General features: G+C 62.5%; 107 protein-coding genes, 1 tRNA gene and 4 pseudogenes. 50 read left to right on the top strand and 62 right to left on the bottom strand.

Annotation, left to right across the window (positions count from 1 at the left end; all coding sequences use genetic code 11):
* The first annotated feature begins 200 nt into the window (after positions 1-200).
* Positions 201-995, top strand: a complete 795-nt coding sequence (locus tag ACFHWW_RS10085) for a DUF1194 domain-containing protein (RefSeq protein ID WP_100671784.1) — start codon at positions 201-203, stop codon at positions 993-995.
* Between the two features lie 123 nt (positions 996-1,118).
* On the opposite strand, the gene ACFHWW_RS10080 is transcribed toward ACFHWW_RS10085, so the two are convergent.
* From ACFHWW_RS10080 to ACFHWW_RS10065, 4 genes are all read right to left on the bottom strand, one after another.
* On the bottom strand, positions 1,119-1,352 hold the full coding sequence (locus tag ACFHWW_RS10080) for a hypothetical protein (protein ID WP_275597593.1): 234 nt from the start codon (positions 1,350-1,352) through the stop codon (positions 1,119-1,121).
* A gap of 124 nt (positions 1,353-1,476) precedes the next feature.
* On the bottom strand, positions 1,477-2,658 hold the full coding sequence (locus ACFHWW_RS10075) for a YcaO-like family protein (RefSeq protein ID WP_379938115.1): 1,182 nt from the start codon (positions 2,656-2,658) through the stop codon (positions 1,477-1,479).
* 28 nt (positions 2,659-2,686) lie between these two features.
* Positions 2,687-2,902 carry a hypothetical protein gene (locus ACFHWW_RS10070; protein WP_324762092.1) on the bottom strand — a complete coding sequence of 72 codons (216 nt, stop codon included), beginning with the start codon at positions 2,900-2,902 and terminating at the stop codon, positions 2,687-2,689.
* A gap of 17 nt (positions 2,903-2,919) precedes the next feature.
* A complete protein-coding gene (locus ACFHWW_RS10065; protein WP_379938114.1) occupies positions 2,920-4,746 on the bottom strand; it encodes an adenylate cyclase in 1,827 nt (608 codons plus the stop codon).
* A 549-nt stretch (positions 4,747-5,295) separates the two neighbouring features.
* On the opposite strand from ACFHWW_RS10065, the gene aac(3)-IV reads away from it, so the two are divergent.
* Positions 5,296-6,105, top strand: coding sequence for an AAC(3)-IV family aminoglycoside N-acetyltransferase (aac(3)-IV, locus tag ACFHWW_RS10060; protein WP_379938113.1), 810 nt, complete (start codon positions 5,296-5,298; stop codon positions 6,103-6,105).
* A 47-nt stretch (positions 6,106-6,152) separates the two neighbouring features.
* Here aac(3)-IV and ACFHWW_RS10055 read toward each other — a convergent pair whose 3' ends face one another.
* Positions 6,153-6,389, bottom strand: a complete 237-nt coding sequence (locus ACFHWW_RS10055; protein ID WP_100671788.1) for a hypothetical protein — start codon at positions 6,387-6,389, stop codon at positions 6,153-6,155.
* Between the two features lie 129 nt (positions 6,390-6,518).
* On the opposite strand from ACFHWW_RS10055, the gene ACFHWW_RS10050 reads away from it, so the two are divergent.
* The 4 genes and pseudogenes from ACFHWW_RS10050 (at position 6,519) to ACFHWW_RS10035 (ending at position 8,831) form a co-directional block, all read left to right on the top strand.
* Positions 6,519-7,142, top strand: a complete 624-nt coding sequence (locus tag ACFHWW_RS10050; protein ID WP_379938112.1) for a hypothetical protein — start codon at positions 6,519-6,521, stop codon at positions 7,140-7,142.
* A 95-nt stretch (positions 7,143-7,237) separates the two neighbouring features.
* Positions 7,238-7,822 carry a methyltransferase domain-containing protein gene (locus tag ACFHWW_RS10045; protein WP_379938111.1) on the top strand — a complete coding sequence of 195 codons (585 nt, stop codon included), beginning with the start codon at positions 7,238-7,240 and terminating at the stop codon, positions 7,820-7,822.
* Positions 7,823-8,155: 333 nt separating this feature from the next.
* Positions 8,156-8,239: pseudogene (locus ACFHWW_RS10040) on the top strand (GIY-YIG nuclease family protein); the annotation flags it as partial.
* A 253-nt stretch (positions 8,240-8,492) separates the two neighbouring features.
* Positions 8,493-8,831, top strand: a complete 339-nt coding sequence (locus tag ACFHWW_RS10035; RefSeq protein WP_198516694.1) for a hypothetical protein — start codon at positions 8,493-8,495, stop codon at positions 8,829-8,831.
* 122 nt (positions 8,832-8,953) lie between these two features.
* Here the strand turns inward: ACFHWW_RS10035 and ACFHWW_RS10030 are convergent, their stop codons facing one another.
* A complete protein-coding gene (locus ACFHWW_RS10030) occupies positions 8,954-9,580 on the bottom strand; it encodes a hypothetical protein (RefSeq protein WP_379938110.1) in 627 nt (208 codons plus the stop codon).
* A gap of 200 nt (positions 9,581-9,780) precedes the next feature.
* A complete protein-coding gene (locus ACFHWW_RS10025; protein ID WP_100671792.1) occupies positions 9,781-10,494 on the bottom strand; it encodes a DNA helicase in 714 nt (237 codons plus the stop codon).
* 736 nt (positions 10,495-11,230) lie between these two features.
* Between ACFHWW_RS10025 and ACFHWW_RS10020 the strand changes: the two genes are divergently transcribed.
* The 4 genes from ACFHWW_RS10020 (at position 11,231) to ACFHWW_RS10005 (ending at position 16,317) form a co-directional block, all read left to right on the top strand.
* Positions 11,231-12,217 (top strand): helix-turn-helix domain-containing protein, encoded by a 987-nt coding sequence (locus ACFHWW_RS10020; RefSeq protein WP_379938109.1) that lies wholly within the window; start codon positions 11,231-11,233, stop codon positions 12,215-12,217.
* A 437-nt stretch (positions 12,218-12,654) separates the two neighbouring features.
* Positions 12,655-13,077: a helix-turn-helix domain-containing protein gene (locus ACFHWW_RS10015; RefSeq protein ID WP_379938108.1), complete on the top strand. Its 423-nt coding sequence runs from the start codon at positions 12,655-12,657 to the stop codon at positions 13,075-13,077.
* A 107-nt stretch (positions 13,078-13,184) separates the two neighbouring features.
* Positions 13,185-14,720 (top strand): DUF1254 domain-containing protein, encoded by a 1,536-nt coding sequence (locus tag ACFHWW_RS10010; protein ID WP_379938107.1) that lies wholly within the window; start codon positions 13,185-13,187, stop codon positions 14,718-14,720.
* Positions 14,721-14,832: 112 nt separating this feature from the next.
* Positions 14,833-16,317, top strand: a complete 1,485-nt coding sequence (locus tag ACFHWW_RS10005; RefSeq protein WP_379938106.1) for a DUF1254 domain-containing protein — start codon at positions 14,833-14,835, stop codon at positions 16,315-16,317.
* 374 nt (positions 16,318-16,691) lie between these two features.
* Here the strand turns inward: ACFHWW_RS10005 and ACFHWW_RS10000 are convergent, their stop codons facing one another.
* From ACFHWW_RS10000 to ACFHWW_RS09945, 12 genes and pseudogenes are all read right to left on the bottom strand, one after another.
* Positions 16,692-17,777, bottom strand: coding sequence for a Gfo/Idh/MocA family protein (locus tag ACFHWW_RS10000; protein ID WP_379938105.1), 1,086 nt, complete (start codon positions 17,775-17,777; stop codon positions 16,692-16,694).
* Positions 17,774-18,226 (bottom strand): nuclear transport factor 2 family protein, encoded by a 453-nt coding sequence (locus tag ACFHWW_RS09995; RefSeq protein ID WP_379938104.1) that lies wholly within the window; start codon positions 18,224-18,226, stop codon positions 17,774-17,776. The genes ACFHWW_RS10000 and ACFHWW_RS09995 overlap by 4 nt, the downstream gene beginning before the upstream one ends.
* Positions 18,227-18,424: 198 nt before the next feature.
* Positions 18,425-19,270, bottom strand: coding sequence for an SDR family NAD(P)-dependent oxidoreductase (locus ACFHWW_RS09990; RefSeq protein ID WP_379938262.1), 846 nt, complete (start codon positions 19,268-19,270; stop codon positions 18,425-18,427).
* Between the two features lie 125 nt (positions 19,271-19,395).
* A complete protein-coding gene (locus tag ACFHWW_RS09985; protein ID WP_018095588.1) occupies positions 19,396-19,833 on the bottom strand; it encodes a DsrE family protein in 438 nt (145 codons plus the stop codon).
* Positions 19,834-19,960: 127 nt separating this feature from the next.
* Positions 19,961-20,926, bottom strand: a complete 966-nt coding sequence (locus tag ACFHWW_RS09980) for an MBL fold metallo-hydrolase (RefSeq protein ID WP_379938103.1) — start codon at positions 20,924-20,926, stop codon at positions 19,961-19,963.
* A 93-nt stretch (positions 20,927-21,019) separates the two neighbouring features.
* The gene (locus tag ACFHWW_RS09975; protein WP_100671801.1) at positions 21,020-22,009 is read right to left on the bottom strand and encodes an alpha/beta fold hydrolase; all 990 of its coding nucleotides are present in this window, start codon (positions 22,007-22,009) and stop codon (positions 21,020-21,022) included.
* An 88-nt stretch (positions 22,010-22,097) separates the two neighbouring features.
* The gene (locus ACFHWW_RS09970; protein WP_056584964.1) at positions 22,098-22,397 is read right to left on the bottom strand and encodes a tautomerase family protein; all 300 of its coding nucleotides are present in this window, start codon (positions 22,395-22,397) and stop codon (positions 22,098-22,100) included.
* A 46-nt stretch (positions 22,398-22,443) separates the two neighbouring features.
* Entirely contained in the window at positions 22,444-23,442 is a 999-nt protein-coding gene (locus ACFHWW_RS09965; protein WP_379938102.1) for a zinc-dependent alcohol dehydrogenase family protein, read from the bottom strand.
* Between the two features lie 122 nt (positions 23,443-23,564).
* On the bottom strand, positions 23,565-25,742 hold the full coding sequence (locus ACFHWW_RS09960; protein ID WP_379938273.1) for an ATP-binding protein: 2,178 nt from the start codon (positions 25,740-25,742) through the stop codon (positions 23,565-23,567).
* A gap of 372 nt (positions 25,743-26,114) precedes the next feature.
* Positions 26,115-26,432, bottom strand: a pseudogene (locus ACFHWW_RS09955) (transcriptional regulator); the annotation flags it as partial.
* Positions 26,433-26,628: 196 nt separating this feature from the next.
* Positions 26,629-27,590, bottom strand: a pseudogene (locus tag ACFHWW_RS09950) (SDR family NAD(P)-dependent oxidoreductase).
* Positions 27,591-27,825: 235 nt separating this feature from the next.
* A tRNA-Ile gene (locus ACFHWW_RS09945) sits at positions 27,826-27,901 on the bottom strand.
* Between the two features lie 145 nt (positions 27,902-28,046).
* On the opposite strand from ACFHWW_RS09945, the gene ACFHWW_RS09940 reads away from it, so the two are divergent.
* Positions 28,047-28,835, top strand: a complete 789-nt coding sequence (locus ACFHWW_RS09940; RefSeq protein ID WP_003537551.1) for an SIMPL domain-containing protein — start codon at positions 28,047-28,049, stop codon at positions 28,833-28,835.
* 94 nt (positions 28,836-28,929) lie between these two features.
* Here the strand turns inward: ACFHWW_RS09940 and ACFHWW_RS09935 are convergent, their stop codons facing one another.
* The 12 genes from ACFHWW_RS09935 to ACFHWW_RS09880 all read right to left on the bottom strand — a co-directional run bounded on the left by ACFHWW_RS09935 (position 28,930) and on the right by ACFHWW_RS09880 (position 41,912).
* Positions 28,930-29,286, bottom strand: a complete 357-nt coding sequence (locus tag ACFHWW_RS09935) for a hypothetical protein (RefSeq protein WP_379938101.1) — start codon at positions 29,284-29,286, stop codon at positions 28,930-28,932.
* A gap of 259 nt (positions 29,287-29,545) precedes the next feature.
* Positions 29,546-29,950, bottom strand: coding sequence for a ketosteroid isomerase-related protein (locus ACFHWW_RS09930; RefSeq protein ID WP_018095610.1), 405 nt, complete (start codon positions 29,948-29,950; stop codon positions 29,546-29,548).
* Between the two features lie 102 nt (positions 29,951-30,052).
* On the bottom strand, positions 30,053-30,475 hold the full coding sequence (locus ACFHWW_RS09925) for a secondary thiamine-phosphate synthase enzyme YjbQ (RefSeq protein ID WP_127710059.1): 423 nt from the start codon (positions 30,473-30,475) through the stop codon (positions 30,053-30,055).
* 123 nt (positions 30,476-30,598) lie between these two features.
* Positions 30,599-30,952, bottom strand: coding sequence for a DUF1428 domain-containing protein (locus ACFHWW_RS09920; RefSeq protein WP_379938100.1), 354 nt, complete (start codon positions 30,950-30,952; stop codon positions 30,599-30,601).
* Between the two features lie 95 nt (positions 30,953-31,047).
* Positions 31,048-31,617 (bottom strand): transglycosylase SLT domain-containing protein, encoded by a 570-nt coding sequence (locus ACFHWW_RS09915; protein WP_018095613.1) that lies wholly within the window; start codon positions 31,615-31,617, stop codon positions 31,048-31,050.
* Between the two features lie 201 nt (positions 31,618-31,818).
* Positions 31,819-32,109, bottom strand: coding sequence for a GYD domain-containing protein (locus ACFHWW_RS09910; protein ID WP_003532955.1), 291 nt, complete (start codon positions 32,107-32,109; stop codon positions 31,819-31,821).
* A gap of 273 nt (positions 32,110-32,382) precedes the next feature.
* Entirely contained in the window at positions 32,383-34,437 is a 2,055-nt protein-coding gene (gene rpoD / locus ACFHWW_RS09905; protein ID WP_018095614.1) for an RNA polymerase sigma factor RpoD, read from the bottom strand.
* Between the two features lie 438 nt (positions 34,438-34,875).
* On the bottom strand, positions 34,876-35,910 hold the full coding sequence (tdh, locus tag ACFHWW_RS09900) for an L-threonine 3-dehydrogenase (protein ID WP_379938099.1): 1,035 nt from the start codon (positions 35,908-35,910) through the stop codon (positions 34,876-34,878).
* 23 nt (positions 35,911-35,933) lie between these two features.
* Positions 35,934-37,121, bottom strand: a complete 1,188-nt coding sequence (locus ACFHWW_RS09895; RefSeq protein ID WP_379938098.1) for a glycine C-acetyltransferase — start codon at positions 37,119-37,121, stop codon at positions 35,934-35,936.
* A gap of 146 nt (positions 37,122-37,267) precedes the next feature.
* Positions 37,268-39,178 (bottom strand): DNA helicase RecQ, encoded by a 1,911-nt coding sequence (gene recQ / locus ACFHWW_RS09890; protein WP_379938097.1) that lies wholly within the window; start codon positions 39,176-39,178, stop codon positions 37,268-37,270.
* A gap of 45 nt (positions 39,179-39,223) precedes the next feature.
* Positions 39,224-41,227, bottom strand: coding sequence for a DNA primase (dnaG, locus tag ACFHWW_RS09885; protein WP_379938096.1), 2,004 nt, complete (start codon positions 41,225-41,227; stop codon positions 39,224-39,226).
* A 235-nt stretch (positions 41,228-41,462) separates the two neighbouring features.
* Positions 41,463-41,912, bottom strand: coding sequence for a GatB/YqeY domain-containing protein (locus ACFHWW_RS09880; RefSeq protein WP_018095619.1), 450 nt, complete (start codon positions 41,910-41,912; stop codon positions 41,463-41,465).
* A 326-nt stretch (positions 41,913-42,238) separates the two neighbouring features.
* On the opposite strand from ACFHWW_RS09880, the gene carA reads away from it, so the two are divergent.
* On the top strand, positions 42,239-43,444 hold the full coding sequence (gene carA / locus ACFHWW_RS09875; RefSeq protein WP_379938095.1) for a glutamine-hydrolyzing carbamoyl-phosphate synthase small subunit: 1,206 nt from the start codon (positions 42,239-42,241) through the stop codon (positions 43,442-43,444).
* A 38-nt stretch (positions 43,445-43,482) separates the two neighbouring features.
* Here the strand turns inward: carA and ACFHWW_RS09870 are convergent, their stop codons facing one another.
* Entirely contained in the window at positions 43,483-44,373 is an 891-nt protein-coding gene (locus ACFHWW_RS09870) for a LysR substrate-binding domain-containing protein (RefSeq protein ID WP_379938094.1), read from the bottom strand.
* 112 nt (positions 44,374-44,485) lie between these two features.
* Here ACFHWW_RS09870 and ACFHWW_RS09865 point away from each other — a divergent pair, with 112 nt between their 5' ends.
* Both ACFHWW_RS09865 and ACFHWW_RS09860 read left to right on the top strand, forming a co-directional pair.
* Positions 44,486-45,247, top strand: a complete 762-nt coding sequence (locus ACFHWW_RS09865) for an SDR family oxidoreductase (RefSeq protein WP_018095622.1) — start codon at positions 44,486-44,488, stop codon at positions 45,245-45,247.
* A gap of 24 nt (positions 45,248-45,271) precedes the next feature.
* Positions 45,272-46,138, top strand: coding sequence for an NAD(P)-dependent oxidoreductase (locus ACFHWW_RS09860; protein WP_018095623.1), 867 nt, complete (start codon positions 45,272-45,274; stop codon positions 46,136-46,138).
* Positions 46,139-46,257: 119 nt separating this feature from the next.
* Here the strand turns inward: ACFHWW_RS09860 and ACFHWW_RS09855 are convergent, their stop codons facing one another.
* Entirely contained in the window at positions 46,258-47,460 is a 1,203-nt protein-coding gene (locus ACFHWW_RS09855) for a pyridoxal phosphate-dependent aminotransferase (protein ID WP_275597564.1), read from the bottom strand.
* A 398-nt stretch (positions 47,461-47,858) separates the two neighbouring features.
* Here ACFHWW_RS09855 and ACFHWW_RS09850 point away from each other — a divergent pair, with 398 nt between their 5' ends.
* From ACFHWW_RS09850 to ACFHWW_RS09825, 6 genes are all read left to right on the top strand, one after another.
* Complete coding sequence (locus ACFHWW_RS09850; protein WP_018095625.1) at positions 47,859-48,056, top strand: hypothetical protein; 198 nt, start codon at positions 47,859-47,861, stop codon at positions 48,054-48,056.
* Positions 48,049-48,333, top strand: coding sequence for a hypothetical protein (locus tag ACFHWW_RS09845; RefSeq protein ID WP_379938093.1), 285 nt, complete (start codon positions 48,049-48,051; stop codon positions 48,331-48,333). The genes ACFHWW_RS09850 and ACFHWW_RS09845 overlap by 8 nt, the downstream gene beginning before the upstream one ends.
* Before the next feature lie 125 nt (positions 48,334-48,458).
* Positions 48,459-49,649, top strand: a complete 1,191-nt coding sequence (locus tag ACFHWW_RS09840; protein WP_379938092.1) for a PQQ-dependent sugar dehydrogenase — start codon at positions 48,459-48,461, stop codon at positions 49,647-49,649.
* A gap of 186 nt (positions 49,650-49,835) precedes the next feature.
* Entirely contained in the window at positions 49,836-50,738 is a 903-nt protein-coding gene (locus tag ACFHWW_RS09835; protein WP_275597560.1) for a DMT family transporter, read from the top strand.
* 669 nt (positions 50,739-51,407) lie between these two features.
* A complete protein-coding gene (locus ACFHWW_RS09830) occupies positions 51,408-51,623 on the top strand; it encodes a cold-shock protein (RefSeq protein WP_003532915.1) in 216 nt (71 codons plus the stop codon).
* A 143-nt stretch (positions 51,624-51,766) separates the two neighbouring features.
* Positions 51,767-52,192: a BA14K family protein gene (locus ACFHWW_RS09825; RefSeq protein ID WP_100671817.1), complete on the top strand. Its 426-nt coding sequence runs from the start codon at positions 51,767-51,769 to the stop codon at positions 52,190-52,192.
* Positions 52,193-52,260: 68 nt separating this feature from the next.
* On the opposite strand, the gene ACFHWW_RS09820 is transcribed toward ACFHWW_RS09825, so the two are convergent.
* Both ACFHWW_RS09820 and ACFHWW_RS09815 read right to left on the bottom strand, forming a co-directional pair.
* Positions 52,261-52,902 carry an MBL fold metallo-hydrolase gene (locus ACFHWW_RS09820; protein WP_275597559.1) on the bottom strand — a complete coding sequence of 214 codons (642 nt, stop codon included), beginning with the start codon at positions 52,900-52,902 and terminating at the stop codon, positions 52,261-52,263.
* Positions 52,903-53,011: 109 nt separating this feature from the next.
* Positions 53,012-53,167 (bottom strand): hypothetical protein, encoded by a 156-nt coding sequence (locus tag ACFHWW_RS09815; RefSeq protein WP_080636519.1) that lies wholly within the window; start codon positions 53,165-53,167, stop codon positions 53,012-53,014.
* Positions 53,168-53,385: 218 nt separating this feature from the next.
* On the opposite strand from ACFHWW_RS09815, the gene ACFHWW_RS09810 reads away from it, so the two are divergent.
* From ACFHWW_RS09810 to ACFHWW_RS09790, 5 genes are all read left to right on the top strand, one after another.
* Positions 53,386-54,015, top strand: coding sequence for a DUF1236 domain-containing protein (locus ACFHWW_RS09810; protein ID WP_275597558.1), 630 nt, complete (start codon positions 53,386-53,388; stop codon positions 54,013-54,015).
* 324 nt (positions 54,016-54,339) lie between these two features.
* Positions 54,340-54,606, top strand: coding sequence for a hypothetical protein (locus ACFHWW_RS09805; protein ID WP_100671820.1), 267 nt, complete (start codon positions 54,340-54,342; stop codon positions 54,604-54,606).
* A gap of 184 nt (positions 54,607-54,790) precedes the next feature.
* A complete protein-coding gene (locus ACFHWW_RS09800) occupies positions 54,791-55,267 on the top strand; it encodes a MarR family winged helix-turn-helix transcriptional regulator (RefSeq protein ID WP_100671821.1) in 477 nt (158 codons plus the stop codon).
* Positions 55,268-55,484: 217 nt separating this feature from the next.
* The gene (locus ACFHWW_RS09795; RefSeq protein ID WP_013844742.1) at positions 55,485-56,186 is read left to right on the top strand and encodes a response regulator; all 702 of its coding nucleotides are present in this window, start codon (positions 55,485-55,487) and stop codon (positions 56,184-56,186) included.
* Positions 56,187-56,219: 33 nt separating this feature from the next.
* Complete coding sequence (locus tag ACFHWW_RS09790) at positions 56,220-57,602, top strand: ATP-binding protein (protein ID WP_100671822.1); 1,383 nt, start codon at positions 56,220-56,222, stop codon at positions 57,600-57,602.
* A 12-nt stretch (positions 57,603-57,614) separates the two neighbouring features.
* On the opposite strand, the gene ACFHWW_RS09785 is transcribed toward ACFHWW_RS09790, so the two are convergent.
* From ACFHWW_RS09785 to ACFHWW_RS09770, 4 genes are all read right to left on the bottom strand, one after another.
* Positions 57,615-57,956 carry a tRNA-binding protein gene (locus ACFHWW_RS09785; RefSeq protein ID WP_018095636.1) on the bottom strand — a complete coding sequence of 114 codons (342 nt, stop codon included), beginning with the start codon at positions 57,954-57,956 and terminating at the stop codon, positions 57,615-57,617.
* Positions 57,957-58,080: 124 nt separating this feature from the next.
* A complete protein-coding gene (gene proC / locus ACFHWW_RS09780) occupies positions 58,081-58,899 on the bottom strand; it encodes a pyrroline-5-carboxylate reductase (RefSeq protein ID WP_379938091.1) in 819 nt (272 codons plus the stop codon).
* Position 58,900: 1 nt separating this feature from the next.
* The gene (locus ACFHWW_RS09775; RefSeq protein ID WP_018095638.1) at positions 58,901-59,401 is read right to left on the bottom strand and encodes a YbjN domain-containing protein; all 501 of its coding nucleotides are present in this window, start codon (positions 59,399-59,401) and stop codon (positions 58,901-58,903) included.
* A 475-nt stretch (positions 59,402-59,876) separates the two neighbouring features.
* Entirely contained in the window at positions 59,877-60,164 is a 288-nt protein-coding gene (locus ACFHWW_RS09770) for an accessory factor UbiK family protein (protein WP_275597556.1), read from the bottom strand.
* Between the two features lie 284 nt (positions 60,165-60,448).
* Between ACFHWW_RS09770 and lgt the strand changes: the two genes are divergently transcribed.
* The 6 genes from lgt (at position 60,449) to ACFHWW_RS09740 (ending at position 66,873) form a co-directional block, all read left to right on the top strand.
* Positions 60,449-61,291 carry a prolipoprotein diacylglyceryl transferase gene (gene lgt / locus ACFHWW_RS09765; protein ID WP_379938090.1) on the top strand — a complete coding sequence of 281 codons (843 nt, stop codon included), beginning with the start codon at positions 60,449-60,451 and terminating at the stop codon, positions 61,289-61,291.
* Positions 61,292-61,302: 11 nt separating this feature from the next.
* Positions 61,303-62,406, top strand: coding sequence for a class I SAM-dependent methyltransferase (locus ACFHWW_RS09760; protein WP_379938089.1), 1,104 nt, complete (start codon positions 61,303-61,305; stop codon positions 62,404-62,406).
* A gap of 162 nt (positions 62,407-62,568) precedes the next feature.
* Positions 62,569-63,363 carry a peptidoglycan editing factor PgeF gene (gene pgeF, locus ACFHWW_RS09755; protein ID WP_018095642.1) on the top strand — a complete coding sequence of 265 codons (795 nt, stop codon included), beginning with the start codon at positions 62,569-62,571 and terminating at the stop codon, positions 63,361-63,363.
* 1 nt (position 63,364) lies between these two features.
* Positions 63,365-64,516, top strand: coding sequence for a Xaa-Pro peptidase family protein (locus ACFHWW_RS09750; RefSeq protein ID WP_018095643.1), 1,152 nt, complete (start codon positions 63,365-63,367; stop codon positions 64,514-64,516).
* 258 nt (positions 64,517-64,774) lie between these two features.
* A complete protein-coding gene (locus tag ACFHWW_RS09745) occupies positions 64,775-65,656 on the top strand; it encodes a hypothetical protein (RefSeq protein ID WP_379938088.1) in 882 nt (293 codons plus the stop codon).
* A 284-nt stretch (positions 65,657-65,940) separates the two neighbouring features.
* Positions 65,941-66,873, top strand: coding sequence for a ribose-phosphate pyrophosphokinase (locus tag ACFHWW_RS09740; RefSeq protein WP_018095645.1), 933 nt, complete (start codon positions 65,941-65,943; stop codon positions 66,871-66,873).
* 40 nt (positions 66,874-66,913) lie between these two features.
* Here ACFHWW_RS09740 and ACFHWW_RS09735 read toward each other — a convergent pair.
* The 4 genes and pseudogenes from ACFHWW_RS09735 to ACFHWW_RS09720 all read right to left on the bottom strand — a co-directional run bounded on the left by ACFHWW_RS09735 (position 66,914) and on the right by ACFHWW_RS09720 (position 70,886).
* Positions 66,914-67,743 (bottom strand): annotated as a pseudogene (locus ACFHWW_RS09735) (oxaloacetate decarboxylase).
* A gap of 71 nt (positions 67,744-67,814) precedes the next feature.
* Positions 67,815-68,192, bottom strand: coding sequence for a DUF779 domain-containing protein (locus tag ACFHWW_RS09730; RefSeq protein WP_100671827.1), 378 nt, complete (start codon positions 68,190-68,192; stop codon positions 67,815-67,817).
* 91 nt (positions 68,193-68,283) lie between these two features.
* A complete protein-coding gene (gene adh, locus ACFHWW_RS09725) occupies positions 68,284-69,792 on the bottom strand; it encodes an aldehyde dehydrogenase (protein WP_100671828.1) in 1,509 nt (502 codons plus the stop codon).
* A gap of 137 nt (positions 69,793-69,929) precedes the next feature.
* Positions 69,930-70,886 carry a helix-turn-helix domain-containing protein gene (locus ACFHWW_RS09720; protein WP_379938087.1) on the bottom strand — a complete coding sequence of 319 codons (957 nt, stop codon included), beginning with the start codon at positions 70,884-70,886 and terminating at the stop codon, positions 69,930-69,932.
* Positions 70,887-71,202: 316 nt separating this feature from the next.
* Between ACFHWW_RS09720 and ACFHWW_RS09715 the strand changes: the two genes are divergently transcribed.
* The 3 genes from ACFHWW_RS09715 (at position 71,203) to pth (ending at position 74,122) form a co-directional block, all read left to right on the top strand.
* Positions 71,203-72,384 (top strand): benzoate/H(+) symporter BenE family transporter, encoded by a 1,182-nt coding sequence (locus ACFHWW_RS09715; protein WP_100671829.1) that lies wholly within the window; start codon positions 71,203-71,205, stop codon positions 72,382-72,384.
* Positions 72,385-72,537: 153 nt separating this feature from the next.
* Positions 72,538-73,155 (top strand): 50S ribosomal protein L25/general stress protein Ctc, encoded by a 618-nt coding sequence (locus tag ACFHWW_RS09710; protein WP_018095651.1) that lies wholly within the window; start codon positions 72,538-72,540, stop codon positions 73,153-73,155.
* A 247-nt stretch (positions 73,156-73,402) separates the two neighbouring features.
* Positions 73,403-74,122, top strand: coding sequence for an aminoacyl-tRNA hydrolase (gene pth, locus ACFHWW_RS09705; RefSeq protein WP_379938086.1), 720 nt, complete (start codon positions 73,403-73,405; stop codon positions 74,120-74,122).
* Positions 74,123-74,708: 586 nt separating this feature from the next.
* Here pth and clpS read toward each other — a convergent pair.
* The gene (gene clpS, locus ACFHWW_RS09700) at positions 74,709-75,014 is read right to left on the bottom strand and encodes an ATP-dependent Clp protease adapter ClpS (protein WP_379938085.1); all 306 of its coding nucleotides are present in this window, start codon (positions 75,012-75,014) and stop codon (positions 74,709-74,711) included.
* A gap of 229 nt (positions 75,015-75,243) precedes the next feature.
* On the opposite strand from clpS, the gene ychF reads away from it, so the two are divergent.
* Entirely contained in the window at positions 75,244-76,347 is a 1,104-nt protein-coding gene (ychF, locus tag ACFHWW_RS09695) for a redox-regulated ATPase YchF (protein WP_379938084.1), read from the top strand.
* A gap of 24 nt (positions 76,348-76,371) precedes the next feature.
* Here the strand turns inward: ychF and ACFHWW_RS09690 are convergent, their stop codons facing one another.
* Positions 76,372-77,478, bottom strand: coding sequence for a hypothetical protein (locus ACFHWW_RS09690; protein WP_379938083.1), 1,107 nt, complete (start codon positions 77,476-77,478; stop codon positions 76,372-76,374).
* Positions 77,479-77,642: 164 nt separating this feature from the next.
* On the opposite strand from ACFHWW_RS09690, the gene ACFHWW_RS09685 reads away from it, so the two are divergent.
* On the top strand, positions 77,643-78,098 hold the full coding sequence (locus ACFHWW_RS09685) for a MaoC family dehydratase (RefSeq protein ID WP_100671834.1): 456 nt from the start codon (positions 77,643-77,645) through the stop codon (positions 78,096-78,098).
* Entirely contained in the window at positions 78,095-78,565 is a 471-nt protein-coding gene (locus ACFHWW_RS09680) for a MaoC family dehydratase (protein WP_100671835.1), read from the top strand. The genes ACFHWW_RS09685 and ACFHWW_RS09680 overlap by 4 nt, the downstream gene beginning before the upstream one ends.
* 45 nt (positions 78,566-78,610) lie before the next feature.
* Here ACFHWW_RS09680 and ACFHWW_RS09675 read toward each other — a convergent pair whose 3' ends face one another.
* Positions 78,611-79,153 (bottom strand): adenine phosphoribosyltransferase, encoded by a 543-nt coding sequence (locus tag ACFHWW_RS09675; protein WP_028010466.1) that lies wholly within the window; start codon positions 79,151-79,153, stop codon positions 78,611-78,613.
* 173 nt (positions 79,154-79,326) lie between these two features.
* Between ACFHWW_RS09675 and ACFHWW_RS09670 the strand changes: the two genes are divergently transcribed.
* Positions 79,327-79,512, top strand: a complete 186-nt coding sequence (locus ACFHWW_RS09670) for a DUF1059 domain-containing protein (RefSeq protein WP_003534500.1) — start codon at positions 79,327-79,329, stop codon at positions 79,510-79,512.
* Positions 79,513-79,530: 18 nt separating this feature from the next.
* On the opposite strand, the gene ACFHWW_RS09665 is transcribed toward ACFHWW_RS09670, so the two are convergent.
* From ACFHWW_RS09665 to ACFHWW_RS09655, 3 genes are read right to left on the bottom strand one after another with little or no spacing between them, the layout of a single operon-like run.
* Positions 79,531-80,790 (bottom strand): CCA tRNA nucleotidyltransferase, encoded by a 1,260-nt coding sequence (locus ACFHWW_RS09665; protein ID WP_275597546.1) that lies wholly within the window; start codon positions 80,788-80,790, stop codon positions 79,531-79,533.
* Positions 80,787-81,419: a CoA pyrophosphatase gene (locus ACFHWW_RS09660; protein WP_018095659.1), complete on the bottom strand. Its 633-nt coding sequence runs from the start codon at positions 81,417-81,419 to the stop codon at positions 80,787-80,789. Before ACFHWW_RS09660 ends, ACFHWW_RS09665 begins: the two co-directional genes overlap by 4 nt.
* Positions 81,416-82,039, bottom strand: a complete 624-nt coding sequence (locus ACFHWW_RS09655) for a DUF1285 domain-containing protein (RefSeq protein ID WP_379938082.1) — start codon at positions 82,037-82,039, stop codon at positions 81,416-81,418. Before ACFHWW_RS09655 ends, ACFHWW_RS09660 begins: the two co-directional genes overlap by 4 nt.
* Positions 82,040-82,395: 356 nt before the next feature.
* Here ACFHWW_RS09655 and ACFHWW_RS09650 point away from each other — a divergent pair, with 356 nt between their 5' ends.
* The 4 genes from ACFHWW_RS09650 to ACFHWW_RS09635 are packed head-to-tail and all read left to right on the top strand — an operon-like array spanning position 82,396 to position 89,223.
* On the top strand, positions 82,396-83,409 hold the full coding sequence (locus tag ACFHWW_RS09650) for an AAA family ATPase (protein ID WP_379938081.1): 1,014 nt from the start codon (positions 82,396-82,398) through the stop codon (positions 83,407-83,409).
* Positions 83,410-83,412: 3 nt separating this feature from the next.
* Complete coding sequence (locus ACFHWW_RS09645) at positions 83,413-84,333, top strand: DUF58 domain-containing protein (RefSeq protein WP_379938080.1); 921 nt, start codon at positions 83,413-83,415, stop codon at positions 84,331-84,333.
* Entirely contained in the window at positions 84,330-87,143 is a 2,814-nt protein-coding gene (locus ACFHWW_RS09640) for a DUF4159 domain-containing protein (RefSeq protein WP_379938079.1), read from the top strand. Before ACFHWW_RS09645 ends, ACFHWW_RS09640 begins: the two co-directional genes overlap by 4 nt.
* Before the next feature lie 10 nt (positions 87,144-87,153).
* A complete protein-coding gene (locus ACFHWW_RS09635) occupies positions 87,154-89,223 on the top strand; it encodes a hypothetical protein (RefSeq protein ID WP_100671840.1) in 2,070 nt (689 codons plus the stop codon).
* A 65-nt stretch (positions 89,224-89,288) separates the two neighbouring features.
* Here ACFHWW_RS09635 and ACFHWW_RS09630 read toward each other — a convergent pair whose 3' ends face one another.
* Positions 89,289-89,840: a GNAT family N-acetyltransferase gene (locus ACFHWW_RS09630; RefSeq protein WP_379938078.1), complete on the bottom strand. Its 552-nt coding sequence runs from the start codon at positions 89,838-89,840 to the stop codon at positions 89,289-89,291.
* A 256-nt stretch (positions 89,841-90,096) separates the two neighbouring features.
* On the opposite strand from ACFHWW_RS09630, the gene ACFHWW_RS09625 reads away from it, so the two are divergent.
* Positions 90,097-91,089: a glutathione S-transferase family protein gene (locus tag ACFHWW_RS09625; protein WP_018095666.1), complete on the top strand. Its 993-nt coding sequence runs from the start codon at positions 90,097-90,099 to the stop codon at positions 91,087-91,089.
* Between the two features lie 105 nt (positions 91,090-91,194).
* Here ACFHWW_RS09625 and ACFHWW_RS09620 read toward each other — a convergent pair whose 3' ends face one another.
* Complete coding sequence (locus ACFHWW_RS09620) at positions 91,195-91,686, bottom strand: NUDIX domain-containing protein (protein ID WP_379938077.1); 492 nt, start codon at positions 91,684-91,686, stop codon at positions 91,195-91,197.
* A gap of 82 nt (positions 91,687-91,768) precedes the next feature.
* Between ACFHWW_RS09620 and ACFHWW_RS09615 the strand changes: the two genes are divergently transcribed.
* The 3 genes from ACFHWW_RS09615 to ACFHWW_RS09605 all read left to right on the top strand — a co-directional run bounded on the left by ACFHWW_RS09615 (position 91,769) and on the right by ACFHWW_RS09605 (position 94,212).
* The gene (locus ACFHWW_RS09615) at positions 91,769-92,671 is read left to right on the top strand and encodes a metallophosphoesterase (protein WP_018095668.1); all 903 of its coding nucleotides are present in this window, start codon (positions 91,769-91,771) and stop codon (positions 92,669-92,671) included.
* A gap of 194 nt (positions 92,672-92,865) precedes the next feature.
* Positions 92,866-93,381 (top strand): RNA polymerase sigma factor, encoded by a 516-nt coding sequence (locus tag ACFHWW_RS09610; protein WP_018095669.1) that lies wholly within the window; start codon positions 92,866-92,868, stop codon positions 93,379-93,381.
* A 3-nt stretch (positions 93,382-93,384) separates the two neighbouring features.
* Complete coding sequence (locus tag ACFHWW_RS09605; protein WP_379938075.1) at positions 93,385-94,212, top strand: anti-sigma factor family protein; 828 nt, start codon at positions 93,385-93,387, stop codon at positions 94,210-94,212.
* A 211-nt stretch (positions 94,213-94,423) separates the two neighbouring features.
* Here the strand turns inward: ACFHWW_RS09605 and leuA are convergent, their stop codons facing one another.
* Together leuA and ACFHWW_RS09595 are read right to left on the bottom strand one after the other, a co-directional pair.
* Entirely contained in the window at positions 94,424-96,133 is a 1,710-nt protein-coding gene (gene leuA, locus ACFHWW_RS09600) for a 2-isopropylmalate synthase (RefSeq protein WP_127710129.1), read from the bottom strand.
* Between the two features lie 461 nt (positions 96,134-96,594).
* On the bottom strand, positions 96,595-97,182 hold the full coding sequence (locus tag ACFHWW_RS09595; RefSeq protein ID WP_003534438.1) for an ATP-dependent Clp protease proteolytic subunit: 588 nt from the start codon (positions 97,180-97,182) through the stop codon (positions 96,595-96,597).
* A 197-nt stretch (positions 97,183-97,379) separates the two neighbouring features.
* Here ACFHWW_RS09595 and ACFHWW_RS09590 point away from each other — a divergent pair, with 197 nt between their 5' ends.
* On the top strand, positions 97,380-97,958 hold the full coding sequence (locus tag ACFHWW_RS09590; protein WP_379938074.1) for a HupE/UreJ family protein: 579 nt from the start codon (positions 97,380-97,382) through the stop codon (positions 97,956-97,958).
* On the top strand, positions 97,955-98,443 hold the full coding sequence (locus ACFHWW_RS09585) for a GNAT family N-acetyltransferase (protein ID WP_379938073.1): 489 nt from the start codon (positions 97,955-97,957) through the stop codon (positions 98,441-98,443). Before ACFHWW_RS09590 ends, ACFHWW_RS09585 begins: the two co-directional genes overlap by 4 nt.
* Before the next feature lie 91 nt (positions 98,444-98,534).
* On the opposite strand, the gene queF is transcribed toward ACFHWW_RS09585, so the two are convergent.
* From queF to ACFHWW_RS09560, 5 genes are all read right to left on the bottom strand, one after another.
* Complete coding sequence (gene queF / locus ACFHWW_RS09580; RefSeq protein ID WP_018095676.1) at positions 98,535-98,999, bottom strand: preQ(1) synthase; 465 nt, start codon at positions 98,997-98,999, stop codon at positions 98,535-98,537.
* Positions 98,996-99,916, bottom strand: coding sequence for a cation diffusion facilitator family transporter (locus ACFHWW_RS09575; RefSeq protein ID WP_324762140.1), 921 nt, complete (start codon positions 99,914-99,916; stop codon positions 98,996-98,998). Before ACFHWW_RS09575 ends, queF begins: the two co-directional genes overlap by 4 nt.
* 168 nt (positions 99,917-100,084) lie before the next feature.
* Positions 100,085-102,274: an anthranilate synthase gene (locus ACFHWW_RS09570; protein WP_379938072.1), complete on the bottom strand. Its 2,190-nt coding sequence runs from the start codon at positions 102,272-102,274 to the stop codon at positions 100,085-100,087.
* Positions 102,275-102,388: 114 nt separating this feature from the next.
* Entirely contained in the window at positions 102,389-102,433 is a 45-nt protein-coding gene (trpLE, locus tag ACFHWW_RS09565; RefSeq protein WP_178385068.1) for a trpE operon leader peptide TrpLE, read from the bottom strand.
* A 100-nt stretch (positions 102,434-102,533) separates the two neighbouring features.
* Entirely contained in the window at positions 102,534-104,765 is a 2,232-nt protein-coding gene (locus ACFHWW_RS09560) for a TonB-dependent hemoglobin/transferrin/lactoferrin family receptor (protein WP_379938071.1), read from the bottom strand.
* Between the two features lie 36 nt (positions 104,766-104,801).
* On the opposite strand from ACFHWW_RS09560, the gene ACFHWW_RS09555 reads away from it, so the two are divergent.
* Positions 104,802-104,978: a hypothetical protein gene (locus ACFHWW_RS09555; RefSeq protein ID WP_379938070.1), complete on the top strand. Its 177-nt coding sequence runs from the start codon at positions 104,802-104,804 to the stop codon at positions 104,976-104,978.
* A gap of 79 nt (positions 104,979-105,057) precedes the next feature.
* On the top strand, positions 105,058-105,891 hold the full coding sequence (locus ACFHWW_RS09550) for an extensin family protein (RefSeq protein WP_275597533.1): 834 nt from the start codon (positions 105,058-105,060) through the stop codon (positions 105,889-105,891).
* Positions 105,892-105,985: 94 nt separating this feature from the next.
* On the opposite strand, the gene ACFHWW_RS09545 is transcribed toward ACFHWW_RS09550, so the two are convergent.
* From ACFHWW_RS09545 to ACFHWW_RS09530, 4 genes are all read right to left on the bottom strand, one after another.
* Positions 105,986-107,692: a formate--tetrahydrofolate ligase gene (locus tag ACFHWW_RS09545; protein ID WP_379938069.1), complete on the bottom strand. Its 1,707-nt coding sequence runs from the start codon at positions 107,690-107,692 to the stop codon at positions 105,986-105,988.
* 60 nt (positions 107,693-107,752) lie between these two features.
* Positions 107,753-108,973 carry a DUF2333 family protein gene (locus ACFHWW_RS09540; protein ID WP_275599891.1) on the bottom strand — a complete coding sequence of 407 codons (1,221 nt, stop codon included), beginning with the start codon at positions 108,971-108,973 and terminating at the stop codon, positions 107,753-107,755.
* Positions 108,974-108,976: 3 nt separating this feature from the next.
* A complete protein-coding gene (locus ACFHWW_RS09535) occupies positions 108,977-110,266 on the bottom strand; it encodes a DUF6638 family protein (RefSeq protein ID WP_275597530.1) in 1,290 nt (429 codons plus the stop codon).
* Positions 110,267-110,447: 181 nt separating this feature from the next.
* The gene (locus ACFHWW_RS09530) at positions 110,448-110,849 is read right to left on the bottom strand and encodes an endonuclease domain-containing protein (RefSeq protein WP_018095684.1); all 402 of its coding nucleotides are present in this window, start codon (positions 110,847-110,849) and stop codon (positions 110,448-110,450) included.
* Positions 110,850-110,979: the final 130 nt, after the last annotated feature.

Below are 110,979 nucleotides of genomic sequence, written 5' to 3'. Positions count from 1 at the left end.
CGGCGGGTGGCGCAGCCCTTGCCGCGATCACCGAATATTGTAGGCTCGCGTCGCGCCAGCCGTCGCGGATTTCCAATCCTGTGGTACATTCATCGAATTACATCGGCCCGGAGGCCGAGGCCGGTTTTACGGCAAATCGCGGTGCCCGGGATAGAGGGGCAGAACGCCCGACGCGTGATCCACGATGATTGGCTGATGCGATGTTAGGCACGATAGCATTGATCCTGGCTCTGAGCGGGAGCCCGATACAGTCGGCAGCCATGGCCGCCGACGTGGACGTGGAGCTATTGCTGGCTGTCGACATGTCGGGTTCGATGGACATGGAGGAGGCGCGCGTGCAGCGCTCCGGCTATCTGCAGGCGCTGCGACACCCGGATTTCATCAATGCGGTCCAGGGCGGGCTCCTCGGGCGGATCGCAATCGGCTATTTCGAATGGGCAGGGCTGGTAAACGAGGCCTCCGTCGTAAACTGGCAGGTGATCGAAAATGCTGCCGACGCCGAAGCCTTCGCCGTCAAGCTGGAGGCCCGGCCGATCGGGACGCGGCGCGGCACCTCGATCTCCAACGCGATCCTTTTCGGCACGAGCCTCATCGATTCGAACGCCTTTTCGGGTGCGCGACGGGTCCTCGACATCTCCGGTGACGGACCGAACAATACCGGGCCGCCGGTCACGCCTGCCCGCAACGATGCCGTATCGCGCGGAATCATCATCAACGGGCTTGCGATCCTCATCCGCCCTTCGGTCTCGACCGGGCCGCTCGACCAGTATTACGCCGAATGCGTCATCGGCGGCCCCGGCTCCTTCGTCCTGCCCGTCCATGAGCCCGAGGATTTCGCGATCGCAATCCGCCAGAAGCTTATCCTGGAAGTAAGCGACCTCACTCCCGCGCCGGCGCTCCGCCTTGCAGCCGGCGAAGCCGCGGCAGACTGCATGATAGGCGAGAAGCTGCGGCCCGGTTTTCTCGACAGGGTTTACCCGGAGCTGGATCGTTAGATGTGAGGAGCGCGCCGCGGGTCTTCCCGAAGCGCGCTTTTTCCCCGCCCGACCATGGATCGCCCCACCGTCTCTGAACGGCGAAGCCGCCTTGGCCCTTTGCGACGCGACCCGCGCCCGCTGCTATTGCAGCGAGTGAATTCTGGCGTCGAAGCCCGCCGCCGCGATGACGAGCTCGCTGCGATCCCGCAACTCGTTGGCAACGGCCTGCAGCGCCATCTCGACGCAATATTCGACGGCCTGAGCGTCCAATGCGCGGGCGCTATCGCGAATGTGGCTCAGCATTCTGGCGATGCTCGCAAGTTCCGTTTCAGTATCCGTCAAGGACGAAGGATGATTATCCATTTGAACCCCCATTCCGTGCGCTTCCCTGACGGCGACTATAGACGAGTTCGGATTTTCCGCGCGTTGCACGAGCGTTGCACTCGCACCGGTAGAGTACCGGAGTGGACCTCGCCAAATGCTTTGCGGGTCTGCTCCTTTATGATGCGAGCGCTTTGGAAAGCGCGCGCGGACCGAATCGGCGCGCTCTTTCACCGTCAGGGTTTTCAAGATCGGGAACGAAGATCTTGACGACCGCGAACGGCAGAGCTTCACCCGACAGGCGCACCACAATTACTGATTGCACGCCTGCATCCTCTAGATGACCGATGGTGTGCCGCAGCAGCCCATCCGGATCGCCGCCGGCATGCGGCGCCGCCGGCGCATGCAGGCACGGCGCCGCGAGGAAGGCCCGGCGGGTCGAGTCCGGCAAAGGCCGGCTGAAGGTTTCGGGAAAGACGTCGTCCCGCGCGCCGCTCATGAAGGTGAGCCGCGACTGCGCCGCTTCGGTCACCGCTCTGATCGCCGCGCGAACGGCAAAGACATGCGCCCCGCAGCCGCTTGTCACATCGACGAAACGACCATCGTCCCTGATGGCGATGTCGGAGGGGCCGAGCAGTGCCAGAAAGCAGGGAATACCGATGTCGCTGGTAATGTCGAAAAGCCGGAGATCGAGACCGGCGGCTCTGATGCGCTCGACGAGACTATTCAGCGCTGCATCGCCGAACCCCTCGGGAGCAACGCACTTTCGGTAACGGCTCTGCGGCCCTGACACGCCCCACAGGACATGGGCGTCGCGCTCGATGCGCTCCAGCAGCCCGTGCAATGTCGCTTCCTGAATGGAATTTCCCGATGCGAGCCCATCCGACGACATCCAGAAACGCGAAGGCCGGGTACGGTCCAACTGCGCCGCGTCGAGCGGTACGAGCACCTCGCGGCCGGAGATCAGGTCGGAGCCGGGAGCCCAGAGCAGTTCTTCGTCCGGACCGATTTCCTCCTGCCCGGCCGCAATCAGCCCCGGAAGCGGGTTCACGGTCCGCCCGGACGCCCGCAGGGAGCGCATCGTGGCCACTATGGTTTCGACGGCGGGTTCGCCGGCAACAGCGCGCTCCAGCGCCTCCATGACGGCGGAAACCTTCGCCTCCGCATCCGTCAGCCCTTTGCCCTGTGCAACCACGATGGATCGCGCATTCGGCGTATAGGCGCACCAGACCGGGATTCCGGTCCTGTCCAGTCCCGTGTGCCTGGCGATGCGGGTTATGCCGAAACCGGAAAGCAGAGGCCTTACACGGTCGAAGGTCTCTTCCGGACTCAGCACACGATCGGAATATTCATTGCGCAAGTCGGCCCCACCCCAATGCCGGGACCGGTCACCCGTCGAAATGGCCCGAAAACACCTTGTCGGCGGAGGACACAGCCACTGCGAGGTCGACATTCTTGACGATCGTCCCCCCTTGTGCACGGAGCTTGTCCGCCACGGCCAGGTCGCCCGTCACCTGATCGAGCGGCCTCACGGTTCCGCTCCCCAGGTCCGCCAGCCACAGACCCGGCTCGCCGGGAATGCCTATCACAACAACCTTCGCCATATCGCTATCCCTCATCCTCAAAACCCCGCCTTTTTCAGCCCCTCACGATAGAGGTCCTTCTGCCATTGTTCCTTCATCGGAACGACGGCAAGCCACTTGTCGACGTCGAATGTCGGATTGCTCTTCAACGCCCGCATCCGGTACGCCCGTGCTTTCTTCTGGTCGCCGAGCATCGCCCAGCTTGCCGCAAGCAGCCTGTCGCCGGGCGACTTGTCCTTCATTCTCTGAACGTAGCCGATCGCGTCCTCATAGTTTTCGAGGAAATAGCTGGCACCGGCAGCGCTCCAGAAATACGTGTCGGGCGCCAGCGGATTGAGCGAAAGCGCCTTGGCCAGCTTGTCCAGCGCGTCGCGCGGACGGGAGACATGAACGAGCGTGTCGGCGTGGCTGTAAAGCACGTCGGCATAATGCGGGCTCAGATTTTCGGCGAGATCCAGCGCCGCAAGGCTCTCGTCGAGATCACCCTGATAGAGTTTGACGACACCGAACTCGCGGTGTGCTCCGGGCAGGTCCTCATTGCTTTCGATCGCCCCCTTGGCGTGATGCTCCGCCACCGACAGAAGTTCCCGATCGCCGCGGGCCGTCAGGATCCACTCGATTGCATAGGTGCGCGCCATCCCGCTCAGCGCCGGAGCGAAATCCGGCTTGTGCTTGAGCGCCGCCCTGAAATCGCGGCGTGCCCTGCGGATTTCGGGAAGCCCCACGCTGGAGAGGTTTCGCAGGCCGGCGAGGTAGGCGTAATAGGCCTCCGGATGGGCCAGATAGTCGATACGCGCGGCACGGCCGGTCTCGACCTGCTCCGTCACCGCCCGGGCGACATGAAAGGCGATTTCCTGGCGTTGCTGGAGCAGACCGACCGGAGATATCGCAAACCGCTCCGCCCAGACGATCGCGTCGGACGGCAGAAATATGAGCTGCGTGAAAAGTCCCTGGTCCGACATGCGGCAGTCGAGCGCATAGGTGACGCCATGCTTTTCCAGGAACGCAGCCTTGTCCGCGGCATCCCGTATCCGCTCCGCCGTGTAAGGAGCAACGACCGACATCGATCGTTGCGCACATAGCCCGATCGTGATGTCCTCGACCACGGCCACGCTGACCGCGTGAAGCATCGGATCGCTGCCGAAGGCCGCCGGCGGAAGCAGAGCGACACGGGGTGCCGGCGCAACCGGCGGAGCACTCGCCTCCCTTGCGAACTCCCTGCCAAACGCAGCCTGCGGCAGCCGGGCCCTTTCCGGCTTGCCGCCCCCGATGACCAGCCCCCCGCCGGTCATCCGCTCCAGGATCGCACGCACGGCGGTATCCATCGGATCGAGCTCGAGGAGGTGCATGCACGCGCTGCGCCGCAGGGACCTGTCGGCAAACCGCTCTTCGCCGCCGAGAAGCGCCGCACGCATCACCTGCGTGAACAGCCGCCGCTGTTCTCCGACCCAATCCGCATAGCGGCCCGGCGGCACATCCGCGCTTGCCAGAAACCCGTCGCGCCACAGCGCAAGCCCGGTGCGGAACGCCTCTTCCGAACGTTCCAGCGCCTCGAAACCGTCGACGTCGCAGGTAATCTCCCCCAGCGTAACCTCGGTTTCCGTCGCCGTAATGAGCGGCCCCGACTCCGCGGCAAGGTGGCGCATGCGCCACAATGTCGACCGCAGGTTCTTGAAAGCGACGCTCTTTTCCCGTTCGGGCCAGATCAGCATTGCAAGCTTTTCACGGGAAGCCGTTTTCTCCCCGGACACGCAGAGATAGGCGAGTATCAGCGACCCCCGCTCGGGACACGCCACAACCACGCCGCCGGAATCGACCAGCCGCAACTCCCCGAATGTCTGCAGACGATAATGCGGCCCCGCCACGAAAACCTCAAATGGCTCGAATAGTGGAAGCGCCGCCGGCGACCGGCGAGACCGTCGACATCTCGTTCACCAACCCTCTCCTGCCCCTTCGGCACGAACACCAAAGCGCACGCTGCAACCAACGTCGCCCCACGGCTCATCGCTGGAGAAAGAAGGACGGACGCCGAACAGACCGGCAATCTCTGCAGGCGCAGCCACCGATCGGCACGGTTCATGCCTCCGGATGTGCGGCTGCGACGCCCGGAGCCATACCTGCCCGTCCCTTTGTTCACTCCCAGCCCGATGCGGAAACGCATGCAGCCCAGATGCGAACATGCTCGAAAAGCCGGAACATGGCAACTCATTGCCGCTTATATCTGTTAAGGACGCAACCCAAGACGGCGTCCGCGGAGCTTCCGCATCGTTGTTCGCCGGCCGTTTTCATGCTATGTTCAACGGGATCGATCGAGGGTGCCGTAACCCCGCTGCAGATCGTTCGCCGGAGCGCGCTTGGCCCAAACAAGCGCGCTTTTTGCTGTCGCAATGCCAGCGGTTACCAATAGGTAATCCATGACTCAACAATATGAATGGCGGACTTCGGAAATCGTTGATCAACTCATTGCGCTCGGGGTAAAGCCTGGAGGCGTTCTGCTCGTTCACAGTTCCTTTCGCAGCATCAGGCCTGTCGAAGGCGGGCCGCTCGGCGTGATTGCCGCTCTGCGTGCCGCCATTGGCCCGGAGGGCACACTCGTCATGCCATCATGGTCGGGTCTTGACGACGAGCCGTTCGACCCCGCGACGACACCTGCAACATCCGATCTGGGAATACTCGCCGACATGTTCTGGTGTCTGGAGAATGTGACGCGCAGCGACCATCCGTTCGCGTTTGCGGCAGCCGGCCCGCTTGCAGCACGCATCACATCAGACACTCTGCCCCTGCCCCCGCACGCTCCCGCAAGTCCTATAGGGCGTATCCACGAACTAGACGGGCAAGTGCTCCTCCTCGGCGTCGGGCACGATTCGGACACCACGCTGCATCTCGCCGAGCTGATGGCGAAGGTCCCCTATGGAGTGCCGAAACACTGTACCGTCCTCGATAACGGCAGGCCGATCCGCATCGACTATCGCGAGAACGATCACTGCTGCCAGAACTTCAACCTTGCCGACACCTGGCTGAGGCGAAAGGGCTTGCAGCGGGAGGGCCCGGTTGGCCATGCCCATGCTCGCCTGATCCGCTCGCGAGACATCGCGAGGATCGCCGCGGATCAACTGGCCCGCGGTCCACTCGTCTTCCTGCATCCGGTAGAGGCAGGGTGCGACGAATGCGATGCGGCGCGCCAGTCGGCCGGCTGCGCTCGTGGCGGCAGCCTCGCCGGGTGATCAGCTCGGCCGTCTCCTACGGCAATGTCTGACGACATGGGACGGTTTTACGAAGCCGAGTATTTGACCGTTACGCCGCGCTGCCGAAAGTAGGCCTGCATCAGCTTCCTGCCAGAACGGTTGTTCTGTGCGAGCCTGCCCGGATCAAAGACGGCCTCTTTCAACCCCTCCCGCGTCAACGCTGCCTTGAGAGTCGCGATATGCGCGTCGATGTCGGCATTGTCCGCCTGGAGCGATTCATAAATGCGGTTTATCGCATCTGCGACGGTCGGTTCGCTCACCATTACACTCCTGTTGTTGTCTGGCTGGCGCTTACCATACTTTTTGGCTTGACCCTAGAGGACGCTCTGTCTCCAAGTCTCCAACAGCATGACGTCATTGACGATCCAAAGGAAGCGACCCATCTAAGCGTCATGCCGAAACACGACAACAGTCGCATCGAGCTGCTCAAGACATGGGTGCTGCCGCCAGCGGCGACATTGGGTTCATCCGTCCGCATGAAGGGCATCCTTCTGGAAATTCGCGCGCGGCTTCCGTCTGCCACGAAGAAATCGCTCAATCTCGATGGTCGCGAGCTCACGCTTATGATGTCCGCAAGCGAGAAGGCTGCGTTCCACGCCGCATCGGCCGTCGTCGCCGAGGCGTTGGTAAACATCGAGACCCTTCCGGTGATTCCGCGCGAGATCGAGGACATTCTCACGATCAAGACGAGCGAAAGACATCGCTGGCTGGCCGACGGACGCTTGCCGAGTGCTGGAACGCGAACGGTCAAGTTGCGCGGGCGCGCCAGAAAGATAACGTTTCATGTCTTCGACCCGAGGATTGTCGGAGACATTCTCGATCGAGGCGTCGTCGAAGATTGGCGCGAGGAAGACGCGGCGGCTGCCGCCGAAAACCGCAGACGGGCTGCGTACAAGGCGAAGTTGACGCGATCGTTGAGAAACACCGCCAAGGGCGGGTCGAATTCCGAACACGGAGACGTCGCCTCCAACCTGGCCGGATGGGAGGAGTTCGGGCGCGATGGACTTCTTCGGTAATCGGTAACCGACCGGATTGCGCCCGGACGCGGTCACCCCTTCTTTATAATTGCCGTCGATGATGACCGACACGAATTGGGGCGAGCGATTTTCTGATGACCGACGTAACACTAGGCTTCTACGACACGAATGCCGAGAAATATGCTGCCAACGGGGGTGCTCCCAATCCGAGGTTGTTCACCTTCCTCGACCGTTGCAGGCCAAACGGTAAAGTCCTGGAACTGGGAACCGGTGGCGGTGTCGATGCAGCCGCCATCATCGAAAGAGGCTTTGATCTTGACGCCACTGACGGCTCCCCCGAACTCGCCGCCATTGCTTCGCGCCGCATCGGACGGCCGGTCAAGACAATGCTCTTCAATGAGCTGGATGCCATCGGGATTTATGACGGCGTATACGCTTGCGCTTCACTGACCCATGTACGTCGATCCGACCTTCGCGGTGTGATCGAGAAAGTTTACCGGGCGATGATCGAAAACGGGGTCGTTTGGGCGAGCTTCAAAACAGGAGCCGAGGAAGGTCCGGACGCACTTGGTCGTCATTATAACTATCTATCGCAAGACGAGTTGATACGGCTCTGGCGTGCAGCGGCACCTTGGCGGGCGATTGAAACGGAAGCGTGGTTGGGTGGCGCTTACGACCGGAAGGAAACGGAATGGTTGGCGATTACTGCCATGAAGTAAATCCGCTAAGGCCTGTTGAGATTCATTTTGAGTTTATGACTGGGTTGCTTCGTGCGCCACTGCATGTTTCCTTTGATCGTAGCCGATCAATAGACAAAAACATGCAGCCGCTTAAAGGGCTACAGCGGAGGACTGCAATCTCTCCTCGTTCCTCATTCCTGTGCTTGTCACAGGGATCCAGCAGCGCCGCGTCTGCGGCGCGGGAGAGCCTTTCCAGCCCAAGGACTTGGTCTGGCTGGATTCCTGTGACAAGCACAGGAATGAGGGACCGGGATGTGCGGCTACTGCAACTTCCGTTGCGAATATGCGAGGGAATGGTCAACCTGTCACGCAATGAAAGGGTACGTCTACATTCTCGCATCGAAGCGAAGCGGGACGCTGTACAGGGGCGTGACCCGGGACCCTCCGCGCCGCCTCGCTATCTTCACGGTTTATAGAACGCGCCGAGGGACCGCACCCTCCCCGCTCTCATTCCTGTGCTCGTCACAGGGATGAGAGCAGCGCCGCGTCCGCGGCGCGGAAAGAGCCTTTCCAGCCCAAGGACTTGGTCTGGCTGGATTCCTGTGACAAGCACAGGAATGAGGAAATCAAACAAGTGGCGGCAATGCGGGTGACTTCGGCCGCACACGGTGTAAGTTGGCAGCCATCTACCACCACGAAGAGAGCGCCAATGCCCCGTTTTCTAGCCGTGTACACCATGAAGCCCGAAGACCTCGCCGCCTTCCGCAGTCTGCCCAAGGCAGAGCAGGACGCGATCGACGCAGTCGGACTGGAACAGTGGGCAGCATGGGAGGACAGAAACGCCGCATCCATCCTCGATCGTGGTGGCATGGTGGGCAAGACGACACGCGTAACCAGGGACGGTATCGCCGATGCCGTGAACCCTTTTTGCGGCTACCTTGTCGTCGAAGCGGAAAGCATCGAGGCCGCGGCGCGGCTGTTCCAGGACCACCCGCACATCACAGTCTTCCCAGGAGACGGCGTAGATATCATGCCCTTTCTGACCTGAACGCCTTCGGTCAGCTATTCAAGCGAGATTGTGCCCAAACAGAAACGCGTTGCCCATTCTGGACTGGTGGCGCCGGCTTGCTTTTCGGCACCGGGTGTATGCCGCGAGCGGCCCTGCCACCGTCAATTGCTTGCGAAGCAGTAGAAGAGGCCGTCTCCGCCGGTTCCCTTGAATGCCTCGTTCGAGCAGCCGCCCCTCGTCGAATGCGACGAATTCCAGGATTTCGCCGCATCGGAATCGTCCAGGCCCGTTCGGTCGCTGTGGCCGACGATCGCCGCGCCCTCCGCGCCGCCCATTGTCCAATTGCCGCAGGTTTCCGGTGCGGCAGTTCCATCTAGTTTCGAGCCAGTCAGGATGTCGTGGCGGTTGGGGCTGTCGCCACGGCCGGGAATGACTTCGCCTTTCTCGTTGAGAGCCGTCTGCTTCGTCACGTTGTTGCCGTCGCTGTGAAGGGAGGCGACATCGTCGGCGATCTTCTCGCCCTTGGCGTTGTACCAGGGACCGTTTCCGATCCGATCCCTGGCGTTCTCGGTGTCGGTGGATAGATAGGCTCTCCAGGTCTTGCCCGTCGAACCACTCGCCGTCGCCAAGGAATTGCAGTATGCGTCGGCTCCGGCCAGTCCTCCGAGGTCGCCACCCCTGCCCGGATTTGCGCTGGTGACGAAGAAGCTCATGGAGGTGTCCTGGGCGTGTGCCGACAGTGGAGAGCAGGCCAGGACGGCCACTGTGAATGCAAGCGCGCGGTTCATGGCGATTCTCCAGCATTTCGTCAGTGAAGCGTATTGCTGAAAACGGCTGGCGTAAAATCGAAATCCTGTGATTGGAAAACCGGCAACCGTTAGGTGAGCCACGTTCATGCAAGCGCTGTCCAGAGCTGCATCGCTCCAACAGCTGTCCCTACCGGATCGACTGCCGCGACACTTCCAGGGCATCGCGGGAGTTGAGCGCGTTAGGCAACGTCTTGAAGCTGGGCCTCACCGTTATGTAGGAAACAGGCTTTGTTGAAGAGCCCCAAATCAACGAGATTTGGAAGACGGATGTCCCGAATGTCCGGCAGGCGCTTGCTTTCCGAATCAAACGACCGATCTACCTGCGAAATGAATCCGAGTACAACTCCAGTCTGTTTAGCGAAGTCGCGAAGAGCCAGAACTTGGTTCGACAGTGCTGGCTTAGTTCGCTGCTGATCCAGTATCTGCAGATAGTCGATCACGGCAACCGTCCCGCGCTCCGACCCCGATAAATGGCGGATGATGTAGTCCGCGCTAATATCATCAGACGTCAAGATTTCCAGCTTGTCGCAAAAACCGTGGGGTCCCTCGTCCAAAGAACGAAGGTGTCGCCTCGCCTGCTGTTCGGAAAATTCCAGCGTGAAGAAGACCGCCTTTCTGCCGTCTCGCGCAGCGTCGAGCAACAGTTGAAGGCCGAGCGTGGTCTTGCCATGTCCTGGGCGGCCGGCCATCAAGAGCAAATCACCCTTATCCAGCCGAGCTAGGATTGATCTGGACAGTGATGCCGCTGCGACTTGGGACGAGAGGAGGCTCCACCTCGCGAACCCTTCCTCACGCGCAACTTGGTCCAGTGCTTCGTGCAGGGGGACACTATTATTCCGGGCCATGAGCTTGGCTCGGCGTTTCAACTGGAAAATAGGGGCAGAAAGTTTCATCGAAGAACCTCCACTCCGAGCCAGAAGCGCAATCCCTCCTTATGCGATGCTCGAACAGATGGTTCGATGATGATGTCGTTACCCTGCATGTGCGATACTTCCCCGAAAGGAGGGAGGAGGCGTGGGCCAAGCCTGTGCTGCGGAAATTAGCGGGCCTGCCGATTCGTCACAAGACTTTCTGACAATGAGTGCCGGATACCGGTGCACGTTTCGGGTGCCCCTATTGGATGGTGAAGGATGGGGGGAGATTGCCGCCACGTTCAGGTGAGCACTGTCTAGGGCTGCACCGCGCCAACAGCTGTCACTACCGGATCGACTGCCACGACACTTCTAGGACATCGCGGAGGTGGCGTCGGTAGATGCGCGGCTGTAGGAAAGTTTCGGGGACTGCAACGTCTCCTCGTTCCTCATCCTGTGCTCGTCACAAGGATGAGAGCAGCGCCGCGTCTGCGGCGCGGGAAAAGGTCTTTCAACCCAAGGACTTGGTCTGGCTGGATTCCTGTGACAAGCACAGGAATGAGGAAATGAGATAAGCCGCGGCGGACGGCCTGAACCTCAGCAGGCCTTAAACCGGGGACTATTGCCGTCAAGTTCTCGCATTGCGATGCCGATGAACACTGGCTCCTCTATGTTTCAATCCTGGGTCGTGAAACGATCGACGAAGCTGAAGTCGTGGAATGCTTGCACCCAGGCCGTTTGCGGTATGAAACTTCTCCGAAAAGAGGGCTGTTTCGGAATGGAAGGAATTCTCCAGCAGGTCCCGTCCCCCTGGCACCGTATCGAGATATCGCAAGTCGAAGACCTGTCCGATGCCGTGCATGGTGCCGGAATGGAAGCTACACAGATGGCGCGTGGCAAGCTGTCAGGCAGCCTCATTTTTTCCGAGCAGGATGGCGTGACATACAGCGGCGGCTTCATAGAAGGCCGTGTGGCGCTTCGCGGACCTCTCTCCCCGGACACTCTTTCTTTGGGGCTTGGCCTTTGGCTTCCCGGATCATCCTGGCACTCGTTCACCGAGGTCAAAACTGGAGACGTGGCCATATATCATGGAGGGGACGAACACGATTCTCTCTACGCGCCGGGCTCCATGTACGCCGTAGCGACGATTTCCGCCGATCAGCTCGAGCAGGAAGCCGGAAAAAACGGAATGGTTCTGGACAGGGCTGCGCTGGGCGGAACTGGGATTCACAATCGATCCATGACGCCGGAGGTGGTAACGGCGCTTGCGGCGGAATTTAGCCGCATCCACACGGGCAACCCCGCACGGCCCGGTCTCGGGAAGATGCTGCTGAGAGCGCTCATCAATCATCTTGGTCGCCCCCCTTACAACCACGGACGCCGGGCCAACACACATCTTCATGCGAGGATCGTGGCGCGTGCCAGAGCCTACATAGTCGACCACCTTTCCGAGCCGATAGCCCTTGATGACATCGCCGCTGCCGCCTTCGCCTCGCGTCGTACGCTCTACCGCGCGTTCGCGGACATCCTCGACGACACTCCCCAAACATACGTCCGGCGTCTAAGGCTGCACAGAATAAGACGGGGCCTCGCGACTGATCGGGAACGAGCGTGCACCATCGCGGTCGTGGCAAATGAGTGGGGCATCAGCGAACTCGGCAGATTGGCGGGATGGTATCGCGAATTGTTCGGGGAACTGCCGAGCGAAACATTAGCAGCGTTCAAGCAGTCCGAATCCGCACAGGAAGGCTCGACAGCCCACTAGATTGGCAAAAGGCGCATAGAGGGCGCAAGATCGGCGGCAGTCTCGCCTTCAGCACATACGACGGCGTGATTCTCAGTTCGGGCTTTATCGCGGGGAATGCGATGGCGAGGGGTGTCCTGTCGGACGCTGCCGTCACCGTCGGAATTGTGCTCTCCCAGGTCGGTGGATTTCGAGTCTGTCTGCGACAGGCCCCGGAAGGAACGGTGGGTATTCTCCTTCCGGGTTGCGAGGTCGACGTCCTATGCGCACCAGGATCGATGTATGTAACGGCAACTCTTGATCTGCGCCGGCTGGAGGATGGTCTTGGCCGCAGGTTTCTGCAATCCGCGGTTCATTCCAAGCCATTGGCCCAGGAAAAACTCAAAGAGCTGAGAGAAGCGTTGCTCCGGGTGCACCTGGGAGTAGAAACAGAGGCCGGCGTCCACATAGGAAGCACGATGTTGCGGGCCGTAATTTCTCACTACGCAAACGATCGTGGGACGACCGCCGCAAGCCGGCCTTCGTCCTATGAAACCATCGTTCGACTGGCGCAACAATATATCGACCGGCATCTCGCAAGTCCTATATCGATAACCGATATCACGACGGCGTGCGGATCGTCCCGTCGCACCCTTTACCGCGCCTTTCTCGAGGTGCTGGGCGATACGCCCAACCACTATCTGCGCAGGCTTCGGCTGCATAGAATTCGCCGCGATCTGATGGCTGTCGATCAACTGGCGACCATATCGGCAAGCGCCAAAAAGTGGGGCATTGCCGAACACGGGCGCATGTCCGGCTGGTATCAGGAGCTTTTCGGAGAGAAGCCCAGCGCAACCGTAGCCGCACAATCCCTCCGCGCGATTTCACGGGCCTGGTTCTGAGATTGGCAAAAAACGCATAGCCGCCTGCGGGCGCGGGGGTGCATAGTCGGCCCGAAAATCCGGCATATCGGCATTGGAACACCAACCACAGCAGAAGGCCGAGTATCATGAAACGCACGACCGCATTTCCATCGATAGCCGCTGCATTCCTTGCGTTGGGACTGACCGGTTCGGCAGCGGCCGAAGAGGCACGCTTCGATCGACTGGCCAACCTACCGTTCGAGCAGAACCGTCCCACGGCCGAGACTGCCAAGACACTGAAGGACGAGCTTCTCTTTCAGCAGGCGACCCAAGCCTATATCTGGGCCTTACCGCTGATCAACACGCTGGGCATGAGGAGCGGAGCCGAGGACGTCTTTGGCACCGGCTACAACGTGATGCCCGTCTGGAAAGAGAGGCTTGACACCAAGACAATGGTGACGACGCCGAACTCCGACCTGATCTATGCGATGGCTTTCGTCGATATGGGCGAGACGGGTCCGATCGTATTTGAGGCACCTCCGAAACTTCAGGGCATCCTGCTTGACTTCTGGCAGCGGCCGATCCCGATGGACGGCGGCAAGTTTTTCGGCGACGTCGGCCTGCCCGGCCCCGATGCGGGCAAAGGCGGTACATTCGTCATCACGCCGCCTGGCTATGACGGACAGTTACCCAAAGATGCTTATATCTACCGCTCGGGCACCAATAACCTCTTCGTATTCCTACGCGCATTCTACGACGATCCGGACAATCTCGAGCCCACCAACAAACTGGTGGAACAGGTCAAGCTCTATCCGCTGAACCTCCCCGAGAGCGAGCGCAAGCCGATGCAATTTCCGAATGCCTCCGGCGTGAACGCGAACATGCTGCCGCGTTCGGATATCTCGGCGTTCGAGCAGTTGAAGTGGCTGATCGACCGTGAAGGCCAGAATCTGGCGGGACCGGACGGTCTTGGTCTCCTCGCCAATGTCGGCCTGATCGCGAAGGAACCCCTCTCGCCCTCTCCGCAGACGCGGGCAATCCTCAACACCGCAGCGGATGTCGGCTATAAGATGAGCCGCGCCATCGGCCTTAGCGAGGAGGTCGGCGGTAAGTCGCTCCTCGTCTGGCCAGATCGGCGCTGGACCAATCCGATAAACACCGCCGCCGAACCAGGACCGGAGAAGTCGATCGACCTATCCTGGGTGAACCGGGAACACGGCTTCACGGACATCGAGCACCGGGCATGGATGTTCACGGATTACTATTCAATCAGCCCCGGTATGGTGTCGCTGACGCCGGGCCGCGGTGCCTTCTACGCAATCGCCTTCAATGATGCGGACCGCACGCCGCTGTCGGGGGACAATTCCTACAAGGTGACGCTGCCGCCTGATGTACCGGCCGAGTTGTTCTGGTCGCTGACGCTCTACGAGGCGGAGAACGCATCGGGCCTTGCGACCGAGGAGCGGCGCTACCCGTCGCTCGGCTCTCGCGACAAACCGGTCGTCAATGCAGACGGCACGATCGACCTTTACGTCGGGCCGAAGGCTCCCGAAGGCAAGGAAGCCAACTGGCTGGCGACGGCTCCCGGCCGAGGCTTCTTCGCCATCCTTCGGCTCTACGGTCCAGGCGAGCGCGCCGTCGACTATAGCTGGAAGCCGGGCGATTTCGAGAAGATCAAATGACAAACTCCCGTTCAAGGCGAGACGGCTGACACGGCCGAGAATCCTAGCGAAATGAAATTCGGCGGGCCGATGGGCCGGCCCGGACCGGAAACCAACCTGCAGGAGAACGATCATGACCGTGCTTTCCAAAATTCTGACGTCGGCTCTTTTGGGATCGGCATTGTGCAGCGCATCGGCCGCATGGGCTGAGGAGGCGAACCCCTTCGAGGGCGATGCCGCAGTCAAAACCCGCATCGGCGAGTTGAACTTCCAGAGCGGATATCCATCCGCCGAGACGGTGAAAAAGCTGTATGACGAGATGGACTTCCAGCGCGCATCGCAAGCTTATCTCTGGGGCATCCCGGCGGTCGGTATGAACGAATGGCGTCGCGCCCACTACAGCGTGTTCGGCGGCAAGAGCGGCGAGATGCTCACCTATCTGGACTTCGCCGAAAAATTGGGAATCCTGACGCCGAACTACACGACGCCTTACATCGCCACCTTTATCGACTTGAAGGAAACTGGTCCTTTCGTCGTCGAAGTGCCTCCGGGGTTGATCGCGGGCATGATCCTCGACCCGTGGCAGCGGGTGCTTGCCGATCTCGGCGTCGTCGGCCCCGACATGGGCAAGGGTGGAAAATACCTGATCATGCCGCCCGGATACGGACCGGTGGAGGCACCCGGCTATTTCGTGGTGCAGGCCACGAGCCGCGACGTCTTCGCCGGCTTCCGGCTGCTCGATGCCGACAAGGAAAAGGCGATCGCCGAGATGATCCCGCAGATCAAGACCTACTCCTGGACTGTCGAAGGCACTGGCGAGCCGATGCCGGCACGCGCCGCCGGTGACAAGAAGTGGAGCCAGATGCCGCCACGCGGCATGGCCTACTGGGACAGTCTGAACGAAGTCATCCAGCGCAACCCCATCGACGAACGCGACCGGCTGATCCTGGCTCAATTGAAATTCCTCGGCCTCGAGAGAGGGAGGTCATTCAAGCCCGACGAAAGACAGAGCAAACTGCTCCAGGATGGGGTTCTGGTCGGCGAGGCGATGGCGAAGGCGAACACCACCGACAAAAGGGTAGAGCCTCCTTTCTGGGAGGGGACCAATTGGAAGCATGCTTTGGTCGTGGCGACCGATCAGAAGGCGAACACCTATGATCAGCTCGACGAGCGTGCCGCGTGGTTCTACGAGGCCGTCGTGATTTCGAAGGCGATGCTGACCCAGACTGTGGGCGTCGGACAGCGCTACATCGCGTCCTACAAGGACACGGACGGGGCATGGCTCTCGGGCGAGAACACCTACAAACTTCATGTCCCGGCCAATCCGCCGGCAAAGAATTTCTGGTCGGTCACAGCCTACGACGAGGCGACGCGGCAGATGCCGGTCACCGAGCAGGGACGGCCGGACATCTCATCGCGCAAGGAAGACATCGTCGCGAACGAGGACGGATCGGTGGACGTCTATTTCGGCCCGAAAGCCCCCGAAGGCAAGGAGGCGAACTGGGTGCAGACCAACCCCGACAAGGGGTGGTTCGCCTACTTCCGCTTCTATGGCCCGACAGAGGCGTTCTTCGACAAGTCCTGGGCGCTGCCCGACATTGAGAAGGTCAACCCGTAAGTCGTGAACTGTCGCCCTTCCTGTTTGACCACCATCCAGGAAGGGCGCACGCGGTTGCAGCGCAACGAATTCTTTCGATACTGGAGAGACCAAGCGATCGGTTTGCAAATCCGTCCATAAGTGGTCGAACCCTTGTTTGCATTGGGCCAACGGCCGTGCTCAGCCCGAGCCGAATCCAGCTGCTCGTGGTTGGTGGCGACTTCCTGCGTCTTCTGGTAGCTCTCGATCAGCAACGCGTAGGGCGGAAAGATTTTCGTGTAGATTTCCGCCCACTGCTGGGTATTACCGCGATGCCATGCGCGCTGTTCGCCACGTCCCGGACCTGCAGGACTTCGGGTCCTCCCGGCTCGTACATAACCAATGCCCTCATCGTCTCAGACATCGCGCGCCACTCCTCCGCTGTGCTCAACCGCATGGATAAGGCGGTGCAACTTGACGGCATCCCCGAATGTCGGGCTCTGGCGCGTGCCTGAGGTAATGTCGGACGCGAAGAGTTCGTAGAGTTTCTTGACGTTCCCCGTGAGCACGTTTTCGTCGGCACCGAAGTCGTCCGGTACGGAGAGCGAATGCAAGGTCTCGCCGTCCTGAGCGCCCATGAGTCTGAATCCACCCAGGCCCACGTAGCCCACGGGGCTTGTCAGCAACAGGTCGCCCTTGCTTCCGTTGATCTCCAGGTGAAAATTGGTCGCACGCGACAGCCCGCCGCGGAAGTGACTGGTGATCAGCGCGCCATTTGCGAGCTTGCCGGTGAAGGCGATCTGATCGGCGACCTCGAACGGGACGACCTCCTGGCTCTCGGTCATCCTGATCGTCGGGCGGCGACTGACGAGGGTGCCGGAGACCGTCTGGAAATCCTCGCCCAGAGCGAAAATCAGAGCGTCGATCGTATGCGCGAACGGCACGTGCAGCATGCTCGCGCCCTGGGAGGGGTCGAGCGTGTAGCGGAACGCTTCCTCGATCTCTTCGCCCCACGTGATCCCCGAGCCGATGACCGTCGCGGAGAGAACCTCGCCGACATAGCCTTGGGAAACGAGCCTCCGCATATGCCGGATGGTGGGGTTTGCCCGGGTCTGGAGCCCGACCATCGCCGAGACACCTTTCTCCAAGGCGAGCGCGTTCATGGTTTCCGCATCGCGCAGGTTCATACCGAGGGGCCACTCCGAGAACACGGATTTCCCGGCTTCCAGGGCCGCCGTCACCAGCCCAAGATGTTCCGGCACCCTAACCGTGACCACGACTAGGTCGACCTCAGGATGATTGACGAGTTCCTCCGTCGACGAAACGGCATGGTCGAAACCGAACTTCTCGGCCGATGCCTTTGCGATCTCCATGCGGGTGTGGCTCACTGCGGAAAGTCGAAACTGCTCGAGGTCACGCAACGCGGGCACATGGGCGGTCGATGCCCAACCGCGGTCCGGATGGACGCCGATGATGCCGACTCCGATGGGGCCCTGGGTCATTGCAAACGCTCCTTGGGCGAGATTTCCAGAATGGTTCGGCGAAGCTCCAGCTTGGCTATGCGCCAGTGTCCGTCCAGAAACTCCCAGGTTTCGTAATAGTGGCCGTAGCCGTGCATGCTGGCGGGGCGTTCATCGTTCGCGGGCGGGAAGACCAAGTAGTCCTCCATCGACCAGATTGCGTCGACCAGACCTTCCGCGACGCGCTCCATCTCTGCGTTGTGGACGTGATGAATCGTGCGCGCGCCTTCAAGGTAGCTGGCACTTGTCGTGACGAATTCGTCGACCGACGTGAAGGCATGGATCGTATGACCATCGGGATCAACGAAACGGATGGTCGGCGCGTCGGCGAAAAGTTCCCGGAATTTCTCCCAGTGCTTGGTGTCGACATATCGGCAATAGCGGGCTTTCCTCATTGCGATCTCATCGAATGCCTGTGAATTATCCTGCATTTGCATTCTCCGTTCGGAGGCCTACATAAGGCGCTCGCTCTGGACGTTTGAGGTCGATTAGTCCTGAACTGTTGTCTGATCGTCCAAAATTCACGGATCACACTCCGGCCATGTTCAAGAAGGCGAGCTCTGTCGCGCATCGGGGGAAGCCGCACCCGAGGTGATTTTCGTACATGGAACCCACGTGTTGGAGCGTGTTCATCGGCACTCTTCCAGGAATTTCAGCGCCATGTGCCAAAGTCTCTCCGCGTTGGAGGGGTCGAGCGCGTAGTCGGGAACGCCCTCCAACTTCAGCTGAGGACGGCTCTGGACGATCGGTGCCTCAGCGCAGTTCTCGAAGTAGCGCCCGTTGGTGCCCTCGACCAATGGGGAGGCAGCGACGAAGACTGACGTCGCTGCCCCCTCCTCGGGTGTCTTGCGCAGGTGCTCTGGGGTGCGGAGCCCTCCGGTGTGGCGCTGAAGGTTTGTGGCGATCGCGCCGGGGTTGAGGGCGTTCGAGACGATCCCGTCGTCCTTCCAGTGCTGTTTGATCCCGACGGAGAGCAGCGTGCACGCGGTCTTCGACTGGGCATACGCCAGCAGCGGATCATAGGGAATAAAGCGAAAGTGGGGATCGTCCCAGAATACGGGTCCGAAGAGGCTGCCGCTCGAACTCACGGACACGACACGCGCGCCCTGGGCGTTGGCAAGGTGCCGGCGGAGGCCGAGGGTCAAGGCGAAGTGACCCAGGTAATTGGTCGCGAACTGCATCTCCCAGCCTTGAGAAGAGCGCCGAAGGTCCGGCAAAGCCATGATTCCCGCGTTGTTGATGAGCGCGTGGATCGGGCCCTCCCAGTCTTCGATGAAGCGGCCGACAGAGCGGAGATCGGCAAGGTCGAGCGACCGGACCGAAATGTCGGGATTGGCCGTCCTGATCCTGAGGTCTTGCGCGACTTCCTCGGCGGCCTCCGGGCGACGGACGGCGATGACGACGGACGCGCCGGCAGCGGCGAGCGCAGCCGTCGTCTCGATCCCGATACCGCTAGCGCCTCCCGTGACGATCATGGTCTTCCCATGGAGGTCGACGTCGCTCAAGACTTCCGACGCCGTCGAATGGAATCCGAATTGTGGGACTTGAAGCATGTGAGCCTCCTGCAGATCGAGCCGTCACCCGGACGGAGCGCGTGAAGTCACTCGGTGATTTTGACGAAACCCTGCTGCACGAGCTGGATCGTGCGCGCCATCGCGTCGAGGTTGATCTTGATGTGGGGAAGGAGGTCGGCGTTGCCCCATCCGTTGACCTTGGCGGTCGCCCCGCAGAGCTCGACCTTCACGCCGACATCTATGAGATCGGAGACGAGCTTCTTGTACGGGTTGCCCGTGGCGATGTTGCGGGAGGCGTTGTAGGCGGCATCGTCGAGGGTGACATGGCCGGCGTTGGTGTGGAAGACCACGATGATGTCGGATGCCGCCTTCCAGTTCGCGATGTCCGTTGTGATCAGTTGGAGATGGAACAGCGCCGCGGGAAGATCGCCTTCGAACTCGAGGCCTCCGATGCTATGGACGGATTTCACTTCCTTGAGCTCGACCGGAATGTCGATGAAGAGCGCGCTTTTCGCTTCGGACATGGCTGTCTCCTGAGGGTTCAGACTGCTGCGACGGTTTGATGCCGGGACGCCCCGATGGGGGCGTCCCGTTGGCGCGCGGGAGGATGGGGAGGGACGCGCCAGGAAAACGGTTATTGCGGGTCAGGCGTTACACGCCCTCGTAGACCAGCTTGGTGAAGAACGCCGGGTCGATTACGAATTTGCCCCACTTAGCGTCGAAAGCTGCAGTGGGCTTGGCGGCTACGGTCTCGTCTTTTGAACGCCCCTCGCGCTTGAGCGCCGCGACGTTTTCCCGGATGGCGACGAGCATGTCGCGGAAGGCCTGGAGCTCCGCCCGGTTACTCACGGGGTTTCCGTGGCCGGGAATGATGATGGTCTTGTCGGTCGAGGCGGCCAGATTGGCGTCGGACGCGGCGATCATCCCGTCGATGCTGCCGCCCGTCGAGTGGTCGATAAAGGGGTAGATGCCGTTCCAGTAGGTGTCGCCAACATGGAGGACATCCGCTTCGCCGAACATCACGGAGATGTCGCCGTCCGTATGCGCCGGGCCGTAATACTTCATGTCCAGCGACTGGCCGTTCAGCTTGAGCGAATGCTCCTTCGCGAAGACATGCTTGGGCACGCCGATGGGCTCCAGGGCCAGGAAATTGTAGTCCCAGTCCTCGACCCTGTGCACCTGCGAGAGATATTTGCGGGTGTTCTCGTGGGCGATGATCTTGGCTCCACCCGCGCCAAGCCACGGGTTTCCGTCCGCGTGGTCGAAGTGCCAGTGGGTGTTGATGAGGTGGGTGACGGGCTCGGCGGAGATCGCCGCGAGCGTCTTCGTCATCTGCGTCTTGGAGACGCTGATGCCTGCGTCCACCATGAAGAGGCCGTCTTTGCCGTCCAGGACCGCTATGTTGCCGCCGGAGCCTTCGAGGACGGTGACGTTTCCTCGCAGTTTGTGGGTGGCGATCTTGGCACTGGCGGCGCTATCCTTGATGAGGCTCACCAAGCCGCGCGCTTCGGCGTAGGCGGCGCGGGGACTCATCCAGCCACTGGTAGCCGCGAAGCCCGCCGCCCCGATGCAGCAAAGGCAAAATCCACGACGGGAGAGCATGTGTTCGGATTTCATGGCATACCTTTCCGCAGCCGGTCTCAGGCGAGCCGACGGCTATCCAGCTGAATTTGTGGGAGGTAGGGCAGACCTCGCGGCCTGCCCGGGGCGTCACGCTTTGATAAAGGCCAGCAGGTCGGCGTTAATCACGTCGGCATGCGTCGTGAACATTCCATGCGGATAGCCGTCGTAGACCTTGAGCTTGCCGTCCTTGAGCAGCTTCACGGACAACTCCGCGGAGTCCGCGATCGGAACGACCTGGTCGTCACTGCCGTGCATGACCAGAACGGGCACGTCGATGATCTGGAGGTCCTCCGTGAAGTCGGTCTCGGAAAAGACCTTGATGCATTCGTAGTGGGCGTTCGCTCCGCCCATCATCCCCTGTCGCCACCAGTTGCGAATGGTGCCTTCCGATATGGCTGCGCCGGGGCGGTTGAAGCCGTAGAACGGGCCGCTGGCGATATCGAGATAGAGCTGCGCGCGGTTCGCCGCCAAAGCAGCACGGTAGCCGTCGAAGACCTCGATCGGAAGTCCGCCGGGGTTCTTAGCAGACTTGACCATAACGGGAGGAATGGCGGAAATCAGGACGGCCTTGGCGACCCGGCCCTTGCCGTGCCGGGCGACATACCTTGTGACTTCGCCGCCGCCCGTCGAGTGGCCGATGTGGATCGCGTCCCGGAGGTCGAGCGCTTCGGCAAGCGCCGCGACATCGGCGGCGTAGGTGTCCATATCGTTGCCGCCGGACGTCTGGCTGGAGCGTCCGTGCCCTCGCCGATCGTGGGCGATGACGCGGTAACCCTTACCCAGGAAGAAGAGCATCTGGTTATCCCAGTCGTCGGCGGAAAGCGGCCAGCCGTGATGGAAAACGACGGGCTGCGCGTCCTTGGGACCCCAGTCCTTGTAGAAAATGTGCGTGCCGTCTTTGGTCGTGATGCTGTTCATGGTCTCGCTCCCTTCAAGGATTGGGGTGGTTGGATTCGACGAGGCCGTGGCGGCCAGTACTTCCAAAGGAAGCGTCGCTGCAAGTGCGACGACGGCGGTTCCTGTCAGGACTTCACGTCTCGTCGCCGTGAGCATCGGAAACGCTTCTCTGGTAATCATATCTCTTCCCTCAGTGGCGTGAACACGGCTCCGCTATCGGCCGGATTACGCCCGGCCGCTCTATTGTGGTCGCCGTTAGTGCATGGGATCAGCCCAGGACAGGTGCCGCCGCGGCCCATTCCTTTCGGGTCGTCGGCGTGCCGTCGATCATCTCAACCACCTCTTTGGACTTCGAAAGTGTCGTCATCAGCGATTTGGGCCCCTCGAACGGGCGGCCGCCGATGTGCCAACCGTCGGTGTGGAGCTCCTCGATCAGGACCCACACGACCTCGCGGAAGGCTTCCGAGCCTTCGAACTTGACCATGACGTCGGTCAGGGCCTTAGCCATGGCGTGCTTCTCTTCCGGCGTGAAGACGCCGTCAACCAGTTTCACATTGACAAATGGCATGACGTAATTCCTCCAAGCGTTTGGATGAGTTGGCGGTGGGTTCCGGCTACTCGGCGACGTCGACGACGATCTTCCCCCTGGCAGTCCGGTCTTCGATTTCGGCATATGCTTCGGCGACGGTTTCGAAGTTGAAGCGGCGCGCGTCGAGGAGAGGTGTGACCTTTCCGGCTTCGACGAGGCGCTTGGCCTCGCGCAGGATCGCTCCATGGTGGGCGCGTCCTTCTCCGGTCAGGATCGGCAGCAGCGTGAAGACGCCTGAGTAGCTCGCAGCCCGGAAGGAGAGCGGAGCTAGTGAGTGGGTGCCCCACCCGAGGCAACTCACGACGTGTCCGAAGCGGCTCACCGCATTGAAAGCGGCGTCGATCCCGGACCCGCCCACGGTGTCGTAGACGACGTCGAAGCCGCGTCCGCCTGTATGGTCCTTCACATACTCCTCGGCGGTCTGATCGCGGTCGATTGCTGTAGCGCAGAGCTCCTCGATTTGGCTGTGCTTGGACGACTTGTCGACCGCGAAGACCTCGGCTCCCAAAGCGCGCGCGATCTGGATGGCGACATGGCCGACACCGCCGGCACCGATCACGAGCACCTTCTGCCGCGCCTTTACGTCCGCGCGATCCACGAGACCCTCCCACGCGGTTATGAAGACAAGCGGCAGCGCCGCCGCTTCGCGCATGGTCAGGTTGTCGGGCTTGGGTGCGAGCAGGTCGGCGTCGACGGTGACGAAGGTGGCCAGCGAACCCTGGAGACCACCGACACCGCCCGTCATTCCGAAAACCTCGTCGCCGGGCTTGAACGCGGCGACGCCGGGTCCTACGGCCTCGACGACGCCGGAGACGTCCATGCCGAGAATGGCCGGCAAGGGATGCCGCGCATGGGGAGCCTGGCCGCTCTTGATCTTGAGATCAAGCGGGTTGACGCTACTCGCCTTGACCCTCACCAGCACCTCGCCTGTCACCGGCGCTCGGCAGGCCATCCTGGTGCGAACGAAATGCGAGTTGTGTTCATTCAGGACGAGGGCGTCCATGGTGGTTGCGGTGGTCTTCATCTGCTTGCCTTTCATGCGGTCGACGACTATGCGACGAGCAGAAGATGCAGACCGATACGTTGTTGGGCCAGTGAATCATGGTGAATTCTTGTGACAGCGCCCGCACAGCCCCACCTGAGGGGTCAGGCCATCCGCGAGAGCAACTCCCTGACGGAGGCTAGGTCGGCCGTTTCAAACCCCTCGGTGAAACGCGCGTAGACGCAGGCTAAGGTGGCACGCGCGTCGGCGGGGTATCCGTGGTCGCCCGCCAGCTTGGCCAGGCTCGTTGCCGCCCGAAGCTCCCAGGAGATCGCGTCCTGCCGCCGCGCCACTTCAAGAGCGCGGAGATAGCAACGCTGGACGGCTTCGATATCGCCACCGCCGCGGAGCATCACATCGCCCTTCAAACGGTGGAGTTCGGAGACGCACCAGAGTTCCTCCCTCTCTTCGCTGGCGTTTATCGCCGCCTCGACTACCGTGCGGGCTTCGGCATGCTGTCCGAGCAAAGAGAGACCGTCGGCCAAAAAGCCTAGAAATCTAACATTGTAGAGATTGAAGAGTTTGACACGCGACAGTTCGGTCAGTCCGTTCCGCAACAGGGGAACGCCTCTGTCTGGGAGGCCCCGCTGTATCAACAACGTCGCCTTCCAGCACCGCCCAAACACTTCCCATGGACCGAGCGCGTTCGTCTTTGCAAGGTCGATGAGCTCAATGACGGCCGTATCCGCTGCCGCAAAGTCGCCCACATGGACCAGGATAGGACAGGACCAGCGCGCCAGGGCCTCACACAGCGAGATCGCATGGCCCGAGGCGCGGGCGGCTTCGACGGCGATGTCTACTGCCGCGATCGCCTGGATTGGAAGCCCTTGTACCCAAAGCAGCTGAGCGGGCTGTATTTTCGCGGCGACCGACTGACCGAACCTGAAGCGAACCGACCCTGCGGAGGCGGTCTCGGCCGAGGTGTCGTGTGTCATCATCAGGTCTGCGTGACGGCGGGAACCGCGGAAGTCGCCGACACAAAACAGAGTCATGGAGAGCATTCGATCGCCGATGAAACGGTCAAGGCCGCTGCCGCCGAGCGCGACGAAACGTTCCGCGGTTCCCAGCGATTCTCTGTATTCGCCCATGCCCACCTGGGCCATCCACAGGCCCCAGAGGGCTTCGGCTTGGGCGTCGAGGTCGCCGAACTCTTTCGATATCTCGAAAGCCTTCGCGAAGGCGGCGAGAGCTTGCGGGGCGAAACCGATTTTAAACGCCTGCGACAACCCCAACGCTCTGTAGAGCTGCGTGATTTGCCGGGCTTGGTCGTCTCTTCGCTCTCCGGGCGCGATCCCAAGTAACGCGCGCTGAACGCTCGTCATGCATTCGTCGACAAGGGAAAGCTGGTACCAAATGGGAATTGCGGCCACTGTGACCGCAAGGCCGATCTCGACGTCGCCGCCCTCTGCGTAGGCCCAATCAAGAACGAAGCGAACGTTGTTGATATTGGACGCGTATTTCAGCATCCATTCTTCGTTCGTAAGGGTCTCGACCTCGTCCTGCGAGTGACTAAGGATTGTGCACAGATATTGCGCCAGGTGGCGCACGAGGGCATCGGTCTCTCCCTCTTGCCGAAGTTTGTCCAAAGCGAACGCTCGTGTCGTGTCGAGAAGGCGGTACCTGACGCCTTTCCCTTGTGTGTCGACCGATACGAGGGACTTGGCGACGAGGTCCGCCAGGCGTGCCGGCACATCGGGTTGCGGGTTGTTTTGATCGGCGGCGACCGCCACGGCAGCTTCCCGTCCGAACTCTCCTCCTAATATGGCTAGGCGACGCAGGACCGTCTGCTCTCGAGCCGAAAGTGCTCCGTAGCTCCACTCGATCATAGCCGCCAAGGTTTGGTGACGGGGAAGAGCCGTGCGCCGCCCACCTGTCAGCAGTAGCAGGCGATCGTTCAGAAGTTCGGCAATGCCGCGCGTGCCGAATGCCTCGACCCGTGCCGCGGCAAGTTCGATTGCCAGAGCAATCCCGTCAAGCTGCCGACATATGTGCGCCCCGACCGGAGCTTCGTCGTCATTGAAGGAATACCCGCTTCCGGAAGAGGCAGCCCGCTCCACGAACAGACGGATGGCTGGGTATTTCAATGCGTCGTCGGCGGTCAGGACGACAGCCGATGGCGGCATGTCGAGAGGTGGGAGCCTGTAAACACTTTCGCCCTCCACTCGCAACGCTTCGCGACTGGTTGCCAGAATCGCGACTTCCGGTGCTTCACGGAGCAATGTTTCCGCCAGTCGTGCGGCGTCCTCAAGGATGTGTTCGCAGCTGTCGAAAACGATCAGCATTCTCTTTCCGCGGAGAAAGCCGATCAGGCTCCTTGTCGGATCGTCCGACGTCTCTGTCAGCCGGAGTGCCGAGGCCAAGATAGACGGGAGCAGCTGCGGATTCGTTATCGGAGCCAGGTCAAGGAAACAAATGCCGTCTTTGTGCGATGACAGGAGCTGGGCTGCCACGCGAATGCCGACCGTCGTCTTGCCCATGCCGCCAGGCCCGACGATAGTGACAATCCGGAATCGCTGGAACCGCCCTTCCACGATCTTGATCGCCTCTTCGCGCCCGATCACCTGCGTAAGTTGCTTCGGAAGGTTGTTGTCGACTAATGCCCCCGCGGCAGGTTCGAGTGGCATTCGGGTGACCGGAGCAACGAACCGATAGCCTCTCGAGGGAACGGAGACGACGTAGCGGGGAGCTGTCTGGTCGTCGCCGAGCACCTTTCGGAGCAATGCGATCTGCGCCCTTAGATTGGACTCCTCCACGGCCGCATTTGGCCAGGCCCTTGCGGTCAAATCGTCTTTGCTTACAAGCTCGCCCGCCTGCTCCACCAACGCGATCAGTATCTCGAGCGCGCGCGAGCCGATCGACAGCGGTTCGCCTTCCTTCAGCAGAACATGTCTGCCAGGATAAAGGGAGAATGGCCCGAAGGTGACCGCGACGTCAGCTATAGCAGTTCCGGCTGGGAGTGCCTGCCCTTCCATTGCATCATCCTGAATGACCGTTGAAAATTTGATGCGGACTGAGCGCTACGTCAGTCCAAAATTCGTGATTCTGAAATAAAGACGTCCCCGGCGCACATTTATGCTTCCGAAGAGGGACGTCGTCCATCGATTTTCATCGAGTCTGTCAAGATTACGTGGCTTTGGTCATGAGACCATCGGGAACGGGCCGTTTCTGTCAAGCTCTCGTAGGTTCTAAACCTGTCAGACTGACAGTCTCGCGCCAAAGCCTTTCGGCCCTTTCTGGATCGACGGCATAAGGGCGTACTCCATCGGGTCCATCGGGACTGATTGCCGCTATGCCGCAGTTCTCGCAATAGACACCGCCTATCGCTTCAAGTTCCGGCGCGGTGGCGCACCAAACCGCAGTGGAAGCGCCTTGTTCCACCGTCTTCATATCCCTGACCGGATCGATTATCGGTGAGCCGTCAGGCGCGAGGGCTCCGAAAGCGTCGAACTCGGCGCGGCTCAGATGGCCGATGCCGGCAGTCATGATCATGCCGGGATGTACGGAATAGGCGCGTATTCCGTGATCTACACCCCGGGCATCCAGCGCGACGGCAAAAAGCGCGTTCGCTGTCTTGGACTGTCCATAGGCCATCCACTTCTCATAAGCACGCCGCTCGAAATTCAGGTCGTCGAAGTCGACGTCGCCCATTTGGTGACCGCGAGACGACATCACGACCACCCGTGACTTGCCCGCCGAGCACAACGCGGGCCATAGCAACGACGTCAGGCGAAAATGTCCAGGTGGTTGATGGACAAATGACCCTCACGACCACCCGCGTCGCGGAACAAGGGTCTCGCCATTACGCCCGCATTGAGAACAAGGAGGTCGAGCCGCTTTCGACGCCCGAGGAATGCGTCTGCGAAGGCGCGGATGGAGGGTTCGTCGATCAGATCGATGGGACAAACCTCAGTACGCTCCATGCCCTCAAGGGCTGTGGCGGCAAGCGAGGGGTTCAACGCGGGCACGCAGACAAATGCTCCGCGTGAAGACAGCGCTTTCACGGTCTCCAAGCCAAGACCGGAGGAACCGCCTGTAACGATTGCTGTTTGCCCGGTGAGGTCCGAACGAAGTGCGACTTGCGCGGCCGTTACGGTGGGACCGAATGAACTGTGAAGCGGCGTCTGGACCATTTTTCCTCCGCGCGTTGAACGTCTCGGGAACCGTGCGCACCCAGTTGATAGCCGGTTGGGGCGGAACTGGCGAGAGGGCTCGATATTGGAGGGAGTGCGGCCCCGCTTGCGGGTTGTTGGCGAATGAAAAAGGGGCGGCCATCGAGCCGCCCTTTTCTTTGCCCGGAGGGTTTACCAAAAGGTTTCCAAATATTTTTGAAAAACCCCCATGTAACCAATTGAAAACAAAAGAAAATGGTGGGCCCGGAGGGACTCGAACCCCCAACCAAGCGGTTATGAGCCGCCGGCTCTAACCATTGAGCTACAGGCCCTGCCGTCGTCGCCGGCGGTTGCGGACCAATGGCAGTCCGCTGTGCAGGCTCTAGCGTAAAACCTTTTTGCCGACAAGCCATTGCCGCAATAGCTACACAATCAGTAAGCATGGAATCGAGGATAAACAACCGGAGAGAAACGTCCATGTTTTCTACACGCATTGCCCGTACCGTTCATGTCGCCGCAGTCGCAGCCGCATTTGCCGGCGCCTTTGCAGCCGCGGCGGCGGCGCAGGAGAGCACCGCCGGCAAGGGAGATGGCAAGGGGCGCCCGGACGGTGTCAGGGGCCGTCAGGCGGTGATCAAGGTCTCCGGCGAGGGCCGCTCGACGACCGCTCCGGACATGGCGATTTTGCAGCTCAGCGTCGTCAAGGACGCCAAGACCGCGCGCGAAGCGCTCGATGCCAACAACAAGGCGATGGCGGACGTGCTCTCGGCATTGAAGCAGGCCGGGATCGCCGAGCGCGACCTGCAGACGAGCGGCTTCTCGATCAATCCGCAATATCACTATCCGCCGAACAATGATGGCGGTAATCGGCCGCCGGAACTGGTGGGCTATCAGGTCGTCAACGGCGTTGGCGTGCGCGTGCGGGATCTGGGACAGCTCGGCGAGATCCTGGACAAGTCCGTGACCCTCGGCGTCAATCAGGGCGGCGGCATCGAGTTCACCAACGACAAGCCGGATGCCGTGATCACGGAAGCCCGCAAGGCCGCGGTCGCCGACGCCATCAACAAGGCCAAGGTTCTGGCCGAGGCGGCGGGGGTCTCGCTCGGACGCGTGATCGAGATCGCGGAGCAGCCCTCCCGGCCCGAACCGATCCCCGTGGTCCGCAGCATGGCGAAGGAATTTGCCGCCGCCGATTCGGTTCCGATGGCGACCGGCGAGAATGCCTATAACGTCACCGTCAACGTGACGTTCGCCGTCAATCAGTAACGGGGTCCGAAGCGCAAAGCAAAGAGCCCCCACGCCAGGGCGTGAGGGCTCCATTTCCGTCGGCCGGGGGAGACGAGATGGAAAAACCGGGGATTTACCAGCGGCCGATGACCGGGCATCCGCGTGCATTGGCGAAAATGATGGCCTGGCGGTGCCCATGGCGGCGGCCTTCGACGACGACGCGGCGACCTGTTACGTCGGCAACATAGGCGCGGCGGAGACCGCGATCGCGTGCCTTTTCGACGGCGAGGCCGGGTGCACAGCGGCCGCGACGGTCGCGGCGGTCATAGTGCCGGCGATCGCGCCAGTCGTCGTGGCGGTCATAGTCGCGGTAGTGGACGCCGCCGCCCGGACCCAATTCCAGGGTGAGCGACTGCGCCGAGGCCGTGGAAACCAGACCGGTCAATCCGATCACTGCAGCGACGGCGGCTTTAACGAGGAACTTTTTCATTGCTTTTCTCCGGTGTGACGAAGCGGTTCTGGTTGACGATTGAGGCAAACATAGGCCCGCCAAACTGAACGGCACCGGAACCCTCCGTTCATGCAGTATTCAGGTTGATCACGCCCCCGACGCGCCATGAATCGCTCCAAACCCCCGGTACATTCCGGCAGGGTAAGTTATTGATCCGACAGGCTAAGGAGCGATTCCAGAAAAGTGTATAAAGGTTCTTCGTCCGGACGTGCGTTGGCGTCAGACGGTTAAGACGGGCTCACCCCGCCAGCTCGCGCTCGAAGAGGCGGCTGTTGCGATAGTGGCTGAGTCGCGCAATGAGACCGTCCTCGATCTCGAAGACGAAGACGCTCGCAATGGAATAGGCCTGACCGGAGGCTTCGGGAAAGCCGGCCATCGTCTCGCGATAGGTACCGCGCGCGGTCGTATCCGCCGCCACCCGCTCACCGCCGGCGTCCCGCATCAACACGACGTCGCCGAAGCTCTCGTCGAAATGGCGGAAATAATTCATCACCCAGCTCCTGAGCGCGCCGGCGCCGAGGGTTCGCTCCCCGGTGGGCGAGTCGAACGCGACGTCCTCGCCGACGAGACGCGAAAGCGTGTCGAAGTCGCGGTCGTTCAGGGCTTCGATGAAACGGCTGGCTATCGTCTGGGCGTCTGTCATTTTCTCCTCCGAATTGTCCCCCGCTTCACTCTACCGCAATGCGCCGGCCGCGTGGAAAGAGAAAATGGTAGCGCCCGCCCGCGCCGCCGCACCTGCGCCTCGTCAGCTGCCGAGATGCAGGACGATCTCGCGGCGGTGCGGCCGGTCGCGGTGTTCGAACAGATAAAGCCCCTGCCAGGTTCCAAGCGCCAGGCGTCCTTGCATGATGGGAATGCCGAGCGACACCTGTGTGAGTGCCGCCTTGATATGGGCCGGCATGTCGTCCGGCCCCTCCATCGTATGGACGATCCAGCTCATCGAGCGATCGGAGGACGGCGGTACCAGCCGGTGGAAAAAGGCATGGAGGTCACGCTTCACGTCCGGATCGGCGTTCTCCTGGATGATCAGCGAAGCGGAAGTATGACGGACGAAAACCGTGAGCAATCCTTCGTCCACGCCGGACGCACGCACGAAGTCGCCGGCCGCGGCCGTGAACTCGTAGAGCCCCTGCCCTTTCGTAGACATTGCGATGACGGTCTGCGCCATTCTCCCCTCCGCCAGCTTCCGCGCACTGCTGTGGCCCCGCATGTCCAGAGACGTAAGGGGCCTGTCTAGCATCCGGTTCGCTCCATGACTTACGGGATCGTACCGCAGGCCGCAACGCCGTTTCTATAGTTCGAGGAAAGCCTCGAACCCGCCATAGATCATGCGCTTTCCATCGAAGATGGACTTCCATTCGTCGCCCTGCAGTCTCGGATCCGCCATCACCTTGGCGACGATCGCGTCCCGGTCCTGACGCGACCGGTAGACGATCCACGAGAAGACGACGGTCTCGTCGTCCTTTGCCTGAACCGCGCGCGGGAATGATGTGAGTTCGCCATAGGGCACGTCGTCTGCGAGGCATTCGACGTAATTGAGCGCGCCATACTCCTTCCACACCGCACCCGCCGCGCTCGCCAGCTTCTTGTAGGCCTCTATGTTGGCCGTCGGCACTGCAACGAGAAAACCGTCCACATACGCCATTTTCGTCTCCTCCACGTTGACATCACAAGGACGATCGAAGAGCGCAGGATCCGACAGGGGGACGACATTTTGATGGCTGCCGTCATCCGCTCGCGTCAGGAGCCGCAGCCGCGCAGCTGGCGCGCGTAGTTCGCAGCCATGCCGGATGCTCTCTTGGCGCCTGCCTTTGCCGTATCGCTCCAGTTGCCGCGGGCGTAGCCGCTGTGGCCGTGGTAATAGGCGATATAGAGCCGGTAGGTATCGTTGAGAGCGATGCCGTTCCGCTGATGGCTCTGATTGTGATACCAGGCGATAAAGCGGATCGCGTCGCCGAAATCCGATCGGCGCGCCGTCCACCGGCCAGTCTCGGACTGATAGCGCGCCCAGGTGCCGTCAAGCGCCTGCGAGTAGCCGTAGGCCGACGAGACCCTTGTCCACGGGATGAAGCCGAAGAGTTTCGTGCGAGGCGGCCTGGCATTATGGCGGAAGCCTGACTCGGCATAGATCGTCGCCATCAACACCGGGACCGGCACGCCGTATTCGCGCTCTGCCGCGTAGGCAGCCCTGCGCCAATTGTTAAAAAGACCATCTCGCTGCTCGAAAACCGCACAGGCGTTCCGGGTCTCTCTCGGCACCGTCCCGCAGCCGGCCAACAACAGGAGGACGACGACAAAAACGCAACGCATCGCGGAACCTCTCGTTTGCGAGAGGTTGATAAGACGTAAATCTTAAGGATCGGTTTTTATGCGTAGGCGAAGTGGGCTACCCCTCTCCTCGGGTTAGAATCCGAGCTCCCCCGCAGGCGGGGAGCGGGCGAACGACTCCGTTCGCCCCTTGCGGGGAGAAGGCGCCGGCAGGCAGATGAGCGGCGATCCGGAAGCGCTCGATCAGAGCGTACCGATCAGTTCGCGGTAGGCGGCCTCCGGGAAGGCTTTCAGCGTGCGCGTACGCACATTGCCGTTCATGCCGAGCGTGATAGCGAAGCGCGCAGCGACTGCGTCGTCAGGCGCTTCGCAGATCGCAACCATGTCGTGTTCGCCCATCGTCAGATAGAAATCCTTGAAGGAACCGCCCATTTCCTCGAGCTGCCTCCTTGCCGCATCGAGCCGCTTCGGCGACTCGCGCACGTTCCTGATACCCAGCTCGGTCCAATTGAGAAGCAGAACGTAAGTCGTCATCTCACACCTCCCGCAAAGCATCCCGCCTCCGGCCGAAGGCGCTCAAGGATGCCCTGTATCTGAAAAATACCGGAGCGCATTCGCGCGCTCATATGCGGCCTCGGGACGCCAAGTTCCCGGCGATGGGAGGGAGCGACCTTCTCTGCCGCGACGCGCAAAGTATAAAGCAATTCGAGGAAAACGAGGTACGGTTTTGCGCCAGGCCCGGCGCACAAAGAAAAGCCGGGCGCTGGATCCAGGCCCGGCTTCGTCACTTCGTGGAAGGTCCTGGAATCAGCTGTCCAGGAACGAGCGCAACTTGCGCGAACGGCTCGGATGCTTGAGCTTGCGCAGCGCCTTCGCTTCGATCTGCCGGATGCGTTCGCGGGTGACCGAGAACTGCTGGCCGACTTCTTCCAGCGTATGGTCGGTGTTCATGCCGATGCCGAAACGCATGCGCAGCACGCGCTCCTCGCGGGGCGTGAGCGAGGCGAGCACGCGCGTCGTCGTCTCGCGCAGATTCGCCTGAATGGCCGCGTCGATCGGCAACAGCGCATTCTTGTCCTCGATGAAATCGCCGAGATGCGAATCTTCCTCGTCGCCGACCGGCGTTTCGAGCGAGATCGGCTCCTTGGCGATCTTCAGGACCTTGCGCACCTTTTCGAGCGGCATGGCGAGCTTTTCCGCCAGTTCCTCCGGCGTCGGCTCGCGGCCGATCTCGTGCAGCATCTGGCGAGAGGTGCGCACGATCTTGTTGATCGTCTCGATCATGTGCACCGGAATGCGGATCGTGCGGGCCTGATCGGCGATCGAACGGGTGATCGCCTGCCTGATCCACCATGTCGCATAGGTCGAGAACTTGTAACCGCGGCGATACTCGAACTTGTCGACCGCCTTCATCAGACCGATGTTGCCTTCCTGGATCAGATCGAGGAACTGCAGGCCACGGTTCGTGTACTTCTTGGCGATAGAGATCACCAGACGAAGGTTGGCCTCGACCATCTCCTTCTTGGCGATACGCGCTTCACGTTCGCCCTTCTGGACCATGGATACGATGCGGCGGAACTCGGCAATGGAAATGCCGGTCTCGGTGGCAAGGTTCTGGATCTCCTGGCGGATGTCGCGGATCGTCTGGTTTTCGGCCCTGGCAAACTCCTTCCAGCCCTTGCCGGCGAGATTGCTGATCGACTTCATCCAGTTCGGATCGAGCTCGGCGCCGGAATACTGCTCCAGGAACGCCTCACGCTTGACACCATAGGATTCGGCCAGGCGCAGGAGGCGGCCCTCGTTCTGCGTCAGGCGCTTGGAGATGTCGTAGAGCTGCTCGACCAGAGCGTCGATGCGGTTCTGGTTGAGCGACAGCGACTTCACGGCCTTGATCAGCTCGTCCTTCAGCTCCTTGTAGCGGCGCTCCTGCGCCGGCGACAGAGTGCCGGTCGCGGCAAGGCGCGCTTCCACCTGCTGGTCCTGCAGCTTACGGAGCTTCTTGTACGTTTCGGCGATGACGTCGAGCGTCTCCATCACCTGCGGACGCAGTTCCGCTTCCATCGCGGCGAGCGAGAGGTTCGACTCGTCGTCGTCCTCCTCTTCTTCTTCGGATGGCTGGCCTTCGCCGCCGACATTGGTGATGTCGTCGTCGTTCGCCGCAGCGCGGGTCTTGCGTACCTTTTCCTTCTCTTCCGCAGCCTTGCGGTCGGCTTCGATCTTTTCCGGGCTCTGGAACTGCGGTGCAGCCTTTGCCTCGGGGCCGGAATAGGTCGTCTCGAGATCGATGATCTCGCGCAGAAGGGTCTGACCCTCGTTCAGCTCGTCGCGCCAGATGATCAACGCCTGGAAGGTAAGCGGGCTCTCGCAAAGCCCGGCAATCATCGTTTCGCGGCCGGCCTCGATACGCTTGGCGATGGCAATTTCGCCTTCGCGCGAGAGAAGCTCCACGGAGCCCATCTCGCGCAGATACATGCGCACCGGATCGTCGGTGCGATCGGTCGGCTCCTTCTTCTTGCTGGCTGCAAGCGCGGTGCCGCTGGCAGGCGCGAGTTCGCCGCCTTCGCTTTCGCCCTCGTCGGCGCCGTCATCGTCGTCGCTGGCGGCAGCCTCCTCGGCTTCCTCGTCCTCGATGACGTTGATGCCCATGTCGGAAAGCATGGACATCGTGTCTTCGATCTGCTCGGAAGTCACTTCTTCGGAGGGCAGAACGGAGTTGAGCTCGTCCATGGTCACATAGCCGCGCTTCTTGGCGGCCTTGATCATCTTCTTGACAGCATCGTCGGAAAGATCGAGAAGCGGACCGTCCGGTGCACCTTCACGTTCAACGTCGGCTTCTTCGTTTTCTTTGACTTTTGTTGCCATTTATTCGTCGCTTTCCTTGTCGCAACCGGCCGGCGCCCGGTAATCAATGCTACTCGGAGGTCCGGGCACGCCGCGTACCCGCCACCGATTATTTCCCCTGACGTAACGGGATGATATTTAATTCCTGATTAACCACGACAGCGATCGCGGTGAACGGGCAAGCTTCGACAGTCCTGCCACTGAAACGTCCCTGGCATGATTTCCTATCCGCCGTACCATGTCGCCATTTCTGCTTGAAATGGTGATTCCCAGAATTTTTGATCCCGTCAAGCATTTCCGGTGAAAAACCGCGCAAATCGGCAAAAAACGCTCATGGACGGGATTTTGCGCTGTTTATCAGCTTTCGCTCAACATGTAGGAGCGCCCCAAAGAAAGACAAGGGTTGCGCGATTTTTCCGGAAGAATCCTGATGGCAGTCGATCGCGACCGCGACTCCGTCTACCAGTCCATCACCACCTTGCCGGAATTGCCCGAGCGCATCGCCTCGAAGCCGTCGCGAAAATCGTCGATGCCGATCCGGTGGGTGATTATCGGCGAGAGGTCGAGCCCGCCCTGGACGAAGGCGATCATCTTGTACCAGGTCTCGAACATTTCGCGGCCATAGATGCCCTTGAGGTTGAGCATCTTGAAGATGACCTTGTTCCAGTCGATTTCGAAGCCCGCCGGTGCAATGCCGAGGATCGCGATCTTGCCGCCATTGTTCATCTTGTCGATCATATCGCGGAACGCGGGCGCGGCGCCCGACATTTCCAGCCCGACATCGAAGCCCTCGGTCATGCCGATCACCCGCATGACGTCGGCAAGATTTTCCTTCGAAGCGTCGACGACGTGGTCGATGCCGAGCTTGCGCGCGAGATCCAGACGAACGGGGTTGATGTCGGTAATCACCACCTTGCGGGCACCGCAACGCTTGGCCACCATCGCCCCCATGATGCCGATCGGCCCGGCACCGGTGACCAGAACGTCCTCGCCGACGAGATCGAAGGAGAGCGCCGTATGCACGGCGTTGCCGAAGGGGTCGAAGATTGCGGCGATCTCGTCCGGCACGTCGTCGGGGATCGACACGACATTATATTCGGGAAGGCAGACGAACTCGGCGAAGGAGCCGGGGCGATTGACGCCGACGCCGAGCGTGTTGCGGCAGAGATGCCCCCTGCCCGCGCGGCAATTGCGGCATTTGCCGCAGACGATGTGACCTTCTCCGGAAACGCGCTCGCCGATATGATGCTTGCTGACGGCCGGCCCGACCTCGACGACCTCGCCCATGAATTCGTGTCCGACGACCATCGGCACCGGGATCGTCTTCTCCGCCCATTGATCCCAATTCCAGATGTGGACGTCGGTGCCGCAAATTGCCGATTTCCTGACACGGATCAGGACGTCGTTCGGGCCGACTTCCGGCACCGGCACGCGCTCCATCCAGAGGCCGACCTCCGGCTTCGTCTTGACGAGTGCCTTCATCATGTTGGTCATCGCTCGATCCTCGCCTGCGCCAATTAGATCACCTCCAGTTCGCGGCCCACCTCCTCGAAGGCCGCGATGGCACGGCGGACATCCGTTTCGCTGTGCGCCGCGGACATCTGCGTGCGGATGCGGGCCTGCCCCTTCGGCACCACCGGGAAGGAGAAGCCCACGACGTAGACGCCCTTCTTCAGCATGCGCGCCGCCATCTCCTGTGCGAGCGCCGCATCTCCAAGCATGACCGGAATGATCGGATGGCCCTCGCCGGCAAGCGTGAAGCCTAGCCTGGACATCTCGCTCCGGAAGAGCGCCGCGTTTGCGTAAAGACGGTTGCGCAGAGCGTCGCCGTCTTCGATCAGCTCGAAAACCTTGAGAGAAGCGGCCGCGATGACGGGGGCGAGCGTATTGGAAAAGAGATAGGGCCGCGAGCGCTGGCGCAACCACTCGACGACATCGGCCTTCGCCGAGGTATACCCGCCCGAAGCGCCGCCGAGCGCCTTGCCGAGCGTACCGGTAATGATATCGACCCGTCCTTCGACGCCGCAATGTTCGGCGGAGCCGCGGCCATGCTTGCCGACGAAGCCGACCGCATGGCTGTCGTCCACCATGACCATGGCGTGGTATTTCTCAGCCAGATCGCAAACGCCCTGGAGATTGGCGATGATGCCGTCCATCGAAAAGACGCCGTCGGTGGCGATCATCTTGAAACGGCTGCCTTCCGCCTTCTTCAGCTCCTCTTCCAATGCTGCCATGTCGTTGTTGGCATAGCGGAAGCGCCTCGCCTTGGAGAGGCGTACTCCATCGATGATGGAGGCATGGTTCAGCGCATCGGAGATGATCGCGTCGTCCTCGCCGAGCAGCGTCTCGAACAAACCGCCATTGGCGTCGAAACAGGAGGAATAGAGGATCGTGTCCTCCATGCCCAGGAAGGAGGATATGCGCGCTTCGAGCTCCTTGTGCTCCTCCTGCGTGCCGCAGATGAAGCGCACAGACGCCATGCCGTAGCCGTAACGGTCGAGCGCGCTCTTCGCGGCTTCCGCAAGCTCCTCGCTGTCGGCGAGGCCGAGATAGTTGTTGGCGCAGAAATTCAGGACGCGCTCGCCGGAAGCGACTTCAATCTCGCCCGACTGCTTGGAGGTGATGACCCGCTCGGACTTATAGAGCCCGGCCTGCCTGAGGCTTTCGAGTTCCGAACGGAGATGGGAGAGGAAGGCCGTGGTCATGGGCTGCGTGCTTTCGAGACAAGAACTTCATTTCACCAGTCTAGACGACTATCACGATGGCACTGCTCATGGAATCGGTTTCGATGCTGCGCCGAAGCCCCGCACCGGCAGCGGGATGAGGGCGGTTCCATCATCCCGCTTCGACTTCAGCCCTCGAACGCCTCGATCACGGCGAGAAACGCTTCGCCATATCTCTCCCGCTTGCTCTCGCCGATACCGGGAACGTCGAGCAATTCGTCGAAATCGCGCGGACGCCGCTTGGCGAGAGCGATCAAGGTCGTATCCGGAAAGACGACATAGGGCGGCACGTCCATCTCTCGGGCGAGAGAGAGGCGCTCCGACCGGAGCCGCTCGAACAGCTCGAGATCGGATCCCGCGAGGTCCGATCGTTCGCCGGTCGCCTTCGACCCGCGTGCGGCTTTGGCCTTGCCGGAACTCGGACGGTCCTTGCGGAAGAGCACCTGCCGTTCGCGGCGAAAGACGCTGCGGGCCTCGGGCTCGAGCTTCAACGCTCCAAAGGCGCCGTGGTCCACGGAGATCAGCCCGGCGGCGAGCAGTTGCCGGAAGATCGACTGCCAGGTGCGCGCCGGCAGGTCCTTGCCGGCCCCGAAGACCGGCATGTCGACATGGCCGAAGCGCTCCGTCTTCTCGTTCACGCTGCCCGTAAGCACATCGATCAGATGGCCGGTTCCGAAGCGCTCTCCGGTCCGGTAGACGGCGGCAAGCGCCTTGATCGCCGCTTCCGTGCCGTCCCAGGTCTCCACCGGCTTCAGGCAGGTGTCGCAATGACCGCAGCCGCCCGGATGAACCTCACCGAAATGCGCGAGTATGGCCTGGCGCCGGCAGCCTGCCGTCTCGCAAATGGCAAGCAGCGAATTGAGTTTCGCCCGCTCGATGCGCTTGATTTCCTCCGGCGCCCCACCCTCGTCGATCATCCGCCGGCGCTGAATGACGTCGGCCATGCCATAGGCCATCCACACTTCGGAAGGCAGGCCATCGCGACCCGCCCTCCCCGTCTCCTGGTAGTAGGCCTCGACCGAGCCCGGGAGATCGAGATGGGCGACGTAGCGCACATCCGGCTTGTCGATCCCCATGCCGAAGGCGACGGTTGCGACGAGGCACAGATTCTCCTCCTTCAGGAATGCATCCTGATGGGCGTCGCGCGCCGCCCGCTCCATGCCGGCATGATAGGGAAGTGCACGGATGCCCTGTGCATCGAGCCATTCCGCCGTATCCTCGACCTTCGCGCGCGACAGGCAATAGACGATGCCGCTTGCATCCTTGAAGCGCGACAGGAAGCGCAGCAATTGCTGGCGAGGCTGATCGCGTTCCACGATCTCATAGGCGATATTCGGTCGGTCGAAGCTGGAGGTGAAAACGCGCGCGCCGCCGAGTGCCAGCCGCTCGATCATATCGTCGCGCGTATGGGGATCCGCGGTGGCGGTAAGCGCGATGCGCGGCACGCCGGGAAAGCGCTCGGCGAGGCAGCCGAGGCCGCGATATTCCGGGCGGAAGTCATGTCCCCATTGCGATACGCAATGGGCCTCGTCGATCGCGAAAAGGGCGATGTCGGCATCGGCGATCATTTCGGCGAAGCCATCGGTGACGGCGCGCTCCGGCGTCACGTAGAGGAGATCGAGTTCGTCTCTCGAAAGAGCGCGGCGGACCGCGATCGCCTCGTCCCGCGTCAATGAAGAGTTGAGTGCCGCGGCCCGGATGCCGAGCTGCTTCAGCGCCTCCACCTGATCGCGCATCAGGGCGATCAGCGGCGAAACGACGATGCCGACGCCCCGGCGGCAGAGCGCCGGGATCTGGAAGCAGAGCGATTTTCCCGCCCCCGTCGGAAAGAGCACGACGGCGTCGCCACCGGCAACCACATGGTCGACGACCGCCTGCTGCTGGCCGCGGAAGGTGGAATAACCGTAGATACGCTTCAGGAGATCGAGGGGATTGTTGACGCTTTCCGTCTCGAACAGGCGGGCGGTGTTGTGGCTTTCGGGCATGGAATCGCTTTCATCGGGAGCACGCAGTATGGAGTCGCGGCTGATTGAAGGCAAACCGGCTCGGGCCGCTGCTCAACCAGCCCGTCGTGAGAGTATCGGCTACCGAGCCGCCGGGCCTTTGACGCGTCCGGAAAGCACGCCGAAGCCTTCGATGATCGCTTCGAGCTTGTCCATCCGGTGAAGCTCGAGCTGCACCTCCTCCATGGCGCGCACGAGCCGCTGACCCTGCTCCACGTCTTCGGACGCCGTGGCTTCCGCGATCTCGCGCTCGAGTTCCCGCTTCTGCCAGAGCAGCGCCTTCGTCCGCCGATGAAGCGTCAGGGCCTGAAGGTAACCTTCGCGTGCATCCTCCGGAGCCGCCGCCGCCGTTGCGGTCCAGAGCCGCGCATAGCGCACCTGCCGGTCCAGAGCGCCGATCAGCGTGGAAAATCCCTCCGCCTCGAGCTGCTCCATGAGGGTTTCCCGCGTGAGCCGCAATCCGTTCGCCGCCGCCGCGTTCAGAACCGCAGCCCAGCAGCGCTGCAGATCACGATGGTCGAACTCGATCGTGGCAATCTCGTCATACTCGTCGAACAGCAATTGCGGATGATTGACGATCGTCAATGCAAGCACGCTCTCGCGAAGTACCGGCGGGCGAAGCGAGCCGCGGGCCTTCAGCATCTGATTGAGTTTGGAACTGCCGGCGGTCCCAGCTTCCACGGCCGCGCCCATGACCGGGTTGGGAGCCGGCGACCAGCCCCTGCCACCCTGCCTGCCCGCCTGCCTCCCGGCTCGCTCGAACGGCCGCCTTTCGCCTCTGAACGGCGCGCTCCCCTGAAGAAACGCATTCAGGCGGTCGCGCATGTCCTGCCCATAATGGCGGCGCACGCTCTCGTCGGCGATTACCGAGGTCACCTGCCGCAGCCGCGCTTCGAGTTCGGCGCGTTTTTCCGGCGTGTCGAAATCGCCGCCCTGCACCTCGCGCTGCCAGACCATGTCGGCGAGCGAGCGGGCATTGGCGAGCACCTTGTCGAAAGGCTCGCGTCCGTCATGGCGCACCACATCGTCCGGGTCCTTGCCCTCCGGCAACAGGGCAAAGCGCACGGACCGGCCAGGCTTCAAATGGGGCAGCGCGAGATCGACGGCCCGATGGGCGGCGCGCACGCCGGCGCCGTCGCCGTCGAAGCAGAGCACCGGCTGGGTCGTCATCTTCCATAAGAGATCGAGCTGATTTTCGGTCAGCGCCGTGCCGAGCGGCGCAACAGCATTTTCTATCCCCGCCTGATGAAGCGCGATCACGTCCATATAGCCTTCGACGGCAATGATCGTGCCTGCGCCGTCGGCACCCTGCGAAGCCCGCCGGGCGCGGGCGAAATTGAAGAGCACATTGCCCTTGTGAAAGAGCTCGGTCTCATTGGAGTTCAGATATTTTGCCGGGGCGTCCGGCGACATGGCGCGCCCGCCGAAGGCGATCACCTTTTCTCGGGCGGACGGGATCGGGAACATGATCCTGTCGCGGAAGCGGTCGTAGGAAACCGGAATGCCGTCGCCGTGCACGACGAGGCCGCAGGCCTCGATCTGCTCCTTGCCGATACCCTTTCCGGCGAGAAACTCCTTCAGCGCATTGCGGCTGTCGGGTGCAAAGCCGAGACGGAACGTCTCGATCGTGCGGCCGGTCAGTCCGCGCTCGCGCAGATAGGCGCGCGCCTTTGCCCCGTTCGCCGTCTGAAGCTGATCCTGAAAAAACTGCGTCGCCAGTTCCATGACGTCGAGCAGGCTCGTACGTTCCCGCTCGCGCTGCTCGGCCTGCGGGTCCGGCTGCGGCATCGGGACTCCCGCCAAATCGGCGATCTGCTGCACGGCCTCCGGAAAACTCAGGCCCTCGAGCTCGGTGAGGAAGCGGAAATGATCGCCGGAAACGCCGCAGCCGAAGCAATGGTAGCGGCCCTTGCGATCCTCGCAGTGGAAGCTCGGAGATTTCTCGCCGTGGAACGGGCAACAGGCCCAATAATCGCCGCGCGGAACATTGGTCTTGCGCCGGTCCCAGGTGACGCGCTTGCCGATCACGTCCGAAATGGGGACGCGGTCGCGTATCTCGTCGAGGAAGGACGGTGAAAAGCGCATGGTTACCTCTACCGCATGTCGCCCGAGCCCGTGCAGCGGCTTCGGGCAACGACATGCATGCAAACCTCCATATAAGCGGCATGGCCGAAGGAAGCCACAGGCAGCCTGCGCCTTGCCCGCTATTCACAGGCACGTGCTCGAGCCAAGGAGGTAACGCTTGTCGGCCGGCGCGGCGCGGGTCTTTTGCCGTCAGCGGCCTTAAGGAATGCGCGCCCGCCGGAGCGGGCGCTGCGGCTTACTTCAGGAGGTCCTTGACCACCCCGGAGGCCTTGCCGAAGTCCATCTTGCCGGGATAGCGCTCCTTCAGGGCGTTCATGCACTTGCCCATGTCGCGCAGCCCGTGCGCACCGATTTCCGCGACGGTCTTGGCGCAGACTTCCTTGACCTTTTCCTCGGAAAGCTGCTCCGGCAGAAACTGGTTGATGATGGCGATTTCCTGCCGCTCCTGCTCGGCAAGCTCCGGCCGGCCGCCCTCGTCATAGACTCGGGCCGATTCCTCGCGCTGCTTGATCATCTTCGCGAGGATCTGCAGAATCTCGTCGTCGCCGACCGGGTCCTTGCCGTGGCCGCGATTGGCGATGTCGCGGTCCTTGATCGCGGCCTGGATGAGCCGGACGGTCGAGATGCGCCGGGTATCCTTGGCCTTGAGGGCTTCTTTCAGTGCATTGGCGAAATGCTCGCGCATGTCTTAACTCCATGTCGAAACCGACCCCAGGGCTCTATCTGCGGGGGCCGGTTCGATGCGTCCTTTTGTCATCGTCTTAAACCAGTGCGGCAGGCACAATCAAACGTCTTTGGCAACCGATTGAATTATAACGCATTTTATTTCGGAACAATTCACAGCGTCTGGTTGACCTTGCCAGAGCCTTTGGCTATTTTCCGGCACCTGCACGTACATCGGCATGAACTTTCTCCCGCGGGGTTTCCGCGCGCCATGCCGCATGCGATCTGAAATGGCCCTGAACCGACCGGCTTTCAAGCCTCGCTTTCGGCCACAACGGGATAGAGACGATGACCGCGACACCCGCATGGACAATCCAGAAACCCACTGCCCTGCTCGTTCTGGCCGACGGCACGGTGATCGAAGGCAAGGGCATCGGCGCGACCGGTAAGGTTCAGGCCGAGGTCTGTTTCAACACGGCGTTGACCGGGTACCAGGAAATTCTGACCGATCCCTCCTATCTCGGCCAGATCGTCACGTTCACCTTCCCGCATATCGGCAATATCGGCGCCAATGACGAGGACATCGAGGATCTTACGCCTGCCGCCCGCAACGGTGCCGTCGGCGTCATCTTCAAGGCAGACATCACCGAGCCCTCCAACTACCGCGCCGCCAAGCACCTCGACGCCTGGCTGAAGGCGCGCGGCATCATCGGGCTCTGCGGCATCGACACGCGGGCGCTGACGGCCTGGATCCGCGAAAACGGCATGCCCAACGCCGTCATCGCCCACGACCCGGCGGGCGTCTTCGACGTCGAGGCGCTGAAAGCCGAGGCAAAGGCCTGGAGCGGCCTCGAAGGCCTCGATCTCGCCAAAGTCGCCACTTCCGGGCAGTCCTATCGCTGGAACGAGAAGCCGTGGGTCTGGGACGAGGGCTACTCGACGCTGGGCGAGACCGACGCCGCTTATCACGTCGTGGCTCTCGACTACGGCGTCAAGCGCAACATCCTGCGCCTCTTCGCCGGTCTGAACTGCCGTGTCACCGTCGTTCCGGCTCAGACGAGCGCCGAGGAAGTCCTCGCGCTCAAGCCGGACGGCATCTTCCTGTCGAACGGCCCGGGCGACCCGGCCGCGACGGGCGAATATGCCGTGCCGGTCATTCAGGACCTTCTCAAGACGGATATCCCGGTCTTCGGCATATGCCTCGGCCACCAGATGCTGGCACTGGCGCTCGGTGCCAAGACCGAGAAGATGCACCAGGGACACCACGGCGCCAACCACCCGGTCAAGGACCACACCACCGGCAAGGTTGAGATCGTTTCGATGAACCACGGCTTCGCGGTCGATGCGAACTCGCTTCCGCAAGGCGTTGAACAGACTCACATCTCGCTCTTCGACGGCACCAATTGCGGCCTGCGCGTCGGCGGCAGGCCGATCTTCTCCGTCCAGCATCACCCGGAAGCATCGCCAGGCCCGCAGGACAGCCACTACCTCTTCCGCCGCTTCCTGAATCTCATTCGCGAGAAGAAAGGCGAACCGGCACTCGCCGAGCGCTGAGTTCTTCTCAAGGCCCGCCTCGTGCGGGCCTTCTTGCATCAGCCGTCGACGAGACGCTCGGCGATGAAATCGACCGTTGCCCGCACGGAGGGGAGCTGCCCGCGCCGGTGCGGCATCAAGATCGTCGTCATCACTTTGCCGGCGGTCCACTCCGGAAGAATGCGGACAAGCGTGCCGCTTTCGATCTCCTGCTGGCAAAGCTTGCCGGGCAAGGTGGTGATGCCGAGACCCGCGAGCGCAGCTTCTCGCAGGACGCGGGATTCGTCGGCCACGAAACGCGGCCTCGGCGAGACCGACACGGTCGCCCCATCGGCGCGCTCCATCACCCAGCCTTCGGACGCCAGCGACGTGAGCAGCCCATCATGACGATCGAGGTCCTCCGGGCGTTCGGGAGTGCCGTTCCCTCGCAAATAGAGCGGTGAGGCGACGATCAGCTTAGCCTGAAATCCGACACGGCGCTGGACGAGGCCCGAATCCGGTAGCGGTGCGAAATGGTCTCGCACGGCAAGATCGAAGCCTTCCTGGATGACGTCGACAAAGCGGTCCGTCGCATGCAGCGTCACCCGCAGTTTCGGATAGGCAAGTGCGAACTGCGGCAAGAGCGGCGCCAGGGACAGCTGCGCGGTCGGCACCGAAGCCGTGATCCTCACCGTGCCGCTCGGTTCGGCAAGTCTGCCCCTGACGATATTCTCCGCCGCCTCCGCCTCAATCATCATCGCCGCCGCGTGGCGATAGAAATCCTTGCCGGTTTCGGTCACAGCGAAATGACGCGACGTGCGGTTGATCAACCGAGCGCCGAGATCCTTTTCGAGTTCGGCCACGCGCTTGCTGAGCGTGGATTTCGGCAGGTTCAGCGCCCGCGCGGCCGGCGCGAAACCCCCGTGGTCCACGACGTGAACAAAGAACGTGAAGTCGTTGAGATTGGCCATGGCTTTCTATCATCCACAAGCGTGGACGATAGATCCACGCAGAGCCATCTAGCACAAGTTCGTCCACAGATGCATCTGTTGGTCATCATTGTTGAACCGAAAGGAAACGAACATGGGCAACTATCAGGGAAAGAAGGCGATCGTCATCGGCGGCACCCACGGCATGGGCCTGGCGACCGTGAGACGGCTTGTCGAAGGCGGCGCCGAGGTACTGCTCACGGGCCGCAATGAGAGCAACCTCGCCCGCATCAGGGAAGAGTTCGGCCCGCGCGTGCATGCACTGCGCTCGGACATCGCCGATCTCAACGAAATCGCCGTGCTCGGTGCGACCGTCGGTCAGACGCTCGGAGCGATCGATCTCCTGCATATCAATGCCGGCGTCTCCGAGCTCGAGCCCTTCGATCAGGTGAGCGAGGCCTCCTATGACCGCCAGTTTGCCGTCAACACCAAGGGCGCCTTCTTCACCGTGCAGCGGCTGACGCCTCTGATCCGCGAAGGCGGATCGATCGTCTTCACCTCCTCAGTCGCCGACGAGGGTGGCCATCCGGGCATGAGCGTCTACAGCGCGAGCAAGGCGGCACTCGTCTCCTTCGCATCCGTGCTCGCCGCCGAGCTTCTGCCGCGCGGTATCCGGGTCAACAGCGTCAGCCCCGGCTTCATCGATACGCCGACCAAGGGCGTCGCCGGCATCACCGAAGCCGAGCGCGCCGAGTTCAAGACGCTCGGCGACAACATCACGCCGATGAAGCGCAACGGCACCGCGGATGAAGTGGCACGCGCCGTGCTCTTCCTCGCCTTCGAGGCGACCTTCACGACCGGCGCGAAACTCGCCGTCGACGGCGGCCTAGGCCAGAAGCTCTCGACCGCCGCCTGAATGATTTCGAGAAAGGTACGATCCATGAGCAGCATTTCAGTTCTCGGCATGGGCGCCATGGGGACGGCGCTTGCACGCACGCTCCTCAAGAACGGCCATAGCGTCACGGTCTGGAACCGGACGCGATCGCGCGCCGAGCCGCTTGCCGGTGCCGGTGCGAAGATCGCGGAAAGCCCGGCCGAAGCGATTGCAGCGAGCGAACTCGCCATCCTCTGCCTCGTCGATTACCCCGCCGCACGTGCGGTCCTGGAACAGGCGGAGGAGGCGCTTGCCGGCCGTGACCTCCTCAACCTGACCAACGGCACGCCGGGTGACGCCAGGGAACTCGGCACGTGGCTGGCGGCCAAGGCAGCGATCTATCTCGACGGGGGGATCATGGCGATCCCGCCGATGATCGGCGGGGCCGGCGCCCTGATCCTTTACAGCGGCTCGCGTGCGCTATTCGATCGGCACAGTTCGGCCCTCGAAGCCCTTGCCGAAAGCCGTCACCTTGGCGAAGACGAGGGATTGGCTTCGCTCTACGACATAGCGCTGCTGTCAGGCATGTACGGGCTCTTCTCGGGCTTCCTGCACGCGAGCGCGCTGGTGACCAGCGCCGGAGGCAAGGCCGTCGACTTCCTGCCGCTGCTCCTGCCTTGGATCGAGGCGATGAGCGGTACCCTGCCCGACCTCGCCGGCAAGATCGATAGCGGCATGCATGGCCGCGATGTCGTCTCCAACATCGCCATGCAGAAGATCGCGCTCGCGAACATCGTGAGGGCAAGCGAAGAACAGGGCGTCGCCCCCGATTTCATGCAACCCATGTTGCGGCTGGCGGGCGACCGCGTCGACAGTGGGGGCCACGGCGACGACATCTCCGCCGTCGTCGAAGTGATCCGGAAGCGAAAGTGATTCTGTTTCAACGGGGTAGGACTGCTGCTTGAATCGGACTGGCAGATCGCTGAATCAAGCTCTGAACATGAAAAAGCCCGCCGTTGCAGCGGGCTCTTTCATGTGGGTCTGCAGGAGCATTACCTGCAGGCGGCGCAAAAGCGCTGGATGCGGCGGCAAGCCTCCTCCAGCAGCGCCTCGGAGGTCGCGTAGGAGATGCGGAAGTTCGGGCCGAGGCCGAAGGCCGAGCCGTGGACCACAGCCACGCCTTCCGTCTCCAAAAGCTCGGAGACGAAATCCTCGTCCGTTTCGATGACCTTGCCCGAGGGCGCGGTCTTGCCGATCAACCCGGCGCAGGACGGATAGACGTAGAAGGCGCCTTCCGGCGTCGGGCAGGAAATGCCCTTGGCCTGGTTCAGCATCGAGACGACGAGATCGCGACGGCCCTGGAAGATCTCCTTGTTGCGCCCGATGAAATCCTGCGGCCCGTTGAGCGCCTCGACGGCCGCCCACTGCGCGATCGAGGCGGCGCCCGAAGTCTGCTGGCCCTGGATCATGTCCATCGCCTTGATCAGATGAAGCGGCCCGGCCGCGTAGCCGATGCGCCATCCGGTCATCGCGTAGGCCTTGGAGACGCCGTTCATCGTCAGCGTGCGCTCGTAGAGGCCGGGCTCGACTTCGACGGGGGTCGCAAATTTGAAGTCGCCATAGGTCAGGTGCTCGTACATGTCGTCCGTCAGAACCCAGACATGCGGATGCTTCATGAGGACGTCCGTGAGCGCCTTGAGCTCCTCATGCGAATAGGCCGCGCCCGAGGGGTTGGACGGCGAGTTGAAGACGAACCACTTGGTCTTCGGCGTGATCGCGCGGTCGAGATCCTCGGCCTTGAGCTTGAAATTGTTCTCCTGCTTGGTCGAGACGAAGACGGGTGTGCCGCCGCACAGCGCCACCATTTCCGGATAGGAGACCCAGTACGGCGCCGGGATCACGACTTCGTCGCCCGGGTTGAGCGTCGCCATGAAGGCGTTGAAGAGAATCTGCTTTCCGCCGGTGCCGACGATCGTCTGCGCCGCGGTGTAGTCGAGATTGTTCTCGCGCTTGAACTTCTTCGCGATGGCTTCGCGCAGTTCCGGAATGCCGGAAACCGGCGTGTACTTCGTCTCGCCGCGATCGATCGCGTCGATCGCGGCCTTCTTGATGTTGTCAGGCGTGTCGAAGTCCGGCTCCCCTGCGCCGAGGCCGATGACATCGCGGCCTTTCGCTTTCAACTCGCGGGCTTTCTGCGAAACAGCGATGGTGGCGGACGGCTTTACACGGGAAAGGGCATCGGCAAGGAAGGCCATGGTGTGTTTCCTGATCGTTTCGAGACGGCGTGAGACGCTACGGAACGGAAAACCGGGGTTCCCTAGCGGTTAGGTCTATGTCGAAAGACGCCCGGTCTTGCAAGCGCCTCAGGCGAAAAACGGCGGCAAGTCAGCGCAAAATGCGTCACCATGACAAAGTTTCATGGGTGCAATCAAAGCAATCGATCGAAACCGGATTGCCTCGTGCGGACGAGCGGCTGCCGGCGCACCATCGGTCGACGCGCCTCCGCCCGGATACTACCGTGCTTTTTCGCGGCCGAGACGTGCCTTTTTTTCGCCACAACAACTGTCTCAGCGCGCCGCAATTCCGTCCCGCAAGAGCCGATTTCCAAGCGCCAATTCGCGATGCGGATGCATCGGCATCTTGGGGGTATGCTATGTTTCTCGATGATGAAGTCGCCGCCTCGCGCACCCGCCGCAACGAGGCACGCTGGGGTTTCTATATCGCGCTCGCCGCACTTGCGGCCTGCATCGTGATGGTCCTCGGATTAATGACGCAGGTGACGACGCAAGCCGACATCGGGCAGCAGCCCGCGACGGCCCACGTCCAGTCCGAAGCCGCGCGCCATGGCTGAAAACGATAACGGGTCGCAGCCGAACGCCGACCTCTTTGCACGACTGTCGGCGGTCCAGACAATCCTCGTTGCGATTGTCGCCCTATTCGCCCTTGCCGGCCTGATGCTCGTCGGCAAAGGCTTCTACGTGAAGGCCAAAGACGAGGTCGCGCAGTATCTGCTCCAGCAAAACTCCGGAGGACGACATCGTCCGGCGACGGAAGGCGAACCCCAGCCGACGCGCCTCGAGGCGATCCGAGAAGCGCCGGGACCGCTCACCACAGGATCGGTGCGATAAAGCCGTTTTGATCCGATTTGACTTGAAGGCCGGTGCGTGCCGCTCCAGTTTGCGCGTTGCTCGCGCGTTCGGACCTCCGAGACGGCACGATGCATTTGCTCAGACGGACGGACCGGAGGAATGCAATGCGGCACTCGCGCTGGAATACTGGCGGCTCAAGGGACATCGGAACATTGTTTACATTCTCGGCGGCGGCTGCAGTCTCGCTCTTTCTGGCCTTCGCCTCTTCCCCTGCCGCTGCGCAGGAGAGGCGCGAATTTTCCACGCAGACAGGAACCGTTCTCGTCGAGACGCTTGCCTCGGGGCTGGAGCATCCCTGGGCGATCGAAGCCATGCCTGACGGGGCGCTGATCGTCACCGAACGACCCGGCCGGCTGCGCATCCTGCGCGACGGCAAGCTGTCGGCTGCGATCAAAGGGGTGCCGAAAGCGGCCGCACACGGCCAGGGCGGTCTTCTGGACGTCGCCCTCGATCGGCAATTTGCGACCAACAGGACTCTCTATCTCACTCTTTCCGTCCGCGGTGATGGTGGTTACGGCACCGTTCTCGTGCGGGCGGCTCTTTCGCAGGACGAACAGAGCCTGAGGGATGTGAAGGAGATCTTCCGGATGAACAGGTTCACCCGGAAGGGGCAGCACTTCGGCTCGCGCATCGCCATCGACAAGGACGGCAGCCTGTTCTTCGGCATCGGCGATCGCGGCGAAGGCGAGCGCGCCCAGGACCCGCGCGACCATGCCGGTTCGATCCTCCACATCAACGCCGACGGCAGCATTCCCGCCTCCAATCCCTATCGCGGCGGCACCGGCGGCCTGGCCGAGATCTGGTCCATAGGGCACCGCAACCCCCAGGGTATCGCCTTCGATCCCGAAGACGGCAAGCTTTTGACCGTCGAGCACGGCGCGCGCGGCGGCGACGAGGTGAACAACCCGCAGCCCGGCAGAAACTACGGCTGGCCGGTGATCACCTTCGGCAAGGATTATTCCGGAGTGGAGATCGGTGAGGGCACCGCGAAGGAAGGTCTTGAGCAGCCGCTCTTCTATTGGGACCCATCGATCGCGCCCGGCGCGATCGCCGTTTATCGCGGCCAAATGTTTCCGGAGTGGAACGGCGACCTTTTGATCGCGGCACTGAAGTACCAGTTGCTTGCCCGCCTGGACCGCGACGAGACCGGCGCCGTGACCAACGAGGAACGGCTGTTCGACGGCGAATTCGGCCGCATCCGCGACGTCATCGTCGCTTCCGACGGGGCACTGATCATGGTCACCGACGAGGAGGACGGCGCAGTGCTCAGGGTCTCCAAAGCTCCGACGCAATGAGTCCGCTACGGAACGGCTGCCCAGCCTGACGGCGACACGGAGCGGCTTGCCCGAAAAAAACGCAACTGATAGAGCGAGGTCGCAATCACCTGAGCAGCATGGCTTCGGAGTGATTCTCGAAAGTCGCGGAATATGGCGCGAAGATCGCGCGCCTCCCGTGAGCAGGACCACGACCCGGAGCCAGCGGTGACTCGCATTCAAGCCAATCTCTTCCTCCTGTTCTCCGGTGCAATCTGGGGTGCGGGCTTCGTAGCGCAGTCGACGGCGATGGACGCGATCGGACCGCTCTGGTTCATCGGCCTGCGCTTTGCGATCGCGACACTCGTGGCACTGCCCCTGGCGCTCCTTGAAAACAGGCAGGCCGCTGCGCCCTTGCCGCGCAACGCCATGCGCAACTTCGTCTTCGTCGGACTGGCGCTTTTCGGCGGAGCCGTCACGCAACAATACGGCCTCCTCACCACCACCGTCACCAATTCCGGCTTCCTGACCGGGCTCTACGTGGTATTCGTCCCGGTACTGACTGTCGTCTTCCTGCGCCGCCGGCCGCACTGGGTCATCTGGCCGGCCGCCCTGCTCGCGGCTTTCGGCATCTTTCTCCTGAGTGGCGGCGCGCTTTCGGCGCTGACCGGCGGAGACATGCTGACGATCGTCTGTGCCCTGTTCTGGGCGGTTCAGCTGATGTTGGTCGGCTTATTCGCTCCGGCCACGGGCCGGCCGATGCTCCTGTCGATGACGCAGTTCGCCGTCTGTGCCGTTGCAGGCTGCGCACTGGCCGGGCTGCTCGAGCCGCTGAGCCTTGACGCGATCAGCGGCGCCCTCCCGCAGATCCTCTACGCCGGGATCTTCTCGAGCGGCATCGCGTTCATCTGCCAAGTCGTCGGCCAACGCTATACAACGGCGCCGCAGGCTGCCATCTTCCTCTCGAGCGAAGCGCTCTTCGCCGCCCTGTTCGGGGTGCTGCTGCTCGGAGAGACCATCACTCCGGTCGGCTACGTCGGCTGCGCCGTCATCTTCCTGGCCATGCTTGCGGTCGAGCTCGTGCCGGAACTGACGAAGAAACGCGGCGAGGCCGCCGAAGCTGCTGTCTGAACAGCGGTTTCTGCTGGCCGTTCCGTGCAATTTCTCCGCGCGGTTCGCATCGGGGTTAATACTACTAATACTCTCGGAAACCCCTCAATTTTGCTTGGAACTGTGAATTGCGCTTGAGTCGGCAATATATCCTGCAGTTTTTCTGTAGGCCTGCAGGCCATGGCCCCTCGCACCCATGGGCTGCGTGAACGACGAGCGATATCAGGCGCTTGGACCGAGAAACCAGGCTGCACAAAGTTGCGGCATACCCATGAGCGACGCAATTTGGCGCAAATGATCCAGCCGCATCCCGATCCTTCGTTGAAAAGCTTTGAATTCAACAGCTTGCGATGCTTTTTGAACAGGCGAGTCAAAACGACCAACTGACCTCTTTTTGAGCAATGAGAAGACGCAATACCTCGTGAGAAAAGTTTTGCTTGCCAATTCAAAATAAACCCATCACTCTTACTGTGTTCGGGCAATCTGCGAACACGGGAAGATCTTGAATAAAAGCGGGCCGGAGACGCAACCCACTCCGGGCGGCCAACGGGGGGAGGCTGTTATTCCTTCCTGCGGCTGGTCGCGATAACCAGGACCCTTTCCTCAATTGTCGAGAACTGCCCCCACGCCCATACCGGGCAAAACTGCAATGCTGCCCGCAACGCGGGTGGAGAGAAAAGGACCTGACGCATGGCCGAGACTGGCACTGTAAAATTCTTCAACACAGACAAGGGCTTTGGCTTCATCAAGCCTGAGAACGGTGGCGCGGACATCTTCGTGCATATTTCTGCCGTGCAGGCCTCGGGCCTCAGCGGCCTCACGGAAAACCAGAAGGTATCCTTCGACACCGAGCCGGATCGCCGCGGCAAGGGACCGAAGGCGGTCAACCTGCAGATCGTCGGCTAACGCTGTTCTCTGCTGAAAGTTAAGTTCGAGCCCGGCAGTTTTGCCGGGTTTTTTCGTTCAGGCTCCGTTCAGTTTGGCTTATATAGACTTTGTTCATCATGAAATCCGGAAACCATCCGGTCGCATGCATAGGATTGAAGCCCATGAACAAATTCATCAAAGCAGCCGTCCTGTCGGTCGCCGCGGCCGCCATCGTTATCCCGACCTTCGGCACCGCCCAGGCAGGGCACCGCCATCGCAATAACGACGATGCATGGGTAGCGGGCGCCGTCGGCTTGGCCGCAGGCGCGCTCATCGGCAGCGCGATCGCTTCGCCGCCGCCGCCGCGCTATTATGGCGAGCGGGTCTATATCGATCCGGAGCCCGACTATTACGAGCCCCGCCCCGTCTATCGTCCGCGCCCGGTTTATCGGCCCGTCTATCGTCCTGTGGCGGTCGAGACCTACGGCCTCGAGCCCTGGACACCGGCTTGGTATCGCTATTGCTCGCAGCGCTATCGCTCGTTCGATCCGGACACCGGAACCTTCGTCGGCTATGACGGCCGCAGCCATTTCTGCAACGCCGGCTGAAAACGCGTATGAACCGAAAGGGCGCATGACTGGAAAAGTCATGCGCCCTTTTCTATTCGCACCGCTCGTCAAAGACCGCGGAGAAACGGATTGCTGCGTCGCTCTTCACCGATCTGCCCGCCCGGTCCGTGGCCGCAGATGAAGCCCACATTGTCCCCGAGCGGCAGTATCTTGTCCCGGATCGAATCCAGAAGCTGCTGATGATTGCCGCCCGGCAGGTCGGTGCGGCCGATGGAGCCGTGAAAAAGCACGTCGCCGACATGGGCGAAGTTTTGTGCCCGGTTGAAATAGACCACATGACCGGGCGCGTGGCCGGGGCAATGCAAGACCTCGAAGACGTGGTTGCCGAAGGAGACGGTATCGCCCTCTTCAAGCCAGCGGTCCGGTACGACGTTCTGAACCTTCATCGCGAGGCCGAAGCGCTCCGCCTGATCCTCCAGCCGTTCTAGCAGCGGAAGGTCGTCCTTGTGGGGTCCGACAATGTCGAGCCCCAGTGCTTCTTTCAATTCCTTGGCGCCGCCGGCGTGATCGATGTGACCATGTGTGAGCCAGATAGCCTTCAACGCGATGCCGTTCTCGCGGATCGTCTGCAGGATGATGTCGACGTCGCCGCCGGGATCGACGACCACGCCTTCCTTGGTCTCGCTATCGAACAGGACCGTACAGTTCTGCTCGAAATGCGTTACCGGGATAATGCCTGCCTGTAACATCGGACCATGCCTCGCTCTTGCTCGTGAGGTAGCCTGGAAGTGAGAAGCCCTTCCCGATCCGGGCCGTTTTCCCAGCTATAGCGATAAGCGAGCGGTATGACAGCGCAAATCAGCGCAGGGCCACGATTTCCGAAGCCGGCGGCGAATAGTGCACCGTCGCGAGCAACAGCACCGAAACCACGAGCTTGGCTGTCACGACGACCACCACCAGCGGACGCAACCGTTTGGCGGCAAGCTTGGCATCGTCCGAAATCTCACCTTGCATCTCGTCACTCCCGGCTTGGAGCCATCCTGTGTCGGATAGAAATCGATAATTCAGCCGCGCCTTGCCGGCCAACAATAGAGCGAAGACTTCGTCGGCTTCCTTCAGTCCGGGCAACGCTTGGCGACGGCAATATGTTTCATCCCTGCATTTCGTGATGTGACGGGGGGAACATCCCTGCAGCGCGGCGCGTTCTGGCCTGCAAATGAAGGAGCAAGATGATGAAGACCCTCTCTCCAACTCTGTTCAAAGCGGCCCCGCTCAGAGCGGCTTTGGCAGCCGGCGCGATGCTCGCCGCCATTCCCGCAGCCCATGCCGAAATGAGCGCAACGACGCTGACGGACCTCAATGTGCGTGCGGGACCCGGCCCGCAATATCCTGCGGTCGGTGTCGCCACGCGCGGCAGTGCTGCCGTGCTCGACGGCTGCATGGAGGGAAGCAACTGGTGCCGCATCGACGTCAACGGCTTGCGCGGCTGGGCTTACGCCCGTTACCTGGCCACGGACATGGGCGGTACGACAGCCGTTATCCAGGAACGCCGCACGGAGCTCTCGGTCCCGACGGTCGCCTATGAGGGCGAGACCGTGGTGGCGCCGTCCGAACCGCTCGAACTGGTGGGTCCGGTCGAGCAGGTCGAAGCGGTGACTCCGCCTCCTACGGTCCGCACCTATATCACCGAGAACCCGGTCGACACCGTCTATGTAGATGGAGAGGCCGTCGTCGGTGCCACGCTGCCGAACACGGTGGCCGTCCAGCCAATTCCCGACTACGAGTATCAGTACGTGACCATTAATGGCCAGCCCGTCCTTGTCGATCCGGGGACAAGAAGGGTTGTCTACGTCTATCGCTAATCGTCAGGCGAAAAGCGGGAAAGCACAGTGGCGCAGCGTCAATTTAAGAACGCTGCGTCATGGCGAATCACCCGTCGGAAGCGCGCCGGCAGGAGAGAGCACGAGCGATGCCGCTTCGAGGATCCTCGTGGGCTCGCGCGCGCCCGAAATAAATTCCCGAAACAACTCAAGCGACTATCCCACAGGCCCGCTTCCGGATCGCCGCCTGTGGCCAACACCAGTGGTGGCAAAATTGACAATTCTCCCCGTCGGCTTCAACCTTCCCGTGCCGGATTGTCCGGTATGTCGCGGCTCTGGATGAGGGGTCGCAGGACGGAGGGATCGATGGAAGCATTAGTGCCTATCATTACCCAGTTGATTGCGGGGGCAGCTGGCGGAAACGCCGCCAGCGCCATGCTGAAGCAGCAGGCATTCGGAGTCGTGGCACGCACGATCGTCGGTGCCATCGGCGGCCTCGGCGGCGGGTTCCTGATCCAGATGCTTGGCGGAGAGGCCGCCGCGACCGGTCTGGCCATGCAGGCAATCGGCGCTCTCGTCGGCGGCGGCGTTCTCAACGGCATTGTCGGGCAGTTCGTCGGCAAGCAGGCGTGAGTCTTCAGGCGACATCCATCGTAATGCAAAAGGCGGCTGCGGCCGCCTTTTCCGCGTGTCGCCGAGGCGCCATGTGCGTGTCTTCGCCCTGAATGAATGCGACTCGATGGAAATATGTCAACCAAACTGACATATATTGCGGTATGTTTCGGGAACGGCATTTCGATTGAAAGGATATGACCGCGTGGTCGGCCAGATCAGGAACAAGAGCGTAAGCGACAGCGCTGGCGAAGATATGGACACGATAGATTTCGAGATCATCGAGTTGCTTTTCTTTGCCTATCGCGACTTCACCGGCGACCCGGACGCCATTCTCGAGAAGAGCGGATTCGGCCGCGCGCATCATCGCGTCGTGCATTTCGTCAACCGCGAACCCGGCATGACGGTCGCGGACCTTCTCGAAACGCTGAAGATCACCAAGCAGAGCCTTGCCCGTGTCCTCAAGCAGTTGATCGATTCCGGCTATATCCGGCAGGTAACCGGTCCCGAAGACCGGCGGCAGCGCATGCTCTACACGACGCCGGAAGGCCAGGCCCTGGCGCGGGCGCTTGCCGAACCACAGTCCCGCCGCATAGCGGATGCGTTGGCAAGGGCCGGACCGGGTGCGCGGGAAACCGTGAAGCGGTTTCTCGCCAACATGATGAACGACGTTGCGGGCTGATTCACTGTGCGGCGCTGCAGGGAAGCCGCCCGAGAGTCACACAACGATTCAAAATGTTACGCGACCTGTGCGCGTCTGATTGGACGTCGGCTCGTCGTTCGTGGCAGAACGGGTAGCCCCTTGAATGAGAATGGGAGACCGCGGCGCCTGTGCTGCACGGTCTCCGGCATTTTTGGCGCAGCCTTTCCGGCTTGACGGGCAATGAGGGTAGCGAAAGATGATAGCAAAGGCGACAGTCTCCGACGATGCGGCGCATCTTCTGGTCGTCGACGATGACCGGCGCATCCGCGACCTGCTCAACCGCTATCTGGTCGAACAGGGATTTCGCGTAACGACGGCAGCCGATGCCGACGAGGCCCGGCGAAAGCTGATAGGAATCGATTTCGATCTTCTGGTCGTCGACGTGATGATGCCGGGGGAAAGCGGCATCGCTCTGACGCAAAGTCTCAGGCAGATCAAGTCGGTGCCGATCATCATGCTGACGGCGCTGGCGGAGGCGAATTCGCGTATCGAAGGGCTGGAGGCGGGCGCCGACGATTACCTGCCGAAGCCTTTCGAGCCGCGCGAACTCGTGCTCCGCATCAACAATATTCTGCGCCGCAACCAGCCGACACAGACACATAAGGTCGATCAGGTTATTTTCGGGCCCTACACCTTCTCGGTCGTGCGCAAGGAACTGCGCCGCGGAGCCGACCATATCCGCCTCACCGACCGTGAGCAGGAGATCATGACGCTGTTTTCGCAGCGCGCCGGCGAAACCATTCCGCGCCACGAGCTGATCGGCGACGACGCCGAGGTCGGCGAGCGGACGATAGACGTGCAGATAAACCGGCTAAGGCGTAAAATCGAGGACGATCCTTCCAACCCCGTCTGGCTGCAGACCGTTCGCGGCATCGGTTACCGGCTGAGCGTTGACTGACGATGGGCAGAAACGAGTGCCGGATCAAGGGCCATGGCAAGCTTTGACGGTTTGAAGCGCGAAGGAACGACACCCGCGGACGGCGGCTGGAAGCGCGTGGTCCGCTGGCTGCGGCGCCGGCTGCCGATGGGTCTTTACGCGCGCTCGCTTCTGATCGTCGTCATCCCGATGGTGCTGCTGCAGTCCGTGGTCGCCTTCGTGTTCATGGAGCGGCACTGGCAACTCGTCACCCAGCGCCTCTCCTCGGCGGTGACCAACGACATCGCCGCCATCGTCGACCTGATCACGACCTTCCCGCGGGAGGGCGATATCGACCAGATCGTCCGCATCGCCCGCGATCAGCTCGACCTCAACATAACCGTCGAGCCCGGCGGAGAGCTGCCGCCGCCACGCCCCAAGCCCTTCTTCGAAATCCTCGACCAGATCCTCAGCGAGGAGATTTCGGACCAGATCCGGCGTCCCTTCTGGATCGATACGGTCGGCAATTCGAAGATCGTGGAAATTCGTATCAAGCTCGAAGACGACCGCATTCTCAGGGTCTATGCCCGCCGCAACCAGGCCTATGCATCGAACACACACATCTTCCTCGTATGGATGGTCGGCGCGTCCCTCGTCCTGCTGACGATCGCGATTCTCTTCCTGCGCGGGCAGATCAGGCCGATCCTGGCGCTCGCAAGCGCAGCGGAGAGCTTCGGCAAGGGACAGAAGATCGACGATTTCGCACCGCGGGGTGCCAATGAAATTCGGCGGGCCGGTCTCGCCTTCATCCTGATGCGCGAGCGGATCGAGCGCCAGATCGAACAGCGCACCGCGATGCTGACCGGTGTCAGCCACGACTTGAGGACGATCCTGACCCGGTTCAAGCTGCAGCTGGCACTTGTGGGCAACAATCCGGACCTCGAAAGCCTCAACCAGGACGTGGAGGACATGCAGAACATGCTGGAAGGCTACCTCGCCTTCGCCCGAGGAGACGCGGAAGAGGATGTCGGCCAGCTGAAACTCAGCGATCTGATGGCGCGGCTTTCGGCGGAGGCGGAGTTGTACGGCAAGACGCTGACGACCGAGATCCAGGGCGAGAACGAGATTCACGTGAGGCCGAACGCCTTCACGCGGCTCATCTCCAATCTCGCATCCAACGCCTATCGCTATGCGAACACCGTGCATATCGAGGCCCGCCAGAGCGCGAAATGGCTGACCATCACAGTCGATGACGACGGCCCGGGCATTCCCGAGCGGTCACGCGAAGACGTGTTCAAACCGTTCTTCCGCCTGGACGAAGCCCGCAATCTCGACAGTTCCGGCACCGGCCTCGGCCTTGCCGTTGCCCGCGACATCGCCCGCAGCCATGGCGGCAATGTCACGCTCGCAGACAGCCCCCTCGGCGGCCTGCGCGCGACGGTGCGTGTGCCGACGTAAATACGGGGACGATCACATCAGCTTCTTGCCGTTCGGCACCGGCTTGTCGGTGGATGCGAGCACGATCGCACCGGCCTCGTCTTCGAAGCCGAGCGTGAGCACCTCGGAACGGACGGGGCCGATCTGGCGCGGCGGGAAATTGACGACACCCAGAACCTGCCTGCCGACGAGTTCCTCGGGCTTGTAGTGCGCCGTGATTTGCGCGGAGGATTTCCTGATGCCGATGTCAGGGCCGAAATCGATCTTGAGCTTGATTGCCGGCTTGCGCGCCTCGGGAAAGGGTTCCGCTTCCACGATTGTACCGACACGTATGTCGACGCGTTCGAAATCGGCGTAGGAAATGATTTCGGTCATGAATGTTCCCCGGATCACGTCGATGGGTCGATGGGTCGATGGGCCAATTCGACGTACGACCGGAAACGTGAACGATTGCGACAACTTCAGAGTGAACTGCGAGACGCGCCGTTCTCGCCTGGAATTACCCGGCCAGTTCTTCCGCGCGCTTGCGCGCCGCCTCAATGGCCCGGTCGAAGAGCGGCTGCATGCCGTCATCCGCCATCAATACCGCCAGTGCAGCCGCCGTGGTACCGCCGGGCGAAGTGACGTTCTGGCGCAGGCGCGCTGCATCGTCGGGGGACTGATGGAGGAGTTCACCAGCCCCCGCGACGGTTTCCCGAGCAAGACGCATGGCTAGGTCCGCCTCGAGTCCGGCCTTGCGCCCGGCCTCCGCCATGCACTCGACGAGATAGAAGACATAGGCCGGGCCGCTGCCGGAGACGGCGGTCACGGCATCGATATCCGCTTCGTTCCCGACCCATTCGACGGGGCCGCTGACTTTCAGCAGATCATGCACAAGGGCGCGCTGAGCATCGCTGACGCGCGCATTCGCGAAGGCGCCGGTCACACCACGTCCGATCATGGCCGGCGTATTCGGCATGGCGCGCACCGTCGCCGCCTCACCCAGGTGCCGCTCGATGAAACCGAGAGTCTTGCCGGCGGCCACCGAAACGATCACGGTTTGCGGACCGACGAGCCCTTTCAGAGGAGGCAGCACTGTTTCCATCACCTGCGGCTTGACCGCGATGAAAATCGCGCCCGCCTCGGCGCCCGCCGGAGCGGAGGTCGCATGTTGCACACCGCTATCCGTGAGCAGCTTTGCCATCGCCGGTGACGGGCCCGGATCGATGACGAGAACGTCGTTGCCGCGCACTCCGCTCTTCAGCCAGCCCGCGAGCATGGCGCCGCCCATATTGCCGGCGCCGACGAGCACGATCGGACCCGAAACGGCAAAGCTCACTTCATGCCTCCCCAACGGTCTCGAACAATACCGCGTCGACCGCGCGCTGCGCGTCCATGCCCGACCAAACGACGAACTGGAACGCTTGGAAATAGGATTCGCAGGCGTCGAGCGCGTTCGACAGGAGCACCTCGACCTGCTGGTTCGTCGGTTCCGCTCCACCGGCGAGCAACAGAGATTGCCGGAAGATGATGACTTCTTCTTGGCGCCAAAGATCGAAATGACCCATCAGCACCTGGCCGTTGATATGGGACAGAAGTCGTATCACCTCGTTTGCGCGGCTGTCCGGCACCTTGATGTCGAAGGCACAGGCCAGATGCAGCGCCTCGAACTCCTCCATCCAGGAAAAGGAAACATGGTAGTCCGCCCACCTGCCTTCGACGGTCATGGCAATTTCGTCCTCGCCGGATCGCTCGAACGACCAGTCATTGTTCGCGGCAACGAACTCGATCATATCGACCGGGTTGGACTGGCGCTCGACTTCCATTTCCAAAAGGCTCATGCATCACCCTAAAGGCGCGGCTAAGGCGCGCAAAGTCACGCTCACAGGACGCAACACTGCAAACCCAATACCGGATACGAACACACTATGATTGCTGGACCTGCGACTATCCTGGCTTACTCACCCTGCCCGGAGCTTGCTTGGTCCGTGTCGAATCATCATTTAAAATCAGTGTATAACGGCAGAGTCAGCGTGCCAGCCCCTGAGCCTAAAAATTGCCGGGAAGAATTGCGCCCCGCGCTATGAATCTGATTCAGCGCGGCTGCTTAAACGACTCTGCGATAAAGGTTTTTTGCCAGTGTCCACAGGTGGAAAACTTTTCAGTTTTTGTTAACCGTGACGCTGACGAAGTGAAATGCGCCGGGCGACGGCGGGGTGGCCGATTGGCCCCGCGCCGCATTCGCATCCGTGAGAACCGGAAAGGCACACGGCTCGAGGGTAGACGGCGACCGAAGGCCAACCTGCGGCAGGTTTTTTACTTGCCCGTCGTGATGTCGCCGGCTGCCGGACCGGTCGCGGCCAAACGTGCTTCCAGCGCTTCGATACGAGTAAGGAGAGCGTCGTTTTCGTCCCGTGCCCGTGCGGCCATCTCCTTGACCGCCTCGAACTCCTCGCGCTTCACGACATCGAGCGAATTCAGCCAGTTTTCGGTTTGCGCCCGGAATGCCGCCTCGACCTCGCGCCGCACCCCTTGGGCCGCGCCCGCCGCATCCGTCATCAGCCGAGCGAGATCATCGAGAATACGGTTGGCGCCTGTGCTCATCTTTCTGGTCTCCATTTCCATCCCGCCACATGCGGCGGAGCTCATGATTTCAGGTAGGGTCCCCGGCGTGAGGATGCAAGGAAAATGACGTCCGTGACGCCGCTCAACGTTCTCCAGGGTCCTTGAATTTGCGATGGGGCGATGGGGCAGTATAGCGTACTGCGGGCACCTTTCTACGTTCGAAGAGGCGGGGGCGTCGCTGCGCGGCGGCAGCGGGTGCTTGACCGCGCCGGATTCGCTCGTCATGTTCCGCCGAAATCATCGGTCCGGCACGAGAGAAGACCTTGGAAACAATCGCGACCCGCCTCGCCATCCTGCCCTTCCCCGAAATCGACCCCGTCATCTTCACGATAGGGCCGCTCGCCGTGCGCTGGTACGGGCTCGCCTATGTCGCGGGGATACTCCTCGGATGGCTCTACGCGCGCCGCATAATCCAGAACGCTTCGCTCTGGCGCAACGGCATCGCCCCCCTCAACCTGGCGCAGCTTGACGACTTCCTGCTCTGGGCGGCCGGCGGCATCGTACTTGGCGGGCGCATCGGCTACATCCTTTTCTACGATCTCGGCTCCATCCTCGAGAATCCCGTCCGCGCGATCCAGATCTGGAACGGCGGCATGTCCTTCCATGGCGGCCTTCTCGGCACCACGCTGGCGATGATCATCTTTGCGCGCAGGAACGCCATCCCCCTCTGGAGCCTGTTCGACGTCGTGGCAGCAGTGGTGCCGATCGGGCTCTTCTTCGGGCGCATCGCCAATTTCATCAATGGAGAACTCTGGGGCCGCCTGTCCTCGATGCCCTGGGCGGTCGTCTTCCCGACCGGAGGCCCCTTCGCCCGTCATCCCAGTCAGCTTTACGAGGCGGCCCTCGAAGGCATTGTGCTTCTGGTCGTGCTCGCCTGGTTCGTTTATCGCCGGAGAGCCTTGAAAATACCCGGCCTTGTCACCGGCATCTTCGTCTGCGGCTATGCCGCGAGCCGCATTTTCGTGGAATTCTTCCGCGAACCGGACGCACAGATCGGCTATCTTGCGGGGGACTGGCTTACCATGGGCATGGTACTTTCACTGCCGATGCTACTGGCCGGAATCTGGGCCATTGCGCGGGCGCGCAGCGCGGCTGCCGCCGCTTGACTGGACAAGTCATGACGAATCCTCTCGCCGACAAGGTCAAGGCGCTGATCCGGACCAACGGACCGATCAGCGTGACCGACTATTTCTCCCTCTGCCTTGCCGATCCGCAGCATGGCTATTACCGCGTCCGCGAACCGTTCGGGCCGGCGGGAGATTTCACCACCGCGCCGGAGATCAGCCAGCTCTTCGGCGAGATGATCGGCATATTCCTCGTGCATGCATGGCAGCAGCACGGCACGCCTGAGGACGCGACTATCGCCGAGATCGGTCCGGGCCGCGGCACGATGATGTCCGACATGCTCCGCGTCATCCGGCGGCTGGCGCCGGCGCTGTACCGGACCGCAACCGTTCATCTCGTCGAAACCAGCGACCGGCTTCGCAAGCTGCAGGCCGAGACCTTGGCTGAACACGAAGGCAAGGTCCGCTGGCATGAGAGCTTCGACAGCCTTCCCTCCGGATTCCTGCTCCTGGCTGCGAACGAGCTTTTCGACGCAATTCCGATCCGTCAGTTCGTGCGGACCGCACAGGGCTTCCGTGAGCGCATGGTCGGCCTCGATGCGGAGGGCCGATTGACCTTTGCCGCAGGCATTACCGGCATTGATCCCGCATTGCTGCCCTCTCCCGCGCCCACCGTCGCGGAAGGCACGGTCTTCGAAATCTCCCCCGCCCGCGACGCGGTGATGGCCGCGCTTTGCGAGCGCCTCCGGGCCGGCAGCGGCACGGCGATCATCATCGACTACGGCCATCTGGCGACCGGCTACGGCGACACGCTGCAGGCCGTCCGCAATCACGAATATGATCCGCCGCTTGCCAATCCCGGTCTCGCCGACCTGACCAGCCATGTCGATTTCGAGCAGTTGGCGAGCCGTGCGAAAGCGGAGGGTGTGCAGATCAACGGACTTGCCCGTCAGGGTGATTTCCTGGTCGGCCTCGGACTCCTGGAACGCGCCGCGGCGCTCGGCCGGGACAAGGACGACACGACCCAGGAAAGCATCCGCGACGATGTCGAGCGGCTTGCGGGCTCCGGCGCGGGCAGGATGGGAGAGCTGTTCAAGGTGCTGGTGGTAAGCAGTCCGGAAGTCGCCCTGGCGCCCTTCCGGAAGAAGGCGTCTTAGCGCCGGCCGTGCACCGCCTCGGGTCTCTCGGCTCGGCAGGGCGATTGACAGTCCCCGCCTGCCGGGTCAACATCGCGCCGGCAAATCAGCTGCAAGTCGACGGGCCGCAACGCGCCCTCAATTCCAACGAAGCTTAGAAAATCACGAGGGCGAAAACACCGAATGCAGGATGATGCCTCGCTATCCCCTGTGCAGAGCCCGCTCTTCGCCGCAAAGGCAGGCCCGGCAATCGCACATGGTTATTTCACGCGCCAGGGAGGCGTTTCCGAGGGCATCTACCGCGGTTTGAATGTCGGTCTCGGCTCGAACGACGAGCGGGAACGGGTCGGCGAGAACCGAGCCCGGGTCGCCCGCTGGTTCGACGCGGAGCCACGACAACTTGCCACGGTGCACCAGGTCCATTCGCCGGACGCGATCATCGTCGACGCCGGTTACGACGGCGCGCGGCCGGATGCCGATGCTCTGGTAACGGCAACGCCCGGCATCGTCCTCGGCGTTCTCTCCGCCGACTGCGGTCCGGTCCTTTTCGCCGATCCGGAAGCAGGCGTGATCGGTGCCGCCCATGCCGGATGGAAGGGCGCGCTCGGCGGCGTGCTCGAAAGCACCGTCGAAGCGATGATCTCGCTCGGCGCCCGCCGCGAGCGCATCATCGCCTGCCTCGGCCCGTCGATCAGCCGGAGCCACTACGAGGTCGGCCCCGAATTCGTAGCCCGCTTCGTCGCCACCGAGGCAAGCTATGCGTCGTTTTTCACGCCGTCGGGCCGCGACGGCCACGCCATGTTCGACCTTCCCGGATTGACGGTCCGGCGGTTGGCCGAGGCCGGCGTGACGGCGGAAAACCTCGGCATCTGCACCTATGCGGACGAAGACCGCTTCTTCTCCTATCGCCGTACGACGCACAGGCAGGAGCCTGATTACGGGCGGCAGATATCAGCGATTTCCATACGGGAGGTTTGAGATGGCGCTTCATTTCGCCGAAGAAGAATATGCGGCCCGCCTGGCGCGGCTCACGGCCAAGATGCAGGAGGAAAAGCTCGACGCGATACTGCTCTTCGCCCAGGAGAGCATGTACTGGCTGACCGGCTACGACACCTTCGGCTATTGCTTCTTCCAGTCGCTGGTGGTCAAGCGGGATGGTTCCATGGTCCTGCTCACCCGTTCGGCCGACCTGCGCCAGGCGCGTCATACGTCGAATATCGAGCGCATCGAAATATGGGTGGATCGGGTCAATGCCGATCCGGCCATGGACCTCAAGAATCTGCTCAGTGAGCTCGATCTCCTCGGCCGCCGCATCGGCGTCGAATACGACACCCACGGCATGACCGGAAGAACGGCGCGCCTCGTCGACCACCAGCTCTCCACTTTCGGGGAACTGGTCGACGCCTCGCTGCTCGTCAGCCGCCTGCGTCTGATCAAGAGCCCGGCGGAGATCGCTTATGTCGAGAAGGCGGCGAGCCTTGCAGACGACGCGCTCGACGCGGCGCTGCCACTCATCCGCCCGGGCGGCAGCGAGGCGGATATCCTCGCGGCCATGCAGGGTGCCGTTTTCGCCGGCGGCGGCGATTATCCGGCCAACGAGTTCATCATCGGTTCCGGGGCCGACGCACTGCTCTGCCGCTACAAGGCCGGCCGGCGCAACCTCGACGCCAACGATCAGCTCACGCTCGAATGGGCCGGTGTCAGCGCCCATTACCATGCGGCGATGATGCGCACGGTCGTGATCGGCGAGCCCACCAACCGCCACCGCGAGCTTTACAGCGCCTGCCGGGAAACGATCCAGGCGATCGAAATGGTGCTTCGACCCGGCAATACCTTCGGGACCGTCTTCGACGTGCATGCAAAGATCATGGACGAGCGCGGCCTTGCCCGGCACCGTCTGAACGCCTGCGGCTATTCGCTCGGCGCACGCTTCTCGCCCTCCTGGATGGAACACCAGATGTTCCATATCGGCAATCCGCAGGAGATCGAGCCGGACATGTCCCTCTTCGTCCACATGATCATCATGGATTCGGACAGCGGCACCGCCATGACGCTCGGCCAGACCTATCTCACCACGGCCGACACCCCCCGCCCGCTCTCGCGCTACGGACTGGACTTCATATCTGCGTAAGGAAATCGCCCTATGATTTCCGTCGAAAGTGAAGAACGCGCCGGCGGCTGATCCTGCTGCAGCGACCTTTGCGCGTCCATAGGGCGCGCGGCGCTGCAGCCGCCGCATCCGGCGCCGGGATGTTCGAGAGCGGGATGAGGAAAAGTGCGTGCGGTTTTCCGCCCGCGTCCCGCTCTCGCTCTTTGGAAGCGATCACGGTCATAATTTTAGGTCGGCTCGACCTCAAATCATCGTGATCTAGCGGAGACGGTGGGAACGATGCGCAAGCAGATCAATCCGATCGCCAGCCTTGGCCTTGCCGCAGCCTTGGCCGGCTGCAACACGACCGACGCCCTGATCCCGCAGGTGGATGTGGGCGAAGGCACTTTCCGCTCCCCTCCGGTGACCCAGTCGGATCTCGACTCCATGTCGGCGCAGACCGCGGTGATGCCGGTGGAAAGCGTGCCGCCGGGCCGCTCCGCCGCCTTCGCGGCACAGCCGAACATTTCGAGCCCGCCTCCGCAGCACGCCGCCGACAATGTCGGCTATAGCGACTACACCGACCCGGCCGGCACGCTGGAAGGCCAGGCAAACCGTCTCGCCGGCGGTGAAGCACCGGTACAGACGATGCAGCCTCAGTCGGCGCCTGCCCGGATCGCCCGGCATCAGGCACCGCCCCTGGAAGACGCGACGCAAGACAATGGCGGCGAGGAGCAGCCCACACCGGTCGAAACGACGCAGGCGCCCGCGCCGACGCAGCAAGCCGCCGCATCGCCTGCGGCAGCTGCGACCGGCTCGGGCGGAATCCGTTTTCTGCCGATCATCGGCGCACCGGTCCAGGCGGTCAGGCCGCTCTCGAAGCAGCTCGGAGCCTCTGCGCGCAGTCAGGGCCTCGCGATCAAGAGCTCGACCGACAAAACCAGCGACCATATCCTCAAGGGATATTTTTCAGCGCTCAACGACGGCGGCAAGACGACGGTCGTCTATGTCTGGGACATACTCGACGGCAGCGGCAATCGCCTGCACCGCATCCAGGGACAGGACTCCGTTGCAAACACAGCGGCCGACCCCTGGAGCGCGGTCCCGGCAGAAACGATGGAGGCGATCGCCAGCCAGACGATCGACGCCTACATCGAATGGCGTCGGTCGACCGCGGGTTAGCGTCTCCGCTCGCGCTCCGCTTGCCCGCGCTTTCTGATTTTCGGCCAATCGGCCCGGAATCGCCGTCATCTTGGCCGGCTGGCGCAAAGTTTTTCGGATATTGAGCGTTGCGCCGCAGCAATCCCCTTGCATTCACCTTCAAGGACGCTAAAAAGCGGCCGATCAGCTCTGACAGCGGCCGTCCGCAGTGATTGCCCGCAATCGGAATGGCTCACGGAATCTGCGCGGAGAACCCACCCCCCGGACGACCGGACGTGGCCGCGCCAGCTCAAGGCGGACCGTCAATGAAGGTTTTCGCAGGCAATTCGAACCGGCTGCTGGCCGAAGCGATCTGCAACTATCTCAACCTGCCGCTCGGCAAAGCCACAGTAAGGCGCTTCGCCGATCAGGAAATCTTCGTCGAAATCGGCGAGAACGTGCGCGGCGAGGACGTCTTCATCGTCCAGTCGACCTCCTTCCCGACCAACGATCATCTGATGGAACTCCTCATCATGATCGACGCGGTCCGGCGCTCCTCGGCTCGCCGCATCACCGCCGTCCTTCCCTATTTCGGCTATGCCCGGCAGGACCGAAAACCCGGTCCTCGCACGCCGATCTCCGCCAAGCTGGTCGCCAATCTCATTACCGAAGCCGGTGCGGACCGCGTTCTGACCCTCGACCTGCACGCCGGGCAGATCCAGGGCTTCTTCGATATCCCGACCGACAACCTCTACGCCGTTCCGATCCTCGCGCGAGACGTCAAGGAGAACTACAACCTCAAGAACGTCATGGTCGTTTCGCCGGATGTCGGCGGCGTCGTGCGTGCCCGGGCGCTCGCCAAGCGGCTGGACTGTCTGCTGGCGATCGTCGACAAGCGTCGCGACCGCCCCGGTGAATCGGAAGTCATGAACGTCATCGGCGAAGTCAACGGCAAGGACTGCCTTCTCATCGACGATATCGTCGATTCCGGCGGAACGCTCTGCAACGCCGCCGAGGCACTGCTGAAGAACGGCGCGACCAGCGTCACTGCCTATATCACCCACGGCGTCCTCTCCGGCGGCGCTGTCGCGCGCGTCACCTCCTCGATGCTGAAAGAACTGGTGATCACCGATTCGATCCAGCCGACGACGGCAGTGCAGTCCGCGCACAATATCCGTGTGATCTCGACCGCCGCGCTGCTCGGCGAGGCGATCAGCCGCACGAGCCAGGAAGAATCGGTATCGAGCCTGTTCGATTGACGTTTACGACGCCGCGCGTCTCATCAGACGCGGACGTCGTTCATCTCTTGACGTCCAGCATGTATGAGGCCGCCTCGCGGGCCGGCATGGCACTTTTCGCATAGGTGAAAGTGCCGTGCTCCTTGACCTCTCGCGCCGCGCTCATGAGTGCGGCAAGGGCCGCCCGAGCAAAAGAGCCGCCGACACTGATGCGCTTCACGCCCGCCTCCTGCAGTTGTTCCACTGTGTAGACCTGCCCGGCGAGCCCCATGACCATATTGACCGGGCGCTTGACGGCGGAGCAGACCGTTCGGATCGCTTCGATGTCGGGCAGCCCCGGCGCATAGAGGACATCCGCACCGGCCTCCTCGAATGCGACGAGGCGCCGGATGGTATCGTCGAGGTCAGGCCGTCCGCACAGGAAGTTCTCGGCGCGCGCGGTGAGGACGAAGGGGTGCTTGCGGGCTTCCTCTGCGGCAGCGGCAACACGTTCCACGGCCAGGCCGAACTCGAAGACGGGATCGGCCGCATCACCGGTTGCGTCTTCGATCGAACCACCGACGAGCCCGACGCCTGCCGCAAGCGAAATCGTCTCGGCACAGCACAGCGGATCCTTACCGAACCGTCCTCCAGATCCGCGGACACCGGCAATTCGGTCGCCTCGACGATATCGCGGGCATTCTGCAATATGACGTCGCGCGAGAGAGCCGCCGCCGAGTCCCTCCGGCCGATGGAAAACGCAAGCCCCGCGCTCGTCGTCGCCAGCGCCTCGAAGCCGACCGCCGCGAGAATGCGCGCAGAACCTGCATCCCAGGGATTGGGAATTACGAAAGCGCCCTCGCGATCATGCAATGCGCGGAATTTCAGGTGCTTGTCTTGCTGCTTTTCCATGCCGGCCATCCGTCGCTTGAAGATAACCAGCGATAGCATGAAACGAAAACACGCGGACAAATTTCCCGTGGTCAACCGCGGGGCTGCACCAGGCAAGCCTCGCCCCCACCAAACAGGCGCGAGCGGGTGAGGAACCGCTTCTCCCGGCCGTTATCCAGCGAAAACATGCCGCCCCTGCCGGGCACGACGTCGATGATCAGCTGCGTGTGCTTCCAGACCTCGTACTGACTCGAGCTGATATAGACGGGCACGCCGTCGATCTCGCCGAGCTTCACGTCGTTATCGCCGACGATGTAATCGTCCGCCGGGTAGCACATGGGCGACGAGCCGTCGCAGCAGCCGCCCGACTGGTGAAAGAGTATATCCGGATGATCGCGCCGGATTTCGCGGATGAGGTCGATCGCCGCATCCGTCGCAAGCACGCGCGACTCCGTTGCTCCGTCGCTCAATTTGCATCTCCTCATTCGCGGAAGCCGGAGGGCCCCCGATGAAGCATCGGGAGCCCGCCGAGAGGACCGGGCCGGCACGGGCCCGGCCGGCTCAGAAGAAGCCGAGCGCTTTCGGGCTGTAGCTTACCAGCATGTTCTTCGTCTGCTGGTAGTGATCGAGCATCATCTTGTGCGTCTCGCGCCCGATGCCGGATTGCTTGTAACCGCCGAAGGCGGCGTGCGCCGGATAGGCGTGGTAGCAATTGGTCCAGACACGGCCGGCCTCGATCGCGCGGCCGAAGCGGTAGCAGCGATTGGCATCGCGGCTCCACACGCCGGCGCCGAGCCCGTAGAGCGTGTCATTGGCGATTTCCAGCGCCTCGGCTTCCGTCTTGAAGGTCGTGACCGACACGACCGGCCCGAAAATCTCCTCCTGAAAGATGCGCATCCTGTTGTGGCCGTGGAACACGGTCGGCTTGACGTAGTAGCCGCCCGAGAGATCGCCTTCGAGCACATTGCGCCCGCCGCCGGTCAGCACCTCGGCGCCTTCCTCCTTGCCGATTTCGATATAGGCGAGGATTTTCTCGAGCTGTTCGCTCGAAGCCTGGGCACCGATCATCGTTGCTTCATCGAGCGGATTGCCCTGCCGGATCGCCTCGACCCTCTTTACCGCCCGCTCCATGAAGCGGTCGTAGATGCTCTCCTGGACAAGCGCGCGGCTCGGGCAGGTGCAGACCTCGCCCTGGTTCAGCGCGAACATGGCGAAGCCCTCGAGCGCCTTGTCGAAGAAGTCGTCGTCCTCGCTGGCGACGTCCGCGAAGAAGATGTTCGGCGACTTCCCGCCGAGCTCCAGCGTGACCGGGATGAGGTTCTGGCTGGCATATTGCATGATAAGCCGCCCGGTCGTCGTCTCGCCGGTAAAAGCGATCTTGGCGATGCGCGGGCTGGTGGCGAGCGGCTTGCCCGCTTCGAGGCCGAAGCCGTTGACGATGTTGAGGACACCCGGCGGCAGGAGGTCGCCAATAAGTTCCGCCCAGACCAGGATCGAGCCCGGCGTCTGCTCGGCCGGTTTGAGCACGACGCAATTTCCCGCGGCAAGCGCCGGCGCGAGCTTCCAGGCGGCCATCAGGATCGGGAAATTCCAGGGAATGATCTGGCCGACGACGCCGAGCGGCTCGTGGAAATGGTAGGCGACGGTGTCATGGTCGATCTCGCCGATCGAACCTTCCTGCGCACGGATGCAGGCCGCGAAATAGCGGAAATGATCGATCGCCAACGGAATGTCGGCGGCCATCGTCTCGCGGATCGGCTTGCCGTTGTCCCAGGTTTCGGCCCGTGCCAGAAGCTCCAGATTGTCCTCCATGCGGGCGGCGATCTTCATCAGTATGTTGGACCGCTCCGTCGCCGAACTCCGGCCCCATTTCTCCCTTGCGGCGTGCGCCGCGTCGAGAGCAAGCTCGATGTCGGCGGCGTCCGAACGCGCGACCTGGCAAAGCGTGCCGCCGGTGATCGGCGTCGTGTTGTCGAAATAGCGTCCCGCAACGGGTTCGCGCCATTCGCCGCCGATGAAGTTTCCGTATTTCTGCTTGTAGGGGTTCTCGACGATCTTCTGATGCAGCATGGACTTCCTCCCTTGGATGACAGCGGTGCGGTTGCTGTGGAAGGAGAGTGAGGCCGAACGTGCTTTTCCGGTAGGGCGGCGCCGCGGTTGATGGCACCGACTGTTTCAGAATTGCGACAGGTCGACGTCCATATCGATCAGTTGAGAGAAAGGCGCTTCATCTTGCGGTAGAGGGTCGCGCGGCTGATGCCGAGGAGATCGGCCGCCATCGACACATTACCCCTCGCCCGAGAGAGCGCACGGCGCAGCGCCGCACGTTCGGCGTCCGGCAATTCGCCGCCCTCGCCAGGCAGGTCTTCCTGAAGCAGGTCGGAAGCCGGGACGCCGGCGGCGATACGCTCGTCGTCGAGTCCGAGCCACAGCCGGGCAGCCCGCGTCGCGCCGAGAACGAGATCGTCACGGTCGACCGCAAGCAGTGCAGGTCCCGTCCGATCGACCGGTACGAGAACGATGCGAGCGCCGACGAAAGCGCGGCGGAAAAGATTGGCCTCGATTCGTGCTGCGGCATCGCGCACCGCCTGCGAGAGGATCGAGAGCGTCGCCTCGGATGCGTCGTCGCGGCAGGTGGAGATGTCTATCGCTGCGGCGAGCTTGCCGCTCTCGTCGCGGATCGGTGCCGTCGCGCAGCTCAGGCCGATATTGCGGCTGAGAAAGTGTTGGTCGCGCTGGATGAGGACCGGACGCTCGTCCGCGATCGCCGTACCGATGCCATTGGTCCCGACGCTCGCCTCGCTCCACACGGTTCCCGACCACAATCCGATACCGCGAAAGTCCGCATCGTCGCCGCCGGCGCCGCGTCGTTCCAGCGCAACGCCCTTTCCGTCGGTCAGCAGCAGGCAGCACCCGGCCTTTCCGACCGTGGCGAACAGCCGGTCGAGCTCGCCTTTCGCCTCCGCGATCAGGACGCCGGAGCTTTCGCGCGCCAGCCGGAACTCGCTCTCGGAAAGCCGCCAGGGTGAACGCGCCTCCTCGGGCGCCAGGCCGTGCAGCGTCATGCAGCGGCGCCACGATGCAGCGACCGGCGAAGTCACCGCAGCGGAAGATTGATGTGCGATGCGGTAGACCCGCTCGGAGTGGTCCCTGATCGAAGGCATTCGCTCCCTCCCTGGATCGCGGCGATCGGGCCCGCCGGCCCGTGGACGTGATCAACGCTTGCAAGCAAGGCACACGGGCGAGACCCGCGCTCCCCTCCTCCGCTTGGACAGCGTTCTTCGGCGGAACCAGGCGCCGAACTCCCCCACGGCGCAATTCCCCCGGCCTGACTATAGGCATCGATGCTGCGGGAGGTCCAGCTAGACGAAGGTTTTTTCGTTCCGCCCTCGACGCGCGCCGTCAGATCGGTATCGACAGGCGGCGAGGATATGCTACTCGACACGGAACCTCGCTTATCGCAACACCCGGTTGTCCGCCATGCTCCGAGATTTCTCCGTCCAAAGCCTCTTCATGGGCGTGCTGATTGCATTCGTGGGCTTTGCCAGCTCCTTCGCCGTGGTCCTGCACGGGCTCGCCGGCGTCGGTGCGAACGAGACGCAGGCAGCCTCCGGACTGATGGCGCTGTCGGTCTCGATGGGCATCTGCGCTATCGTCATCAGCGCCGTCACGAGACTTCCCGTCAGCGTCGCCTGGTCGACACCGGGCGCGGCTCTGCTCGCGAGTTCCGGCGCAGTGGAAGGCGGCTTCAGCGCTGCCGTCGGCGCCTTCCTCGTCTGCGGAGTGCTGATCATCGTCGCCGGCCTGTGGAAGCCCCTCGGCCGGATGGTGTCCGCCATTCCCGCGGCATTGGCAAACGCGATGCTCGCCGGCGTACTCCTGAGCCTTTGCTTCGCTCCGGTCAAGGCGATCGCCTTCAACCCGCTCTTCGGCCTGCCTATCGTTCTTGCCTGGGCCGTCGTCGGCAGCTTCAGCAGGCTCTATGCCGTTCCCGCCGCGCTCGTCGCCTTCGTTCTCGTCGTCGCCTTCGGGATCGAGATGCCGGAGGGCGCCGTGGCCGGGCTCTCCGCCGCGCTCGTTCCGAAGCTCGAGTTCGTTCCGCCTTCCCTCAGCACCTCCGCCCTGGTCAGCATCGCTCTGCCGCTTTTCATCGTTACGATGGCATCGCAGAACATTCCCGGCATCGCGGTCCTGAAGGTGAATGACTACCACCCCGATCCGGGTCCCCTCTTCGCCACGACCGGGCTTTTCACGCTGCTGAGCGCGCCTTTCGGCGGACATGCGGTCAATCTCGCGGCGATCACCGCGGCGATGTGCGCCGGCTCCGATTCTCATCCGGATCGAACGCGCCGCTACTGGTCGGCAATCAATGCCGGCATCGCCTACGTCGTCTTCGGCCTCCTGGCCGGAGCCGTCACGACCTTCGTCAGCCTTGCCCCATCGGTCCTCATCGAGGCCGTTGCCGGACTTGCGCTGATCGGCGCCTTTTCTGGTTCCGCAGTTGCCGCCTTCACGAATGCCGAGACCCGCGAAGCAGCCGCCATCACGTTTCTCGTCACCGCCTCGGGCGTCGGTTTCGCCGGCGTGTCGGGGGCCTTTTGGGGGCTTGTCGCGGGCGGCCTCATGCTGGCGCTCGCGCGTCTAGCCAAAAAGAGGGCCTGAAGCCGCGCCTTGCATTTGCGCCGGTTCTCGGTTATGGACCCCGCGTCCGCGCAGACACCCTTGGAGGCAACGCGGATGAAGCCGCATGGCGGCTTCAGGTTTTTCCGCATTCTTGACGGACGAACTCTCCAAACAACATAGAAAGGTCTACCTATGAGCGAAACCTACGAGCTCAAGGCCGAGACGCGCGAACGGGTTGGTAAGGGGTCCTCCCGTGAACTTCGCCGCAACGGTCTTATCCCGGCTGTCATCTACGGTGACAAGCAGGCCCCGCTTGCCATCGCACTCTCCACCAAGGAAGTGACGATGAAGATCCACGGCGGCGGTTTCATGACCACCGTTGCGACGATCAACGTCAACGGCGAAAAGATCCGCGTCCTGCCGAAGGACTATCAGCTCGATCCGGTCCGTGACTTCACCATGCACGTCGATTTCCTGCGCGTCACCAAGGGCAGCCAGGTATCCGTGCAGGTTCCGGTTCGCTTCGAGAACGAAGAGAAGTCGCCGGGCCTGAAGCAGGGCGGCGCGCTGAACATCGTCCGTCACGAGGTCGAACTCAACGTTTCCGCCGACAACATCCCGGAATTCCTGACGGTCGACCTCACCGGCCTCAAGATCGGCGACACCGTTCACATTTCGAACGTCGCGCTTCCCGCAGGCGCGACCCCGGTCATCACCGACCGCGACTTCACGGTTGCCACGATCGCCGGCCGCACGCAGGAAGTCGAACCGACTGAAGAAGAAGCTGAAGGCGGCGAAGAAGAGGCTTGATTTCTGTTTCCGGCGGACGCCCTGTTCCACGCCGGATCGCCCCCGAGTGAAAGAACCCGTCCCATTTTCGTGGGGCGGGTTTTCTTTTGCCCGTCAAATGCTGCCCCCCGCCCGCGAACCGGATAAGGTGGTATCGGAAAAAGGCCGTTGACTTTGGGTGATGGCGGTGATTTTGGGCTGAGGGAACTGGGCGTGGCGATTGCCACTCAAATATATCGCCACAGGGCGAATGCAGGAGTTTGGCCGCATGCTGATCATCGCGGGACTTGGCAATCCCGGCCCGAAATATGCCGGCAACCGCCACAATATCGGCTTCATGGCCGTCGACGCCATTCAGCGGCGCCAGGGCTTTTCCGCCTGGTCGAGGAAATTCAAGTCGGAGATCTCCGAAGGCGAGATCGACGGCGAACGCGTCCTGCTGATGAAGCCGCAGACCTTCATGAATCTCTCCGGCGAAGCGCTCGGCGAAGCGATGCGCTTCTACAAGCTCGCGCCGAAGGACATCGTCGTCATCTATGACGAACTGGACCTTCCCGCCGGCAAGGCCCGGATCAAGACCGGCGGCGGCCACGGCGGGCACAACGGGATCAAGTCGATCGATGCCCATTGCGGCAAGGAATACCGCCGCCTGCGCCTCGGCATCGGTCATCCCGGAGTCAAGGATCTGGTCCACGCACATGTGCTCGGCGACTTCGCCAAGGCCGACCAGCCCTGGCTGTCACCGCTGCTCGAAGCGATCGCCGACAATGCCGACATGCTGGTGAAGGGCGAGGATTCGCAGATCATGAACAAGATCGCCCTGGCAACCGGCGGCAAGCCGGAGGCGGAAAAACCCGTCGCTGCGAAGAAGCAGGCGGGGCAATCCCATATCCATCAGGCGCGTGTCACGGCCCAGCCGAAGAAGCTGCCGGCGACGGGGCCGATGGCCGACATGCTGAAGAAGATGTTCGGGCCGAAGGGGGATTAAGGCCTGTTGAGATCCGTCTTGAGTTTATGACAACTGCTGCGAGATGGATAATGGCGTTGAAGCTCTCGTCGGTTTGTCGGCACGCATGGCGATGCGCTTTAATTCCTCGAGTACCAACCGTGCGCCGCTGCGACCTCTGCGCATCTGATAAGACGCGCGGCGTTGTAGGAAACGTATCGGAGGACTGCAATCTCTCCTCCCCTCATCCCTGTGCTCGTCACAGGGATCCAGCAGCGCCGCGTCTGCGGCGCGGGAAGCGTTCTTTCAGCCCAAGGACTTGGTCTGGCTGGATTCCTGTGACAAGCACAGGAATGAGGGACCTGGTGTGCGGCTAATACAACTTCCGTTGCGAATATGCGAGGCAATGGTCAACCTGGTTTATGAAGCGCGCCGGGGGACCGCACCCTCTCCTACCCTCATCCCTGTGCTCGTCACAGGGATCCAGCAGCGCCGCGTCTGTGGCGCGGGAAGAGCCTTTCCAGCCCAAGGACTTGGTCTGGCTGGATTCCTGTGACAAGCACAGGAATGAGGGGACCGGGATGCGCGGTTTCGCCCGCATCCCGCTCCAACCGGGCAGGCCGCCGCCTCACTCCTCGGGCTCTGCGGTGAACAGCAGCGGAAAGCCTGCCTCCTTGCCGAGGTCGGTCGCTTCCTTGGCTTTGGTCTCCGCAACGTCCTTTGCACACACCACCACGACCGAAGCGCCCATCTTGTGGGCCGTCATCATCACCCGGTAGCCTGCCTCCTCGCTCATCCGGAAAACCGCCTTCAGCACCATGACCACGAATTCGCGCGGCGTGTAGTCGTCATTGACCAGCAGCACCTTGTAGAGCTTCGGCCGCTCCAGCTTCGGCTTGGTCAGGCGCTTTGCGGCTACATCATTGTCGCTCATGGGTAATCCGCCGTCGATGACATGAGAAAAGCGTTGGCGATCAAGCGGGCGAAGGTGGCAAACCGCCCACCTTTTTCCTCGCTCCGCTACCGCCAATATCGCGCTCCGTCCCCCGGCATTCAAGTGAAACCCGGCTCCCGGAGCAAGCGGACCGGCGCGAAAAGCTTGACCGCCTCTCTCCTTTATCCCATAGCCACGCTCAAGAAATCAGGAACGACGGATTATAGCCATGGGCTTCAAATGCGGTATCGTCGGGCTGCCGAATGTCGGCAAGTCCACACTCTTCAACGCGCTGACCAAGACGGCGGCGGCGCAGGCGGCGAACTATCCTTTCTGCACGATCGAGCCGAACACCGGCGAAGTCGCCGTGCCCGACCCGCGCATGCGCAAACTCGCCGACATCGCCAAGTCGAAGGAAATCATCCCGACCCGCATCTCCTTCGTCGACATCGCCGGGCTGGTGCGCGGCGCGTCCAAGGGCGAGGGCCTCGGCAACCAGTTCCTCGCCAACATCCGCGAGGTGGATGCCGTCGTCCACGTGCTGCGCTGTTTCGAGGACGACGACATCACCCATGTCGAAGGCCGCATCCATCCGGTCGAAGACGCCGACACCATCGAGACCGAGCTGATGCTCGCCGATCTCGACAGCCTCGAACGGCGTGCCGAACAGACGCGCAAGCGTGCGAACGGCAAGGACAAGGAGTCGATGGCGCAGCTTCCGATCATGGAAGCATCGTTGAAGCTGCTGCAGGAAGGCAAGCCCGTGCGCACCCTGCTTTCCAAGCTCGACGCCGACGAGCTTCGCATTCTCCAGAGCCTCAACCTGCTCACCTCACACCCGGTTCTCTACGTCTGCAACGTCGCCGAAAGCGACGCCGCGACCGGCAACGAGCACACCCGCGCCGTCGAGAAGATGGCCAGGGAACAGGGCGCCGAAACGGTCGTCATTTCGGCGGCGATCGAATCCGAAGTCGCGCAGCTTCCGGAAGAGGAAGCGAAGGAATTCCTCGCGGCGCTCGGTCTCGAGGAAGCCGGCCTCGACCGTCTGATCCGCGCCGGCTACAAGCTCCTCGATCTCATCACCTATTTCACGGTTGGACCGAAGGAGACGCGCGCCTGGACGATCCCGCGCGGCACCAAGGCCCCGCAGGCCGCCGGCGTCATCCATTCGGATTTCGAGCGCGGCTTCATCCGCGCCAACACGATCGCCTATGACGACTATATCGCCTATGGCGGCGAAAACGGCGCGAAGGAGGCCGGCAAGGCTCGCGACGAAGGCAAGGAATACGTCGTCCAGGACGGCGACGTCATCCATTTCCGGTTCAATACGTAAGCGCGGAACCGTTGCGAGCCAGGATCACCGCACGGCATGCAGGCGCGCGGTGATCGCGACCGGCAGCAGGCTCATCGCTGCGCGGCGCAGCGGCTGCCAGAAAATGCCGATCACGAGTACCGTCAGCCCAACCACCGCGAAGGCGATGAAGACGTAGGTATCGAGCGAGGCGCCGCTTTTCTGCAGGATCGTCCAAATGGCCGCGCCCAGCGACAAAAGGCCCGAGGTCACGAATGCGCGGCGATCGATCACCAGACCGATCGTCATGAAAAGCGCCACGAGGAAAATGACGGCGGCTGACTGACCCAGGCCCCCCTCGCCTCTCCACCAAACGTCGCCCTGACCGGATAAGACGATGAAACCGAGCATCGCATGGAGTAAGGCCGGTGCCGCGGCGAGATGCAGCCAGAAGGCTATGTCGGAGCGCAAGGTCAGACGATTCGGGTCCGAGATGTCGTAGCGCATGGCAAGCGCAAAAATCGCCAGCGCCGCCACGAGAAGAATCGCTGCGACCAGATGGGGATACTGTTCCAGAACGAAGTCGACCCCGAAGGCTTTGTCCAGAGCGAGGAAAACGAAGGCGACCGCCACGGCTGCTATCGACAGCAGGAACAGGGCGAAAGACAGGGGAACTCTGTAGCGCCAGTAAAACAGCCCCAGAGGGACTGGAAAAGCGCAGACATAGGCCAATATCAAATAGGTCTCGTCCGTCCACGCAGGCTGTCCGGCCGCCATGACGTTGTACATTCCCTGCCCGACCCAATGGACGAGCGCCAGGGTCAGCGCAACCGCGGGCAAGGCCAGCCTCTGCCGGCGCACGAGTATTTCCGCCAGAACGATGATTAGCGGCAGCACGGCGATCGTGCCGCCGATGCCCCAGAGACCCACAAGCACGACCACCACGCCGATCGTGATAAGAATGTCGTGGAATCCGCGCAGGAAGCGCGGCTGCTCGCTCTCTTCTGCCGCTAGCGCATCGTGAAATGTCTCGCCAGGGCGGCTTGCGGCGGCCATTGCGGGGCCTGCACTCACCCCCCGCGCCGAAAGAAAAGTATCAAGATCATTGACACGATCGGCTGATATGAGTCCCTTTTCGGCGGCTGCCGCCAGGGCCTTGTTCAAATCTGTCACGGTCGGATCCTTGCGGGAAAATACTGCAACGCACAACTTTCGGTAAGGTGATCGCATGAACAATCGACATGCGCAACCTGGAAAATCAGCCGGACCGAAGCCACGTAAGGGCCGGCCTTTGTGCGTTCTCTTGGAACGCGCGTCGCCCAAGGAGAGAATGAGGCATGCTTTATTTCGAGGATTTCACTCAGGGGCGGCGTTTCGACTACAGCCCGGTCCTGATGCAGGCCAACGACATGATCGCCTTCGCCAGCGAATTCGATCCGCAGCCCATGCATCTGGATGAAGAGGTCGGCAAGAGCAGCATTCTCGGCGGCCTCGCCGCTTCCGGTTGGCACACGAGCGCGGTCGGCATGCGGATGATGATCGAGGCCTTTCTCGGCAATTCATCCTCGCAAGGGTCGCCGGGCATCGACTTCATGGAGTGGAAGAAGCCGGTCCTTGCCGGAGATATCCTTTCAGGCTTCAGCCTTGTCCTGGAGGCGCGCCCGTCGAAAACCAAGCCCGCGATCGGCTTCGTCAAATTTCGCAACGAGATCGAGAACCAGAGCGGTGAAGCCGTGGCGGTTTCGGAATGCTCCGTCATGTTCAGGCGCCGCAATGGGGAGGCGCGCGCATGATGACGCTGGAGGAGCTCTACCAGGCCGGGCGCAAGGTCGTCACCGGCAGCCTGACATTCACCGCGGAGGACATCATCCGCTTCGCCCGCGATTTCGACCCGCAGCCCTTCCACGTCGACGAGCATCAGGCGAAACAGTCGCTTTTCGGCGGTCTTTGCGCCTCCGGATGGCATACCAGCGCCGGCTGGATGCAGTGCTTCCTGCGGTTCTGGAAAGACGAGAGCCGCCGCCTTGCAGCCGAGGGACTGCATGCGCCGAAGCTCGGTCCCTCGCCCGGCTTCAAGGAACTCAGGTGGCTGAAGCCGGTCTATGCCGGCGACACGATCACCTATGCTGTCACTTTGCTGGAGGCCCGGATCGTCGCCTCGCGACCCGGCTGGCGGATCAACACGATCCTCTGCGAGGGCGAGAACCAGCACGGCGAGCCGGTCATCCGCTTCGAGAGCAAGGTCATCGAATTCGCTTGAATGGCCGGGGCCAGCTGTTCGATCCTGGCCTATGAGCCTGTGGGCTCAATGCCCCTCGAATTCGATGAGCGTGCGCACATTGACGCCGAGCGCTTCGAGCTTCTTGCGCCCGCCGAGCTCAGGCAGATCGATGATGAAGCAGGCTGCGACGATGTCCGCACCCATCTGCTTCAGGAGCTTGGCGGCGCCCTCGGCGGTGCCGCCGGTGGCGATCAGGTCATCGACGAGGATCACCTTGTCGCCGGGAGCGACCGCGTCCCTGTGCATTTCCATCTCGTCCACGCCGTATTCCAGACTGTAGGCGATCCGCACCGTGTCGTGCGGCAACTTTCCCTTCTTGCGAATGGGTATGAAGCCGGCCGAAAGCTGGTGCGCAATCGCCCCGCCAAGGATAAAGCCCCTCGCCTCGATGCCGGCGATCTTGTCGACCTTGGTACCGGCATAGGGATGGACGAGCTCGTCTATCGCCCGGCGGAAGGCCCGCGGATTGCCGAGCAGGGTCGTGATGTCACGGAACATGACGCCGGGCTTCGGATAGTCCGGAATGCTTCGAATGGCTGAAATCAGTTCCGATTGAACAGCGGTCATGTGTGAATGCGGCCTTTGCTGGATCCTCGATTGCCACAGGCATAGCACCAACAAAGCGCCCGTTTACAGGATTTTCTTCGCTCGGGGTCCGGGCCGGAACAATTTGGCGAGAGCGCGGGTTGATGCTAGGCTTTTCAAGGGGAGGCTTGCCGATTGTAGGAAGGAGGAACACCATGCGCCTATTCGAATGCGGTTCGCTCGTCCCGGGTTGCGCTTGGCACACCCGCGCTGACAATGATGCGGAAATCGTGCGCCGGGTCGTCGAGCACATGCGCGAGACCCATGGCGAGACGATCATCCGCGAAAACATGGTCGACAACATCAAGGCCCGCATCGTCGACGAAACCAAGGTCGCCTGACCGCGGCTCGAACCGGTCTCAGCCCGACCGCACCATCGACTCGAGCCGGGCGACGAGGGTCGCCCGCTCGACCTTGAAGTTGCGCTCGACCCAGAAGGCTTCGAGCTCTGCCAACACTTCCCCCACCTTGGGACCGGCGGGAACCCCCAGTTTGAGGACATCGGCACCGTTCAACGGGAAGACAGGCCGCTGCCATTTCTCCGCCCGTGCAAGGAGTCGGTGAAAGGACGCGCTGTCGGCAAGGAATGCCGGATCGGTTTCGGCCTTGCGGCGTGCCGAGGCAAGCGCAAGCCTCAGCCGGACGACGATGCCTTCTGCGCCATGGCGATAGAGCCTGCGCTCGAGCGCCGCATCCGCAAGAGTAGCGGCGATTTCCGGCGCTTCGGCGAACCGGTCGAGGTAAGCGCTCTCCGCCTTGGACAGCCGCAGACGTTTGGCCATGGCTTCGAGCCGGTCGGCGTCGGGCGGGACCATCGCCGCAAGCCTCAGGAGCGGGTCCGCCTGCCAGGAAAAACTCTTCTCCGCCGCGATCAGCGCGGGGATAGCGTCGATGCCCCATTTCTCGGTCTCGGGCAGGATCTCGCTCAGCACACCTGCCTGCCGCATCCACAGGAGCGCACGGCCGGGGTCGTCGGCCGAAAGCAGCTTCTTCGTCTCCGTCCACACGCGTTCGGCGGAAAGCGTCGCGAGCTTCGCGCGGGCCTGGGCGCAGGCCCGCAGGCCCTCGGCGTCCGGACGGCCGCTGCCGTAATGGGCGAAGAAGCGGAAGAAGCGAAGAATACGGAGATAATCCTCCGCCACGCGTTCGGCCGCGCTGCCGATGAAGCGCACCGTCCGCGTCTCGATGTCCCCGAGGCCCCCGACATGGTCGATGATCTCGCCGTCCGCACCGGCGTAGAGGGCGTTGATGGTGAAGTCGCGGCGTTCCGCATCCGCTTTCCAGTCGGTCCCGAAGGCCACTTCGGCGCGACGCCCGTCGGTCGCGACGTCTCGGCGCAGGGTCGTTATCTCATAGGGAACACCTTCTATGACGAGCGTCACGGTGCCATGGTCGATTCCCGTCGGCACCGCCTTGATGCCGGCGCCCTCCGCCCGCTCGGTCACCTCCTCGGGACGCCAGGTGGTTGCCAGGTCGACGTCGCCGGCCGGCAAACCCATGAGGCTGTTGCGGATCGCGCCTCCGACGACCCGAACCTCGCCGCCATCGGCGTTCAACAGGTCGAAGATGCGGCGAAGATGAGGAGCCTGAAACCAGCGCTCGGCGACAATGGAAGTCATGCATAGAGCCTTTCATAGAGCATGCGGACGATCCCCGCGGTGATCCCCCAGATGTTCCTTTCGCCATAGGGCATACGATAGAAATGGCGCTCAGCGCCCTGCCAGTGACTGCTTCCCCGTCCATGATTTCGCGGATTCATCAGGAACGACAACGGCACCTCGAACACGCTCTCCACTTCCTCCGGGTTCGGCTCAAGCACGAAGCCGGGCTGAACCACCGCAAGCACCGGAGTGATGCGGAAGCCGGACATGGCCATGTAATGCGGCAGTCGCGCGACCGTCTCGACGAAACGCGGATCGAGCCCGATCTCCTCCTCAGCCTCGCGCAGTGCGGCGACTTCGATGGAGTGGTCTTCCGGATCCACCGCACCGCCCGGAAAGGCGACCTGGCCGGAATGCTTGCGCAAATTCGAGGTGCGCTGGGTGAAGATGACGTTGGCGTCTTCGCCGTCGTCGACGACGGGGACGAGGACTGCGGCGTCCTTCAGATGCAGGGACTCGAGATAGGATACGATGCCCGGGTTCAGCAGGAAATCGCCGTGATCGCGCCAGGCAGTCTCGATCGGCCCCCCCGCCTGCTGCAGCGCGCGGCGACGGAATTCGTCGGCGGAGTATGGGTGACCGTTCATCGGCACAAAGCTTCCAGCTCGGCCGCGGGCATGATCGGGAAGATCGCTCCGGCCGATCTGACGCAGAACATCTCCACCCCTTCCACCGCGATGGTCTCGCCGAGCTCGACGATGTCGTACATCACCGGTCGCGAGACGAGCGCTTCAAGCCGCCCGCGCACATGCAGATAGGGTTTGAGTTCGCGATTGTCGCCGTGGATAACGAAGCGCAAGGGATGCTCCGGGCCCGCCTCGACCACGTCGCCGACATTGGTGCGGAAGGTCAGCACATTCTCGCCTTCCTTCTCGGTCACGCTCATCTCCACGGCGATGAACGGCGCGTCGGCGACCCGGATGCCGACCTTTTCCACAGGCGTGACGAGATAGGTCTTGCCGTCCTCGTCCTTGCGAAGCACGGTCGAGAACAGCCTCACCAGCGGCTGCCGGCCGATCGGCGTGCCCATGTAGAACCAGGTTCCATCGCCGCGAATTTCCATGTCGATGTCGCCGCAGAACGGCGGATTCCAGCGGTCGACCGGCGGCAACCCTCTCGCCTCGCCGCCCGTCTGCCCGGCAGCGCGTGCGATCAGCGCCGCCAGGCCGGCCGCATCGCCCATTTGCTGAATCTTGGCTTCTGCCATTGTTCCGTCCCGTTTGGTCTCGATCTTGCATCCGAAGCATGACGCCGTTGCCTGCTACATGTTTCCTTGTTCGTGGCCGATCGAGGACAAACGCATGCAGCAGTTAAAAGTGCTACAGCAAGCCTTGCGCGTCTGATAAGACGCGGCGCTGTAGCGGGTATGCACCACAAGCTCGCTTCGGCGCATATGTCCGCATTCGCGCCTGGAACGCAATGCTTCAGGCTTTGGTGTCAAGCTCACGAGATAGTGCGACGGCGGCGGCTTGTCAGCCGCCCCGCGGGGTCTAAATTGAAAAACAGGAACTGGACAGCCGGCATCGGCGATCGATCCAGAAGCGGACGACCGGGAGACTTGCAATGAGTGTAATGAAAGGCGCGACCGAACTGGCCGACGAAAAGGCGATCGTCGCCGCAGCCGAGGCGGCGCTCGGAGAGGTCGCGCTGGTCCGCGCCGAGATCGGCAAGGTCATTTTCGGTCAGGAGAGCGTAGTCGAACAAACGCTGCTCGCGGTACTTTCCGGCGGGCACGCGCTGCTTGTCGGCGTTCCGGGGCTTGCCAAGACCAAGCTCGTCGCCACGCTCGGCATCGTTCTCGGGCTCGACAACAGCCGCATTCAGTTCACGCCCGATCTCATGCCCTCCGATATCCTGGGTTCGGAAGTCATGGACCAGGACGCGGCCGGTCATCGCTCCTTCCGCTTCATTCCCGGCCCGATCTTCACGCAGCTCCTGATGGCCGACGAGATCAACCGCGCCTCGCCGCGCACGCAGTCGGCCCTGCTGCAGGCGATGCAGGAGTATCACATCACCATCGCAGGCGACCGTAAGGACCTGCCACAGCCGTTCCACGTGCTCGCAACCCAGAACCCGCTGGAGCAGGAAGGCACCTATCCGCTGCCCGAAGCCCAGCTCGACCGCTTCCTGATGCAGGTCGATGTCGGCTACCCCGAGCTTGCCGCCGAAAGACAGATCCTGCTCGAGACGACCGGACTCGCAGAAACCGAGGCGCGGCCCGTGATCGACGCAGGCCGCCTGCAGCAGATCCAGGGGTTGATCCGTCAGATGCCTGTCGGCGAGAAGGTGGTCGACGCCATCCTGGCGCTCGTTCGTTCCGCACGCCCCGGCAACGGCAATGCCGACACCGACAAGAACGTTGCCTGGGGGCCGGGGCCGCGCGCCGGACAGGCGCTCATGCTGTGCGCCCGCGCCCGCGCGCTCTACGACGGGCGGCTTGCCCCTTCGATCGACGACGTCCTTGCGCTCGCCGAGCCGGTTCTCCAGCACCGCATGGCGCTGACCTTCGCCGCCCGCGCCGAGGGCATGTCGGTGCGCGACGTCATCGCCGACCTGGTGAAGCGGGCCAAGGGCTGACGCATGGCCTCGATCGGGCACATTGTCGCGCGTACCCCTTCCGGTGAGGTCCTGTCGCGCGCGCAGCAGCGCGCGATGCTGGTGCCCGACTGTCTTGTCGAGGCCCGCAGGATCGCCAACACGGTCATCACCGGTTGGCACGGCCGGCGCAAGCGCGGTATCGGCGAGAACTTCTGGCAGTTCCGCCCCTACAGCGACGGGGAAAGCTTCTCGCGTATCGACTGGCGCCGTTCCGCCAAGGACGACCACACCTATGTCCGCGACCGCGAATGGGAGGCAGCGCACACGATTTGGCTCTGGGCCGATCTCTCGCCCTCGATGATGTACAAATCGACGCTCGGCGCCGTTTCGAAGGAGAGCCGCGCTCTGGTGCTGATGCTGGCGCTCGCCGAAATTCTCGCCCGTTCCGGCGAGCGGATCGGCTGCCCGGGCGTGATGGAGCCGGTTTCGGCGCGCAACGCCGCCGAGCGGCTGGCAACCGCAATCATGCATAGTCCGCTTTCGGAGGGCCTGCCCGATACCGGAATGATCCGCGGCGCCAGCGACCTGGTTCTGATCGGCGATTTTCTCGACCCCGCCGACCGGGTGATGGAACGACTTGGACCGCTCGCCCGCCGGGGCCTGCGCGGCCATGTCGTGGAGATCGCCGATCCGGCGGAGGAAGTCTTCCCCTATGCCGGCAGAACCGAGTTCACCGATCCTGAAACCGGCGAGAAGCTGACCGCGGGACGTGCCGAGATCCTGCGCGAGGATTACCAGCGTGCCTATCGCGCCCGCCGCGACAGCCTCGGCACGAGCCTGCGCCATCTCGGCTGGACCTTCATTCCGCACAGAACGGATCGGGCGGCGTCGGAAGCCCTGGTCACGGTGCATATGCATCTTTCAGGCATGCCGGGCCGAGCGGCCCATGGGGGGCTTGCATGATCGGCGGCCTCTCCTTCATTTTTGCCAACCCCGCCATTCTGGCAGCACTCGTGGCACTGCCGGTGATCTGGTGGCTGCTGCGCATGACGCCGCCGAGACCTGCGGCCGAAATCTTTCCGCCGCTGCGCATCCTGGCTTCGGTGATGAAGCGCGAGGAGACACCCTCGAAAAGCCCCTGGTGGCTGACCCTTCTCAGGATGCTGATGGCCGCGGCTGTCATCTTCGCGATCGCCGACCCCGTCTTCAACCCGCGCAGCAATACGCTCGCGACCTCCGGGCCGCTGGCGCTGCTGATCGACAACAGTTGGGCAACGGCGCCCGACTGGGAGCGGCGTGTCGAAGCCGCCTCGGCGCTGATCGACGACGCCGAGGCGAAGGATGTCGCGATTTCGATCGTCTTCACCGGAGAGCGCCAGCACGACGCGACGCCCGGATCGGCGAGCACTGCGCGCAACCGGCTGGCGGCGGCCAGACCCGAGCCGCTGCCCGCCGACCGTGGTTCCGCAATCGCGGCCTTGCAGGCGGCCTTCGAAGACGCTCCTCCCGGAACGGTCGCCTTCCTCACCGACGGCATCGAAGGGGGCGACGGCAAGACGATGGAGGCGCTGGCCGGGATCGGCGCGGCCGGTCTCAAGGTGATCGAAGCGGACGGCAGCGAGGCCGTGGCACTCACTGCGACGAGCAACGAGTCCGGCGGCATGTCGGTGACGGCGAGCCGGCTGAAGACCGACGATGGCCGTTCCCTGCCCATCATTGCCTTCGATACCCGCGGCCGGGCGATCGCCAGCGGGGCGATCGATTTCGCACCCGGCGCAGCAACCGCCAAGGGGATGATCGAGGCCCCGTTCGAACTGCGCAACGACTTCGCCCGCATCGGCATCGAAGGAGCCGCGACCGCCGGCGCCCAGCATCTCCTCGACGACGGCTTTCGCCGCCGTCGCGTGGCTCTACTGAGCGGCGAGGCACGTGACCTGTCGCAGCCGCTGCTCTCGCCGCTCTACTATATCAATCGGGCGCTCGCCCCCTTTGCCGATCTCGTCGAGCCCCGCCAGAACGATCTTGCCGTTGCGATTCCGGAGCTTCTCGAGCAGCGCCCCTCGGTTCTGATCATGGCCGACATCGGACGGCTGCCGGAAGAGACCTATCCCCTGCTTGCGAAATGGATCGACAACGGCGGCACGCTGATCCGCTTCGCCGGCCCCCGCCTGGCCGCCGCACCTGCGGACGATCCGCTCGTCCCGGTCACGCTTCGCCAGGGCGAACGGGCGCTCGGCGGCGCGCTCTCCTGGTCCGAACCGCAGCCGCTCGCCGATTATCCCGGCAACAGTCCCTTCGCCGGCATGGCCCGCCCAACCGACATTCTCGTCAAGCGTCAGGTTCTGGCCGAACCGACAGCCGATCTGGCGGAGCGCACATGGGCAAACCTCGCCGACGGCACACCGCTGGTCACGACTGCGACACGCGGGGCGGGCCGCATCGTGCTCTTTCACGTCAGCGCCGAGGCCACATGGTCGAACCTGCCGATCTCGGGCCATTTCGTTGAAATGCTTCGCCGCAGTGTCCAGCTCTCGCGCGGCGGCGGTATCGCCAGCGACGGCAAGGCCGTGAAGGCGCAGACCTTGCCGCCCTACCGGCTTCTGAACGCCGATGGCGTGCTCGTCGCCGAGACGGGCAATGCCCGTCCCCTCGACATCGTGCCCGGCAAGGCACCGGTCGCGACAGCCGACAATCCTCCGGGGCTCTACGGCTCCGAGGACGGCTTCACGGCGCTCAACCTCTTGCCGCGCGACGCCGAGCTCAAGCGGATCGACATGACCGCCGCCGGCCCTCATACCTCCGAGCGGCTGGCCGGTACGGAAAGCTGGTCGCTGAAGCCGGCGCTGATGACGCTCGCCCTCCTGCTGCTGCTCGCGGACGCTCTGATCGTGCTCTTCATGGGTGGCGTCTTTTCACGCGCCCGGATGGCAAGGGCCGCTTCGGCAATCATCATAGTCCTCGCCGGAACCGTCTTCCTCGCCCCGCCGCAGGCCTTTGCCGACGACACGCGCCCGGACGACCAGCGCATCCTCGAGAGGCTGGACACCACGCATCTCGCCTATGTGGTCACCGGCGAGGAAGAGGTGGACCGCCTTTCCGAAGACGGGCTGAGAGGCCTCACCGACTTCCTGACCTATCGCACCACGCTCGAGCCCGGCGCGCCCGTCGGCCTTGACATCTCCAAGGACGAACTGAGCCTCTACCCCATCATCTACTGGCCGATTTCCGCCAGCGCGCCCATGCCGAGCCCGCAAGCCGTCAGCCGAATCGATGCCTATATGCGGGCGGGCGGCACGGTCCTGTTCGACACGCGTGATCAGTTTTCCTCGCTCGGCTCTTCCTCGAACGGAACCAGCGCGAACACCGAACGTCTCCAGGCGATCCTCGGCAATCTCGACATACCGCCGCTGGAGCCGGTTCCGGCCGACCATGTCCTGACCAAAGCCTTCTATCTGCTGACGAATTTTCCCGGCCGCTATACCGGCAGCCCGCTGTGGATCGAATCCCAGCTCGATAGTCGCGAGGAACCGAGCAACCGGCCGGCGCGGCCGGGCGACGGGGTGACGCCGATCATCATCACCGGCAACGACTTTGCCGGTGCATGGGCCGTGGATTCGAACGGAGTCGCACTGCTGCCGACCGTGCCGCCGGACGAAATGCAGCGCGAATACGCCTTTCGCTCCGGTGTCAACATCATGATGTACATGCTGACCGGCAACTACAAGGCCGACCAGGTGCACGTGCCCGCCCTGCTCGAGCGGCTCGGACAATGAGGACCCGGCGATGACAATCGATTTCTCGCCGCTTCTCGCCTGGCCGTATCTCGCGGCACTGGCGCTTGTCGCAGCCGTTCTGGCGGCACTCGGTATCTGGCGCGGCGTTCGGGGAGCCTGGATCAGGGCGGCGGCCCTGGCTGCATTCTGCCTCGCGCTTGCAAATCCCGTCCTCTTCCAGGAGGAGCGCGAACCCCTCTCCACCATTGTCGCCGTCGTTGTCGACCGCAGCCAGAGCCAGGAGAACGGTGACCGCCGCGCGCAGACCGACCAGGCGCTCGAGGGGCTCAAGGAACGCCTTTCCCGCTTCCCCCAGATCGAGGCGCGTATTGTCGAAGCCGCCGACGGCGAGGAAACCGAGGCACCCTCGACCAGGCTCTTCGGCGCCCTGACAACGGCGCTCGCAGACGTGCCGCCCGCCCGTGTCGGCGGCGCCATCTTCATTACCGACGGCCAGATCCACGACGTGCCGGACGTCAACCAGAAGCTCGGCTTCGATGCACCCGTCCACGCCCTGATCAGCGGCAAGCCGGACGAGTTCGACCGGCGCATCGAAATCGTCAGCGCCCCCCGCTTCGGCATCGTCGGCGAACAGCAGAGAATGACCTTTCGGGTCGTGGATGACGGCGCGGCTCCCGGCGGCAGCGCCGAGGTGACGATCCGCCTGAACGGCAACGAGATCGCCACGGAGCAGGCGGAGCCCGGCACAGACGTTCCGTTCAGCTTCACCGTTCCGCGCGGCGGCAACAACATCCTGGAATTCGCCGTCAATCCGGTTGCCGGCGAGGTGACGGAGACGAACAACCGCGCCGTGCATGTGCTCGACGGCATCCGCGAAAATCTTCGCGTGCTCCTCGTTTCGGGAGAGCCGCATGCGGGCGAGCGCGCCTGGCGCAACCTCCTGAAATCCGATGCCGCGGTCGATCTCGTCCATTTCACCATTCTGCGGCCGCCGGAGAAGCAGGACGGCACGCCGATCAACGAACTCTCGCTCATCGCCTTCCCGACGCGGGAGCTTTTCGTCGACAAGATCAGCGAGTTCGACCTCATCATTTTCGATCGCTACCAGCATCGTGGCGTGCTGCCGATCCTCTATTACGACAACATCGCCCAGTACGTGCAGAACGGTGGAGCGCTGCTGATCGCCGCCGGGCCGGAGCACGCCGGCGACGATTCGATCGCAGCGACCCCGCTTGCGGCGGTGCTGCCGGCAACGCCGACCGGCGTCATGAACGAGAAGGCGTTCTTCCCCCGGCTCTCGGAGGAAGGAAAGAAGCATCCGGTCACCCGCGGGCTCGAAGGGGCAGCGGACGAACCGCCGGCCTGGGGCCGCTGGTTCCGTACCGTCGACGTGGACAGGCCGCTCGGGCAGACGGTAATGGAAGCTGCTGACGGCAAGCCGCTGCTGGTCCTCAACCGCGTCGGCAAGGGGCGTGTCGCCATGCTGCTCTCCGACCAGGGTTGGCTGTGGGCGCGCGGCTTCGAAGGGGGTGGGCCGCATGTCTCGCTCTATCGCCGCACGGCGCATTGGCTGATGCAGGAGCCGGCGCTCGAAGAGGAGGCGCTCACCGCCCGCGCGATGGGCCGGACGCTCGAGATCACGCGCCAGACGATCGAAGGAGATCCCGGCCAGGCGACCCTCACCTATCCTTCCGGCCGGACCCAGGAAGTCACGCTCACGGAAGGCGAGCCGGGGCTCTACAAGGCTGAGGTCGAGACCAATGAAATCGGCCTCTTCGAAGTTGCCAACGACGAATTGACGACGCTCGTCCATGTCGGCAACGTCGATGCGCCCGAATTCAAGGCGGCGATTTCCACGGAAGAGAAGATCAAACCCTGGGCGGAGAAGACGAAGGGCCTGGTCCGCCGCCTGGCGAGCGCCGACGGACCCGTCGACCTCCCGTCTATCCTCCCGGTTCGCGGCGCCGTCCGCGTGGCCGACGATCAGCGCCTGTCGCTGCGCATGACCGATGAGACGGTGTTGAAGGGCATCGATTCCCTTTCGCTATTCGCGGGGCTCTTCGGCCTGGCGGCACTGCTCTTCCTCATCTCCGCTACCTGGTATCGCGAGGGGCGGTGAACGCCGACGAGGCCACAGCTTCGCCATTCTCGGGCCGAGGACGACGAATAGCCGACGTCCAGAGATCAGGCAGCCGCCCCTTGCGCCTCCGTGCGCGCAGTGAGGCAGGCGGCGCCGTCATTCCGCCAGGCGATCACGCCTTCAAGCCGGGCGTGAACGTCCGGCGCGACCGGCACGACGAGAACCCTCGCGGGATCGACGGGACCCGGGAATTGGAGCGCGCCGTGGCGTACCTTCTCGAAACCGAGCGGCTGGTAATAAGGCGGATCGCCGACGAGGATAACCGCTTCGGTGCCCTTGCGGCGCGCCGCTTCGACTGCAATACGGACGAGTTCCCGGCCGATGCCCTGGTTCTTGTGCGAGGGCCGGACGGCAAGCGGGCCGAGCAGATGTCCTTTCACCGAACCGGCCGTTACCGGCGTCATCCGGACCGACGCGATCGTTTCGCCGTTATCGGCGCAGATGAAGGAGAGCGCCCGGTCATGGGGCCCCTGCTCGCGAATCCGCGCGGCGGCGCGGGTGAAGCGACCCGGCCCGAACGCCTCTTCATTGATGATTTCGATGGCTGCGCCGTGGGATGCGTCTTCGGTCAGATAGACGAGATCGTGCTTTTTCATGTGTCGAGAACCGGCATGCGAACGGACATGGAGGATGGCTCGCCCCGAATGGGCGTTTGCAGCATCAGCGTCGTCGCAGGCTTCCCGACAGGATCATGGTTGTGATCGTTCCCAGATGAAAGAGCTACCGTTTCGCCGATAGCAGAAAAATGCTGCCAGTCAAAGGGTAAAACGCACTGTTCGGAATTTCACATCTATCGGCCGCGGTTCTCAGCACTAATTATGACGTCAGCAAACGATCGAAAGGAGTTGGCCTATGGGTAGGCTCGTGAATGGCGTCTGGCAGGATGTCTGGTACGACACGCGTGCGACGAACGGTCATTTCAAGCGCAGCGAATCGCAGTTCCGCAACTGGATCACGGCAGATGGATCGCCCGGCCCTTCCGGCGAAGGCGGCTTCGAGGCCGAAGCGAGCCGCTATCATCTTTATGTGTCCCTTGCCTGCCCCTGGGCGCACCGCACGCTGATCTTCCGCAAGCTCAAGAAGCTCGAAGACCTCATCTCTCTTTCCATCGTCGACCCGCTGATGCTGGCCAATGGCTGGGAATTCAAGGGAGAGGACCGTGAGGGCGAGAACGGCGGCACCGCCGATCACCTCTTCGGCTCGCGCATGCTCTGGGAAGTCTATCTGCGCGCCGACCCGGTCTATTCCGGCCGGGTGACGGTGCCGGTCCTCTGGGATAAGCGGAAGAACACGATCGTCTCGAACGAGTCCGCCGAAATCATCCGCATGTTCAACTCGGCCTTCGATCGTCTGACCGGCTCGACGGCAGATTTCTGCCCGCAAGATCTGCGTCCCGAAATCGACGCGCTCAATGCGCGTATCTACGACGCGGTCAACAACGGGGTCTACAAGGCCGGCTTCGCAACCAGCCAGGCGGCCTATGAGGAGAGCGTCGCCGCCCTCTTCTCCATGCTGGACGAACTGGAGAACCGCCTCGCGTCGAAGCGCTATCTCACGGGAGACCGCCTGACGGAAGCCGATTGGCGGCTCTTCACGACACTCGTCCGTTTCGATCCGGTCTATGTCGGCCATTTCAAATGCAACATCCGCCGCATTGCGGACTATCCGAATCTCTACGGCTATCTGCGCGAGCTCTACCAGGTGCCGGGCGTCGCCGAGACGGTCAATATGCACCACATCAAGCAGCACTATTACCGCAGCCATACGACGATCAATCCCACGGGCATCGTGCCGGCGGGTCCGGTGCTCGACCTCGGAGCGCCGCACGGGCGGGATAGCCTCTGAACAAGGATGAGAGAAAATGGGCGCTAGCCGCTTGTCCCTTCGTCCGCTTGCGGGGGAGAAGGGACAAGCAGGCGGCTAAGGGGGCGATCCGACGCGATCGGTCGCCTACCAGAACGTATCGGGCGCCGCGCTTCCAGCGAGCTCCGCCAGCCGGCGTCGGGTCGCAGGCGTCGTGTCCGCCGGAAGGTCGTCGAGCGGAAAGAAGCCCGCCGCGGCGATTTCGAGATCCGCACGCTTCGGCCGCTCCTGGCGGACATTATCGCAGCGGAAGAAGATGACGTGATCGCGCTTGCTGGTGCGCCGGTTGTAGTAGACCTGAAAGAGCAGCGGTGCCGTCGTCAGCACGAGGTTGCCCTCCTCCCTGAGTTCGCGGGCAAGGCCCTCCACCGCAGTCTCGTTGCGGTCGAGGCCGCCGCCGGGAAGATGCCAGCCCGGCAGATAGGAATGCCTTACGAGAAAGACCCGCCCCTCATCGTCGAAACAGGCAGCCCGCACGCCGAGCGTCATACCGCGCGCCAGGGCGAAATAAACATGGGCAAACCGCGTCAGAAAGCGGAGCCGCCAGGAGGGCATCTCCGGCCCGCGGCTCTCGTCCATACGCCTTCTCCTCACATTCACGGTTTCCGGGAATAGTCCATTACTGATTCCCCTTCCCGGGAATATGCGCTAGACGAGATTAATGTTCAAACTTGCGCATATATCCGATGTCCACCTGGGGCCTTTGCCCGATCTCTCCCTCCGCGAACTCGCCTCCAAGCGGATCACCGGATTCGTCAACTGGCACAGGAACAGGGTGCGCCATCTCTTTCCCGGGACGCTCGACTGCCTGATGCAGGACATCGAGGTGCGCAATCCGGATCACCTGGCGATCACCGGAGATCTCGTCAACCTCGCCTCTTCGCTGGAGATCGAGGCGGTTACCGAATGGCTCGCGGAAGCGGGCGACCCCAATGAAATCTCGGTGGTTCCGGGCAACCACGACGCCTACGTGCCCGGCGCATACGAGAAGATCACGCATGCATGGTATCCCTTCATGCGCGGCGACGACGGCCCCAGCGGCTGGATGAAGAAGCATGCCTGCTTTCCCTATATGCGGGTGCGCGGGAGGGTGGCACTCATCGGCTGCTCGACGGCCGTGGCCACGCCCCCTTTCGCCGCGAGCGGCTATTTCGGGCCGCGACAGGCACGCGCGACGGTCAACCTCCTTCGCCAGGCCGGCGAAGCCGGATTGTTCCGCATCGTCATGATCCATCACCCGCCGATTCGCGGCGCCACCTCGATGCACAAGCGCATGATCGGCATCCGCCGTTTCGCTGCCACCATCTCCGCCGGCGGGGCCGAGCTGGTTCTGCACGGCCACACGCATCTCAATACGCTCCACTGGCTCAAGGGGCATACCGGGCCGGTGCCGGTCGTCGGCATCGCATCCGCCTCGCAGGGTCCCGGAGGCAGCAAGCCCGTCGCCGCCTATAATCTCTTTTCCGTCGACGGCGAGCCCGGAGACTGGCGGCTGACCCGGGAGCGCTACGCGATCAACCCGGACGCGACCGGCGTGGTGCTCGCCGAAACGACGTATTTCTGAAACGCCGGAAGCCTCTCGGTCCCGGCCGATTCAAGGACGCGCCGCGGCGTGGGGAAAACCGGTTGCCGGGGTGCAAAAACCTCTTTCCGTTCCGGCTCTTCCCTTGCAGACTTAGGACCAAATGTTCCATATCATTGATGGTGCGTCCGGATGGCGAATGGACGCGCGATCCGGCACGTTTTCCTGGAAGAGCAATGCGCCCAGCGGCAGAAATGAAGGATTTCAGACGGGATTTGGTCAGCCTGCTGCCCAAACTGCGCCGCTTCGCGATCACGCTGGCCCGCAATGCCAATGATGCCGACGATCTCGTCCAGGAAGTTTGCGAGCGGGCAATCGCGCGCGGTCACCTTTGGAACGGCGAAGGCCGGCTGGAAAGCTGGGTCTATGCGATGACCCGCAATCTCTGGGTGGACGAAATCCGCAAGCGCAAAGTGCGCAGCGCCGGTGCGGTCGACGTTTTCGAGCGGGACGAACCGCACGTCGAAGCAACAGCCGAAAAGGCGGCCTATGCCAATCAGGTGCAGAAGATGATCCTGTCGATGCCGGAGGGACTGGCAAGCGTCTTCCTCCTCGTCAATGTCGAAGGCCACAGCTACCGGGAAACGGCGGAGATCCTCGGCATCCCCGTCGGTACGGTCATGAGCAGGCTGTCGACGGCGCGGCTCAGGCTCGCGGCCATGTTGTCCGAAAATACGGAAAGGAGGGCCTGACCGTTGCTGCAAACGAAGGGGCTGGCGCTCGAGGTGCGGTTGTCCGCCTATATCGACGGCGAACTCGCAGAAGGCGAAAAATCCGAGCTTGACGCTCTTCTCGCCCGCGACGACGAGGCAAGGGCATTGCTCGACAAGCTCAAGTCGGGCAGCGCCTTCGGCAACGGGGCTTTCGAAAACTTCCTCCATGATCCGGTGCCGCTGGCGCTGGTGCGCCAGATAAAGCAAGGCCCCGGCATCAACCCGAAATCGGAGCGGGTAACGACGGCCAGCCTTCCAAGACGAAGCGCTCGCATCTGGCCGCGCATCCTCGCCGCTTCCACCGCCCTTTTCCTGCTCGGCGGAGCCGCCGGCTTCATTCTCGGCAGCGCCACGGATTTCGCCGAGCCGATGAACCAGGCCGATGACCGCCCCTGGATCGACGATATCGTCGGGTCTCACCGCATCTATTCGCGCCAGAAGGAGCATCTGGTCGAGGTGCCGGGAACGCAGGCGGCCGAGATCGAGACCTGGCTTGCCGCAAGCGTCGGCGTGAGCTTCGCTGTCCCCGATCTCGCCCGCAAGGGATTGTCCTTCGAAGGGGCGAGGCTCCTTGCCGCCAACGGCAGGCCGGTTGCCCAGCTCGTCTATCGCGACCGGGAAGGAGAGGTCTTCACCATCTGCTTTCTCAAGCAAGGCGACGCGCAACAATCCGGCGAATTCACCGAAACCATCCGCGGCGACCTCGGCTTGATATCGTGGCAACGGGAAAGCGTCTCATTCGTGATGATCGGTCCGTCTTCCGACCCCGCCCTGCAGGACCTTGCCGAAACGGTGGCGGCGAACATTTGACGCTGATCAAGACCGAGTAGCTGCCCTGCATAGAGCCGTCGCGACCTTCTTCCCCTAGGAGGCAGGGCCAGCGCATATGAGCCAGGATCGGGAGCGTTTCCGCGATCCACCTATCGAAGATCAGGCTAATGAGCGCCGCCCAATACCGTCTCCCCTCTCTCCGCGCGCGGAGAGAGGGGCGGGGCAAGGGGCACCTACCAGGGCAAGCGCGTCACTTCCCCATCACGTCCAGAACGCGGTTGGCAGCCGAGACGATCGCCTCCAGTGAGGCGGCCACGATATTGGTGTTGATGCCGACGCCGAAGAGCTTGCCGCCCGGATACTCGACCTCGACATAAGCGATCGCAGCGGCGTTCGAACCATGCTGCAGCGAATGCTCGGAGTAATCCGCCACCGAGAGTTCGACGCCGAGATAGATCGACAGTGCATTGATGAAGCCGTCGATCGGGCCCGTGCCCTTGCCCTCGATCTGTCTGGTCTCGCCGCCGTCCGTGATCTCGGCGGCAACGACGCGCAAGCCTTTGTGCTCGCCTACAGGGTAGGTGTGATGGTCGACGAACTTGATGCGCGCGCCCGGCTGCTCGACATAGCTTTCGATGAAGCGCTGATGGATGCGCTTCGAGGGCAGCTCCTTGCCTTCCTCGTCGGTGATGCGCTGGACTTCCTCACGGAACTCGATCTGCAGATTGCGCGGCAGATTGATCCCGTAGTCCTCCTGCAGGATATAGGCGATGCCGCCCTTGCCCGACTGCGAGTTGATGCGGATGATCGCTTCGTAGCTGCGTCCGACATCGCGCGGATCGATCGGCAGATAGGGTACCTCCCAGGTCGGCTTGTTCGCCTGTTTGATCGCCTTCATGCCCTTGTTGATGGCATCCTGATGCGAGCCGGAGAAAGCCGTGTAAACCAGTTCGCCGACATAGGGGTGGCGTTCCGGAATGACCATCTGGTTGGAATATTCGTAGACTTCCTTGATCCGTTCGATGTCCGAGCAGTCGAGCTTGGGATCGACGCCCTGTGTGAACATGTTGAGCGCCAGCGTCACCACATCGACGTTGCCGGTGCGCTCGCCATTGCCGAAGAGCGTCCCCTCGACACGGTCGGCGCCCGCCATCAGCCCCAGCTCGGTTGCGGCAATGCCGGTGCCGCGGTCATTGTGCGGATGCAGCGAGACGATCAGGTTCTCGCGATTGTCGAGATTGCGGCACATCCATTCGATCTGGTCGGCATAGATGTTCGGCGTCGCCATCTCCACGGTCGAGGGCAGGTTGATGATGAGCTTGTTGTCCGCCGTCGGCCGGACGATCTCGATCACGGCGTTGCAAATCTCCAATGCCACTTCGAGTTCGGTGCCCGTGAAGCTTTCCGGCGAGTACTCGAAGCGATAGCCGCCGCCCGCTTTCGCGGCCATGTCGGTGATCATCTTGGCGGCGTCGGTCGCGATCTGTTTGATGCCGGCCACGTCCTTGCCGAAGACCACGCGGCGCTGCAGCTCGCTCGTCGAATTGTAGAAATGCACGATCGGCCGGTGCGCACCTTCAAGCGCCTCGAAGGTCCGCGCGATCAATTCCGGCCGGCACTGTACCAGCACCTGCAGCGACACGTCTTCGGAGACGTTGCCTTCCTCGACGCACCAGCGGGCGAAATCGAAATCCGTCTGCGACGCGGAGGGGAAGCCGATCTCGATCTCCTTGAAGCCCATGTCCAGGAGGAGGTGGAACATGCGCGCCTTCCGGTCGTGACCCATCGGGTCGACGAGTGCCTGGTTGCCGTCGCGAAGATCCACGGAACACCAGATCGGCGCCTCGGTAATCGCCTTTGACGGCCACGTGCGATCCGGCAGCGCGATCTGCGGATAGGGCTGATATTTCACAGCCGCTTCGGGCATGCCGGTCTTGATGGAATGCGATTTCAAAATCATGTGCAGCTTCTCTTCGTCACTGGAGCGTAGCCTGCCGCATGCAATAGCCGATCATTCGGGACATTGCGATGGCGATGCCGCGGGGGCCGCGCGATTTGGCTCAGCTTTTCTGGATTTCGAGGAGCAGGTGCCGGCAAGGCTTTTCGGCCGCCGGGCGCTCCTCAGCGAACCCGGCAACCGCGGATAAGGCCGAGAAGGAGAAGGGAGGCGAAGGCGCGCGCAGGAGCACGATTGGCATCGTGTCCCGAAAAGATCGCTGCGATCTTGTTTGCGTCGGCCTCAGTCATGGAAAAGCCTATACACGGCTTGGTAAAGCGGAGCAAGAGTGCCCTTTCCTCGGGTTTGGTCCGAGGACGAGCCCTTTCCCCGCGCGTGGGGGAAAGGGGTCTGAGGCGGCGCCTCGCCTCCCTTCGCCCCGCTTGCGGGAGAAGGTGTCTGCAGGCGGATGAGGGGCGGACGCTCTAGATTTCCGCGATGGAGGTGACGATGCGCGAAACGAGACCGTAGGCCTTCGCCTCTTCCGCACCGAGCCAGTAATCGCGATCCGTGTCCTTGGCGATCTTGTCGACCGGCTGTCCGGTCGCTTCGGAGAAGATCCGGTTCAGACGCTCGTTCATCTTGATGATCTCGCGTGCCTGGATCTCGATGTCGGAAGCCATGCCGCGCGTTCCGCCCGAGGGTTGGTGCAACAGGAAGCGGGTGTTCGGCAGGCACAGGCGCTGCTCCTTGGGCGCAGCGACATAGATGAGCGCGCCGGCGGACGCGACCCAGCCGGTGCCGATGGTCCAGACCTTCGGCTTCACGAACTTGATCATGTCGTGGATGCTGTCGCCGGATTCGACATGGCCGCCGGGCGAGTTGACGAAGAGGCGGATGTCGTCGTCGCTGGCCGCGGCAAGCGCCACGAGCTGCGAGCAGACCTTCTGCGCGAGTTCCTGAGTGATGGTCCCGTAAATGAAAATCGAACGCGACTTGAAAAGGTTCGCCTCCGTCTCCTTGCCCAAGGGCAATTCGGTCTTCTTTTCTTCCTGGTCGTCGTCGTTCCGCATTCTTCGGACTCCTCATGAAATGTCTTCCAACCAGATAATGCGACTCGACGGCGAAAACAATGCAAACGGCGGCGTTAACACGGTTCGAACCGCCCGCCTCGGCACGATGGTGAACAGGGTCCGCCAAATGACGTATGGACAGCCGGTGGGAGCCCAATAAGATCAACGGATCATCAATGTCCGTATCGGGGCCCAGAATGAAGAAATCCGTCCTTCTCGCAGCCGCGCTCTTCGCCGGCTCCTCCGCGCCTGCCTTCGCCCATCTCGATCCAGCCGAACACGGGTCGGTGATGGCGGGCCTTTCTCATCCGCTGTTCGGAGCCGACCACGTTCTTGCGATGATCGCCGTCGGCCTTTGGGCGGCTCAGATCGGCGGCAGGGCTCTGTGGAGCGTGCCGGCTGCCTTTGTCGCGACGATGGTGCTCGGCTTCGTCCTCGCCCACACCGGCGCTCCCCTGCCCCTTGTCGAACCGGCCATTCTCGCCTCTGTCGTGGCGCTCGGCCTGGTCGTCGCCATAGCCGTCCGGCTTGACGCGGCAACGGCTGCAGCCATCGTCGCGGCCTTCGCGCTCTTCCATGGCCATGCCCACGGCGGAGAGTTGGGTTCGGCCGGCACCTGGTCGTTTGCAGCAGGATTCGTGATCGCGACCGCTCTTCTGCACGTTGCCGGCATCGGTCTCGGCATGGGGCTCGCCCGGCTTGCGGACCGCGGCGTCGTCACCCGTATCGTCGGCGGCGCCACCGCCATAGCCGGCGCAGCCTTGATCCTCGGATGATACTGGTTCGCTCCGCGCTGCCGCAGGAGGCGGACTTTCTCGCTCAAATCGGCCTTGCAGCCTGGCGCAAAGGCATAAAGCCGCTTGTGCCGGCGCATGTTGCGGCGGCCACCGAACAGAACAACCCGTTCCTGCCGTTCGTGCGAGAACTGGGGCCTCGGATTCTCGTCGCTGAAGTCGATGGAGAAGCTGCCGGCCTCGGCGCCCGCGAGCACGATGACGATGTCATCAGCGATATCTGGGTGGCTCCCGCCTTCGAAGGACGGGGCGCCGGATCGGCCCTCATAAAGGCGCTCGAAGTGCAAATCGCCGAGCGTGGATACAGGCAAGCCGCAATCCAGGTGGCGGCCCAAAACGAGCGGGCGCTTCAGCTTTACCAGCGTCTCGGCTACCGAGTGCTTTGGAGGAAGGTCGCTTTCGACCCGATCCTCCAGACCGAACTGGAAAAGATCGGCCTGTCAAAAGCACTTCGGCTCGATCGATAGGGAAATCCGTCCGAACCGGCGGGCGGCTCATCCCCAGGTCAGCGGATCCAGCCGAAGAGGCGAGACGGTCCTCGCAAATCGGCAACCGCCATCATCCCCGTCCGCGATAGGTCGGCACGCCCTGATCCGGCAGCCAGACGCCCTCCGGCGGGTTTCCCGTCTGCCAGAAAACGTCGATCGGGATGCCGCCGCGGGGATACCAGTAGGCGCCGATCCGTAGCCACTTCGGCGAAAGCAGCGAAACCAGCCGCTTGGCGATCTCGATCGTGCAATCCTCGTGGAAAGCGCCGTGGTTGCGGAACGAATGCAGGAACAGCTTGAGCGATTTCGATTCCACCAGCCAGCCGTCCGGCACATAGTCGATGACGATATGCGCGAAGTCGGGCTGCCCGGTCATCGGGCAAAGCGAGGTGAACTCGGGCGCCGTAAAGCGCACGACGAAATCCGTGCCGCCGTGCCCGCTCGGCACCCTTTCGAGCACCGCTTCTTCCGGGCTCTGGGGCAGATCGACCTTCGTCCCCAGTTGTGAAAGTCCCGATACGTCAGTCTTGGTCATTTCCGTGATGCTCCACTAACCTTAACGCGCACCCCGTGCGCCTTTTCGCCTTCCGGTTCGACGTGGATGGCGATCTCCGCGCCCGAGTGCACGACGCGAATCGCCTCCTCGATCCGGTCGCAGATATCGTGCGCGTCACCGACCGCCATCGCCTCGGGCACGACCATGTGAAAATCCACGAAAATCGCCGGGCCCGCCTGACGCGTCTTCAGATCATGGACTCCGAGAGACCCGCCGGCATTAGCCGCGATCGCCGCCTTGATCGCCTCCTCCTCGTCCGCCGGCACCGCCTTGTCCATCAGCCCGTCGACGGAGCGCGAAATCACCTTCCAGCCCTGGAAGAGGATGTTGCCCGCGACGATCACGGCGAGCAGCGGATCGAGGATCGCGTAGCCGGTGGCGATGGCGAGAAGAAGGCCGACGAGCACGCCCACGGAGGTCACGACATCGGAGAGAATATGCTGGCCGTCCGCACTCAACGCGGGCGAGCGATGGCGGCGGCCCGCCCGGATAAGCACATAGGCCCAGACCGCATTGACGACGCCGGCAGCAAAATTGATGGCGAGGCCTAGCGTCGGTGCATTCAGAAGCACCGGTGCCATCATTTCGGGGATGGCTTCCCAGATAATCAGCAACGCCGCCAGGACGATCAGCACGCCTTCGATGACCGCGGAGAAGTATTCCGCCTTGTGATGCCCGAAGGGGTGATCGGCATCGGCCGGCTTTGCCGCATAGCCGATCATCGCATAGGCAATCACCGCGGCGACCACGTTGACGGAGGATTCCAGCCCGTCGGACAGGAGCGCCACCGAGCCCGTCACCCACCAGGCGAGCATTTTAAGACCCATCACGGCCAGCGACAGGGGGATGCCCCAGAAGGCGAGTCGCAGGACGGTTCTATTGTCGGTTCCGGTCATCGTCATTCCTCCTGCAGATGCAAACGAGTTGCAGATGCAAGGCCATTCAAATGCAAAACCGCCCGCGCGGGTTTTCGCGCAGGCGGATCATGGGCGCCATATGGGCGATTACGGGCCGCTTGTCAAACGGTCGAATGCCTCGAGCCGATACAGCCGACGCGCAAGAGGTCAGGCTGCCTTGGTCTTCGCTCGTTTGGCGAGATGGGCAACCACGTTCTCGATCATCCGCATGCCGGCGTCGCCGCCGAGCGTCATGATCGATTCCGGATGGAACTGTACGGCCGCCACCGGCTCCTTGCTGTGTTCGATGCCCATGATCGTACCATCTTCGCTTTCGGCCGTGATCACGAATTCGCGCGGCAGGTTGGACGGATCGGCGAAAATCGAATGATAGCGCCCGACCGTCACCTCCTTGCCGAGGCCGGAGAAGACGATGCCGGGTTCGAGCACGCGGATGCGCGAGGGTTTCCCGTGCATCGGGATCGCCAGCTGACGAAGATCGCCGCCATAAGCCTCCGCGAGCGCCTGCAGCCCCAGGCAGACGCCGAAGATCGGCAGGTCCCGCGCCCGCGCCTTCTTGATCGTCGCCTTGCAGTCGAAGTCCTTCGGGGTGCCGGGACCGGGCGAAAGCACGACAAGGTCGGGCTTGACCCGGTCGAAGATTTCCTCGGCCACGGGCGTGCGCACGGTGGTGACAGTCGCGCCCGTCTGGCGGAAGTAGTTCGCCAGGGTATGGACGAAGCTGTCCTCGTGATCGACGAGCAGGATGCTCACTCCGGCGCCAACGGCAGCGACGTCGCGCGCGGCCTTGGCGCTGTTTGCGGATTTGGCGTCGCGGATGGCTGCAATCATGGCAGAGGCCTTCAGTTCGGTTTCGGCTTCTTCTTCTTCCGGATTGGAATCATAGAGGAGCGTCGCACCCGCCCTCACCTCGGCGATCCCGTCCTTGATGCGGATGGTACGCAAGGTCAGCCCGGTGTTCATGTCGCCGTTGAAGCCGACCATGCCGATCGCGCCCCCGTACCAGGCACGCGGGCTCTTCTCGTGGCTCTCGATGAAGCGCATGGCCCAGAGCTTCGGCGCGCCGGTAACGGTCACCGCCCAGGCGTGGCTGAGGAACCCGTCGAAGGCGTCCATATCGTCGCGCAGGCGCCCCTCGATGTGATCGACCGTGTGGATCAGCCGCGAATACATCTCGATCTGACGGCGACCGATCACCTTGACCGAGCCCGGCACACAGACCCGGCTCTTGTCGTTGCGGTCCACGTCCGAGCACATGGTGAGTTCGGACTCGTCCTTCTTCGAGTTCAAGAGCTTCAGGATCTGCTCGCTGTCTGCGATCGGATCGTCGCCGCGCTTGATCGTGCCGGAAATCGGGCAGGTCTCGATGCGCCGGCCGGAAACGCGCACGAACATCTCCGGCGAAGCACCGACGAGGTATTCCTGGTTGCCGAGATTGATGAAGAAGGAATAGGGCGACGGATTGATCGCCTTCAGCCGATTGGAAATCTCGGACGGGCGGCTTTCGCAGCGCTCGTAGAATTTCTGCCCCGGCACCACTTCGAAGAGATCGCCGCGCCGGAAGCTTTCCTTCGCCTTGACGACCAGTTCGGCATATTCGCCCGGGCGGTGATCCCCGTGCGGCGGGATGCTGTCGACGCTCAGGAACGGCTCGGGAGCGATGTCCGCTGCCTTGCCCTCGGTCGAAAGGTCCTCCCTGGCGAAATCGTAGCGGTCGATCCAGGCCTTTGCCGCATAGTGATCGACCACCAGTATCTCGTCCGGCAGGAAGAGAACCATGTCGCGCTGGTCGTCCGGACGGGTGAGCTTCAGTTCGATCGCATCGAACTGGAAGGCGAGGTCGTAGCCGAAGGCGCCATAGAGGCCGAGGTTCGAGTCCTCCTCCGAGTGGAAGAGGTTCGTCACCGCGCGAAGAACCGTAAAGACCGTCGGCATCTTCGACCGCTCTTCCTCGGTGAAGACACGATCGGGCTCATTGATTGTCAGGTCGAGACGACGGGGCGCAAGCGCGCCGAGCGTAATGTCGGCAACGGACTTCAGATCCTCGGCGATCAGTGCCAGCAGCACTTCGCCGCGTTCGTTATAGGCTTCGATCCAGAGCGAGCGACCGAAGGAGGAGATGGCAAGCGGCGGGTCGACCACCGCAGTGTCCCAGCGGGTATAGCGGCCGGGATATTCGTAGTTCGAGGAGAAGACCGCGCCGCGGCGTTCGTCGAGCCTGTCGACATAGCCGGCGATCGCGTCGCTGTAGGATGCCTCGCGCCGCCTGCGGGTGACGACGATGCCGCCCTTCGTGGTATAGCTCTCCGCGCCGTCTTCCAGAATTACCGCTGCCATTCGTTTCGCTCCGTAAAAGCCCGGTCTTTCCACGCGGCCAGAATACGAAAAAAGCCGCCTCGAAATCTCCGGGCGGCTCCATCTCTCAATCACGCATGACTGGTCAAGGCCGCCTCAGCGAGCCCACCACCAGATCGAAATGTTCTGCGTGTTTGCCATGGGCGGAAGTGTTAGCGCGGCTTGCAGTGGCGCGCAAGCGGGAAAAAGAGAAAGGCGGCCGTCAAAAGCCGCCTTCACATGCGTCTGCGTCGCTGCTCGATCAGAAGCGTTGCGTCAAGGAGACCTTGAAGGCACGTCCCGGCTCGGAGTAGAAGTCACGCGGCTGGGACGACGATGAGGCGAGGTTGACACCACGCACACCGAGGGCGTTGAAGTATTTCTTGTCGAGGATGTTATAGACCCCGGCCTCTACCCTCAGCCCCTTGAAGCTCTCGGGCGTCCACCACCCGGTCATATCCACGATACCGTAACCGGGCGCATCGAAGGTGTTGCTTTTGCCATCATCCGGCATGGCCGCAGAGACCGTCGTCGAAAGGTCCACGCCGAAAGTCTCCTGACTGTAGCCGCCGCCGATGATCGCCTTGAAAGGTGCGACCGTCCGCAGCCGCGTGTCATCGTCCTGATTCTTACCGTAGGAATAGGCGAGAGATGCGTGGACATTGAAGCCGTTGTCGAACGTTTTCAACGCACTCAACTCGATACCCGAGATTCGCGCCTTGTTCACGTTGGTGTAGTTGAATTCCGTGATTCCCGTTACCGGATTGAAGTTGGTAGTGGTGTCGATGAAGTTGTCATAAACATTATGGAATGCCGCAACGCGACCGCGCAATTCACCGGTGTCGAAATTGGCGCCGATCTCGAATCCGTGGCCGGTTTCCGGCTTGAGATTCGGACTCCCGAGCTGGGCATACATCCCGAACGGATTGTAGAAGCGGCTATAGAGTTCGTCTACGGTCGGCGCCCGAAAGGCCATCGACCATTGCCCGAACAGTTCGACTTCCGGCACGATGTCGTAGGTCGCAAGGAGCTTTGGCGAAAGGCGAACCCCATCCCTGTCCTTCAGTTCCCCGAAAACGCCGGATCCCGGATTTGATTCGAAGCCCCCATTGAGTTCGGGGTCATACTGGAACCAGTCGAACCGCAATCCGGGCGTCAGCGCGAACGCACTGTCACCCACGGAAATGCGGTCTTCCAGAATGGCACCCACGGTCGTGCTGGCTACATCGGGGATTTCGGACTGGTTGTTGAGCAAATCGCATGTCACCGATGTGCCGCAAAGCGCGGCGGTATATTGGCTCCAATCGGAACGGGCGACATCCAGACCGAAGGTCAGCGAATGATCGAAACCGCCCGCTTCGAAATCCTTGCCCGCGCGTCCGGTGAAGCCGACGGTCTCATTGCTGATCGAATTATTGCGGCCGTAGAGATCATCCGCAATCGTCCGGCCGTTCGAGCCTGAGGAACGTTCCAGGTCCTGCCAGTAGAGCGATGCCCGGGCGAAGCTGAAGAAGTCGTCCGATGTGGCCGCCTCGAAGTCATAGTCGAGCGAGACGCGCTTTCGGGCGCGGTCTTCGAAGCCGGAGTAATCGCCGATCTTGTACCTGAGCCCCTGTTCCGTTCTGAGGTCGTTGTCGGCATCTCGGCGGAAGCTTTCCGCCGTTAGGCCGATTCTGTGGCCGCCTTCAAGCTCATGCCGCAACTTGAAGAGCATGTTGCTCTGGTCGAAATCGGTCGGATTAGGCTCGGTCCGGGCGGAACCGTAGCCGCCGACTGTTCCTTCATTGTCCCGCTCATGTCCTTTTCGGTAACTGCCCTGAAAGAGAATAGATGTGTCGCCGAACCTGTGAGCTCCGGCGGCAGAACCGGCAATGCTGTTGTCTTCGCTGTCGTACACCGATCTGAAGATCGCCCCCCAGTCCTTTCCGTCGGAGATGACATCCTCGGGTTCAAGCGTACGCAATACCACGGCGCCGCCGAGCATGCCGGAACCGCCGCGGCTCGAATCCGCCCCGCGCACAATGTCGACCACCGATAGCGAATTGAAATCGAACATGTCCCCGCCGCCATTCGCATTGATCGAAGCAAAGGCACCCTGACGCGCGCTGTTCGAGAGGAATGGGATCGGAACACCATCGATCGTGGTCACGATACGCGGGCCGGATAGGCCCCGAAGGTTGATGCCGGAATCGGCCCGCGACGCGTTGATTCCAGCGTCGACGCTGCGGCCGAGGTCATCGAGATCCGTGACCTGTTTCTCCTCCAGAGTCTTTTCATCGATCTCGGTTGCTAGCGGCGTGTCCGCTATGCCGCCTCGCTTCGCACCTGCCGGACGGTCACCTTTCGCGACAATTTTTTTCAGTTCTGTCGCGTTGGCACTGGCTTGTGTCGACGTTTCGGGCGGCGCGCTCTGCGCAAGAGCCTGGGAGATCGGGAGCGCGAGCGTTGCAGCCGTGCAAGCCAAAAGCGCCAGGCGATGATGCCGGTTGAGCATGGACCAGTCCTTTGAAAGTGTTGGCCGGGCTTGCTGTTGAGCGGCGAACTCAAGGGCTGGCTGGGCAGTGCGGAAATCGAACAAGGCGGCAATTTCCGCCTTATTTCAGCCACATACGAAAACATGAGTGTAATTGTCAATATAAATTTGGGGGTTCTTCCTCATCTTCATGCCTGCGGCGCGAACTTCGTCCTCAGTTTCAGCACAATTTGAAACAGGATCGTTCCCGGTGCGTTTCGCCGTCTGGGGCTGCAGAAAAGCCTGGGGCTGCAGAAAAGATGGAGAGGACCTCATGCGCCACGCCGGAATCATTCTGATCTCCGCGTTTCTCCTTTCAGGAGCGGCCTTGCCGAAGACCGGACCGGTACCCGCGCCGCGTCCCTCCGCCGGCAGCGGCCAGCCGACGCCCACGCCCAAGCCCGTTACGCCACCGCCGGGTGATGCTGAGAGCCTGGAAAAATCCGGCGGAGAAAAGAAGGACGGCGCGCGAGCGGCGCAGGAATTGCCTCCGAGCTGGAAGGACGACGCCCTCGACGTCGGCCCTGTGCTGACGATCGAAAAAGAGAACCCTAAGGAATATGCATCCTGTCTCTCGGAATTGAAATCGCTCGGCGCCGCCTTTGCCGAGGTCGATGGCATCGATGACGGCAAGGGCTGCGGCATCGACAAGCCGATCCGGGTCAGTGCGATACTGCCCGATGTGACGCTGAAGCCCGAGGGGGTGATGCGCTGCAAGGCGGCGCTGGCGCTCGCGCGCTGGACGAAGGAAACGGCGGCACCGGCCACCAGAAGCGCCTTCGGCGCCGAGACGCGCATCGTCGCCTTGAACCAGGCATCAACCTATATCTGCCGCCTGAGGAACAATGCAGAGACCGGCAAGATATCCGAACATGCGCGCGGCAACGCGGTCGACATCGCCTCGTTCACGCTCAGCAACGACAAAACGATCGAGATTCAGCCCCGCGACGAGGACGGCACCCTCACCGGCGCGTTCCAGCGGGCGGTCACGGCTTCGGCCTGCCTGTATTTCACGACCGTACTCGACCCCGGCAGTGACGCGGCGCATGAAGATCATCTGCATCTGGACGTTATCGAAAGAAAGAACGGATACCGCTATTGCCGCTGAGGAGGCGCGGTCGCCCCTCAATCCGCTGCCGCGACCTTCTCCCCGCATGCGGGGAGAAGGGAATTGCGGCGAGCGCCCGCGCGGCAGAGCCGCCTCAAAACAACCCCTCGATATAACCCTGCTCGTTCAGCCGTATCCGTTCCGAAGAAGGCACCTTCGGCAGGCCGGGCATCGTCATGATCTCGCCGGTGATGACGACGATGAAGCCGGCGCCGGCCGCCAGCCGGACCTCGCGAATCGGCACGGTGTGACCGGTCGGCGCTCCGCGCAGGTTCGGGTCGGTGGAAAAGGAATACTGCGTTTTAGCCATGCAGATCGGCAGATGGCCGTAGCCCTGATCTTCCCAGGTGCGCAGCTGATCGCGAACCACCTTGTCGGCGATCACCTCGCTCGCATGATAAATGTCCTTGGCGATCGTTTCGATCTTTTCGAAGAGAGGCATCTCGTCCGCGTAGAGCGGTGAGAACTGCGAATGGCCGGCATTGGCAAGATCCACCACCCTGCGCGCGAGCTCCTCGATGCCCGCCGAACCCTCGGCCCAGTGCTTGCAGAGGACCGCTTCGGAGCCGAGCGTGCGGACATAGTCCTTGATCGCACGGATCTCGGCCTCGGTATCGGAGGTGAAGTGGTTGATCGCGACGAGCACGGGGACGCCGAATTTCTTGACGTTCTGGATGTGGCGGCCGAGGTTCGGGCATCCCTTCCTCAGCGCCTCGACGTTCTCCCTGGCGAGATCCTCTCTCTTGACGCCTCCGTTCATCTTGATCGCCCGGACGGTGGCGACGATCACCGCTGCATCCGGCTTGAGACCTGCCTTGCGACACTTGATATCGAAGAATTTCTCTGCGCCGAGATCCGCTCCGAAACCGGCCTCGGTCACGACGTAGTCGGCGAGCTTCAACGCCGTCGTGGTGGCCACGACCGAATTGCAGCCATGCGCGATGTTGGCGAAGGGGCCGCCGTGTACGAAGGCGGGATTGTTCTCGAGCGTCTGCACCAGATTGGGCTGCATCGCGTCCTTGAGCAGCACCGCCATCGCCCCGTCGGCCTTGATGTCGCGTGCAAAGACGGGGCTCTTGTCGCGGCGGTAGCCGATGATGATGTTGCCGAGCCGCCTTTCCAGATCCTTGATGTCCATCGCGAGGCACAGGATCGCCATGACTTCCGAGGCGACGGTGATGTCGAAGCCGGTCTCTCTCGGATAGCCGTTGGCGACGCCGCCGAGCGAGCCGACGATCTGGCGAAGCGCCCGGTCGTTCATGTCCATGACCCGCCGCCAGGCAATGCGGCGAATGTCTATCGCCTGTTCGTTGCCCCAATAGATGTGGTTGTCGATCAGGGCGGAGAGAAGATTATGCGCCGACGTAATGGCATGGAAATCGCCGGTGAAGTGAAGGTTGATATCCTCCATCGGCACCACCTGGGCGTAACCGCCGCCCGCCGCCCCGCCCTTGATGCCGAAGCAGGGGCCGAGCGACGCCTCGCGAATGCAGACGATCGTCTTCTTGCCGATCCGGTTCAGGCCGTCGCCGAGACCGACGGTGGTCGTCGTCTTGCCCTCGCCCGCCGGCGTCGGGTTGATGGCGGTCACCAGGATGAGCCGGCCGTCCCTCTTTTCCTGCTGAGCCGCAATGAACTCGGCGCTCACCTTGGCCTTGTCATGGCCATAGGGAAGCAGATGCTCCGGCGGAATGCCTAGTTTGGCGCCCACCTCCATAATCGGTTGCTTGCGCGCGGCACGCGCGATCTCGATGTCGGACTTTACCTCTCCCACGGCTTCCCCCCAGTTTGCCTCGCGCATCCCGCCTCCTCCGCGGGGTGCGCAGGTTCCATTCCTTTGCCTAGGCTCGCACGTCGCCCGTCAACGGGCAAGAATGTCGCGCATTTCCACGAGGTTCGACCGGACCCTGAGGATATAAAAACCCATGGTGGCGAGGTGCGTCGGCATGATCCAGCCGTCCTCGCGGCCGTTCGAAATGATGAGCGGCTGGATTCTGAGCGCCGCGCGAAGCTGCTTCATCGTCTCGGTATAGATCGGCCCCAGGCCACGCTGGGTGACGACATTCTCGAAATCGGCACCGGCAGCCGAGAGAATGCCGTAATAGCCGTAGAGCTGGCCGAAGGCGAACCAGAAGCGGTCGTCGGCCCGCGTGTCGAACCAGCCGCCATTGTGGAACTCCGATCGTTCGCGGATGATCGCCGAGGTGTTGCCGAGATCATTGGCGACGCGATCGAGGAACTCGACCATGTTGTCGGACCGTCCGTCGAAGATTGCCTCGCACTTGCCGAGCGAGACGTTGAACTTCCTGAGGTCGCGCATCGCCGAACGATAGAAGCTGGGCGTCGGGGTCTTCGGACCAAAGGGGTTAAGGCCGAAATACCAGGTTTCCTCGTCGAACTGGATGTTGCCGCGCGCGCTCTGCAGGTCCGCATTGACTCCCGATGTACCGCGGACACGGCCGAGCGAATCCACCAGTTCCACCGCTGTGCGCCGGACCGCCTGATTGATGCCGCGCTGGAAGGACGCCTTGTTGTCCAGCCAGGGCGTATCGTCCCAGTCCAGTCCGAAAAAGCCGAGCTTGTAGCCGAGCATCGACGAGATCCAGGCATTCTGATTGACGTTGAGGTCGATGAGATCGGCCGCCACCTCGACGACGGCCGAGGTCTGGCAAACCGTTCCGGCCGGAAGCTCCGCCACTGCGAGAGCCTCGGTCGTGCTGTCCGCAGCGGAGGGTGCTACCGTAGCTCGGTTCGCGTCAGCCGCAGAACCGGACTGGCCCGTCGTCGTTCCAGGTCCGCTGACGGGCGAACCGGCCGGAGTCCTGCGGTCGGCGAGCTTGTAGCGGTCGACATAGTCCGGGTCGAAATTCGTCCAGGCTTGCGTCTGCCAGACAAAGTAGGCGTAGAAGAGCACGAGGCAGAGGAGGATCAGGCCGATCGGCCCCTTGATGATCCAGCTTCGTCCCCGGTACCAGTTGCCGAGCGCGACGAACGGCCACAGAAGCCAAGCCACCGCCAATCCGATGCCACGGCCGATCGCCGTGAATACACGCTGGAAGAACGCAACGATCGGATCGAACATGTTTTATTCCTCTTTGAGACCGTAGAGCTTATGACGGAAGGCGGCCTTGTCCTTGAGATATGTGCCGGTCAGTGTCGCAACAACATATTCGCGGAACTTTTCGCTGTAGCCCTCATAGGCTTTGTAGAAGCCTTGCTTGTCGAATACGAATCGCGAGACGAAATCGCGAGGGACGAGTTCGGAGATCAGGCGGTTGACGAGCCATTGATCCGGATGCTGCGGGGCGGCCCGGACGAGCAGAAACCGGTTCTCCGGGGCGACGTCCTGCATCCTGATCGTACCCGTCGCGGCGATCGCCCGCGCCATTTCCTGGAGGAAGGGGTAAATTCCGTCGCGCGCCACGAGCGCGGCATTGCGGTGGATCCAGGTCTGGAGCCATATCCGGTCGACACTCGTCAGATCGGCCTGCGGATCGGCATCGTTGACGAGCCCACGGATCACCATGTCCGCGCGATGCTGGAAGAGGCCGGACTCCTGCACCCAGGATGCCTGCGGCAATTGCAGCCGGTTGGTCGTCGCCAGAAAGTCATAGATGCGGGCGTGGTCGGTTATGGCGATGTAGCTGACCTGCCAGGGCCGCGAACGGCGAAAACCGGGCACGGAAGGGTCGCAGATGACCGTCGTCGTCTTCTCGTCGAGAAAGACGTAGACGCCGCCGAAGTGATTTGCCCAGAAGGCCTCATGGCGGAAGACCAGTTCGTCCGGCACGAGCACGTTCTGCCTTATGTCGCCGGTCGTCCTGGCGAGTTCGACCATCCGATCGAGCATCGCGTCGTCCGCCCACGCGTTCGGCACCTTTTTCAGCCGGTCGACGAGCTCGCGCAGTTCGGTCGCCTTGCCAAGCATGTCCTCGGCCGAGAGCACCCGGAAGCGGACTTCGTTGATGGAAAGCAGATCGTCAATGTCCTCGACGACCGAGACCGAATCCTCGATCTCGCCGTAGAGCGCATCCTTGATGGTGATCGCATTGATCGCGCGGCCATTGGCGTTGAAGAATTCGTGCATCAGCGCCGCGGTGTTTGAGAAGCTCGTGTGCACGACCGGAAGCTCCGCCTGCGCCGGCGTCAGGATGATGAAGCGCCGGTTGACCCGGTTCGGATCCAGATAGTCGCGGTCGCCGATTTCCTCGGCGATTTCGGGTGAGAAGCCGGTCATGTCGATGCTGAACCGCTGAAGAGCCGTCGGTTTCAGCCCGAAGCCTTTGAGAGCCTTGTTATAGCGCGAGACGAGATGCGGTTCGGAAATGTCGAGCAGCCGTCCATAGATGAGCTCCGCTTCCAAAAGGCGCTTCATGCGGCGATGCTCCTCAGCATTCTGCCCCTCACCCTAGCCCTCTCCCCGCGCGCGGGGAGAGGGGACACCGTCGTGGCCTGCTTCAACCTCCCCGGCCAGAAGCAAGTTGGTCCCCTCTCCCCGCCTGCGGGGAAAGGGTTAGGGTGAGGGGCGGACCGAGACGCCGATTTCGACGCCCGACTCATCTCTTCTCCCCCGGAATGAAGGTCAAATCAGCACTCCTCATTGCTCCCACCATCCGCTTTTCCAGGACCGCCACGATCGTCTCCAGCACCGCCGCGCGGTCATTGAAGACGTCCGTATTCCAGAAGCGGAGCACACTCCAGCCATTCGTGATCATGAACGCGTCGCGCCTCTCATCGCCGCTGCCGATCTGATGCTGACTGCCGTCGACCTCGACGACCAGCCGCTCATCACGGCAGGCGAAATCAGCATAGTAACGACCGATGGGGACCTGCCGGACGAACTTGAAGCCGTTTAGTCGCCGGCCTTTCAGTTCCGACCAAAGGAGCGCTTCTGCTTCATTGTCGCTTTGCCGCAGACCTCTCGCGCGTTCTGTCTGGCGTTCGTTCGCTCCTCTCATGCTTGCTGTTCAACCGGGTTGATGGTCGACATTTTGGACCGGGATGATTGTCGACAGATTTTGGGTTGCGGCAGGTTCAGCGGGTTCGCGAAGCCCCGGACGGGGCGGAGCGAACCGGCTGAACCTGCCG

The organism is Sinorhizobium sp. P24N7 (genome assembly GCF_042436655.1).
Lineage (GTDB): Bacteria > Pseudomonadota > Alphaproteobacteria > Rhizobiales > Rhizobiaceae > Sinorhizobium > Sinorhizobium meliloti_A.
This window is presented reverse-complemented; position numbering and strand designations above follow the sequence as displayed.

Excerpts from the sequence above, each read along its gene's own strand:
- ACFHWW_RS10085 (WP_100671784.1), top strand. The coding sequence starts at position 201 with ATGTTAGGCACGATAGCATTGATCCTGGCTCTGAGCGGGAGCCCGATA.
- ACFHWW_RS10080 (WP_275597593.1), bottom strand. The coding sequence starts at position 1,352 with ATGGGGGTTCAAATGGATAATCATCCTTCGTCCTTGACGGATACTGAA.
- ACFHWW_RS10070 (WP_324762092.1), bottom strand. The coding sequence starts at position 2,902 with ATGGCGAAGGTTGTTGTGATAGGCATTCCCGGCGAGCCGGGTCTGTGG.
- ACFHWW_RS10055 (WP_100671788.1), bottom strand. The coding sequence starts at position 6,389 with ATGGTGAGCGAACCGACCGTCGCAGATGCGATAAACCGCATTTATGAA.
- ACFHWW_RS10050 (WP_379938112.1), top strand. The coding sequence starts at position 6,519 with ATGCCGAAACACGACAACAGTCGCATCGAGCTGCTCAAGACATGGGTG.
- ACFHWW_RS10045 (WP_379938111.1), top strand. The coding sequence starts at position 7,238 with ATGACCGACGTAACACTAGGCTTCTACGACACGAATGCCGAGAAATAT.
- ACFHWW_RS10035 (WP_198516694.1), top strand. The coding sequence starts at position 8,493 with ATGCCCCGTTTTCTAGCCGTGTACACCATGAAGCCCGAAGACCTCGCC.
- ACFHWW_RS10030 (WP_379938110.1), bottom strand. The coding sequence starts at position 9,580 with ATGAACCGCGCGCTTGCATTCACAGTGGCCGTCCTGGCCTGCTCTCCA.
- ACFHWW_RS10025 (WP_100671792.1), bottom strand. The coding sequence starts at position 10,494 with ATGAAACTTTCTGCCCCTATTTTCCAGTTGAAACGCCGAGCCAAGCTC.
- ACFHWW_RS10020 (WP_379938109.1), top strand. The coding sequence starts at position 11,231 with ATGGAAGGAATTCTCCAGCAGGTCCCGTCCCCCTGGCACCGTATCGAG.
- ACFHWW_RS10015 (WP_379938108.1), top strand. The coding sequence starts at position 12,655 with ATGTTGCGGGCCGTAATTTCTCACTACGCAAACGATCGTGGGACGACC.
- ACFHWW_RS10010 (WP_379938107.1), top strand. The coding sequence starts at position 13,185 with ATGAAACGCACGACCGCATTTCCATCGATAGCCGCTGCATTCCTTGCG.
- ACFHWW_RS10005 (WP_379938106.1), top strand. The coding sequence starts at position 14,833 with ATGACCGTGCTTTCCAAAATTCTGACGTCGGCTCTTTTGGGATCGGCA.
- ACFHWW_RS10000 (WP_379938105.1), bottom strand. The coding sequence starts at position 17,777 with ATGACCCAGGGCCCCATCGGAGTCGGCATCATCGGCGTCCATCCGGAC.
- ACFHWW_RS09995 (WP_379938104.1), bottom strand. The coding sequence starts at position 18,226 with ATGCAGGATAATTCACAGGCATTCGATGAGATCGCAATGAGGAAAGCC.
- ACFHWW_RS09990 (WP_379938262.1), bottom strand. The coding sequence starts at position 19,270 with ATGATCGTCACGGGAGGCGCTAGCGGTATCGGGATCGAGACGACGGCT.
- ACFHWW_RS09985 (WP_018095588.1), bottom strand. The coding sequence starts at position 19,833 with ATGTCCGAAGCGAAAAGCGCGCTCTTCATCGACATTCCGGTCGAGCTC.
- ACFHWW_RS09980 (WP_379938103.1), bottom strand. The coding sequence starts at position 20,926 with ATGAAATCCGAACACATGCTCTCCCGTCGTGGATTTTGCCTTTGCTGC.
- ACFHWW_RS09975 (WP_100671801.1), bottom strand. The coding sequence starts at position 22,009 with ATGATTACCAGAGAAGCGTTTCCGATGCTCACGGCGACGAGACGTGAA.
- ACFHWW_RS09970 (WP_056584964.1), bottom strand. The coding sequence starts at position 22,397 with ATGCCATTTGTCAATGTGAAACTGGTTGACGGCGTCTTCACGCCGGAA.
- ACFHWW_RS09965 (WP_379938102.1), bottom strand. The coding sequence starts at position 23,442 with ATGAAGACCACCGCAACCACCATGGACGCCCTCGTCCTGAATGAACAC.
- ACFHWW_RS09960 (WP_379938273.1), bottom strand. The coding sequence starts at position 25,742 with ATGCTGATCGTTTTCGACAGCTGCGAACACATCCTTGAGGACGCCGCA.
- ACFHWW_RS09940 (WP_003537551.1), top strand. The coding sequence starts at position 28,047 with ATGTTTTCTACACGCATTGCCCGTACCGTTCATGTCGCCGCAGTCGCA.
- ACFHWW_RS09935 (WP_379938101.1), bottom strand. The coding sequence starts at position 29,286 with ATGAAAAAGTTCCTCGTTAAAGCCGCCGTCGCTGCAGTGATCGGATTG.
- ACFHWW_RS09930 (WP_018095610.1), bottom strand. The coding sequence starts at position 29,950 with ATGACAGACGCCCAGACGATAGCCAGCCGTTTCATCGAAGCCCTGAAC.
- ACFHWW_RS09925 (WP_127710059.1), bottom strand. The coding sequence starts at position 30,475 with ATGGCGCAGACCGTCATCGCAATGTCTACGAAAGGGCAGGGGCTCTAC.
- ACFHWW_RS09920 (WP_379938100.1), bottom strand. The coding sequence starts at position 30,952 with ATGGCGTATGTGGACGGTTTTCTCGTTGCAGTGCCGACGGCCAACATA.
- ACFHWW_RS09915 (WP_018095613.1), bottom strand. The coding sequence starts at position 31,617 with ATGCGTTGCGTTTTTGTCGTCGTCCTCCTGTTGTTGGCCGGCTGCGGG.
- ACFHWW_RS09910 (WP_003532955.1), bottom strand. The coding sequence starts at position 32,109 with ATGACGACTTACGTTCTGCTTCTCAATTGGACCGAGCTGGGTATCAGG.
- rpoD (WP_018095614.1), bottom strand. The coding sequence starts at position 34,437 with ATGGCAACAAAAGTCAAAGAAAACGAAGAAGCCGACGTTGAACGTGAA.
- tdh (WP_379938099.1), bottom strand. The coding sequence starts at position 35,910 with ATGACCAACATGATGAAGGCACTCGTCAAGACGAAGCCGGAGGTCGGC.
- ACFHWW_RS09895 (WP_379938098.1), bottom strand. The coding sequence starts at position 37,121 with ATGACCACGGCCTTCCTCTCCCATCTCCGTTCGGAACTCGAAAGCCTC.
- dnaG (WP_379938096.1), bottom strand. The coding sequence starts at position 41,227 with ATGCGCTTTTCACCGTCCTTCCTCGACGAGATACGCGACCGCGTCCCC.
- ACFHWW_RS09880 (WP_018095619.1), bottom strand. The coding sequence starts at position 41,912 with ATGCGCGAGCATTTCGCCAATGCACTGAAAGAAGCCCTCAAGGCCAAG.
- carA (WP_379938095.1), top strand. The coding sequence starts at position 42,239 with ATGACCGCGACACCCGCATGGACAATCCAGAAACCCACTGCCCTGCTC.
- ACFHWW_RS09870 (WP_379938094.1), bottom strand. The coding sequence starts at position 44,373 with ATGGCCAATCTCAACGACTTCACGTTCTTTGTTCACGTCGTGGACCAC.
- ACFHWW_RS09865 (WP_018095622.1), top strand. The coding sequence starts at position 44,486 with ATGGGCAACTATCAGGGAAAGAAGGCGATCGTCATCGGCGGCACCCAC.
- ACFHWW_RS09860 (WP_018095623.1), top strand. The coding sequence starts at position 45,272 with ATGAGCAGCATTTCAGTTCTCGGCATGGGCGCCATGGGGACGGCGCTT.
- ACFHWW_RS09855 (WP_275597564.1), bottom strand. The coding sequence starts at position 47,460 with ATGGCCTTCCTTGCCGATGCCCTTTCCCGTGTAAAGCCGTCCGCCACC.
- ACFHWW_RS09850 (WP_018095625.1), top strand. The coding sequence starts at position 47,859 with ATGTTTCTCGATGATGAAGTCGCCGCCTCGCGCACCCGCCGCAACGAG.
- ACFHWW_RS09845 (WP_379938093.1), top strand. The coding sequence starts at position 48,049 with ATGGCTGAAAACGATAACGGGTCGCAGCCGAACGCCGACCTCTTTGCA.
- ACFHWW_RS09840 (WP_379938092.1), top strand. The coding sequence starts at position 48,459 with ATGCGGCACTCGCGCTGGAATACTGGCGGCTCAAGGGACATCGGAACA.
- ACFHWW_RS09830 (WP_003532915.1), top strand. The coding sequence starts at position 51,408 with ATGGCCGAGACTGGCACTGTAAAATTCTTCAACACAGACAAGGGCTTT.
- ACFHWW_RS09825 (WP_100671817.1), top strand. The coding sequence starts at position 51,767 with ATGAACAAATTCATCAAAGCAGCCGTCCTGTCGGTCGCCGCGGCCGCC.
- ACFHWW_RS09820 (WP_275597559.1), bottom strand. The coding sequence starts at position 52,902 with ATGTTACAGGCAGGCATTATCCCGGTAACGCATTTCGAGCAGAACTGT.
- ACFHWW_RS09815 (WP_080636519.1), bottom strand. The coding sequence starts at position 53,167 with ATGCAAGGTGAGATTTCGGACGATGCCAAGCTTGCCGCCAAACGGTTG.
- ACFHWW_RS09810 (WP_275597558.1), top strand. The coding sequence starts at position 53,386 with ATGAAGACCCTCTCTCCAACTCTGTTCAAAGCGGCCCCGCTCAGAGCG.
- ACFHWW_RS09805 (WP_100671820.1), top strand. The coding sequence starts at position 54,340 with ATGGAAGCATTAGTGCCTATCATTACCCAGTTGATTGCGGGGGCAGCT.
- ACFHWW_RS09795 (WP_013844742.1), top strand. The coding sequence starts at position 55,485 with ATGATAGCAAAGGCGACAGTCTCCGACGATGCGGCGCATCTTCTGGTC.
- ACFHWW_RS09790 (WP_100671822.1), top strand. The coding sequence starts at position 56,220 with ATGGCAAGCTTTGACGGTTTGAAGCGCGAAGGAACGACACCCGCGGAC.
- ACFHWW_RS09785 (WP_018095636.1), bottom strand. The coding sequence starts at position 57,956 with ATGACCGAAATCATTTCCTACGCCGATTTCGAACGCGTCGACATACGT.
- ACFHWW_RS09775 (WP_018095638.1), bottom strand. The coding sequence starts at position 59,401 with ATGAGCCTTTTGGAAATGGAAGTCGAGCGCCAGTCCAACCCGGTCGAT.
- ACFHWW_RS09770 (WP_275597556.1), bottom strand. The coding sequence starts at position 60,164 with ATGAGCACAGGCGCCAACCGTATTCTCGATGATCTCGCTCGGCTGATG.
- ACFHWW_RS09760 (WP_379938089.1), top strand. The coding sequence starts at position 61,303 with ATGACGAATCCTCTCGCCGACAAGGTCAAGGCGCTGATCCGGACCAAC.
- pgeF (WP_018095642.1), top strand. The coding sequence starts at position 62,569 with ATGCAGGATGATGCCTCGCTATCCCCTGTGCAGAGCCCGCTCTTCGCC.
- ACFHWW_RS09750 (WP_018095643.1), top strand. The coding sequence starts at position 63,365 with ATGGCGCTTCATTTCGCCGAAGAAGAATATGCGGCCCGCCTGGCGCGG.
- ACFHWW_RS09745 (WP_379938088.1), top strand. The coding sequence starts at position 64,775 with ATGCGCAAGCAGATCAATCCGATCGCCAGCCTTGGCCTTGCCGCAGCC.
- ACFHWW_RS09740 (WP_018095645.1), top strand. The coding sequence starts at position 65,941 with ATGAAGGTTTTCGCAGGCAATTCGAACCGGCTGCTGGCCGAAGCGATC.
- adh (WP_100671828.1), bottom strand. The coding sequence starts at position 69,792 with ATGCTGCATCAGAAGATCGTCGAGAACCCCTACAAGCAGAAATACGGA.
- ACFHWW_RS09720 (WP_379938087.1), bottom strand. The coding sequence starts at position 70,886 with ATGCCTTCGATCAGGGACCACTCCGAGCGGGTCTACCGCATCGCACAT.
- ACFHWW_RS09715 (WP_100671829.1), top strand. The coding sequence starts at position 71,203 with ATGCTCCGAGATTTCTCCGTCCAAAGCCTCTTCATGGGCGTGCTGATT.
- ACFHWW_RS09710 (WP_018095651.1), top strand. The coding sequence starts at position 72,538 with ATGAGCGAAACCTACGAGCTCAAGGCCGAGACGCGCGAACGGGTTGGT.
- pth (WP_379938086.1), top strand. The coding sequence starts at position 73,403 with ATGCTGATCATCGCGGGACTTGGCAATCCCGGCCCGAAATATGCCGGC.
- clpS (WP_379938085.1), bottom strand. The coding sequence starts at position 75,014 with ATGAGCGACAATGATGTAGCCGCAAAGCGCCTGACCAAGCCGAAGCTG.
- ychF (WP_379938084.1), top strand. The coding sequence starts at position 75,244 with ATGGGCTTCAAATGCGGTATCGTCGGGCTGCCGAATGTCGGCAAGTCC.
- ACFHWW_RS09685 (WP_100671834.1), top strand. The coding sequence starts at position 77,643 with ATGCTTTATTTCGAGGATTTCACTCAGGGGCGGCGTTTCGACTACAGC.
- ACFHWW_RS09680 (WP_100671835.1), top strand. The coding sequence starts at position 78,095 with ATGATGACGCTGGAGGAGCTCTACCAGGCCGGGCGCAAGGTCGTCACC.
- ACFHWW_RS09675 (WP_028010466.1), bottom strand. The coding sequence starts at position 79,153 with ATGACCGCTGTTCAATCGGAACTGATTTCAGCCATTCGAAGCATTCCG.
- ACFHWW_RS09670 (WP_003534500.1), top strand. The coding sequence starts at position 79,327 with ATGCGCCTATTCGAATGCGGTTCGCTCGTCCCGGGTTGCGCTTGGCAC.
- ACFHWW_RS09665 (WP_275597546.1), bottom strand. The coding sequence starts at position 80,790 with ATGACTTCCATTGTCGCCGAGCGCTGGTTTCAGGCTCCTCATCTTCGC.
- ACFHWW_RS09660 (WP_018095659.1), bottom strand. The coding sequence starts at position 81,419 with ATGAACGGTCACCCATACTCCGCCGACGAATTCCGTCGCCGCGCGCTG.
- ACFHWW_RS09655 (WP_379938082.1), bottom strand. The coding sequence starts at position 82,039 with ATGGCAGAAGCCAAGATTCAGCAAATGGGCGATGCGGCCGGCCTGGCG.
- ACFHWW_RS09650 (WP_379938081.1), top strand. The coding sequence starts at position 82,396 with ATGAGTGTAATGAAAGGCGCGACCGAACTGGCCGACGAAAAGGCGATC.
- ACFHWW_RS09645 (WP_379938080.1), top strand. The coding sequence starts at position 83,413 with ATGGCCTCGATCGGGCACATTGTCGCGCGTACCCCTTCCGGTGAGGTC.
- ACFHWW_RS09640 (WP_379938079.1), top strand. The coding sequence starts at position 84,330 with ATGATCGGCGGCCTCTCCTTCATTTTTGCCAACCCCGCCATTCTGGCA.
- ACFHWW_RS09635 (WP_100671840.1), top strand. The coding sequence starts at position 87,154 with ATGACAATCGATTTCTCGCCGCTTCTCGCCTGGCCGTATCTCGCGGCA.
- ACFHWW_RS09630 (WP_379938078.1), bottom strand. The coding sequence starts at position 89,840 with ATGAAAAAGCACGATCTCGTCTATCTGACCGAAGACGCATCCCACGGC.
- ACFHWW_RS09625 (WP_018095666.1), top strand. The coding sequence starts at position 90,097 with ATGGGTAGGCTCGTGAATGGCGTCTGGCAGGATGTCTGGTACGACACG.
- ACFHWW_RS09620 (WP_379938077.1), bottom strand. The coding sequence starts at position 91,686 with ATGGACGAGAGCCGCGGGCCGGAGATGCCCTCCTGGCGGCTCCGCTTT.
- ACFHWW_RS09615 (WP_018095668.1), top strand. The coding sequence starts at position 91,769 with ATGTTCAAACTTGCGCATATATCCGATGTCCACCTGGGGCCTTTGCCC.
- ACFHWW_RS09610 (WP_018095669.1), top strand. The coding sequence starts at position 92,866 with ATGCGCCCAGCGGCAGAAATGAAGGATTTCAGACGGGATTTGGTCAGC.
- leuA (WP_127710129.1), bottom strand. The coding sequence starts at position 96,133 with ATGATTTTGAAATCGCATTCCATCAAGACCGGCATGCCCGAAGCGGCT.
- ACFHWW_RS09595 (WP_003534438.1), bottom strand. The coding sequence starts at position 97,182 with ATGCGGAACGACGACGACCAGGAAGAAAAGAAGACCGAATTGCCCTTG.
- ACFHWW_RS09590 (WP_379938074.1), top strand. The coding sequence starts at position 97,380 with ATGAAGAAATCCGTCCTTCTCGCAGCCGCGCTCTTCGCCGGCTCCTCC.
- ACFHWW_RS09585 (WP_379938073.1), top strand. The coding sequence starts at position 97,955 with ATGATACTGGTTCGCTCCGCGCTGCCGCAGGAGGCGGACTTTCTCGCT.
- queF (WP_018095676.1), bottom strand. The coding sequence starts at position 98,999 with ATGACCAAGACTGACGTATCGGGACTTTCACAACTGGGGACGAAGGTC.
- ACFHWW_RS09575 (WP_324762140.1), bottom strand. The coding sequence starts at position 99,916 with ATGACCGGAACCGACAATAGAACCGTCCTGCGACTCGCCTTCTGGGGC.
- ACFHWW_RS09570 (WP_379938072.1), bottom strand. The coding sequence starts at position 102,274 with ATGGCAGCGGTAATTCTGGAAGACGGCGCGGAGAGCTATACCACGAAG.
- ACFHWW_RS09560 (WP_379938071.1), bottom strand. The coding sequence starts at position 104,765 with ATGCTCAACCGGCATCATCGCCTGGCGCTTTTGGCTTGCACGGCTGCA.
- ACFHWW_RS09550 (WP_275597533.1), top strand. The coding sequence starts at position 105,058 with ATGCGCCACGCCGGAATCATTCTGATCTCCGCGTTTCTCCTTTCAGGA.
- ACFHWW_RS09545 (WP_379938069.1), bottom strand. The coding sequence starts at position 107,692 with ATGCGCGAGGCAAACTGGGGGGAAGCCGTGGGAGAGGTAAAGTCCGAC.
- ACFHWW_RS09540 (WP_275599891.1), bottom strand. The coding sequence starts at position 108,973 with ATGTTCGATCCGATCGTTGCGTTCTTCCAGCGTGTATTCACGGCGATC.
- ACFHWW_RS09535 (WP_275597530.1), bottom strand. The coding sequence starts at position 110,266 with ATGAAGCGCCTTTTGGAAGCGGAGCTCATCTATGGACGGCTGCTCGAC.
- ACFHWW_RS09530 (WP_018095684.1), bottom strand. The coding sequence starts at position 110,849 with ATGAGAGGAGCGAACGAACGCCAGACAGAACGCGCGAGAGGTCTGCGG.